The sequence below is a fragment of the Arthrobacter sp. TJ-217 genome, assembly GCF_058269255.1.
This window is the reverse complement of sequence record NZ_JBZCNJ010000001.1, coordinates 111,671-222,956: the sequence shown is the minus strand read 5'-3', so window position 1 is coordinate 222,956 and position 111,286 is coordinate 111,671. Positions and strand designations below refer to the sequence as shown.

The 111,286-nt window shown below is 67.2% G+C and carries 120 protein-coding genes and 4 tRNA genes (1 of these 124 only partly in view); 90 read left to right on the top strand and 34 right to left on the bottom strand.

Annotation, left to right across the window (positions count from 1 at the left end; all coding sequences use genetic code 11):
- Window positions 1-56: 56 nt before the first annotated feature.
- From AC4D2R_RS01180 to AC4D2R_RS01160, 5 genes are all read left to right on the top strand, one after another.
- Window positions 57-386 carry a hypothetical protein gene (locus AC4D2R_RS01180; protein ID WP_490936668.1) on the top strand — a complete coding sequence of 110 codons (330 nt, stop codon included), beginning with the start codon at window positions 57-59 and terminating at the stop codon, window positions 384-386.
- A gap of 149 nt (window positions 387-535) precedes the next feature.
- Window positions 536-617, top strand: a tRNA-Tyr gene (locus tag AC4D2R_RS01175).
- 420 nt (window positions 618-1,037) lie between these two features.
- Window positions 1,038-1,568 (top strand): HNH endonuclease family protein, encoded by a 531-nt coding sequence (locus tag AC4D2R_RS01170; RefSeq protein ID WP_490936666.1) that lies wholly within the window; start codon window positions 1,038-1,040, stop codon window positions 1,566-1,568.
- A gap of 155 nt (window positions 1,569-1,723) precedes the next feature.
- Window positions 1,724-3,136: a D-alanyl-D-alanine carboxypeptidase family protein gene (locus AC4D2R_RS01165; protein ID WP_490936664.1), complete on the top strand. Its 1,413-nt coding sequence runs from the start codon at window positions 1,724-1,726 to the stop codon at window positions 3,134-3,136.
- Between the two features lie 83 nt (window positions 3,137-3,219).
- Entirely contained in the window at window positions 3,220-3,516 is a 297-nt protein-coding gene (locus AC4D2R_RS01160; RefSeq protein WP_490936662.1) for a hypothetical protein, read from the top strand.
- A gap of 51 nt (window positions 3,517-3,567) precedes the next feature.
- Here the strand turns inward: AC4D2R_RS01160 and AC4D2R_RS01155 are convergent, their stop codons facing one another.
- From AC4D2R_RS01155 to AC4D2R_RS01145, 3 genes are all read right to left on the bottom strand, one after another.
- Complete coding sequence (locus AC4D2R_RS01155; protein WP_490936660.1) at window positions 3,568-4,023, bottom strand: DUF6314 family protein; 456 nt, start codon at window positions 4,021-4,023, stop codon at window positions 3,568-3,570.
- Window positions 4,020-4,787, bottom strand: coding sequence for a hypothetical protein (locus tag AC4D2R_RS01150; RefSeq protein WP_490936658.1), 768 nt, complete (start codon window positions 4,785-4,787; stop codon window positions 4,020-4,022). The genes AC4D2R_RS01155 and AC4D2R_RS01150 overlap by 4 nt, the downstream gene beginning before the upstream one ends.
- 133 nt (window positions 4,788-4,920) lie before the next feature.
- The gene (locus tag AC4D2R_RS01145; RefSeq protein WP_490936656.1) at window positions 4,921-5,526 is read right to left on the bottom strand and encodes a TetR/AcrR family transcriptional regulator; all 606 of its coding nucleotides are present in this window, start codon (window positions 5,524-5,526) and stop codon (window positions 4,921-4,923) included.
- 171 nt (window positions 5,527-5,697) lie between these two features.
- Here AC4D2R_RS01145 and AC4D2R_RS01140 point away from each other — a divergent pair, with 171 nt between their 5' ends.
- Window positions 5,698-6,651, top strand: coding sequence for an SDR family NAD(P)-dependent oxidoreductase (locus tag AC4D2R_RS01140; RefSeq protein WP_490936654.1), 954 nt, complete (start codon window positions 5,698-5,700; stop codon window positions 6,649-6,651).
- Window positions 6,652-6,794: 143 nt separating this feature from the next.
- Window positions 6,795-7,178, top strand: a complete 384-nt coding sequence (gene trxA, locus AC4D2R_RS01135) for a thioredoxin (protein ID WP_490936652.1) — start codon at window positions 6,795-6,797, stop codon at window positions 7,176-7,178.
- A 77-nt stretch (window positions 7,179-7,255) separates the two neighbouring features.
- On the opposite strand, the gene AC4D2R_RS01130 is transcribed toward trxA, so the two are convergent.
- Window positions 7,256-8,257, bottom strand: a complete 1,002-nt coding sequence (locus AC4D2R_RS01130; protein WP_490936650.1) for a DNA-3-methyladenine glycosylase family protein — start codon at window positions 8,255-8,257, stop codon at window positions 7,256-7,258.
- Between the two features lie 118 nt (window positions 8,258-8,375).
- Here AC4D2R_RS01130 and AC4D2R_RS01125 point away from each other — a divergent pair, with 118 nt between their 5' ends.
- A complete protein-coding gene (locus AC4D2R_RS01125) occupies window positions 8,376-9,752 on the top strand; it encodes a cystathionine beta-synthase (RefSeq protein ID WP_490936648.1) in 1,377 nt (458 codons plus the stop codon).
- A gap of 22 nt (window positions 9,753-9,774) precedes the next feature.
- A complete protein-coding gene (locus tag AC4D2R_RS01120) occupies window positions 9,775-10,941 on the top strand; it encodes a cystathionine gamma-synthase (protein WP_490936646.1) in 1,167 nt (388 codons plus the stop codon).
- A 49-nt stretch (window positions 10,942-10,990) separates the two neighbouring features.
- Here AC4D2R_RS01120 and AC4D2R_RS01115 read toward each other — a convergent pair whose 3' ends face one another.
- Together AC4D2R_RS01115 and AC4D2R_RS01110 are read right to left on the bottom strand one after the other, a co-directional pair.
- A complete protein-coding gene (locus AC4D2R_RS01115; protein ID WP_490936644.1) occupies window positions 10,991-11,419 on the bottom strand; it encodes a hypothetical protein in 429 nt (142 codons plus the stop codon).
- Window positions 11,412-12,623, bottom strand: coding sequence for an amidohydrolase (locus tag AC4D2R_RS01110; protein WP_490936642.1), 1,212 nt, complete (start codon window positions 12,621-12,623; stop codon window positions 11,412-11,414). Before AC4D2R_RS01110 ends, AC4D2R_RS01115 begins: the two co-directional genes overlap by 8 nt.
- Window positions 12,624-12,853: 230 nt before the next feature.
- Between AC4D2R_RS01110 and AC4D2R_RS01105 the strand changes: the two genes are divergently transcribed.
- From AC4D2R_RS01105 to AC4D2R_RS01090, 4 genes are all read left to right on the top strand, one after another.
- Complete coding sequence (locus tag AC4D2R_RS01105) at window positions 12,854-13,498, top strand: MOSC domain-containing protein (RefSeq protein ID WP_490937348.1); 645 nt, start codon at window positions 12,854-12,856, stop codon at window positions 13,496-13,498.
- A gap of 332 nt (window positions 13,499-13,830) precedes the next feature.
- Entirely contained in the window at window positions 13,831-15,735 is a 1,905-nt protein-coding gene (locus AC4D2R_RS01100) for a DEAD/DEAH box helicase (protein ID WP_490901179.1), read from the top strand.
- A gap of 128 nt (window positions 15,736-15,863) precedes the next feature.
- Window positions 15,864-15,935, top strand: a tRNA-Thr gene (locus AC4D2R_RS01095).
- Between the two features lie 56 nt (window positions 15,936-15,991).
- Window positions 15,992-16,065, top strand: a tRNA-Met gene (locus tag AC4D2R_RS01090).
- 85 nt (window positions 16,066-16,150) lie between these two features.
- Here AC4D2R_RS01090 and AC4D2R_RS01085 read toward each other — a convergent pair.
- Window positions 16,151-16,789: a class I SAM-dependent methyltransferase gene (locus AC4D2R_RS01085; RefSeq protein ID WP_490936640.1), complete on the bottom strand. Its 639-nt coding sequence runs from the start codon at window positions 16,787-16,789 to the stop codon at window positions 16,151-16,153.
- A complete protein-coding gene (locus AC4D2R_RS01080) occupies window positions 16,779-17,825 on the bottom strand; it encodes an NAD(P)/FAD-dependent oxidoreductase (protein WP_490936638.1) in 1,047 nt (348 codons plus the stop codon). The genes AC4D2R_RS01085 and AC4D2R_RS01080 overlap by 11 nt, the downstream gene beginning before the upstream one ends.
- A gap of 106 nt (window positions 17,826-17,931) precedes the next feature.
- Here AC4D2R_RS01080 and AC4D2R_RS01075 point away from each other — a divergent pair, with 106 nt between their 5' ends.
- Window positions 17,932-18,513, top strand: a complete 582-nt coding sequence (locus tag AC4D2R_RS01075) for a helix-turn-helix domain-containing protein (protein ID WP_490901185.1) — start codon at window positions 17,932-17,934, stop codon at window positions 18,511-18,513.
- A gap of 60 nt (window positions 18,514-18,573) precedes the next feature.
- Here the strand turns inward: AC4D2R_RS01075 and AC4D2R_RS01070 are convergent, their stop codons facing one another.
- The gene (locus tag AC4D2R_RS01070; RefSeq protein ID WP_490937346.1) at window positions 18,574-18,915 is read right to left on the bottom strand and encodes a hypothetical protein; all 342 of its coding nucleotides are present in this window, start codon (window positions 18,913-18,915) and stop codon (window positions 18,574-18,576) included.
- Between the two features lie 137 nt (window positions 18,916-19,052).
- Between AC4D2R_RS01070 and AC4D2R_RS01065 the strand changes: the two genes are divergently transcribed.
- From AC4D2R_RS01065 to AC4D2R_RS01040, 6 genes are read left to right on the top strand one after another with little or no spacing between them, the layout of a single operon-like run.
- Window positions 19,053-20,411 carry a MinD/ParA family ATP-binding protein gene (locus AC4D2R_RS01065; protein WP_490936636.1) on the top strand — a complete coding sequence of 453 codons (1,359 nt, stop codon included), beginning with the start codon at window positions 19,053-19,055 and terminating at the stop codon, window positions 20,409-20,411.
- A 38-nt stretch (window positions 20,412-20,449) separates the two neighbouring features.
- The gene (locus tag AC4D2R_RS01060; protein ID WP_490936634.1) at window positions 20,450-21,373 is read left to right on the top strand and encodes a DUF2797 domain-containing protein; all 924 of its coding nucleotides are present in this window, start codon (window positions 20,450-20,452) and stop codon (window positions 21,371-21,373) included.
- Between the two features lie 20 nt (window positions 21,374-21,393).
- Window positions 21,394-21,636: a hypothetical protein gene (locus tag AC4D2R_RS01055; protein ID WP_490936632.1), complete on the top strand. Its 243-nt coding sequence runs from the start codon at window positions 21,394-21,396 to the stop codon at window positions 21,634-21,636.
- Between the two features lie 57 nt (window positions 21,637-21,693).
- Window positions 21,694-22,140: an FAS1-like dehydratase domain-containing protein gene (locus tag AC4D2R_RS01050; protein ID WP_490901194.1), complete on the top strand. Its 447-nt coding sequence runs from the start codon at window positions 21,694-21,696 to the stop codon at window positions 22,138-22,140.
- 2 nt (window positions 22,141-22,142) lie between these two features.
- Window positions 22,143-22,583, top strand: a complete 441-nt coding sequence (locus tag AC4D2R_RS01045) for a MaoC family dehydratase (RefSeq protein WP_490901195.1) — start codon at window positions 22,143-22,145, stop codon at window positions 22,581-22,583.
- Window positions 22,580-23,695, top strand: coding sequence for a UDP-N-acetylmuramate dehydrogenase (locus AC4D2R_RS01040; RefSeq protein ID WP_490936630.1), 1,116 nt, complete (start codon window positions 22,580-22,582; stop codon window positions 23,693-23,695). The genes AC4D2R_RS01045 and AC4D2R_RS01040 overlap by 4 nt, the downstream gene beginning before the upstream one ends.
- Window positions 23,696-23,726: 31 nt before the next feature.
- On the opposite strand, the gene AC4D2R_RS01035 is transcribed toward AC4D2R_RS01040, so the two are convergent.
- From AC4D2R_RS01035 to AC4D2R_RS01000, 8 genes are all read right to left on the bottom strand, one after another.
- Complete coding sequence (locus AC4D2R_RS01035) at window positions 23,727-24,155, bottom strand: hypothetical protein (RefSeq protein WP_490936628.1); 429 nt, start codon at window positions 24,153-24,155, stop codon at window positions 23,727-23,729.
- 42 nt (window positions 24,156-24,197) lie between these two features.
- Complete coding sequence (gene asd / locus AC4D2R_RS01030; RefSeq protein ID WP_490936626.1) at window positions 24,198-25,346, bottom strand: aspartate-semialdehyde dehydrogenase; 1,149 nt, start codon at window positions 25,344-25,346, stop codon at window positions 24,198-24,200.
- A gap of 41 nt (window positions 25,347-25,387) precedes the next feature.
- On the bottom strand, window positions 25,388-25,975 hold the full coding sequence (locus AC4D2R_RS01025) for a dihydrofolate reductase (RefSeq protein ID WP_490936624.1): 588 nt from the start codon (window positions 25,973-25,975) through the stop codon (window positions 25,388-25,390).
- On the bottom strand, window positions 25,972-26,748 hold the full coding sequence (locus tag AC4D2R_RS01020) for a thymidylate synthase (protein ID WP_490937344.1): 777 nt from the start codon (window positions 26,746-26,748) through the stop codon (window positions 25,972-25,974). The genes AC4D2R_RS01025 and AC4D2R_RS01020 overlap by 4 nt, the downstream gene beginning before the upstream one ends.
- A gap of 113 nt (window positions 26,749-26,861) precedes the next feature.
- Window positions 26,862-27,833: an NUDIX hydrolase gene (locus AC4D2R_RS01015; protein WP_490936622.1), complete on the bottom strand. Its 972-nt coding sequence runs from the start codon at window positions 27,831-27,833 to the stop codon at window positions 26,862-26,864.
- Window positions 27,833-30,052 (bottom strand): RNA degradosome polyphosphate kinase, encoded by a 2,220-nt coding sequence (locus AC4D2R_RS01010; protein ID WP_490901203.1) that lies wholly within the window; start codon window positions 30,050-30,052, stop codon window positions 27,833-27,835. Before AC4D2R_RS01010 ends, AC4D2R_RS01015 begins: the two co-directional genes overlap by 1 nt.
- Before the next feature lie 71 nt (window positions 30,053-30,123).
- Window positions 30,124-31,158 (bottom strand): mycothiol synthase, encoded by a 1,035-nt coding sequence (mshD, locus tag AC4D2R_RS01005; protein ID WP_490936620.1) that lies wholly within the window; start codon window positions 31,156-31,158, stop codon window positions 30,124-30,126.
- Window positions 31,159-31,407: 249 nt separating this feature from the next.
- Entirely contained in the window at window positions 31,408-32,115 is a 708-nt protein-coding gene (locus AC4D2R_RS01000) for a winged helix-turn-helix transcriptional regulator (protein ID WP_490936618.1), read from the bottom strand.
- A 167-nt stretch (window positions 32,116-32,282) separates the two neighbouring features.
- On the opposite strand from AC4D2R_RS01000, the gene AC4D2R_RS00995 reads away from it, so the two are divergent.
- The 4 genes from AC4D2R_RS00995 to AC4D2R_RS00980 all read left to right on the top strand — a co-directional run bounded on the left by AC4D2R_RS00995 (window position 32,283) and on the right by AC4D2R_RS00980 (window position 35,361).
- On the top strand, window positions 32,283-33,026 hold the full coding sequence (locus tag AC4D2R_RS00995) for a hypothetical protein (protein WP_490936616.1): 744 nt from the start codon (window positions 32,283-32,285) through the stop codon (window positions 33,024-33,026).
- A 188-nt stretch (window positions 33,027-33,214) separates the two neighbouring features.
- Window positions 33,215-33,814 carry a nitrobindin family protein gene (locus tag AC4D2R_RS00990; RefSeq protein ID WP_490936614.1) on the top strand — a complete coding sequence of 200 codons (600 nt, stop codon included), beginning with the start codon at window positions 33,215-33,217 and terminating at the stop codon, window positions 33,812-33,814.
- A gap of 66 nt (window positions 33,815-33,880) precedes the next feature.
- Window positions 33,881-34,972, top strand: a complete 1,092-nt coding sequence (ygfZ, locus tag AC4D2R_RS00985) for a CAF17-like 4Fe-4S cluster assembly/insertion protein YgfZ (protein ID WP_490936612.1) — start codon at window positions 33,881-33,883, stop codon at window positions 34,970-34,972.
- Complete coding sequence (locus AC4D2R_RS00980; protein WP_490936610.1) at window positions 34,969-35,361, top strand: ankyrin repeat domain-containing protein; 393 nt, start codon at window positions 34,969-34,971, stop codon at window positions 35,359-35,361. Before ygfZ ends, AC4D2R_RS00980 begins: the two co-directional genes overlap by 4 nt.
- Before the next feature lie 63 nt (window positions 35,362-35,424).
- Here AC4D2R_RS00980 and AC4D2R_RS00975 read toward each other — a convergent pair whose 3' ends face one another.
- Window positions 35,425-36,141 (bottom strand): GNAT family N-acetyltransferase, encoded by a 717-nt coding sequence (locus AC4D2R_RS00975; RefSeq protein WP_490936608.1) that lies wholly within the window; start codon window positions 36,139-36,141, stop codon window positions 35,425-35,427.
- A 68-nt stretch (window positions 36,142-36,209) separates the two neighbouring features.
- Window positions 36,210-37,235, bottom strand: coding sequence for a 6-phosphofructokinase (locus tag AC4D2R_RS00970; protein ID WP_490936606.1), 1,026 nt, complete (start codon window positions 37,233-37,235; stop codon window positions 36,210-36,212).
- Between the two features lie 219 nt (window positions 37,236-37,454).
- Between AC4D2R_RS00970 and AC4D2R_RS00965 the strand changes: the two genes are divergently transcribed.
- Together AC4D2R_RS00965 and AC4D2R_RS00960 are read left to right on the top strand one after the other, a co-directional pair.
- On the top strand, window positions 37,455-38,321 hold the full coding sequence (locus AC4D2R_RS00965) for a UbiA family prenyltransferase (protein ID WP_490936604.1): 867 nt from the start codon (window positions 37,455-37,457) through the stop codon (window positions 38,319-38,321).
- Window positions 38,318-39,754: a phytoene desaturase family protein gene (locus AC4D2R_RS00960; protein WP_490936602.1), complete on the top strand. Its 1,437-nt coding sequence runs from the start codon at window positions 38,318-38,320 to the stop codon at window positions 39,752-39,754. Before AC4D2R_RS00965 ends, AC4D2R_RS00960 begins: the two co-directional genes overlap by 4 nt.
- A gap of 13 nt (window positions 39,755-39,767) precedes the next feature.
- On the opposite strand, the gene AC4D2R_RS00955 is transcribed toward AC4D2R_RS00960, so the two are convergent.
- The 3 genes from AC4D2R_RS00955 to AC4D2R_RS00945 all read right to left on the bottom strand — a co-directional run bounded on the left by AC4D2R_RS00955 (window position 39,768) and on the right by AC4D2R_RS00945 (window position 41,119).
- A complete protein-coding gene (locus AC4D2R_RS00955; protein ID WP_490936600.1) occupies window positions 39,768-40,550 on the bottom strand; it encodes a carotenoid biosynthesis protein in 783 nt (260 codons plus the stop codon).
- Window positions 40,551-40,642: 92 nt separating this feature from the next.
- Entirely contained in the window at window positions 40,643-40,765 is a 123-nt protein-coding gene (locus AC4D2R_RS00950; RefSeq protein ID WP_120164674.1) for a ribosomal protein bL36, read from the bottom strand.
- Between the two features lie 48 nt (window positions 40,766-40,813).
- Complete coding sequence (locus AC4D2R_RS00945) at window positions 40,814-41,119, bottom strand: DUF4193 domain-containing protein (RefSeq protein WP_490936598.1); 306 nt, start codon at window positions 41,117-41,119, stop codon at window positions 40,814-40,816.
- Between the two features lie 385 nt (window positions 41,120-41,504).
- Between AC4D2R_RS00945 and AC4D2R_RS00940 the strand changes: the two genes are divergently transcribed.
- On the top strand, window positions 41,505-42,230 hold the full coding sequence (locus tag AC4D2R_RS00940; protein WP_490936596.1) for an SDR family oxidoreductase: 726 nt from the start codon (window positions 41,505-41,507) through the stop codon (window positions 42,228-42,230).
- A 39-nt stretch (window positions 42,231-42,269) separates the two neighbouring features.
- Here the strand turns inward: AC4D2R_RS00940 and AC4D2R_RS00935 are convergent, their stop codons facing one another.
- From AC4D2R_RS00935 to AC4D2R_RS00915, 5 genes are all read right to left on the bottom strand, one after another.
- On the bottom strand, window positions 42,270-42,899 hold the full coding sequence (locus AC4D2R_RS00935) for a GNAT family N-acetyltransferase (protein WP_490936594.1): 630 nt from the start codon (window positions 42,897-42,899) through the stop codon (window positions 42,270-42,272).
- A 20-nt stretch (window positions 42,900-42,919) separates the two neighbouring features.
- A complete protein-coding gene (locus AC4D2R_RS00930) occupies window positions 42,920-43,597 on the bottom strand; it encodes a hypothetical protein (protein WP_490936592.1) in 678 nt (225 codons plus the stop codon).
- A 102-nt stretch (window positions 43,598-43,699) separates the two neighbouring features.
- Complete coding sequence (locus tag AC4D2R_RS00925) at window positions 43,700-43,942, bottom strand: PspC domain-containing protein (RefSeq protein WP_490936590.1); 243 nt, start codon at window positions 43,940-43,942, stop codon at window positions 43,700-43,702.
- 32 nt (window positions 43,943-43,974) lie between these two features.
- Window positions 43,975-44,241 carry a hypothetical protein gene (locus AC4D2R_RS00920; RefSeq protein ID WP_490901225.1) on the bottom strand — a complete coding sequence of 89 codons (267 nt, stop codon included), beginning with the start codon at window positions 44,239-44,241 and terminating at the stop codon, window positions 43,975-43,977.
- On the bottom strand, window positions 44,238-45,815 hold the full coding sequence (locus tag AC4D2R_RS00915; RefSeq protein WP_490936588.1) for a PspC domain-containing protein: 1,578 nt from the start codon (window positions 45,813-45,815) through the stop codon (window positions 44,238-44,240). The genes AC4D2R_RS00920 and AC4D2R_RS00915 overlap by 4 nt, the downstream gene beginning before the upstream one ends.
- 124 nt (window positions 45,816-45,939) lie before the next feature.
- On the opposite strand from AC4D2R_RS00915, the gene AC4D2R_RS00910 reads away from it, so the two are divergent.
- Window positions 45,940-47,229 carry an ATP-binding protein gene (locus tag AC4D2R_RS00910; RefSeq protein ID WP_490936586.1) on the top strand — a complete coding sequence of 430 codons (1,290 nt, stop codon included), beginning with the start codon at window positions 45,940-45,942 and terminating at the stop codon, window positions 47,227-47,229.
- Window positions 47,219-47,896: a LuxR C-terminal-related transcriptional regulator gene (locus AC4D2R_RS00905; RefSeq protein ID WP_490936584.1), complete on the top strand. Its 678-nt coding sequence runs from the start codon at window positions 47,219-47,221 to the stop codon at window positions 47,894-47,896. Before AC4D2R_RS00910 ends, AC4D2R_RS00905 begins: the two co-directional genes overlap by 11 nt.
- Before the next feature lie 37 nt (window positions 47,897-47,933).
- Here the strand turns inward: AC4D2R_RS00905 and AC4D2R_RS00900 are convergent, their stop codons facing one another.
- A complete protein-coding gene (locus AC4D2R_RS00900; RefSeq protein ID WP_490936582.1) occupies window positions 47,934-49,160 on the bottom strand; it encodes a pyridoxal phosphate-dependent aminotransferase in 1,227 nt (408 codons plus the stop codon).
- A 241-nt stretch (window positions 49,161-49,401) separates the two neighbouring features.
- Between AC4D2R_RS00900 and AC4D2R_RS00895 the strand changes: the two genes are divergently transcribed.
- From AC4D2R_RS00895 to rplL, 8 genes are all read left to right on the top strand, one after another.
- Window positions 49,402-49,474 (top strand) — tRNA-Trp (locus AC4D2R_RS00895).
- A 151-nt stretch (window positions 49,475-49,625) separates the two neighbouring features.
- Complete coding sequence (gene secE / locus AC4D2R_RS00890) at window positions 49,626-49,889, top strand: preprotein translocase subunit SecE (protein ID WP_490936580.1); 264 nt, start codon at window positions 49,626-49,628, stop codon at window positions 49,887-49,889.
- A 72-nt stretch (window positions 49,890-49,961) separates the two neighbouring features.
- Window positions 49,962-50,786, top strand: a complete 825-nt coding sequence (nusG, locus tag AC4D2R_RS00885; protein ID WP_490936578.1) for a transcription termination/antitermination protein NusG — start codon at window positions 49,962-49,964, stop codon at window positions 50,784-50,786.
- Window positions 50,787-50,921: 135 nt separating this feature from the next.
- Complete coding sequence (gene rplK / locus AC4D2R_RS00880; protein ID WP_490901237.1) at window positions 50,922-51,353, top strand: 50S ribosomal protein L11; 432 nt, start codon at window positions 50,922-50,924, stop codon at window positions 51,351-51,353.
- Window positions 51,354-51,487: 134 nt separating this feature from the next.
- Window positions 51,488-52,195: a 50S ribosomal protein L1 gene (gene rplA, locus AC4D2R_RS00875; protein ID WP_490901238.1), complete on the top strand. Its 708-nt coding sequence runs from the start codon at window positions 51,488-51,490 to the stop codon at window positions 52,193-52,195.
- Window positions 52,196-52,411: 216 nt separating this feature from the next.
- Window positions 52,412-53,554 (top strand): GNAT family N-acetyltransferase, encoded by a 1,143-nt coding sequence (locus tag AC4D2R_RS00870; RefSeq protein ID WP_490936576.1) that lies wholly within the window; start codon window positions 52,412-52,414, stop codon window positions 53,552-53,554.
- A gap of 266 nt (window positions 53,555-53,820) precedes the next feature.
- A complete protein-coding gene (rplJ, locus tag AC4D2R_RS00865; protein ID WP_490901240.1) occupies window positions 53,821-54,405 on the top strand; it encodes a 50S ribosomal protein L10 in 585 nt (194 codons plus the stop codon).
- Between the two features lie 57 nt (window positions 54,406-54,462).
- Window positions 54,463-54,843, top strand: coding sequence for a 50S ribosomal protein L7/L12 (gene rplL, locus AC4D2R_RS00860; protein WP_159617675.1), 381 nt, complete (start codon window positions 54,463-54,465; stop codon window positions 54,841-54,843).
- Window positions 54,844-54,960: 117 nt separating this feature from the next.
- Here the strand turns inward: rplL and AC4D2R_RS00855 are convergent, their stop codons facing one another.
- Together AC4D2R_RS00855 and idi are read right to left on the bottom strand one after the other, a co-directional pair.
- Entirely contained in the window at window positions 54,961-56,163 is a 1,203-nt protein-coding gene (locus tag AC4D2R_RS00855) for an acetyl-CoA C-acetyltransferase (protein WP_490936573.1), read from the bottom strand.
- A gap of 133 nt (window positions 56,164-56,296) precedes the next feature.
- Window positions 56,297-56,863 (bottom strand): isopentenyl-diphosphate Delta-isomerase, encoded by a 567-nt coding sequence (gene idi, locus AC4D2R_RS00850; protein WP_490936570.1) that lies wholly within the window; start codon window positions 56,861-56,863, stop codon window positions 56,297-56,299.
- Window positions 56,864-56,925: 62 nt separating this feature from the next.
- Here idi and AC4D2R_RS00845 point away from each other — a divergent pair, with 62 nt between their 5' ends.
- The 41 genes from AC4D2R_RS00845 to AC4D2R_RS00645 all read left to right on the top strand — a co-directional run bounded on the left by AC4D2R_RS00845 (window position 56,926) and on the right by AC4D2R_RS00645 (window position 91,881).
- Window positions 56,926-57,990 (top strand): polyprenyl synthetase family protein, encoded by a 1,065-nt coding sequence (locus AC4D2R_RS00845; protein WP_490936568.1) that lies wholly within the window; start codon window positions 56,926-56,928, stop codon window positions 57,988-57,990.
- Window positions 57,991-57,994: 4 nt separating this feature from the next.
- On the top strand, window positions 57,995-58,894 hold the full coding sequence (locus AC4D2R_RS00840) for a phytoene/squalene synthase family protein (RefSeq protein WP_490936566.1): 900 nt from the start codon (window positions 57,995-57,997) through the stop codon (window positions 58,892-58,894).
- The gene (crtI, locus tag AC4D2R_RS00835; RefSeq protein ID WP_490936564.1) at window positions 58,891-60,513 is read left to right on the top strand and encodes a phytoene desaturase family protein; all 1,623 of its coding nucleotides are present in this window, start codon (window positions 58,891-58,893) and stop codon (window positions 60,511-60,513) included. Before AC4D2R_RS00840 ends, crtI begins: the two co-directional genes overlap by 4 nt.
- 281 nt (window positions 60,514-60,794) lie before the next feature.
- Window positions 60,795-64,304 (top strand): DNA-directed RNA polymerase subunit beta, encoded by a 3,510-nt coding sequence (rpoB, locus tag AC4D2R_RS00830; protein ID WP_490936562.1) that lies wholly within the window; start codon window positions 60,795-60,797, stop codon window positions 64,302-64,304.
- 186 nt (window positions 64,305-64,490) lie between these two features.
- Window positions 64,491-68,381, top strand: a complete 3,891-nt coding sequence (locus tag AC4D2R_RS00825) for a DNA-directed RNA polymerase subunit beta' (protein WP_490901251.1) — start codon at window positions 64,491-64,493, stop codon at window positions 68,379-68,381.
- A gap of 376 nt (window positions 68,382-68,757) precedes the next feature.
- On the top strand, window positions 68,758-69,132 hold the full coding sequence (rpsL, locus tag AC4D2R_RS00820) for a 30S ribosomal protein S12 (RefSeq protein ID WP_026545668.1): 375 nt from the start codon (window positions 68,758-68,760) through the stop codon (window positions 69,130-69,132).
- Window positions 69,132-69,602 (top strand): 30S ribosomal protein S7, encoded by a 471-nt coding sequence (gene rpsG, locus AC4D2R_RS00815; RefSeq protein ID WP_043440595.1) that lies wholly within the window; start codon window positions 69,132-69,134, stop codon window positions 69,600-69,602. The genes rpsL and rpsG overlap by 1 nt, the downstream gene beginning before the upstream one ends.
- Before the next feature lie 84 nt (window positions 69,603-69,686).
- Window positions 69,687-71,801 (top strand): elongation factor G, encoded by a 2,115-nt coding sequence (fusA, locus tag AC4D2R_RS00810; RefSeq protein ID WP_490901253.1) that lies wholly within the window; start codon window positions 69,687-69,689, stop codon window positions 71,799-71,801.
- A gap of 209 nt (window positions 71,802-72,010) precedes the next feature.
- Window positions 72,011-73,201: an elongation factor Tu gene (gene tuf / locus AC4D2R_RS00805; protein WP_490901254.1), complete on the top strand. Its 1,191-nt coding sequence runs from the start codon at window positions 72,011-72,013 to the stop codon at window positions 73,199-73,201.
- A gap of 264 nt (window positions 73,202-73,465) precedes the next feature.
- Window positions 73,466-74,002, top strand: a complete 537-nt coding sequence (locus tag AC4D2R_RS00800) for a hypothetical protein (RefSeq protein ID WP_490936560.1) — start codon at window positions 73,466-73,468, stop codon at window positions 74,000-74,002.
- Window positions 73,984-74,214, top strand: coding sequence for a hypothetical protein (locus AC4D2R_RS00795; RefSeq protein WP_490936559.1), 231 nt, complete (start codon window positions 73,984-73,986; stop codon window positions 74,212-74,214). Before AC4D2R_RS00800 ends, AC4D2R_RS00795 begins: the two co-directional genes overlap by 19 nt.
- Before the next feature lie 433 nt (window positions 74,215-74,647).
- Entirely contained in the window at window positions 74,648-74,956 is a 309-nt protein-coding gene (rpsJ, locus tag AC4D2R_RS00790; protein WP_026531952.1) for a 30S ribosomal protein S10, read from the top strand.
- A gap of 16 nt (window positions 74,957-74,972) precedes the next feature.
- A complete protein-coding gene (gene rplC / locus AC4D2R_RS00785; RefSeq protein WP_490901257.1) occupies window positions 74,973-75,629 on the top strand; it encodes a 50S ribosomal protein L3 in 657 nt (218 codons plus the stop codon).
- Window positions 75,630-75,633: 4 nt separating this feature from the next.
- A complete protein-coding gene (rplD, locus tag AC4D2R_RS00780) occupies window positions 75,634-76,257 on the top strand; it encodes a 50S ribosomal protein L4 (RefSeq protein ID WP_490901258.1) in 624 nt (207 codons plus the stop codon).
- Entirely contained in the window at window positions 76,254-76,559 is a 306-nt protein-coding gene (rplW, locus tag AC4D2R_RS00775; protein ID WP_490901259.1) for a 50S ribosomal protein L23, read from the top strand. The genes rplD and rplW overlap by 4 nt, the downstream gene beginning before the upstream one ends.
- 31 nt (window positions 76,560-76,590) lie before the next feature.
- Entirely contained in the window at window positions 76,591-77,430 is an 840-nt protein-coding gene (gene rplB, locus AC4D2R_RS00770; RefSeq protein WP_490901261.1) for a 50S ribosomal protein L2, read from the top strand.
- A 12-nt stretch (window positions 77,431-77,442) separates the two neighbouring features.
- Window positions 77,443-77,724, top strand: coding sequence for a 30S ribosomal protein S19 (rpsS, locus tag AC4D2R_RS00765; RefSeq protein ID WP_026549122.1), 282 nt, complete (start codon window positions 77,443-77,445; stop codon window positions 77,722-77,724).
- 39 nt (window positions 77,725-77,763) lie between these two features.
- Window positions 77,764-78,129: a 50S ribosomal protein L22 gene (gene rplV, locus AC4D2R_RS00760; protein WP_120164749.1), complete on the top strand. Its 366-nt coding sequence runs from the start codon at window positions 77,764-77,766 to the stop codon at window positions 78,127-78,129.
- A complete protein-coding gene (gene rpsC / locus AC4D2R_RS00755) occupies window positions 78,130-78,963 on the top strand; it encodes a 30S ribosomal protein S3 (RefSeq protein ID WP_490901264.1) in 834 nt (277 codons plus the stop codon).
- Entirely contained in the window at window positions 78,964-79,380 is a 417-nt protein-coding gene (rplP, locus tag AC4D2R_RS00750) for a 50S ribosomal protein L16 (protein ID WP_049829176.1), read from the top strand.
- 1 nt (window position 79,381) lies between these two features.
- Window positions 79,382-79,726, top strand: a complete 345-nt coding sequence (gene rpmC, locus AC4D2R_RS00745) for a 50S ribosomal protein L29 (RefSeq protein ID WP_490936558.1) — start codon at window positions 79,382-79,384, stop codon at window positions 79,724-79,726.
- Entirely contained in the window at window positions 79,723-80,016 is a 294-nt protein-coding gene (gene rpsQ / locus AC4D2R_RS00740) for a 30S ribosomal protein S17 (protein WP_490901268.1), read from the top strand. The genes rpmC and rpsQ overlap by 4 nt, the downstream gene beginning before the upstream one ends.
- A gap of 266 nt (window positions 80,017-80,282) precedes the next feature.
- Complete coding sequence (gene rplN / locus AC4D2R_RS00735; RefSeq protein WP_049829173.1) at window positions 80,283-80,651, top strand: 50S ribosomal protein L14; 369 nt, start codon at window positions 80,283-80,285, stop codon at window positions 80,649-80,651.
- Between the two features lie 4 nt (window positions 80,652-80,655).
- Entirely contained in the window at window positions 80,656-81,033 is a 378-nt protein-coding gene (rplX, locus tag AC4D2R_RS00730) for a 50S ribosomal protein L24 (protein WP_490901270.1), read from the top strand.
- Window positions 81,033-81,608 carry a 50S ribosomal protein L5 gene (rplE, locus tag AC4D2R_RS00725; RefSeq protein ID WP_490901272.1) on the top strand — a complete coding sequence of 192 codons (576 nt, stop codon included), beginning with the start codon at window positions 81,033-81,035 and terminating at the stop codon, window positions 81,606-81,608. Before rplX ends, rplE begins: the two co-directional genes overlap by 1 nt.
- Window positions 81,609-81,704: 96 nt before the next feature.
- Window positions 81,705-82,103 (top strand): 30S ribosomal protein S8, encoded by a 399-nt coding sequence (gene rpsH, locus AC4D2R_RS00720; protein WP_043440638.1) that lies wholly within the window; start codon window positions 81,705-81,707, stop codon window positions 82,101-82,103.
- Window positions 82,104-82,121: 18 nt separating this feature from the next.
- A complete protein-coding gene (rplF, locus tag AC4D2R_RS00715; RefSeq protein WP_490901274.1) occupies window positions 82,122-82,658 on the top strand; it encodes a 50S ribosomal protein L6 in 537 nt (178 codons plus the stop codon).
- A gap of 2 nt (window positions 82,659-82,660) precedes the next feature.
- On the top strand, window positions 82,661-83,044 hold the full coding sequence (gene rplR / locus AC4D2R_RS00710) for a 50S ribosomal protein L18 (RefSeq protein WP_490901275.1): 384 nt from the start codon (window positions 82,661-82,663) through the stop codon (window positions 83,042-83,044).
- Between the two features lie 53 nt (window positions 83,045-83,097).
- On the top strand, window positions 83,098-83,775 hold the full coding sequence (gene rpsE, locus AC4D2R_RS00705; RefSeq protein ID WP_490901522.1) for a 30S ribosomal protein S5: 678 nt from the start codon (window positions 83,098-83,100) through the stop codon (window positions 83,773-83,775).
- Window positions 83,775-83,993: a 50S ribosomal protein L30 gene (rpmD, locus tag AC4D2R_RS00700; protein WP_490901277.1), complete on the top strand. Its 219-nt coding sequence runs from the start codon at window positions 83,775-83,777 to the stop codon at window positions 83,991-83,993. Before rpsE ends, rpmD begins: the two co-directional genes overlap by 1 nt.
- Complete coding sequence (rplO, locus tag AC4D2R_RS00695) at window positions 83,993-84,484, top strand: 50S ribosomal protein L15 (RefSeq protein WP_490901279.1); 492 nt, start codon at window positions 83,993-83,995, stop codon at window positions 84,482-84,484. The genes rpmD and rplO overlap by 1 nt, the downstream gene beginning before the upstream one ends.
- Before the next feature lie 203 nt (window positions 84,485-84,687).
- Window positions 84,688-86,001, top strand: coding sequence for a preprotein translocase subunit SecY (gene secY, locus AC4D2R_RS00690; RefSeq protein ID WP_490936556.1), 1,314 nt, complete (start codon window positions 84,688-84,690; stop codon window positions 85,999-86,001).
- On the top strand, window positions 85,998-86,570 hold the full coding sequence (locus AC4D2R_RS00685) for an adenylate kinase (RefSeq protein WP_490936554.1): 573 nt from the start codon (window positions 85,998-86,000) through the stop codon (window positions 86,568-86,570). Before secY ends, AC4D2R_RS00685 begins: the two co-directional genes overlap by 4 nt.
- Before the next feature lie 3 nt (window positions 86,571-86,573).
- Window positions 86,574-87,404 carry a type I methionyl aminopeptidase gene (gene map / locus AC4D2R_RS00680; RefSeq protein WP_490936552.1) on the top strand — a complete coding sequence of 277 codons (831 nt, stop codon included), beginning with the start codon at window positions 86,574-86,576 and terminating at the stop codon, window positions 87,402-87,404.
- A gap of 210 nt (window positions 87,405-87,614) precedes the next feature.
- Window positions 87,615-87,836 (top strand): translation initiation factor IF-1, encoded by a 222-nt coding sequence (infA, locus tag AC4D2R_RS00675; protein WP_019481515.1) that lies wholly within the window; start codon window positions 87,615-87,617, stop codon window positions 87,834-87,836.
- 21 nt (window positions 87,837-87,857) lie between these two features.
- Window positions 87,858-87,971 (top strand): 50S ribosomal protein L36, encoded by a 114-nt coding sequence (gene rpmJ, locus AC4D2R_RS00670; protein ID WP_043440658.1) that lies wholly within the window; start codon window positions 87,858-87,860, stop codon window positions 87,969-87,971.
- A 161-nt stretch (window positions 87,972-88,132) separates the two neighbouring features.
- Window positions 88,133-88,510 (top strand): 30S ribosomal protein S13, encoded by a 378-nt coding sequence (rpsM, locus tag AC4D2R_RS00665; RefSeq protein ID WP_459280071.1) that lies wholly within the window; start codon window positions 88,133-88,135, stop codon window positions 88,508-88,510.
- A gap of 140 nt (window positions 88,511-88,650) precedes the next feature.
- Window positions 88,651-89,052 (top strand): 30S ribosomal protein S11, encoded by a 402-nt coding sequence (gene rpsK / locus AC4D2R_RS00660; RefSeq protein ID WP_490901287.1) that lies wholly within the window; start codon window positions 88,651-88,653, stop codon window positions 89,050-89,052.
- 156 nt (window positions 89,053-89,208) lie between these two features.
- A complete protein-coding gene (locus tag AC4D2R_RS00655) occupies window positions 89,209-90,219 on the top strand; it encodes a DNA-directed RNA polymerase subunit alpha (protein WP_490901289.1) in 1,011 nt (336 codons plus the stop codon).
- 70 nt (window positions 90,220-90,289) lie between these two features.
- Window positions 90,290-90,880 carry a 50S ribosomal protein L17 gene (rplQ, locus tag AC4D2R_RS00650; protein ID WP_490936550.1) on the top strand — a complete coding sequence of 197 codons (591 nt, stop codon included), beginning with the start codon at window positions 90,290-90,292 and terminating at the stop codon, window positions 90,878-90,880.
- Between the two features lie 23 nt (window positions 90,881-90,903).
- Complete coding sequence (locus tag AC4D2R_RS00645; RefSeq protein ID WP_490936548.1) at window positions 90,904-91,881, top strand: tRNA pseudouridine synthase A; 978 nt, start codon at window positions 90,904-90,906, stop codon at window positions 91,879-91,881.
- Between the two features lie 51 nt (window positions 91,882-91,932).
- Here AC4D2R_RS00645 and AC4D2R_RS00640 read toward each other — a convergent pair whose 3' ends face one another.
- Entirely contained in the window at window positions 91,933-92,580 is a 648-nt protein-coding gene (locus tag AC4D2R_RS00640) for a prepilin peptidase (RefSeq protein WP_490936546.1), read from the bottom strand.
- A gap of 431 nt (window positions 92,581-93,011) precedes the next feature.
- Here AC4D2R_RS00640 and rplM point away from each other — a divergent pair, with 431 nt between their 5' ends.
- From rplM to glmM, 3 genes are all read left to right on the top strand, one after another.
- Complete coding sequence (gene rplM / locus AC4D2R_RS00635) at window positions 93,012-93,455, top strand: 50S ribosomal protein L13 (RefSeq protein WP_490901524.1); 444 nt, start codon at window positions 93,012-93,014, stop codon at window positions 93,453-93,455.
- Between the two features lie 41 nt (window positions 93,456-93,496).
- Complete coding sequence (gene rpsI, locus AC4D2R_RS00630; RefSeq protein WP_490901296.1) at window positions 93,497-93,994, top strand: 30S ribosomal protein S9; 498 nt, start codon at window positions 93,497-93,499, stop codon at window positions 93,992-93,994.
- 115 nt (window positions 93,995-94,109) lie between these two features.
- Entirely contained in the window at window positions 94,110-95,474 is a 1,365-nt protein-coding gene (gene glmM / locus AC4D2R_RS00625) for a phosphoglucosamine mutase (RefSeq protein WP_490936544.1), read from the top strand.
- A gap of 60 nt (window positions 95,475-95,534) precedes the next feature.
- Here glmM and AC4D2R_RS00620 read toward each other — a convergent pair whose 3' ends face one another.
- Window positions 95,535-96,326 (bottom strand): M15 family metallopeptidase, encoded by a 792-nt coding sequence (locus AC4D2R_RS00620; RefSeq protein WP_490936542.1) that lies wholly within the window; start codon window positions 96,324-96,326, stop codon window positions 95,535-95,537.
- A 62-nt stretch (window positions 96,327-96,388) separates the two neighbouring features.
- Window positions 96,389-97,396 carry a type I pantothenate kinase gene (coaA, locus tag AC4D2R_RS00615; protein WP_490901300.1) on the bottom strand — a complete coding sequence of 336 codons (1,008 nt, stop codon included), beginning with the start codon at window positions 97,394-97,396 and terminating at the stop codon, window positions 96,389-96,391.
- Window positions 97,397-97,429: 33 nt separating this feature from the next.
- Between coaA and glmS the strand changes: the two genes are divergently transcribed.
- The 9 genes from glmS to AC4D2R_RS00570 all read left to right on the top strand — a co-directional run bounded on the left by glmS (window position 97,430) and on the right by AC4D2R_RS00570 (window position 110,987).
- Entirely contained in the window at window positions 97,430-99,370 is a 1,941-nt protein-coding gene (gene glmS / locus AC4D2R_RS00610) for a glutamine--fructose-6-phosphate transaminase (isomerizing) (RefSeq protein WP_490901301.1), read from the top strand.
- Window positions 99,371-99,405: 35 nt separating this feature from the next.
- Complete coding sequence (locus AC4D2R_RS00605) at window positions 99,406-99,783, top strand: holo-ACP synthase (RefSeq protein WP_490936540.1); 378 nt, start codon at window positions 99,406-99,408, stop codon at window positions 99,781-99,783.
- A 28-nt stretch (window positions 99,784-99,811) separates the two neighbouring features.
- Entirely contained in the window at window positions 99,812-101,371 is a 1,560-nt protein-coding gene (locus tag AC4D2R_RS00600) for a bifunctional ADP-dependent NAD(P)H-hydrate dehydratase/NAD(P)H-hydrate epimerase (RefSeq protein ID WP_490936538.1), read from the top strand.
- 140 nt (window positions 101,372-101,511) lie between these two features.
- Window positions 101,512-103,698, top strand: a complete 2,187-nt coding sequence (gene glgX / locus AC4D2R_RS00595) for a glycogen debranching protein GlgX (RefSeq protein ID WP_490936535.1) — start codon at window positions 101,512-101,514, stop codon at window positions 103,696-103,698.
- 107 nt (window positions 103,699-103,805) lie between these two features.
- Window positions 103,806-106,124 (top strand): malto-oligosyltrehalose synthase, encoded by a 2,319-nt coding sequence (treY, locus tag AC4D2R_RS00590; protein WP_490936533.1) that lies wholly within the window; start codon window positions 103,806-103,808, stop codon window positions 106,122-106,124.
- Window positions 106,121-107,875, top strand: coding sequence for a malto-oligosyltrehalose trehalohydrolase (gene treZ, locus AC4D2R_RS00585; RefSeq protein ID WP_490936531.1), 1,755 nt, complete (start codon window positions 106,121-106,123; stop codon window positions 107,873-107,875). Before treY ends, treZ begins: the two co-directional genes overlap by 4 nt.
- Before the next feature lie 2 nt (window positions 107,876-107,877).
- On the top strand, window positions 107,878-109,431 hold the full coding sequence (locus tag AC4D2R_RS00580; RefSeq protein ID WP_490936529.1) for an FAD-dependent monooxygenase: 1,554 nt from the start codon (window positions 107,878-107,880) through the stop codon (window positions 109,429-109,431).
- A 9-nt stretch (window positions 109,432-109,440) separates the two neighbouring features.
- Complete coding sequence (mgrA, locus tag AC4D2R_RS00575; RefSeq protein ID WP_490936527.1) at window positions 109,441-110,487, top strand: L-glyceraldehyde 3-phosphate reductase; 1,047 nt, start codon at window positions 109,441-109,443, stop codon at window positions 110,485-110,487.
- Complete coding sequence (locus AC4D2R_RS00570) at window positions 110,487-110,987, top strand: GNAT family N-acetyltransferase (RefSeq protein ID WP_490936525.1); 501 nt, start codon at window positions 110,487-110,489, stop codon at window positions 110,985-110,987. The genes mgrA and AC4D2R_RS00570 overlap by 1 nt, the downstream gene beginning before the upstream one ends.
- On the opposite strand, the gene AC4D2R_RS00565 is transcribed toward AC4D2R_RS00570, so the two are convergent.
- On the bottom strand, window positions 110,984-111,286 hold the 3' end of the coding sequence (locus AC4D2R_RS00565; RefSeq protein ID WP_490936523.1) for a family 4 glycosyl hydrolase. The gene runs 1,059 nt beyond the window's last position; the window shows 303 of its 1,362 coding nt (coding positions 1,060-1,362); its start codon lies off the right edge, out of view; the stop codon is at window positions 110,984-110,986. The two genes, AC4D2R_RS00570 and AC4D2R_RS00565, sit on opposite strands and share 4 nt — an antisense overlap.

The following is a 111,286-nucleotide window of genomic DNA, read 5'->3' as shown; positions in this document are numbered from 1 at the left end:
CACATCTGGCAGCGGCAGGGTGGAACCGACAACGCCACGAATACGGGAGGACGGCAGTGCCGCGAACGCCGAGAATGCAGTACCGGGTACGGATCGGGAGGTTCGTCGCCGGGTCCTTCCTCGCGGCGGCCTCCGCTGCTTCAGTCGCTTGCCCGGCCGGAGCGGCGGCCGCAACCGACGCGGGTGCTTCAACCACGGGTCCTCGGCCGGCAGGCGCCTCCGCAGCTTCGGCAGCGATCAGCGTCTCATCGAGCACACCCTCGGAGCGGCGCCTGCGCGGTGTCCGGGCCGAACTTGACGACGCCGTCGCCCTCCACCTGGTGAGCGCCGAGCAGGCGGAGCGGTTCTACGCCCAGATCGAGCGGCGGGTTGTGGCCGGCCTCTAGCCCGGCGATCGAGGACGCAGAACCGACGCCGTTCCCCGGATTTTCCCGGTCATTTCTGCACTGTGGACGCCGATTCGATTCTCGGGCACATCTTCTGTAAAGTTGTCTTGCCCGCGCTTGCTGCGGGTTGTCTTCATCTGGAGACGTTCGGCAGATTACCCGAGCGGCCAAAGGGGGCTGACTGTAAATCAGCTGGCACAGCCTACGGGGGTTCGAATCCCTCATCTGCCACAGCAAGGAAAGGCCCGCACTTCACTGCAATAGCAGGGGAGGGCGGGCCTTTCGCTTTGTCCCGGCCGGGGCCCACCGGTCTCCCGCAGCGAAGGATTTGTGCTCCGGCCGCGCCCGACCTCCGCGGCGCGTCCTGGCGAACGAGGCTTGCCCGGGTGCGGCAGGCGCCCTGAGCCCTCGTGTCAGCGCGAGCGCAGTTTTCGCTTAGTTTTCTCCCACTGTTCCGCTTCCGGGGCGGGCGGAATGGGAAGATTTTCATGGGCCCGCTGGGGGTCCGTTCTGCGCTGGGGAAAACATTATGAAGATCAGGTCCGGGCTTACCGCCATGCTCGCTGCAGCCCTCCTCTTGGTGGGAGCCGCTCCGGCCGACGGCGGGCAACGTCTGTTACAGACCTCCAATCCGCCGCCGCGGCACTTCCAGTGGCCGACGAGAGCAACGAGGGTTACGACAGGGACCTTCACTTCGGGCGGTGGGCGGACGCCGACCGGGACTGCCAGGACACCCGGGCCGAAGTCCTTGTGCAGGAGAGCCAGACGGCGCCAACCTTCACGACGGCGAGGGGCTGTGTTGTGGCGAACGGCCTGTGGGTCACGACCTTCGATGACCGGACACACACCTCGGCAACCACCGTGCAGATCGACCACCTTGTGCCGGCCCACGAGGCATGGGGCTCGGGTGCAAGGACCTGGACGCAGGCACGCCGGGTGGCGTTCTACAACGACCTCGCCTACCCCGATTCCCTGAATGCCCAGACGAGCAGCCTGAACGCCTCCAAGCAGGCGTCAGGGCCGGAGCAGTGGCTTCCTCCGGCCAATACCTGCTCGTACATCGCGCAGTGGGTGGCGGTGAAGACCCGATGGAGTCTGACCGCCGACCCAACAGAGAAGGCTGCACTCGTCCGGATGGCAGATCAGTGCCCGCCGTCCAGCCTGACGATCACGCCGGCCTGAGTCCATCCAGGCGCCGGGCCGGCAATCCGGCCCGGCAGGCCTGCCCGGGATACGCACCATCCGGCCTGCGCCAATCAGGTAGGAAGCCCTCTCCCGGCGGGAGGCGCAAAAGAGTATTCTGGCGCCAGCGTCGCCTGAAACGGGAGGGTCCGGCCATGCGAAATCTTCATCCGAACGGGATCCACGGAGCAGCCCGGCGCGGGATTGCCGTGGCCATCGTGGTGCTGATGTGTCTTGTCGCTGCGCCCCCGGCCCGGGCGGCAACGGTGGTCAGCGACCCCAACCATTACTGGGTGCTGGTCAACAAGACCCATCCGCTCAAACCGCTGCGCTACGTGCCGCCGGACCTGGTGAACTGGGCGGGCACCGGACACCTGATGCGCAAGAGCGTCGGGGCGTCGGTCACCCGGCTGTTCGGCGGAGCGCGTTCGGCCGGGCACTCGATCGGCGTGGTGAGCGCCTACCGCTCATATGACCAGCAGCGCGACCTCTACAACTACTACGTCCGCACCTACGGCCAGGCCGAGGCCGACCGGATTTCCGCCCGGCCCGGGTACAGCGAGCACCAGACGGGCCTCGCGGTCGACGTCGGAAACGCCAGCGGCCAGTGCGAGCTCGGCGCCTGCTTCGGCAGCACCCCTGGTGGACGCTGGGTGGCGGCCAACGCCCACCGCTACGGCTTCATCGTCCGGTACCCCAAGGGGTACGAGCACATCACCGGGTACACCTACGAGCCGTGGCACCTGCGCTTCGTGGGCGTGAAACTGGCAACGGACATGAAGAACCGCGGCATCCGCACAATGGAGCAGTACTTCTCCACGCCGGCTCCCCGGCCCACAATCGGCAGCGCCGCCGACGTCCTTGCCGCCGACTCCGGCGGTGTCCTCTGGAACTACCGGGCGAACCACAGCGGCGGTTTTGCGCCACGGGCCAAGGTCGGCGCGGGATGGTCGGGGCTGAAGTCGGGGTTCGTCGCCGACTGGAACGCCGACGGCGTCAACGACATCGTGGGCCAGTGGAAGAGCGGAAAACTCACCGTCTACCGGGGCAAGGCCGCTGGAGGCTTCCTCAGCCCGATCACGGTGGGCACCGCCGGCTGGCAGTCGATGAACATCACGGTGGGCAAGTGGCACAACGGGCACCGCTACCCCGGTGTTGTCGGAACCGACCCGGACGGCGTCCTCTACTACTACCCGAACCCCTCGGGCGGCTCGCTCGGCGCGCCGCAGCGGATCGGTGCCGGCTGGAAGGGCCTGAAACTGACGATGGTCGACTTCGATAACGATCGGCGCCAGGACATGCTCGCCACGAGGCCGTCGGGAGCGCTGATGCTCTACCGCTCCGACGGCGCAGGCCGGATCGTCCCGGAAACCCGACGCCAGGTGGGCAAGGGGTGGAACGCGATCGCCCAGTCCCACGACTCCTTCGGCTTCGCCGGATCAGGAACGCGCGGGCTCATCGCCAAGGCCACGGACGGGCGCCTGATCTACTACAGCCTCGGTGCCAACAAGTTCACCGGAAGCCGCCAGGTGGGAACCGGCTGGCAGACCTTCACCGTCTTCCGATGACCCGGCCGCGCACGGCAGGGCTCCGCGCAACGGAAAAGCGCTGGCGCGGCGCAGGTGTCACCGGGTGCTCCTAGCCTGAAGCAATGGCTGAGACATCGGGGTGGCACGGGATTCCGCCGGCGGCTGACAGGTTCGGGCCGCCGCTGCAGCTTGGGGCGCCCGCCGGTCCGGTCACGGAGTCGGTGAAGGCCCCTCCGTTGTGGGCTGAACTCCGCTACGCCGACGGGCTCGTGCGGACCGTAAAGGGGTTTGCGATGGCCTGGACGGGCAGCGCCGTGTTGGTGCAGTGGGTTGAACACTCCCGCGCCCGCGAGGCCTGGCTTCCCGCCGGCCAGTGCTCAAAGCGGGTGCTGCCCCAGCAGGGGCGCTACGCCGCCTGAGCCTGCCCGGGTGCCGGTGTCCGGGCCGGCCGTGGAGACGCACGGCGCCCGTCAGGGGAGCGCTTCGTCGTCCTCAACCCGGTGCAGCACCGTGGTCAGCAGCTGGTCCTTGGCCGGTCCGATGACCTCCCACTCGTATTCAAGCCGGTTCGGCGAGGAAACGAGGAACCGCCCGGTGTAGGCGTCGGGGGAGCACGGATGCTCGGCCACCCAGGAGCCCTTGGTGAGGTCGAGCTGGTGGAAGGGCCGGCCGTCCTCGAACAGGACCTCGGCCGGCCCGGACGCCGCGGGCACGGCAACGAGGTAGTCCCGGTGGGCCGGCCCGGTGAAGCCGGGCCAGCGGGTGGTTCCCTCCTCGTGCCAGCGAAGGCGGCCTGCGCCGTCGTCGGTGAACGTTGTGTGCCCGCTGAAGGTGCCCGTGGTGCCGTCCGCCCGGTTACGCAGGACGCGCTCGGTGCGCCAGCGCCCCCGTAGGAAGGCGCGGAGGTCGGGTACGGAGTGGGTCACGGCCCGGCGCCGGCCGCAGCTTCAAGACCGGCCTTCCAGTCCCGGCAGGCCGCCCGTCCCTTGGTGCTGAGGCGGATCTCGGCGGTGTCGCGCGGGGAGATCAGCCGCTCCTGCACGAGCAGCCACCCCTTCCGCTCAAGGCGCGATCCGGCCTCCGCAACCTGCTGTCCCGTGAGGCCGAGGGCCGCCGCGAGGCTCGCCGGAGAGGCGCTGTGGACCCCGGTCAGGGAGGTGAGGAAAGAGAACTGGGCGTTGCCGCGCCGCCCGGCCGCCGCCACCGCCCCGGACTCCCGGGCCCGCAGGAAGGCCCGGCGGAACACCAGCCACAGGCCGCAGGCTGCCAGGGGAATCACCGAGGCGAACCCCAGGGCCAGGGCTTCGCCCGTGGCGGGGCGCTCACCGCTAAGGCGCCGCAGCTGAAAGAGGGCAAGCAGGACGACGGCGACAACGGCGCCGGTCTCGATCGCCGGAAAGTGCAGTGGGCGGATGGTGCGGTGCTGCCGGACGAGGTAGGGCAGGACCACGCCGAGGATGGAAGCGGCGACGAACAGGATCAGCAGCGAGGTCCACGGCAGCTGCGCCGCGCGGATGCCCAGAAACGAAGCCGAGAAGTAGAGGCCGACCGCGCCCGTTGTGACAAGGAGCAGCAGGCCCTCACGCGCTGTCGAGGTGAGGTGCAGGCGGTGGGCGGAGACAGCGGCGGCGTCGAGCGTCTCGCGTGCCTGCCCCCGATCGGCGACGGCGGGGGTCGGTGGTTTGCTCATGGGTGCCTGCGCATTCATTGAAGTACCAGCCACGCTATGCCTGACCCGGGCGGGCCGCAAATACCGATACGCCCGCCGCGGGCTTGCAGCGGCCGCGAACAGCGCGGCGGAAGCCCGCCGCGGTGCCGCTCGGTCACGCGGGAGCGGGACCCTGCCCGGCGCGGAGGGCATCCGCGAGCAGGTCCATCAGCCGGCCCGCCTGGGCACGCTGGGAGGGGTTCCCGGCCGCCAGCGCGATGCCGGCGAGGCCGATGAGGATATCGTCGGCCGGCACATCGCTGCGGACGACGCCGCCGGCAACCGCCGCATCGAGCAGCTCCTGGATGGCGGCGTTGAGCAGGTCCCGGCTCTGGGCATAGGGGGTTCCCCCCGAGGCAATCACCTCGCGCAGTGCATCGGCCATGCCGATCTTGGTGGTCATGTAGTCCATGAAACGGTCCATCCAGGCACGGAGGGCCTGCTGCGGCGGAAGGCCCTCAAGGAGCCCGGGCACGGCCGCGGTGACTGCAGCCAGCTCGTTGCGGTACGCGGCCTCGATGAGCGCCTCCCTTGTGGGGAAGTGACGGTAAAGGGTTCCGATGCCCACGCCGGCGTCGCCTGCGATCGCGTCGAGGGTGGCATCGAGCCCCTTTTCCGCGAACAGGCGGGCGGCGGAGGCGAGAAGCTGGTCCCGGTTCCGCTGGGCGTCCGCGCGCAGCGGCCGGGTCTCGGCGGGGGACGTCTGGGGGCCGCTCTTCATGGGGAACCGCGCGCTTTCGGGAGGGGGAAGGGAGGGGGAATAATCCGGAGGAGCCTCCGGTTATCCCTTTTGGACGTAAGAGGAGGAGGCTCCACTTATGTTCCGGCTGCTGGAAGGACCTCCGGTCCACGATAGTCCGCGCCTCACCTCCCGTCAGTAAGGAAGACCACCTTGTCCGCAACATCACGCTTCACCACTGCCTTCACCCGCGAGTCAACCACCGACGACGTTCTCGCCGGCGTCGACCTGACCGGAAGGCGCGCCGTGGTCACCGGGGCCGCCTCGGGCATCGGCGTCGAAACCGCCCGCGCGCTGGCCGCGGCCGGTGCCGAGGTCACCCTGGCCGTCCGCAACGGAACGGCCGGTCGGGAGGTGGCCGCCGGCATCACCGCCACGACCGGCAACCCCCGGGTCCACGTGGCGGCCCTGGAGCTCACCGACCAGGCCTCCATCGACGCCTTCGCCTCGGCCTGGGAAGGACCGCTGCACATCCTGGTGAACAACGCAGGGATCATGGCCCTGCCCGAACGCCACCTGACCCCCGAGGGCTGGGAGCTCCAGTTCGCCACCAACTACCTGGGCCACTTCGCCCTGGCGCTGGGCCTGCACGGCGCGCTGGCCGCAGCCGGCAACGCCCGCATCGTCTCGGTCAGCTCAAGCGCCCAGCTGGTTTCCCCGGTGGTCTTCGATGACATCCACTTCGCCGACCGCGCCTACGACGAATGGCTTGCCTACGGCCAGTCAAAGACAGCCAACGTGCTGTTCGCCGTGGAGGCCACCCGGCGCTGGGCGAAGGACGGCATCACCGCCAATGCGCTGATGCCCGGCGGCATCCGCACGGGCCTGCAGCGCCACCAGGCGGACAACCCCGAGATCCAGGCCGTCTTCGACGCCTACCCGTGGAAGACCCTCGAGCAGGGGGCCTCCACCTCAGTGCTGCTGGCCGCCTCGCCGCTCCTCGAGGGCGTCGGCGGGCTCTACTTCGAAGACAACAACGAAGCCGAGCAGACGACCGACGCCACGTCCCAGACCGGAGTCCACGCCCACGCGCTCGATCCCGAGGCGGCAGCCCGGCTCTGGGACCTCGGGAGTGAGATGATCACCACCCGCAGGGCCAACTCCTAGCCCGCGGTCCACCCTGTTCCGGCCCGCGATCGCCGGATTCCCCGGGACGACGCGCCGGTGCGCTTCGTTGACAGCGAACGCCCCGGGCTTCATTGAAAGCGAACACGGGCGACATCGGCTATGGGACTCGCTAGCCTTTATGCATGGCAACGATTGATATCACCGAGGCAAGCTTCCCCGAGACCATCGAGGGCAACGACATTGTGTTCGTTGACTTCTGGGCTGACTGGTGCGGGCCGTGCAAGCAGTTCGCGCCGGTCTACGACGCGGTTTCGCAGCAGCACGAGGACGTCACCTTCGCGAAGGTCGACACCGAGGCGGAGCAGTCCCTCGCCGCTGCGGCAGGGATCACCTCGATCCCCACGCTCATGGCGTTCCGTGAGAAGGTGCTCGTCTTCTCCCAGCCGGGAGCCCTGAACTCCAACCAGTTCTCCGAACTGGTCGAGGCCGTCAAGGGCCTGGACATGAAGGCAGTCCACGAGCAGGTTGCACAGCAGCAGGCCCAGGCCGCAGACGGCGACGCCTGACCCCCATACCGGACCGGTCCCACAACCGGGAACACGACGAAGAAACCCCCGTATCGAGATACGGGGGTTTCTTCATTTCACCGCCGGCGGTGATCCTCCGGGGTCAGGCGGGGGCCGAAGGCCGGCTTGCGGAAACCGCTGGCGTAGAGCATCCGCACCACGCGCTGGCGCTCGCCGGCCCAGGGGGCGAGCAGCCGGAGCATTCCGGCGTCGTCGGTGCGCTTGCCGGTGAGCGCCGCACCGACAAAGGCGGCAAGGTGGAAATCACCGACGGAAATCGAGTCGGGACAGCCGTGGGTGCGCTGCTGCACCTCGGCGCTCGTCCAGTCACCGATGCCCGAGATCGACACGAGACCGGCCCGCACTGCCGGACCGCTGGGCAGGGCCGCGAGCCGTTCCAGCCCGGATGCGGCATGGGCGGCCTTGAGCAGCGCCGCTGAACGTCTTGGATCGACCCCGGCCCGGTGCCATTCCCAGGAGGGTATGCGCCGCCACTGCGCCGGGGTCGGGGGAAGGCGCAGCTCCGACGGGGCCGGGTTTCCGGCCGCCGGCGCCGGATCGCCGTAACGGGTGAGCAGGTACCGCCAGGCCCGCTTGGCCTCCATGCCCGTGACCCTCTGCTCCAGGATGCCGCGCGCCACGGCGTCGAAAATGCGCCCGGTGGTCGGCAGCCGCAGGCCGGGATTGAGGTAGCGGCCCTTCCGCACGAGCTGCGGGAGCGTTTCGTGGAACCCGGGCGCGTCGAACCGGCTCCAGTCGTCGTCCGCGCCGAGCATCCGCGGCAGGTCGCGGAGCGCCTGCTCCGCGCCCGGGCCCCAGGCCGAAGCCGTCACCGTCGCGGAGTTGAGGGTGCCGCGCTGTTCGACGCGGAGCGTCACGGCGCCTTCGGCATTACGGAAGGCAAGCCACTGCGCACGCCCGGCGACGATGAACGCCGGATCGAAGGGGCCGCACTGAAGCGGAGCAAGCGTGCGGGCCAGGTTGTACGGGCCCTTCGGCTCCCAGTCGGCGGTCCGTGCCGCACCTGCATAACCCTCCGCGGCGCCGGCGGGCCCGGCGAGGGCGGGAAAGCTGGTCATGACTTAATGGTGCCACGCGGGTACCCCCGTCCCCGGCGCGGCCCCACCGGCACCCCGGGATCGTGCCAGTGTTACGGACCGCGCCAGCGGCACAGCGGAAACCGGTAGCTTTGTACGTATGAAGTACGCGAACTCAGTAGTCGACCTGATCGGCAACACGCCCCTGGTCCGGCTCAACAACGTGACCGAAGGCATCGCCGCAACGGTCTTGGCGAAGGTCGAGTACCTGAACCCGGGCGGCTCCGTGAAGGACCGCATCGCCTCGAAGATGATCGACGCCGCCGAGGCGGAGGGCAAGCTCCGGCCCGGCGGGACGATCATTGAGCCGACCTCGGGGAACACCGGCGTGGGACTGGCCCTCGTGGCGCAGCAGCGCGGCTACAAGTGCGTCTTCGTCGTGCCCGACAAGGTGGGTGAGGACAAGCGCAACGTGCTCGCCGCCTACGGGGCGGAGGTCGTCGTCACGCCCACCGCCGTCGCACCCGACAGCCCCGAGTCCTACTACGGGGTGTCCGACCGCCTCACCCGCGAAATCCCCGGCGCGTACAAGCCCGACCAGTTCTCCAACCCCAACGGCCCGCTCAGCCACTACGAGACGACCGGCCCGGAGATATGGAACGACACCGACGGGCGCATCACGCACTTCGTCACGGGCGTCGGCACCGGCGGCACGATCACCGGCACCGGACGCTACCTCAAGGAGGTCTCGGCGGAGCGGGACGGCGGACCGGTGCGGGTCATCGGCGCCGACCCCGAGGGCTCCGTCTACTCCGGCGGCACCGGCCGTCCCTACTTCGTCGAGGGCGTGGGGGAGGACATCTGGCCCTCCTCCTACGACCCTTCAGTGCCCGATGAGATCATCGCCGTCACGGACGCCGAAAGCTTCGCGATGACGCGCCGCCTGGCACGCGAGGAAGGGCTGCTGGTCGGCGGTTCCTGCGGCATGGCCGTCGTCGCCGCACTGCGCGCAGCCAAGGACCTCCCCGCCGACGCCGTCGTCGTCGTGCTCCTTCCCGACGGCGGCCGCGGCTACCTCGGGAAGATCTTCAGCGACAGCTGGATGCGGTCCCATGGCTTCCTTGACGGCGGCGACGACGCGACGGTCGCCGAGGTGCTCCACTCGAAGGCAGGCACCCTGCCGGACCTCGTCCACACCCGCCCCGACCACACCATCCGCGACGTCATCGCCCTCATGACCCAGTACGGGCTCTCCAGCATTCCCGTCCTCTCCCACGAGCCGCCCGTTGTGCTGGGCGAGGTCCTCGGCTCGGTTGACGAGCGTTCCCTGACCGACAAGATCTTCCACGGCGAGGCGAAGCTCAGCGACAAGGTCGCCGAGCACATGGGCGCGAAGCTGCCGCTCATCGGCTCCCTCGAGTCGGTGGGCACGGCGCGCGAGCACCTCGAGCACAGCAACGTGATCATGGTGGCCTCCGCCGGCGCGCCGGTGGGAATTTTGACCCGCCATGACCTGCTGACCTACATGAGCATCTAATCCCCTTCGACCCAGGAGCATCGTGACGCATTCCGAAAACCAGGGCTTCAACACCCGCGCCGTCCACGCCGGCCAGGTTCCCGATCCGACCACCGGAGCAGTGATCCCCCCGCTCTACCAGACGACAACGTTCGCCCAGGACGGGATCGGCAAACTGCGCAACGGGTACGAGTACGGGCGCGGTACCAACCCCACCCGAGATTCCCTGCAGACCCAGCTGGCCGCCCTCGAGGGCGGGGCACACGCCTTCAGCTTCTCCTCCGGGCTCGCCGCCGAAGACGCACTGATCCGGGCCGCCCTGCGCCCCGGCGACCACATCGTGCTCGGCAACGACGCCTACGGCGGAACCTACCGCCTGATCGACCGCGTGCTGTCGCAGTGGGGCATCACCAACAGCGCCGTGGACATGGCCGACCTCGACGCCGTGCGTGCGGCCGTCGCCGGCGGGAACACCCGCATGGTGTGGGTTGAGACGCCGTCGAACCCGATGATGAAGATCACCGACATCGCCGCCGTCGCCGGGATCGCCCACGACGCCGGGGCCCTACTCGTTGTCGACAACACCTTCGCCTCGCCCTACCTGCAGCAGCCGCTGGACTTCGGGGCCGACGTCGTCGTGCATTCGACAACCAAGTACATCGGCGGGCACTCCGATGCCAGCGGCGGTGCGGTCGTGGTGAACGACGACGACCTCGCCGAGAAGGTCGGCTTCATCCAATTCGCGGTCGGCGCCGTGTCGGCGCCCATGGAGGCCTGGCTGACCACCCGCGGCCTGAAGACCCTTGGCGTGCGCATGGACCGGCACAGTTCGAACGCGGCGGCCATCGCCCAGTGGCTCTCCGAGCAGGACGCCGTTGAACGCGTCTACTATCCCGGACTGCCTGAGCATCCCGGGCACGAGCTCGCGGCGGCCCAGATGAAGAGCTTCGGCGGGATGATCTCGGTGACCTTCACCGGCGGCGAGGCGGCGGCCCGCACTGTCGCCGAATCGACGCGCCTGTTCACCCTCGCCGAGTCGCTTGGCGGCATCGAGTCCCTCATGAACTACCCCTCGGCAATGACCCACGCGTCGGTGAAGGGCACCGAGCTTGCGGTCCCGGAAAACCTCATCCGCCTTTCGGTGGGCATCGAGGATGTCGAGGACCTCATCAGCGACCTTGAGCGGGCGCTGGCTTCCCTGCGCGGCTAGCCGCCGATCCCGGGCGGGCGGCCGCCCTGCCCCTCGCCGTTCCCGGCGGTCAGGAGCGGGGCAGCCGCCGCTTCCGGGCCTTCGGGTCGGTCTGCTGGAGCCAGCGGCCGCTCTGGGGGAGCCACATCAGGGCCGCGGCGGCGAGCATGGCGGCGGCAATCAACGACAAGCCCGGTGTCCCGCGCACCAGCACAGGCACGCCCGCGATGACGGCGACGGTGGTGAGCAGCTCCCGGGCGCTGCGCCTGCCGCGCCGCAGCCGCAGCACGAGGACCAGCTGCACGGCGGCAAGGCCCGCAAGGATGGCAGCGAGCCCGGTCAGCCCGGCCCGGTCCTGTTCCTGCAGGTTGGCCGACACGAGGAACGACCCTGCTGCAACGACAAGCAGCGCCGAGATGACGAGCCAGAGCAGGGACGCCGCCCGCAGGGGGCCCGGTTGAGCCGGGAGGGCGGGGCGCGGCTTCCGGACCTCAGGCACCGCGCGGGGCGACGACGCCGGCGCGGGCCTCGGTGTCGTAGTGGTAGACCTCGCGGCCGCCGATCCACACCTTCATGGCCCGCTGCATCACATCGAGCGGATCCCCGCTCCACAGCACGATGTCGGCGTCCTTGCCCGCGGCGAGGGAACCCAGGCGGTCGGCAAGCCCCAGTACCCTGGCGGGATTCACCGTGATCGCGCGCAGGGCGGTCTCCCGGTCAAGGCCTTCCTTCACAGCCAGGGTGGCCTGGTGGACGAGGAAGTTGATCGGGATCACGGGATGGTCGGTGATGATCGAAATCTCAACACCCGCCGCGGCGAGCTTCCCCGGGTTCGCCATCGAGCGCCCGCGCAGCTCAACCTTCGACTTCGTTGTGAAGAGGGGCCCGATCAGCACCGGGGTTCCCCGCCGGGCGAGCACGTCGGCAAGCAGGTGGGCCTCCGTCCCGTGATCGAGCACCAGGTCATAGCCGAATTCGTCGGCGATGCGGAGCGCCGTGGCGATGTCGTCGGCCCGGTGCGCGTGCTGGCGCCAGGGGATCTCGCGGCGCAGCACCATGGCAAGCGCCTCAAGCTTCGGATCGCGGGCGTTCTCGTCCGCCTTGCCCATATAGTTCTGTGCGTCGATGAACGCCTTGCGGATCACCAGCGCCGTGCCAAGCCGGGTGGAGGGCGTCTGGTCCTTTCCGCCGTACACGCGCTTGGGGTTCTCGCCCAGGGCCGACTTCAGGCCGCTGGGGGAGCGCAGCAGCATCTCCTCGATGTACCGGCCGTGGGTGTGGATTGCCACGGTGAGCCCGCCGATCGGATTACCCGACCCCGGGTTCACGTTCACCGTGGTGATGCCGCCGGCGAGCGCATCGTTGAAGCCCGGATCGAAGGGATTGACGGCGTCGAGCGCCCGCACGCCCGCCATCACCGGGTCGGTCATCTCGTTTGTGTCATCCCCTGCCGACCCTTCCCCTTCCTCATGGGTGCCAAGGTGGACATGGGCGTCAACGAAGCCGGGCAGCAGCCAGGCGCCGGCGGCATCGAGCACCTCGGCGCCGTCCGGGGCGTTGACCTCCGGGCCCAGGGCCGTGATCTTCCCGCCCTCGAGAACCACAGTCCCGTCGAAGGGGTCCCCCTCGACGGGGACAACATGGGCGTTGACGATGGCAACGGCCGGCGCCGCCGGCGTCGGAGCATCAGGGAAAGAAGACATCGGTTGCGACACCTTTCGCGCTCGGGAGGGTGGCTCCCAACTTACCCGCCCCTCCGGTTCCGGCACGGCAGCCGGCGGATGATTCCGCGGTACGTCGTGACGGAAACCGGATTGGCTTTACCGGTTTGAGGCCTGGGACGGGGCCGGGACACCGCGGACCCGGTCCGGCCTGGTTCCCCTCGGCGCCGCGCGCGTAGGATTGCGGAATGACAACCGGAACGACGCCCGGAATGACTACCGGAACGGTCCTGGCCGTGTGCCTGGTGCGCGGGCTCCTGCCCACCCGGGACGCCGTCGGCGTCACCGCAATCGACAAGCGCCCGGTCTCCGGTCCGGTCAAGGTGCACCCCCTCGGGCTGACCGGGGACATCCAGGCCAGCCGCAAGCACCACGGCGGCCCCACCAAAGCGATCTACGCCTACGCGCAGGCCGATGCCGACTTCTGGTCCGCGGAACTGGGGCGCACCGTCGAACCGGGACTGTTCGGCGAGAACCTGCGCGTGGACGGCATCGACGTCAACGACGCCGTCATCGGCGAGCGCTGGAGCATCGACGACGTCGTCCTCGAGGTCACAATGCCGCGCCAGCCGTGCGGCAATTTCGCGCGCCGCATGGAGGAACCGGCCTGGGTGCGGCGGTTCACCGAGGCCAACCGGGCAGGCGCCTACCTCAGTGTCGTGCGGCGCGGGGCCGTGCAGGCCGGTGACGCGGTGACTCTCACGCACCGGCCGGACCACGGGGTCACCATCGCGCAGGTGGCGGGCGGGCTTGACGCATCGGCCGCGGCCCGGCTGCTGCAGGCTGGGAAATCCGGCGACGTCGTCCTGGCCCCGCAGGTGAGCAAGGCGGCCCTGCGGGCGGTCCGCACCGGGTGACGTGCCCAACATCACCACGCTCGGGAACCCTACGGTTAAGGCTCTGCCCGCCGCATGCAGTAGACTAGGAACATCCCCCACACCGGTATTCCCGTAATTTCCGCCCTTTCGGGCCGGATAGGTTGTGTTGGGGCTCGCCGCAAGTACCAGCGAGCAGATTCATCAGGGAGCGCCGGCTAGAAAACGTCACACATTCCTGCTCAGCAGGAATATCCGTTGTGACGAGAAGTCCTGCCGCGGGATTGAAACAGTGCCGGATTTCGTTGTAAGCGCGGCACGCTGAGGATCCAACCTCTCGAGCCGTCCGGCATCTACCTGAAGGTTCTTCCCCCATGCCTGAAAACCTGTCCTTTGAAACCCCTGAAACCGTTGACGCCCCCGCTGTGGACGACGCCGAACTCCTGTTCACGGATCTCAACCTCGATTCCCGCGTCCTCGCTGCGCTGACCGACGTCGGCTACGAGAAGCCCTCACCCATCCAGGCCGCCACCATCCCGGCGCTCCTCGAGGGCCGCGACGTCGTCGGCCTCGCCCAGACCGGCACCGGCAAGACCGCAGCATTCGCGGTTCCCGCGCTGTCGAAGATGGCCGAACTCGCCGACATCAACGGCGTCAGCAAGAACACCCAGGTTCTGGTCCTCGCCCCGACCCGCGAGCTCGCGCTCCAGGTCGCCGAGGCGTTCACCTCCTACGCACGCCACATGGACGGCTTCACCGTGCTGCCCGTCTACGGCGGATCGCCCTACGGACCCCAGCTCGCCGGCCTGCGCCGCGGTGCCCAGGTTGTCGTAGGCACCCCGGGCCGCGTCATCGACCACATCTCGAAGGGTTCCCTCGACCTGTCGAACCTCGAGTACGTCGTGCTCGATGAGGCCGACGAGATGCTCCGCATGGGCTTCGCCGAGGATGTCGAGCAGATCCTCGCCTCGACCCCCGCCGAGAAGCAGGTTGCCCTGTTCTCCGCCACCATGCCCCCGGCCATCCGCCGGATCGCCAAGAAGTACCTCAACGATCCCGCCGAGATCGCGGTCAAGGGCAAGACGACCACCGGCACCAACACGCGTCAGCGGTACCTGCAGGTCATGGGCCCGCACAAGCTCGACGCCATGACCCGCATCCTCGAGGTTGAGGACTACGACGGCATCATTGCCTTCGTCCGTACGAAGATGGCGACCGAAGACCTGGCGGACAAGTTGCGTTCACGGGGCTTCTCGGCCGCCGCCATCAACGGAGACATTCCCCAGCAGCAGCGCGAGCGCACCGTCGAGGCACTGCGCGAGGGCAAGATCGACATCCTCGTTGCAACCGACGTCGCCGCCCGCGGCCTCGACGTCGAGCGCATCTCGCTCGTCGTCAACTACGACATCCCGCACGACACCGAGTCCTACGTGCACCGCATCGGCCGCACCGGCCGTGCGGGCCGCTCGGGCGACGCGATCCTGTTCATGACCCCGCGTGAGAAGTACCTGCTGCGCTCCATCGAGAAGGCAACCCGCCAGCCCGTTGAGCAGATGCAGCTTCCCTCCTCGGAGACGATCAACGAACTGCGCCTCAACAAGTTCGCCGACAAGATCACCAAGACCCTTGCCGGCGAGGACGTTGCGGCATTCCGCGACCTCATCGCGAGCTACGAGCAGGAGCACAACGTTCCCGCAGCCGAAATCGCAGCGGCGCTGGCCGTCATGGCCCAGAACGGCAACCCGATCCTGGTCAAGGACATCCCCGTTGCCCCCGCGGGCCAGCGTGAGCGCTCGGAGGGCCGCAAGGACGCCTTCGGCTCCCGCGGGCCAACACGCACCCTCACCGAGGGCAACGCGACGTACCGGATCGCCGTCGGACGCCGCCAGCGCGTCATGCCCGGTTCGATCGTCGGTGCCATCGCCAACGAGGGCGGGCTCTCCTCCTCGCAGATCGGCGGCATCGACATCCGCGCCGACCACACCCTGGTGGAGCTCCCCGCGGAGCTCTCCAAGGACCAGTGGCGCGCCCTGTCGAAGACCCGCATCGGCGGCGAGCTGATCCACCTCGAGCTCGACAAGGGCCGCAAGCCCAGCCGCGAGCGTCCCGCCGGCGAATTCAAGAAGCCCTTCAAGAAGGAGTTCTCCAAGGACTCGAAGGACTTCAAGAAGCGCGACGGCGACACCCGCTTCTCCGGTGATGCCTCCCGCAAGCCGCGGCATGGCAAGGGTGCCGGTGCAGGGACCGGACGCTCCAGCGCCCAGTCCGAACAGTGGTAAGAATCACCTAGGCTAACCCCTCCCGATCCCCGCCACGGCGGGGATCGGGAGCGGAATCAGGGGTCCGTCCTCCGGGACGGTTGATGATTTCGCACAGCGGCCCGAAACTGGTAATGTTTCTTGTCGTTGCCCCGATAGCTCAGTGGTAGAGCGCCATCTTGGTAAGATGGAGGTCCCGGGATCGATTCCCGGTCGGGGCTCTCAATGAGAGGCCCGCAATCGATCAAAATGATCGCGCTGCGGGCAGCCTCATTTTGGCGGTGTAGCTCAGCTGGTTAGAGCGCACGACTCATAATCGTGAGGTCGCGGGATCGAGTCCCGCCACCGCTACAAAAAAATCCCCGAGGTCCTTGAGACCTCGGGGATTTTTTTGTGCCGGCCAAACCATGCCCGGAGCCGTTGCTGCCTGGCCGGCTTAGCGCCGGACCGCGTGCAGCACCGTGTCGTGAACCGGCACGGCATGACCCTCCGCATCCGCCGCCGGTCCGGTCACCATCCGCTGCCGCCCCTCGCAGGCGATGATGTCCCACTCCTCGTTGAGCAGCAGCGCCAGCTCGTCGGGGGTGTAGAACAGTTCCGGCAGCGGAGGCCGGGGCACCGTCGTCTCCAGGTCGGAGGGGTGGTGGCCCACGATGAGCAGCGTGCCGCCCTGCGCCACCGCGGCGGCGAGGCCGGCGAACAGGGCGGTGCGCGCCGGCCGGGGGAGGTGCATGAACTGCGCGGAGACGAGGTCGAAGCCGAGCGGTTCCGGCAGGTCCACTGTGAGGTCGGCATGCACCCATTCAAGGCGCGCGGCAACCCCGGCGTCCTCGAGCCGCGTCTGTTCGCGTGCCCGCTCAAGGGCCACCTCCGAAATATCGACGCCCCTGACCTGCCACCCGCGGCGGGCCAGCCAGAGGGCATCCGCGCCTTCACCGCAGCCGACGTCGAGCGCCCGGCCGGGCGGCAGCGCAGAGGCCGTGGTGACGAGGTGGGCGTTCGGTTTCCCGCTCCAGATCCGGCGGTGCTCGGAGTACCGCCGGTCCCAGAACTCCTGGTTCATCTCAATGCGCATGGCTCTCCAGCTCCGGTGTCCCACTGATGGTCCCATCGATGGTCCCATTGTCGGGCCCTTCGGGTGCCGCACCAAGCACCTGCCCTGCGGATGCCCGGCGGTGCTCCACCGCAGAGCGCGCCTCTCCGGCAATGAGGTCCCAGTTGATCGCCGCACCGGCTGCCAGGCCGGCGGCGGCCGAAACGACCACCTGGGCCGTTGGATCCGCTACGTTCCCCGCGGCCCACACCCCGGGAACCGAGGTGCGCCCCTGCGGGTCCACCTCGACCGAGCGTCCAATGCCCATCGGGTGCTCGGCTGTCTTCACGCCGAGGGATTCAAGCAGCACCGACCGTGCCACGAAGCGCGGCGCCACGACCAGTGCGTCAAGCGGGAAGCTGGAGCCGGAGTCGAGCCGCACCCCGGACAGCGCACCGGCGGCGCCCTCCACCGCAGCAACCTTGCCCGAGACCACGCGTACCGACAGCGCCGCAAGGATCTCCCACTCCTCCTCGGTGGGTTCCGGTCCGGTGTGCTGGAACAGCGTGACATCGCTGGTGAGCTGGCGGAACATCTGGACCTGGTGCATTGCCATGGGGCCGGTGGCGAGGACGCCGATTGCCTTGCCCCGGACCTCGTAGCCGTGGCAGTACGGGCAGTGGATGACGCCGGATCCCCAGTGCGTGGAGAGCCCCTCGACGTCGGGAAGCTCATCGACGAGACCCGTCGTCACGAGGAGGCGGCGGCCGGGGATCCGCCGCCCGTCCCGGAGTGTGGCAGTGAAGCCTTCCGGATCCTTCTCGACGCGCACGGCCTCCGAATCGATAAGGACCGAGCCGTAGGATGCCGCTTCGGCGCGCCCTGCCGCCACGAGCTCAAGGGGCGGTATGCCGTCGCGGGACAGGAAGTTGTGTACGCCCGCGGCGGGGGCGTTTCGCGGTGAACCGGAGTCGATGACGGCCGTGGTCCGCAGCGAGCGGCCGAGGGCAACTGCTGCGCTGAGGCCGGCGGCGCCGCCTCCGATGATCACGACGTCGTACCTGGGGGTGTTCTGCACTGCACTTCTCCTTCTGCTTCGGGTGCCCGTATTGGAGCCTTTCTTCAACTTTCACCCAATGACGAAAATGTGGCAAACATTCTTGCCGTTATGGCAAGCTGGGGGAATGGAAAACGATCTGAGTTCGGTCTTCGAGACGATGGGCCCGCGGCTGCGCACCCTGCGGCAGCAGCGTGGTCTGACGCTCGGCGAGGTGTCTGAGGCCACCGGTGTGTCGGTGAGTACCCTGTCCCGGCTTGAGGGCGGCCAGCGGCGCCCGAACCTTGAACTGCTCCTGCCTCTCGCGCGCCTGTTCCGGGTGCCGCTTGATGATCTCGTCGGGGCGCCTCCCACCGGTGATCCCCGCATCCACCTCCAGCCCATTCGTCACAGCGGAATGACCGCCCTTCCGCTCACCCGACGGCCCGGGGGCCTGCAGGCGTACAAGATGGTGCTTGCCGCCGATGCCCGGAAGGGTGAACCCGACCTGAGGGTGCATGAGGGGTATGAGTGGCTTTACATCCTCAACGGACGCCTGCGCCTCGTGCTCGGGGACAAGGACTTCATCCTCGGGCCGGGCGAGGCTGCGGAGTTCGACACCCACACCCCGCACTGGTTCGCGAGCGCTGACGAAAACGCCGTCGAGTTCCTCAGCCTCTTCGGGCACCAGGGCGAAAGGATGCACGTCCGGGCCCGTCCCAAGGCCTAGGACACCACGCACGGTGGGAGGCGCCGCAGGATGCGGTCCAGCCGAAGGCGCGCGGGACCGCTATGCCCCGGAGTGGCTTTTGCGGATCTCCGCGCGCTTTTCCGCATAGACCGTCGTCTCAACGACCACGAGCAGTGCGCACAGCCCGAAAACCAGGCCGAGGGCCGCAAGCGGCGCGAATCCGGAGGCGGCCGGGATCAGCGCCAGCAGGACGGCGGCGGTGCCGAGCCTCCACGGTTTCCAGTACCCGCCGACCGGCCGCCAGAACGCCGCGTGTGCGAGGAGATACAGCGCTGTCCCGCCCGGCAGGGCACTCGCCCCCAACCAGCCGCAGCCCGACGGTTCATCGACGTGGGCGAGGGCATCCTCCACGCCAAGCGCCGACAGGACGACGCCGGCGATCAGCGGGAGGAAAGGCCCTGCGGCTGCCCGCTGTTACGCGCCGCGGGATCGGGTGATCAGTGTCCTTATAGGATGGACGAGGTCTTTGTACGACGAACAGCCGCCTCGCTGGAGGTGCGCGGGGGGATGGAAACGTAATGACTGATCGAGACTCCGGACGGAGCCCCGGCATCACGGAGGACTTCCCGACCCGGGCAAGCAGGCGGCGCCAGGCGCCTCTTGAACCGGCCGCGCCCGGTGCACCGGCCGCGCCGCGCGAGGTGCAGCCCCGGTTCGAGGAGCTCCTCGAACCGGTGCCCCTTGCCCTCCCCGAGCCCGTTTCCCTTCCGGTGCCTGTGCTGGTGCAGGCGCCGCCTGCATGGAGCGCCCAGGTGCCATCCTCCCCGGCCCCGGGCCCGGAGCGGCAGGCGGCGCGGCCCCCTGCCGAACGCGGACCGGAAGGCACGGCGGTGCTTCCCGCGGCCCCCCGGCGGCGTCCGGCCGCTCCCGCCCCGGCGGGTTCCGCCCAGTCTCCGCAGGAGCTTCAGGCGCGCGGGCCGCAGACGCGCTCCTCATCCACGCGCAGCTCCCAGACGCGCTCCGGACGCCGGTCCTTCCTCGCCCCTGACACCGCGCAGGTTCCCGCCGCAACGGGTTTCCGGGGGTTCCTGACCCGCCTCGGCATTCGGATCCCGCCGTCGTCGGCCGAACTGCTTGTCCGCTCCCACACCCGCGCCGTCAGCCAGCACTGGCCGGGCCCGCGCACCATCGCTGTGGTGAACGGCAAGGGCGGGGCGAACAAGACCCCAACCACGGTGATGCTCGCCGCGGTGTTCGCCCGCAACGGCGGCGGACCGGTCCTGGCCTGGGACAACAACGAGACCCGCGGCACTTTGGGCTGGCGCACCGAGCAGGGCCCCCACGAGGCCACGGTGCTTGACCTGCTGCCCCGCACCGCCGCCCTGCTCGCCCCGTCGGCGCAGTCCGCCCTGCTTGCGCGCTACGTGCACCACCAGACCGAGGACAAGTACGACGTCCTGCGCTCGAAGCCCGACGTGCTCGCCTCCGAGCAGAAGGTCACGTCGGAGGACTTCGACGCCCTCCACGAGGTGGCGTCCAAGTACTTCCGCCTCAACGTCGTCGACTCGGGCAACGACGAAACCGCGGAGCGGTGGCTGCGGATGATCCACCACACCGACCAGCTGGTCATCGCCACAACGACGCTCGAGGAGCACGCCGAGGCCGGAGCGCTGCTGCTTGAGGCGCTGCGTGCCCGCGGCGGGAAGTACGAAGAGCTCTCCCGCAGCGCCGTCGTTGTCGTCAGCCAGTCGGACAAGAACGGCACAGCGGCCCAGGCCGCCGCGATCGCGCGCGGCTTCAACGACCTGGCGCGCAGCGCGGTTACGATCCCGTTCGACCCGGCCCTGCTGAAGGGGCGGATCCGCTACGGATCGCTTCGGCCCGCCACGCAGCGTGCATGGCTGGCGGCCGCAGCAGCGGTGGCGGAGGGCCTCTGAACGCGCCGGGCTGCCTGCCCGTGACCTAAGCTGAATCGATGATTCCCGGCGGCCGGTACCTGTGCAGCGGCGTCGCCTGGACCGGAACGCGGCCGGCCCTGGCGCTCGCAGCTCCGGACGGATCCCGGGCCGACCTGCCCCTTGACCCCGGCACCCGGCTTGGCTTCCGCGTCCTTGGCCCAGCCGGCGTCCGGTACTGCCTGGGCTCCTACCGCGTCCAGGGCCCCGAGGCCCGCACGCATGTTCCCTGTCCGCGGCAGGCCGAGGCCGAGCGCGGCTACCAGTGCGGGCCCTGCTTCGCCCAGGACGACCTGCGCTTCATGCACGACATCCACCGGTCAGGGATCGCCCCGGAGGGCCTTAAGCGCTACCTCGACCAGCCGCACTGGCTCTACGTCGCGACCTTTGCCGACGGCGCCACGAAGGTCGGTACCGCCTCCGCGCTGCGCAAGCACGGGCGGCTCATCGAGCAGGGAGCCGTCGCCGCCGAGTACGTGGCACTGGCGGACAACGGGAGGGTGGTCCGCGTCCTCGAAGACGAGGTGACGCGCAGCGTCGGGCTTCCGCAGGCGGTGCGCTCCGGCGCGAAGGCCGCAGCCCTGCGCCGGCCCCTCCCGCCGGAGCAGCTTGCCGGGATCAACGCCGGCCACGCGGACTCGGCCCGGGTGCTCCTGCGCGAGGGGATGGACCTCGCGGGTTACACCGTCGTCTGCGAGCGGTTCGAGCCGCCGCCGTCCTGGCAGGAGGTGCTTTCGGCGACCGGGGCGCAGCCCTACCCCGGTGCGCTTGAGACCGGCGAGCACGGGTTCATTCTCGGCCCGATGCTCGGCCCGTGCGCCCTCGTGGAGTTGGAAGGCGCGCCGCTGCGCTTCATTGCCGACCTGTCCCGCCTGAAGGGGCGCCGCATCGGGCTCGGAGACTACGCCACGGCCGTGCCTGCCGTGCAGGAGTCCCTGTTCTAGGACGGCGGTAGGATTAACCAATGCTCAATACACCCTGGGACACCGGATCCGTGCTCTACCGCCGGCTCCTGATCGCCGCGCTGGTCATTACCGGGGCAGGAATCGCGCTCGCCGTCGCGGGCGCCGCTGCTGGAGCTGACGCCGCCGTCTTCGCCGCGTTCCCGGTCATCGGCGCCGGCCTCGCCTGCCACCTGGCCGGCATGGTGGTGCGGGTCCGCGACGCCAAGCGGCGCAGCCGCGGACAGGCCGCACCGCGGCGCTGATCCAGCCGCTCGACTACCCTTGACCAGAGCCGCCCCCAGACATCCCGGAGGACTTTCATGACCATCAATCCCGACCTGCAGGGGCGCACGTACCCCGCCGGCGAGGTGTACACCGTGGGCCGCGAAGCGATCCGCGACTTCGCCCGCGCCGTCAAGGCCACCCACCCCGCCCACTACGACTTCGAGGCCGCCACGGCGCTCGGCCACGCCGACCTCGTGGCACCGCCGACCTTCGCGATCATCGTGGCGCAGCGGGCCGACGCCCAGCTGATCGCCGATCCTGCCTCGGGAATCGATTTCTCCCGTGTCGTCCACGCGGACCAGCGCTTCATCCACCACCGGCCGATCGTCGCCGGGGACGAACTGGTCGCCGAACTGCACGTCGACCAGGTGCGGGCGATGGGCGGCGGGGCGATGATCACCACGCGCGCCGAAATATCGACTGTCGGCGGCGCGCATACCGCCACGACGACGTCGTCCCTGCTCGTGCGGGGAGAGGAGTAGCAATGACGGTTGAACTCACAGCCCTCACAGTGGGCCAGGCCATCGGCTCGGCCAGCATCACCATCACCCGCCAGGACCTCGTGCGGTACGCGGGAGCCTCGGGGGACTTCAACCCCATCCACTGGAACCCCGACTTCGCCGAAAGCGTTGGCCTTCCCGGCGTCATCGCCCACGGCATGTTCACGATGGGCGCCGCCGTCCAGCTCGTCACCGACTGGGCCGGCGACCCGACCGCCGTCATCGACTACCAGACGCGCTTCACCAAGCCCGTTCCCGTCGCGGACACCACGGCGAGCCCCGGCGAGCCGGGGGCCGTCCTTGAGGTCAGCGGCGTAATCGGCGCCCTCAATCCCGACCAGTCGACCGCCCGGGTGGACCTGACCGTAACCTCTGCCGGGCAGAAGGTCCTCGTGAAGGCCCAGGCCCTGGTGCGCCTGCCGTGACCGGCGGGCAGCCGCTGGCGGACCTCACGACCGTGGGCGTCGGCGGGCCGGCACGCACCCTGATCGAGGCCCGGTCCGAGCAGGAAATCATCGACGCCGTGCGCACCGCTGATGCGGCGGGGGAGCCGCTGCTCATCCTGGGCGGCGGGTCGAACCTCGTCATCGCCGACGAGGGCTTCGACGGCACCGTGGTCCGCATCGCCTCAACCGGCTTCGCCGTGAACGACGACGACGCGACCTGCGGCGGAGTCATGGTCAAGGCGCAGGCGGGCCAGGACTGGGACGAGCTCGTGGGGTACACGGTGAAGCACGCCTTCTCGGGGCTCGAGGCGCTCTCCGGCATCCCCGGCTCAACCGGCGCAACCCCGGTGCAGAACGTGGGCGCCTACGGCACCGATGTATCGAAGACCCTCGCCACCGTCCGCACCTGGGACCGGCAGGCCGGGGCGGTGAAGAGCTTCACCAACTTCGAGCTCCGCTTCGGCTACCGGAACTCGCTGCTCAAGGAGACGACCGTCAATGGGTCCCCCCGCTACGTGGTGCTCACCGTTGAATTTCAGCTGGGCCTTGGCCGGATGAGCACGCCCATCAAGTATGCCGAACTGGCCCGGGCGCTCGGGGTGGAGGTCGGCGAGCGCGCCTACGCAATCGACGTGCGGCGGGAGGTGCTCAGGCTCCGCGCCGCCAAGGGGATGGTCCTCGACGCCGGGGACCGCGACACCTACAGCACAGGCTCCTTCTTCACCAACCCGGTCGTCGAGGCATCCGTCGCTGAGCGGCTGCCGGGTGATGCACCGAGGTACCCCACGGCGGATCCGGGACGGGTGAAGCTGAGCGCGGCCTGGCTCATCGAGCACGCAGGGTTCTCCAAGGGGTTCGGACTGCACGATGACGCCGGCTCCGCGGCGGCGGGCGGGCGCGCCGCCCTGTCCACCAAGCACACACTCGCCGTCACCAACCGCGGCGGCGCCTCGGCCACCGACATCCTCGCCGTCGGCGGGCTTGTCGCGGACGGCGTCGAGGCGGCCTACGGGCTGCGCCTCGCACCCGAACCGCTGCTCATTGGCTGCTCGCTGCCCGGTGCGCGCCCCGCCGGGGTTCCAGCACCCTGACCCGCCGGCCTTCGGAGCCGCGGGCAGCGCCTCAGGTGACGGCCGTCCGGCGGGCGTGTTCGGCCGCGGCCCGGGTCAGCAGCACGTCGACCCACTGGGCCTTGCCGTCGACGAGCCGCCGCGAGCACAGCCACTGGGCCAGGCGCGAAACGAGGCTGATCTGGGCAAGCCGGTCGTGGAAGTCGGGGGCAAGCCACCGGGGGCCGAGGAACCCGGGAAGGGCGTGAAGCAGCTCGGCGGCCCCCATCAGGCGCGCATACGCCGCATCGGGAGCGAACTGGCGTTCCAGCCCGAGAAGGGCCGCTGAATCGGGGGAGAGGGAGAGCGCCCCCTCGTGCTCCAGATACGAGCGCAGGAGCTCCTGGACCCGCCCGTACCGGATCACCGTCTCGGGATGCCGCGCCGTCGCGCTGGCTGAGAAGAAGCGGATAAGGATCTGGTCGACGTCCAGCTTTTCCATGCAGGTATTCTGCCGCCGGGCACCGACCTTTTTGATCCGGCGCTAGAGGTTCCCTGTGGCGATCAGGAGCATCCGCCGCAGCGGCTCCGCGGCACCCCACAGGAGCTGGTCCCCAACGGTGAACGCGCTGATGTACTCAGGGCCCATCTCCAGCTTGCGGATGCGGCCCACGGGGATTTCCAGCGACCCGGTCGCGGCGACGGGGGTGAGCTGGGCAAGGGTTGCTTCCTTGGTGTTCGGGACAACCTTCACCCACTCGTTGTCCTCGGCGATTAGCCGCTCGATCTCGGCTACCGGAAGGTCCTGCTTCAGCTTCAGGGTCAGGGCCTGCGAGTGCGAGCGCATCGCCCCGACCCGAACGCACAGCCCGTCGAACGGAATGCGTCCGCCGTCGACGTCGATGCCGAGGATCTTGTTGGTCTCGGCTCCGGCCTTCCACTCCTCGCGGGACTGCCCGTTGCCGAGGTCGGCGTCGATCCAGGGAATCACCGACCCGGCGAGGGGAACCCCGAACTGCGAAGCGTCGAGCTCAGGGTGGCGCTGCTGGGCGAGGACCGCCCTGTCGATTTCGAGGATGGCCGAGGCCGGGTCGTCAAGGTGCCTTAGCACGCTGCCGTGGAGGGCCCCGAACTGGGTGAGCAGCTCGCGCATGTGGCGGGCGCCGCCGCCCGACGCGGCCTGGTAGGTCATCGAGGTGCCCCACTCCACCAGGTCGTTGCGGAACAATCCGCCAAGACCCATGAGCATGCACGAGACGGTGCAGTTCCCGCCGATGAAGTCCCGCACCCCGCGCGCCAGGCCCTCGTCGATGACCGAGCGGTTCACCGGGTCGAGCACGATGATCGAGTCGGATTCCATGCGCAGCGTCGACGCGGCGTCGATCCACAGCCCGTCCCATCCGGCATCGCGCAGCTTCGGGTACACCTCGCTGGTGTAGCCGCCGCCCTGGGCGGTCACGATGATCGGCAGTTTGGCAAGGGTTTCGACGTCGTAGGCGTCCTGCAGGGTTCCGGCGCCCTCAGCGAACGACGGCGCCGGCGCGCCCGCGTTCGAGGTCGAGAAGAACACCGGGTTCAGGAGGCTGAAGTCGCCTTCGTCCTGCAGTCGCTGCATGAGGACGGAGCCGACCATGCCGCGCCAGCCGACGAAGCCCACCGAGGGCAGGGGAGAGGTACTTGCTGCGGAGGTCATAATCCAAGCTTAGGGGAGGACGGCGGACCGCGCTTGGCCCTTTACGCGCCGCTGCCGCCGGAGGCGCGCGACCACAGGCTCAGCCGGTAGCGGGTTCCGCTGCTGCTGGTGAGCCACCCCGAGGCGGGGCTGATGCCCTTGAGGTTCCACTCGGGGCCCAGCACCGGGGCCTTGGTGTCGCCGTCGGTTCCCGATTCGAGAACCGTCACGGCGGCGATGTTGGCATGGGCAACGGCTTCCTCGTAGAGGCGGCCCCCGCCGATGATCCAGATCTCCTCCGCGCCGGGCGCGCGCCGGGCCTTCTCGAGCGCGGCTTCGAGGGATTCGACGACGACGGCGCCCTGGAGCGCGCCGGAAGAACTGACAACGATGTTGGTGCGGTCCGGCAGCGGCCGGTACTTCTCCGGGAACGACTCCCAGGTGCGCCGGCCCATGACCACGGGGTGGCCGGTGGTCATCGCCTTGAAGTGGGCCATATCCTCGGGAACATGCCAGGGCAGGCCCCCGTCCTTGCCGATGATTCCACTTGTCGTCTCCGCCCAGATCATGCCGATGACCGGTTCGCCGTTGGCCGCATCCGCGACGGTTACCCAGTCGGAGATTCCGTCAAAGACTCCGTCGAAACTCATACGGCGATCGGAGCCTTGATGGTGGGGTGGTGCTGGTAGTCGAGCACTTCGAAGTCCTCCAGGGTGTAGTCCGAAATCGACTCGGGCCGGCGGGTGATGCGCAGGCGCGGGTAGGGGTAGGGCTTGCGGGTGAGCTGTTCGGTGACCTGCTCCACGTGGTTGTCGTAGATGTGCACGTCTCCTCCGGTCCAGATGAACTCGCCGGGTTCGAGCCCGGCCTGCTGGGCCACCATGAGGGTGAGCAGGGCGTATGAGGCGATGTTGAAGGGAACCCCGAGGAAAGTGTCGGCCGACCGCTGGTACAGCTGGCAGGAGAGCCTGCCCGGGCCCTCGGCCGAGGGTTCGACGTAGAACTGGAAGAACGCGTGGCAGGGCGGAAGGGCCATTTTGGAGATTTCCGCGACGTTCCACGCCGAGACGATGTGGCGGCGCGAGTCGGGGTTCGCCTTCAGGCCCTCGATGACCTGGGCGATCTGGTCGATAGAGCCGCCGTCGGGGGTGGGCCAGGAGCGCCACTGGACGCCGTACACCGGCCCGAGCTCCCCGTCTGTGTCGGCCCACTCGTCCCAGATCGTCACGCCCTGCTCCTTAAGCCAGGAGACGTTCGATTCGCCGCGCAGGAACCAGAGCAGCTCCAGGGCCACCGACTTGAAGTGGACGCGCTTGGTGGTGATCAGCGGGAAGGACTCGCTGAGGTCGAAGCGCAGCTGCCGGCCGAAGACACTGCGCGTGCCGGTGCCCGTCCTGTCGCTTTTCGCAGCACCGTTGGCCATCACGTCGCGCAGCAGGTCTTCGTAGGGGGTCAGGAGTTCACTCACCCTGCCAGTCTAACGAGCGGCCGCGGCCGGCGGTGACGGGCAGGGATTGGCGCGCCGGGCGTTCCGGGCTAGTCGTCGTAGGCGCGGTACTGCTCCACCGAGACAATCCGGCCGAAATGGCTGTTGCTCACCTGGCAGATCACCGCTTCACCCGGGGCGAGGTACGGGTCAACCGCCGGCAGCCGGGCCGCGAGCGGCTTGGGCATGTGGCCGCGCAGCACTTCGAAGACCAGGGGGAGCACCGGGCGGTGCGTGCAGATCGCCACCGACTGTCCCTTGTCCAGGGCCTTCTCCACCGCCGTGCGCGCACGGGCGGGTTTGCGGGCGGCGTCGTGCTCGGTGAGCGCGTCGACGAGTTTAAGCTTCGCCTCGCGCTGGGTCACGTAGGGCGACACGGTCTGGACGCAGCGCACCCACGGGCTGCTGATCACCCGTGAGGGCTGCCACGCCTGGAGCAGCCGGCTGACGGCGACGGCCTGGCGCCGGCCCGTGGCGGCGAGCGGACGTTCCCCTTCGGCCCGGCTCCAGGAGGAGCGCGGCTTCGCCTTCGCGTGCCGGACGACGATCAGCGGCCAGGTGTCGAGGTGGCCGCGTTCGTGGGCTTCCTCGAGGGCGGCGAGCGGTTCGTGGTCCGACTGGCTGGAAAGCAGCCGCCGGGCCTTCGCCGGGGTGGCCCACTGGTACTCGTCGACTTCCTTGCCGTCGGGGACGGGCACGAGGCGGTCTGCTTTGGCGGCCCAGTAGTGGACCAGCTTCAGCCCCGAGGCAACGGGGTAGCGGATCGAGGGCAGCGGCAGGCCGAGGCGGACCTCAAGGCCCACCTCCTCGCGGGTCTCCCGGACGGCGCACTCCGGGGTTGTCTCTCCGGGGTCGAGCTTGCCCTTGGGCCAGGACCAGTCCTTGTACCGCGGGCGGTGGATGAGCAGGACCTCCAGCCGCCCCTTTTCGGTCCGCCAGCAGAGCGTCCCGGCCGCGACGATCCCGACTTCCGACGCGCCCGCCGGAGGATGCTCGGTGGCGCTTTGCAGGTTTGCCGACATCAGCGGCGGGCGGCCGCGCGCTGCCGGGCGCGGGAGGCGAGCAGCCAGGACTGGACGTCGCCCAGCGGGCCGTCCTCGCCCTCGGAGTGCCGTGTCCAGCACCCCTCGGCGTCGAGGTGCCAGCTCGCGGTGCGCGGATCCATGTAGCGGTCCATGAGGGTCATCAGGTATTCGATGTCGTCGGCGGCGCTCAGCTGCACCAGGGCCTCGACCCTCCGGTCGAGGTTGCGGTGCATCATGTCAGCGGAGCCAATGAACACGGCGGGGTCGCCGCCGTTGGCGAACGCGAAAACCCGCGAGTGTTCAAGGAACCGGCCGAGCACCGAACGGACCGTGACGTTGTCGCTGAGCCCCGGGACGCCCGGCCGGACCGAGCAGATGCCGCGCACGATCACGTCGACCTGCACTCCGGCCTGCGAGGCGCGGTAGAGCGCATCGATGATCGCTTCATCGACGATCGAGTTGACCTTGATGATCACGCGGGCGCCCAGGCCCGCCTTCTTGTTGGCGATCTCCCGTTCGATGCGGTCGATCAGCCCGGAGCGCACCGACCGCGGGGCGACGAGGAGGCGCTTGAACGTTGACTTCGGCGCATACCCGGAAAGCTGGTTGAACAGCCGCGACAGGTCCTGTCCCACCTGGTCGTTCGAGGTGAGCAGGCCCAGGTCCTCGTAGTAGCGGGCGGTGCGGGGGTGGTAGTTGCCCGTGCCGATGTGGCAGTAGCGGCGCAGGCCGTCGATTTCCTGCCGGACCACCAGGGAAAGCTTGCAGTGGGTCTTCAGGCCCACGATCCCGTAGACCACGTGGACGCCGGCCTGCTCAAGTTTCCGCGCCCAGGAGATGTTCGCCTGCTCGTCGAAGCGTGCCTTGATCTCCACGAGGGCGAGCACCTGCTTGCCGGCCTCGGCGGCGTCGATGAGGGCATCGACGATCGGGGAGTCGCCCGAGGTGCGGTAGAGGGTCTGCTTGATGGCCTGCACCTTCGGATCCGCCGCCGCCTGTTCGAGGAACGCCTGAACGGAGGTGGAGAAGGAGTCGTACGGGTGGTGCAGGAGGATGTCCCGGCGCCGCATTGCCGCGAAGACGTTCGCCGCCTTCGAGGTTTCGCTCTCGTTGAGGTGGCGGCTGGTGTGCGGCACGTGCTTGGGGTAGTGGAGTTCGCCGCGGTCGATCTTGCCGATGACGCTCAGGCCGCGCAGGTCGAGCGGAGCCGGAAGGGTGTACACCTCGTCCTCTTCGACGCCGAGCTCGCGCGAGAGCAGGGCCCGGATGCTGGGGTTGATGTCGGTAGTGACCTCAAGGCGCACCGGAGGGCCGAACCGGCGCCGCAGCAGCTCCTTCTCGAGGGCCTGGAGGAGGTTCTCGGCGTCGTCCTCCTCTACCTCGAGGTCTTCGTTGCGGGTCACCCGGAACGTGTGGTGCTCGAGGACCTCCATACCCGGGAAGAGCTGGTCGAGGTGGACCGCGATGACGTCCTCGAGGGCGATGAAGCGCGCGGTGCGCCCCGCGACGTTGCCGGCGCGCGGTCCGTCGACCGAGATCAGCCGGGGCAGCTGATCGGGCACCTTAACGCGGGCGAAGAGTTCCTTTTCGCTGACGGGGTTGCGCACCACGACGGCGAGGTTGAGGGAAAGCCCGGAAATGTAGGGGAACGGGTGGGCCGGGTCGACCGCCAGCGGCGTGAGGATCGGGAACACCTTCTCCGCGAAGAGCTTGTTCAGCTCCTGCCGCGCCGGCTCGTCGAGTTCGTCCCATGTGGTCAGGAGGATCCGCTCCTTTTCGAGGGCGGGGCGGATCTGCTCGGCGAACACGCGGGCATGGCGCTGCTGGAGGTGGTAGCCGTCCTCCATGATCTTCTCGAGCTGCTCGATCGGGCTCAGACCGGCAGCGGACGGCACTGCGAGTCCTGTGGCGATGCGGCGCTTGAGCCCGGCGACCCGCACCATGAAGAACTCGTCGAGGTTGGAGGCGAAGATCGAGAGGAAGCCAACGCGCTCGAGCAGGTAGAGGTCGGGGTCCTCGGCGAGCTCCAGTACCCGCGCATTGAAGTCGAGCCAGCTGATCTCCCGGTCGAGGAACCGGTCGGGTCGGATGTCCCCGGAGGGCAGCAGGCTCGGGGCGAACTCCGGGATGTCGATGCGGTCCTGGGTTGCCCGGGCCGGAGCGGTCTCCGACGACCCATACAGGGATGGAACTCGGGCTGCGGTCTCAGATGCCATGGTGTCTCCTGCGGCGGTTGTTGGTGGCTCCGGGGCGCGCGTAGAAGCGGGCACTGTACTCCAACCCAACCTTACAAGCTGGGCGTGTCTTCTCCACCTGCGTACATAACATCCACATCCCACCGGGTGAACCCCAGGGCCCGGTACAAGGCGACGGCTGCCGTGTTGTCCGCATCGACGTAGAGCATGATCGCCTGAAGGCCCCGTCCGTGCAGGTGCTCGATGCCGGCGATCGTGAGGGCCCGGCCCAGGCCCCGCCCCTGGGCAGCCGGGGTCACTCCCACTACGTACACCTCGCTAATGGGAGGGTGGCCGCCGGTGCCGGCGTGGACCTTCGTCCAGTGGAAGCCCAGCAGTTCGCCGTCGGACATGCGTTCGGCGAGCAGGAAACCCTCGGGATCGAACCAGTCCTCGGCCATGCGGGCCTGAAGGTCGGACAGCTCCATCGAGCCCTGTTCGGGGTGGTGGGCGAACGCGGCGCGGTTGGCCTGGAGCCAGCGCTCCTCGTCCTGTCCCGGAACGAAGCTGCGGATCCGCACATCCTCGGGCAGGGTCAGCGGGACCGCCGCTTCCTCGGCAGCGGCGCGGGTCTGACGCATGCGCCACAGCTCCCGCACCGGGCGGAAACCGTAGCGGCCCGCAAGCACCGCGGCGGCGGCATGGTTTCCGTGCGACCAGGCGAGCAGGGAGGGGAACCCGGAGGCGGTGACCGCCTCGGCGAGGGCGGTGCCCACCCCTTCGCTGCGGCTGTGCGGTGCAACGACCATCTCCACGACGGCGCCGGAAGCCTCGCTGCCGTCCTGTCCCCGGGGAACAGTGACGACGGCGACGCCGGCCAGCTCACCACCGTCGTCCCCGCTTCCGGTGGCGGATGCGCCGCTGGCGCCCGGGCTCCCTGCGGCGGCGGGGCGGGCGGTGAACACGCGCAGTCCCGCACCGGGGGCGGCGGAGCGGAGCTCGACGAGGGTCTGCTCCGACAGGGGAGGATTCCCGTCGGCCTCGGCGGCGCGCGCGGCGAGGACCCGGATCTCCTCGAGCACCGCGGGCTCTGGTGTTCCGGAGGTTGAGGTGATTACCCAGGTGGGAAGCTGCTGGTCGGCGATCATGCGCCCAGCCTAGTCCCCGGAAAGCCGATCACCGATGCCGGTTTGGCCGCTTCAGCAACGATGCTGTAGCGTAAGGAACCGTTCCGGGGGGATGCACCAATGGGGTGCCCGCGATACGTTCGACCCGTATGTCCTCCACTGAAGGGCCCAGGCCCTCAAAACCCTCCTTCCCTGACGGGGAGGAGGGTTTTGTTTTTGCCGGCTCCGGAACCGGCGATGCTGGCCCGGAGGCGCTTCAGGTGTGCTAGTTCAGGCGTCCTGGTTGACCGAGGCCGGCTCCTCCGGCATGCGGGTCAGGGTGAAGCGGTAACCGACATTGCGCACCGTGCCGATGAGCTGTTCGTAGTCCGGGCCGAGCTTGGCCCGCAGGCGCCGCACGTGCACGTCGACGGTGCGGGTGCCGCCGTAGTAGTCGTACCCCCAGACCTCGTGGAGCAGCTGGTCGCGGGTGAAGACCCGGCCGGGATGCTGGGCCAGGTACTTCAGCAGCTCGAACTCCTTGTAGGTGAGGTTCAGCGGCTCTCCGCCCACGCGGGCCGTATAGCTCGCCTCATCGATGACGACCCCGGAGGCGTGGATCTCGGTGCTGGTTTCCTCGCTTGCCGCGTTCGCCCGTGCGATCACCAGGCGCAGCCTCGCCTCGACTTCGGCCGGACCCGCCGAGTCGAGGACGACGTCGTCGGCGAGCCAGCTCGCGGCGACCGCCGTCATTCCGCCCTCGGTAAGGACGAGCATCAGCGGCGCGCTCAGGCCGGTGGCCTTCAGCAGCTGTGTCAGCGAGCGCGCGCCGACGAGGTCGCGCCGAGCGTCAACCAGCACGACGTCGCAGGGCTCGGTCTCAAGCAGCGCGGTCGGCTCCGCGGGGAGGATGTGGACCTTGTGACTCAGCAGTTCAAGCGCGGGCAGGATTTCCACCGACGAACCCGGAGTGTTCGTGAGCATCAGGATGTGCGGCATATGTCCTCCACTGGTTGGGACGCGCATCATCGGGCGGGAACGCCGGTGCCGCCCGGGGGACCGGGAGCCGCCGTCGGTAAAGAATTTCGACAAGTATACCCACCCGCGATTTTCCGCCCGGGTGCACCGTTTCCTGAACCCTTCGGGCATAGGGCAGTATTGCTCGGGTGAGAAACTGGATAGTTGCCGCCGCCGCCACCGCCGCAGTGGCAGGCATCGTTTCCGCCTCCTATTTCTCCCTCGGCGCGCTTGCAGTGACCGCCGCCGTCTTCTCGGCCGCCGCAGCCATTGGTTGGCCGCACCTGCTGAATGTTCCGGCCCGGAAGAGCCAGGCCGCCGCGATCGGCCTCAGCGCCCTGGCCGCCGTCGCCGCAGCCGCGATCACCCCCGGCCCTGAATTCCTTGTCTGGCTGCCCGGGGCCGTCGCCCTCGGCGTTGGGGCCGTGTTCCTCATCCAGCTGATCCGGGGAACCGGACAGAGCCACCGGCTCGAATCGACCCTCGGGGCCAGCTCCGGGGTGTTCGCCGTCGCCCTCGGCTCGGGCTGGGTCGCAGCGGACCGCCTCGCCGTCAACGCCGCCGATTCGGGCACCCTGCTGGTCGCCGGGGCCAGCATCCTTGCCTCACTTGCCGTGTCGCTGCTGCCCTGGCCCGACCGCGCGACCGCTCCGCTGGCGCTGCTGGCCGGCGGTGCCGCCGGAGCCGTCGGCGCGGTGCTGGCCTCGGGGGTGCCGCCCGTGCCCGCCGCCATCGTGGGCGTGGTCTGCGGTGCCGTCGTGGCGAGCGGACGCCGCCTGCTGCTCGCCCGTGAGGTCCCGCTGTCGGCGGCGGCAGCGGTGTCGGCGGGAATCACCCCGGTGCTCGGTCTGGGAGCCCTCGTGTATTTCCTGGACAAGCTGCTGCTCTCCTGAGGCCGCGGGCTCCAGATGGTTGTTCTGCCCGGAGCGGTGGAGGCTAGGATGGTGCCATGTCGATTCTTGCGATTGAAATCTTCTTCATCTGCCTGCTTGTCATCTCCGGGCTCGCCATGGCCGGCTTCGCCGCGCTGGTGATCGCCCGCCTTTACAAGGGCCAGAAGTAGCACTACGGGGTCTCCTTAATGTCGATCGAACTTCCCACCGACCTGACTCCAGAGCTGGTTCCGCTGTCGTGGCTGCTCGGAGTCTGGGAGGGAACCGGCCGCCTCGGCGAGGGCAATGCCGAGTCCGAGCACTTCGCCCAGCGGGTGACCTTCGAACAGCACGGCCTTCCCTACCTGCAGTACAGCGCGGAGAGCTGGCTCACCGACGAGCAGGGCGCACGGCTGCGGCCGCTGTCGGTGGAGACGGGGTTCTGGGCGCTTGACCGCAAGCTCAACGACGCCGATGTCGGCCCGGGTCTGTCCCCGGCCGACATCGTGCCGGCGCTGAAGACGGCCGACGAGGTGGAGCAGTTCCGCAACGACTCGGGCGGCTTCGACATCACCGCGACAATCGTGCACCCGGGCAGCATCGCCGAACTGTACTACGGCAGCATCAAGGGCCCGCAGATCCAGATGTCGACGGACCTGGTGATGCGCGGCCAGCATTCCAAGGAATACACGGCCGCCACCCGCCTCTTCGGGCTTGTCGAGGGAGACCTGTACTGGCGCTGGGATGTGGCGGCGTCCGGGAACTCGCTCGAGGCCCACGCCTCGGCGATCCTGAAGAAGATTTCCTAGGACCGGGAGCGCCGCGCTCCCGGCCTCCGCCAGGGAATAGCACCGCGTGAAAGGCGTTACATCCACATGACCTATACCAGCCCCCTGCTCGGCCTGCCCGGCGCGGTTCCCGGCGGCGAGCCCGACCAGCCGGTCGCAGCCCACTACGGCGACCCCTTCCGGGAGCAGCGCATGCTCGCCCAGGGCTCGGCGGTGGTCGACCTTTCCCACCGCGGGGTCGTCACTGTGGCAGGGCCCGACCGGCTGAGCTGGCTCAACACCCTCTCCTCCCAGCTGCTCCTCGACCTGAAGCCCGGGAAGAGCTCAGAGACACTGCTGCTCACCGTGCAGGGCCGGATCGAATACTTCGCCCGGATCATCGACGACGGCGCCACCGCCTGGCTCATAGTGGAGGGTGCCGAGGCGCCGGCGCTCACTGCCTGGCTCGAACGCATGAAGTTCATGCTGCGGGTTGAGGTCGCCGACGTTTCAGCGGACTGGGCGGTCGTGGGATCAGTGCGGCCGGTCGAGGAGTTCGCCGGGCGCGTCGTGTGGCAGGACCCCTGGCCCGAGGTCGCACCCGGAGGGTTCCGGTACTCGGTGCTCGAGGAGCAGTCCCACCCCGGTCGGGAACGGCCCTGGTTCGAATACCTCCTGCCGCAGGAGGACCTCTACAACGCCGTCACGTCCCTTCCCGGGATGGAGCCCGCCGGGATGCTCGCAGCCGAAGCGCTGCGGATTGCGGCGTGGCGTCCGCGTAACGGGTTTGAGACCGACGACAAGACCATCCCGCACGAACTTGACCTGATGCGCACCGCGGTGCACCTCGCAAAGGGCTGCTACAAGGGCCAGGAGACCGTGGCGCGCGTCCACAACCTTGGTCACCCGCCGCGCCGGCTCGTGTTCCTCCACCTCGACGGCAGTCAGCACACCCTGCCCGAGCGCGGCAGCGAGGTGATGCTCGAGGGGCGGACGGTCGGCCGCATCACCTCCGTGGCCCACCACTGGGAAATGGGCCCGATCGCCCTGGCCGTCATCAAGCGCTCCGTCGACCCGTCAGTGGACCTGCTGGTGCAGGGCGCCGACGAAGCCTACGCGGCGGCCCAGGAGGTCATCGTCGCCCCCGACGCCGGCCAGGTTGTCGGCCGCGCCAGCGGATTCCTGCGGAGCCCGCGGTGAGCCAGGACGATTCCGGCGCCGAGGCCGCCTTCGCCCTTGCCGCAGCCCTCTTCGACGCCGCACGCCAGGGCGATGCCGCGACGCTGACCCGCTACCTCGACGCGGGCGTTCCCGCTGACCTGACCAACGCCGCCGGGGACACGCTGCTGATGCTCTCCGCCTACAACGGGCATCCGGCACTGGTGCGCGACCTCGTTGCCCGCGGCGCCGACGTCAACCGGGTGAACGACCGCGGCCAGACCCCGCTGGCCGGGGCCGTCTTCAAGGGCCACACGAGCACGGCGCAGATCCTCCATGCCGCCGGTGCCGACCCCGACGCCGGCACCCCAACAGCCCGCGCGGCGGCCGAAATGTTCGGACGCAGGGAACTCTCCGACCTGTTCGGCTGAGCGGAACCGGGCACAGCAGCCGCCTTCCGGGGTCTGGGTGCGGCGGTTCCGGGAGCACGCTGGCTAGGCGTTGAGCGCAACGCCCGTCTGGGTTCCGGCGTACTCGAAACCGGCACGCCGGGCCGCCCGCTGCGACGATGTGTTGTCGGTCCGGGCCCGCCACTGCGGGATGAAGCCCGCAGCCATTGCCTCTTCGACGGCGACGGCTGCAATCCGGTGCCCGAAGCCCCGTCCGCGGTGCTGCGGGGCGGTGAGCACGCTCAGGTGGGCGAGGATGCCGGCCCAGGGTTCGTAGCCGGCGCCGGCCAGCGGTTCCGGTTCGTCGGGTTGAGTGTCGTCGACAAGGACGAATCGGTGTTCGAGCCCGCCAAGGCCCGCCTCGGCAACGTCGTCGGACGGACACTGCTGCTCAAGTGCCTCAACGAACTGGCGTTCGCTGGTGACGGCCGCGTCGCGGTGCGGGTCCACCGGCGGGAGGGCATCGCAGTAGTAGAGCTGCGCCTCGCCCAGCCCGCGGCCGCCCCGGTGGCGGGTCATCGCCAAGAGCACCGACTGCCTCCTCAGCTCCCGAGCCGGCAGGTCACGTGCGGCGGCGACGGCCCATGCCGGGCCGACCAGGGCCTCCTTGCCGAACAGGGTAAGGAAGCTCAGCCGGTCGGCCGTGTCATCGACGTGGATGATGCGCTCGGAGTGCTCCCCGGCAAACGCCGAATCGTCGAGGTGGAGCAGCCGCGACCATGCCAACTGGATGATCGCCACGGTTCCAGGATCCAGTTCCATGAGCGCAACTTAGCACGGGCTGAAGGGGCGCGGCGCCGCCCCGGTATCAGCGGACGAGGACCGCGGGATCAGCCGAAGAGGATCGCGGCCTCGTCGTAGCGGTGCTGGGGAACCCGCTTAAGCTTGCCCAGGGCGTCCTCAAAATTGACGTGCGCAATCTCGGTGCCGTGGAGGGAAACCATCGTGCCCCACAACCCGTCGACAACCGAGTCGACTGCCGCCATGCCCAGCCGCGTCGCGAGGACCCGGTCGAAGGAGGAGGGAACCCCGCCGCGCTGGATGTGGCCGAGGATCGTGGCACGGGTCTCGATGCCCGTGCGCGCCTCGATCTCCGGTGCAAGCTGGTCGGCGATTCCGCCCAGCCGGGGCCGGCCGAAGGTATCAAGCCCGCGCTCCGAGTGCGCCTGCTCAAGATGGGCCGGAACGAACCCCTCGGCGACAACAACCAGGGGCGCGCGCCCGCGTTCGTTGGCCTCGGTGACCCACTTGGCGATCTGCTCGATGCTTGTCTGCTGCTCGGGAATGAGGATGGCGTGGGCGCCTGAGGCCATTCCCGCGTGGAGTGCGATCCACCCCACGTGGCGGCCCATGACTTCGGCGATCATGCACCTGCTGTGCGATTCGCCCGTGGTGCGGAGGCGGTCGATCGCCTCGGTGGCGATCTGCACGGCGGTGTCGAAGCCGAAGGTGTAGTCGGTGGCGTCGAGATCGTTGTCGACGGTCTTCGGCACTCCGACGATCTTCAGGCCCGCGTCGGTCAGCCTCTTGGCGGCGGCAAGGGTTCCCTCGCCGCCGATGGCGATCATCGCGTCGATGCCAAGGGACTCCATCGTCGCCCGGATGGCGTCGGGCCCCCCGTTGCCCTCGAAGGGGTTGGTGCGCGACGTGCCGAGGATGGTGCCGCCCTGCTTCGAGATGCCGCGCACCGCCTGCCGGGGCAGGTCGATGGTATCGCCCTCGACAACTCCCCTCCAGCCGTCGCGGAAGCCGACGAACTCAAGGTTGTGAGTGCGTATGCCCTTGAGCACCGCTCCCCGGATCACTGCGTTGAGTCCAGGGCAGTCGCCTCCGCTGGTGAGAATTCCGATCTTCATTGGTTACATTCCTTCAGCGTGGTGGACGGGTCATCGCGGAGCGCGCCGTCGGGCTCACCTATGATTCTAGACACAGGGATGTCCTGCGGTGTTGCTGACGCTGCGCGGGGAGAACAACGCAGTGCCGCGGTGGCTGCGGTGGAAGAGGCGGCTGCGCCGCCCGGGCCGTCCTCCGCTCCGATACACCCGCCGGCCCGTACCCCAAGGAGGACTCCGCTCGTGCCCAACACCGGGATCGCGCCCACCGTACGCAGGATGGCGGCCATTTCGAGGCCCGTGCTGTGGATCAATACCCTGGGCACCGGGGTGGTCGGCATGTGGCTGGCCGGGGAGCTGTGGCGCTGGGAAGCGGCCGTTCTCCTGATCTGGCTCACCCTGCCGTTCAACCTCCTGATCTACGGGGTCAACGACATCTTCGACCAGGACACCGATGCGCTCAACCCGCGCAAGGGTTCCCTCGAAGGCGCCCGGATCCGCTCCAGCGAGGTCCGGCCGATCTGGCTCGCGGTGCTCCTCACCAACGCCCCGTTCCTGGCCTACTTCCTGTTCACCCTGCCCGCCGCGGCCCTGCTGTGGGTGGGTCTTTACGTTGGAATCTTCGTTTTCTACTCGGCGCCGCCGCTGCGGTTCAAGGCGCGGCCCTTCCTCGACTCGCTGAGCAACGCCGCCTACGCCTTCCCCCTGGTCTTTGTGCCGCTGGCCCTCGGCGCGGCACCGGCCTGGCCCGCGGCCCTTGGGCTCATGGCCTGGAGCGCCGCCAAGCACACCTTCGACGCTGTCCAGGACATTGAGGAGGACCGTGCGGCCGGAATCAGCACCACGGCGGTACGGCTCGGCGCCGGCGGCGTCGTGGCCTGGAGCGGCTGCTGGTGGCTCGCCTCGACCTGGCTCTTCGCCCTCGTCAGCCTTCCGGTCGCCGCGGTGAACCTTGCGATCGCGGGCTGGCTTGTCATCTCGCTGCTGCGCTCGCCGTCCCCCGAAACCGGGCACCGGCTGTACCGCTGGTCAATCGCCTTCCCCTACATTGCCGGAACGGTTGCGGGCATCCAGCTCACCGGAGCCCTCCTGCTCGGAATCTACCCGTGAGCCGGGTTGTCGTTGTCGGAGGGGGCATCGGAGGCCTCGCCTCGGCCGCCCTGCTCGGAAGCGCCGGCCATTCGGTGACACTGCTCGAGGCGGCTCCGACCATCGGCGGGAAGAGCCGCCGCATCGTGCTCGCCGGGCAGCGGATGGACACCGGTCCGTCGCTGTTCACCTTCCCCGCCGTATGGGCCGAACTGCTGCGGCGCATCGACGGATACGCCGCCGCCTCCGATGCGCCGGCCGCCAGCGCGGAGCGCACCGCGGCACTGCGGCTCGAACAGCTCCCGGAAGTCGGGCGCTACTACCTCCGGGGCGAGTCGTGCCCGCTGCCGGTGCCGCCCGGACATCCGTGGCACGCGGCCTGGGAACGGTTTTCCGCGCTCCACGGCAGCCTCGGCGGGGACGTCACCCGCCTGCTGACCACCGAGCCTCTTGCGCCGGCCGCCTACCCGGCGCTCCGCCGGCTCGCCACGCTGTACGGGCGCCGGCTGACAACGCAGAGCTACCTCGACAGCCTGACCTGGCTGCCCGACGGACTGCGGGAGGTCATCGCCATCCACACCCTCAACGCGGGGGTGAGTCCCACCCGCACCCCCGCGCTCTACGCCAGCATGCCGGCCATCATGGCGCAGGACGGCGTGTGGGTGCCGCGCGGGGGCGTCTACGAACTCGTTGAGGCGCTCGGGCGCCTTGCGGAAGCGGCGGGAGTGGACGTCCGCGTCGGGGAGCCGGTGACAAGGATCGAACGGCGCAGGGTGGTGACCGGCACCGGAACCTACCCGGCCGACGCCGTCGTCGCGGGTATCGATGCGCAGCGCCTGTCAGGGCTCCTGCGGGGAAGGACGCCGCGGGCGCCCCGCCGGCTTTCCTGTTCCGCGGTGGGCCTCTACGCGGTGCTCAAGCGCCCGCTGCCCGAGGGGACGCCCCGCCACGGCGTCATCCTGCCCGATGAGCCGGGGGAGCTGTACGCCCGGCTCGAGGCCGGGAAAGAACCCGACCAGACGATGGCCTTCGCCAACTACTACCCGGCGGGCGAGGTCTACCCGAACTCGGCGCCCACCCTGGCACTGCTGCTGACCTGCCCGGCCAACGCCCGCTCCTACGCCGCAAGCGATGCCTTTCCCGCCCGGGAGATGGACCGCGTCTCAACGGTCCTCGGGTTGCCAGAGCCGCTTTCCGGCTATATCGCCGAGCAGGCGCTCATCGACCCCGCCTACTTCAGCGAAGCCGGTTCGGCGGGAGGGGCCCTGTACGGGGCGCTCCGCCCGGCCTGGATGAGCGGACCCCTCCACGTTCCCGCCCAGTGGTCGCCCCGCCGGCCCTGGCTCTGGCGCGTGGGCGCCTCGGTCCATCCGGGCGGCGGGTTGCCCGCCGTCCTTGGCGGCGCGCTGATGTCGACGGAAAGGCTGCTGCGGTCCCTGGCCCGTTCCCGGTGAGCGGTTCCGCCGGTCAGGTGCGGCTTGACGACGGTATGCGGTCCGGTGCCGCGAGCAGGGCGCGCCGCCGGATCAGGAAGGCGAGGAGCACGGCAGCCAGCACCGCAGGGAAGACAAGGAACGAAAAGATCGAAACACCGAGCCAGAAGCTCAGGGAAAGCAGCAGGCTGTCGAGCAGCCCCGGCCGAACCGTGCCGCTGCTGAGCCTGCGGCCGCCGATGAGGATGAGGATCGCCGCGGCGCACAATCCCGAGAGCAGCCAGCCGGCGTAGTTGCTCAGCGGCACCCCGTAGTAGGGTCCGCCGTCAGCCCAGGTCCAGAACCCAAGGGAGACGGCACCCGGGTCGAGCACCCCGTCGACGAGGACCAGCAGCACGGCCGACGCGGCGATGGCCCTCAGCAGCGGAAGCCGGCCGGCGAAGGCGGCGGCGGTTCCGATGACGAGGGGAACATACGAGAGGGGGAGCAGGAAGGGGACAAGGCCGAACGCCTTCGGCCCGAGGGGATCGCCATAGGAAAAGCTGCCGTAGGGAAACCCTGATGCCACTCCAAAGCCTTCGATGAGATAGCCGAAAACCGAGACGGCTGCCAGGGCAGCCGCGGCCCGGCCCGCACCGAGCTGGCGGAACAGCGCGATGAACGAGGGCAGGGCGATCAGCAGGTTGAAGAAGTAGGACGCCACATCGGCGCCGGGGGCGCCGGGAAAGCGGACCACGAAATACCCCGAAACCAGCAGGAACAGACACGCTGCGGCCAGGAGGGGCGGGAAACGGCGGGAGCGGGCAGGGGTGGGCATTTACCCATCGTTGCAGGTTGGCTGCCGCCACAGCAGCAGCGGCGGTTCAAAACCGGCCGGCGCGCCCGCCGCGCGCCGGCCCGAACCCCGGATCAGCCCTGGCGGGCCTTGATGCGGGGGTTTTTCTTGTTGATGACCATGGTGCGTCCACGACGGCGGACGATCTGGCCGCCCGGGATCGCCTTGAGCGCCCTCAGGGAATTGCGTACCTTCATGCTGTGCTCCTTGGATCGGGGTTGTTGAACCGGGCGTGTGGGCCGAACTCAGCCTTCGCACTCGGAGCAGTACTTCGCTCCGTTATGCACGCGTGCGAGCTGGCTGCGGTGGTGGACAAGGAAACATGACATACAGGTGAACTCATCGTCCTGCTGGGGAACGACCTGGATCTGCAGCTCTTCGTGTGAAAGGTCTGCTCCAGGCAGGTCGAACCCGTCGGCAAGGTCGATCTCTTCGATGTCGATCACTGCCGTCTGCGTGATTGCGCTGCGCTGGGCCTTGATCGCCTCGAGTGACTCATTGACCGGCTGGTCTTCTTGGCTGACGCGTGGGGCGTCGTAATCGGTTGCCATAAAGTGCTTTTTCTCCTTCAAGAACGAGACCAGGAACGACGGACCTCGTGCCCTCCATAACGGACTGAAGCCCGCCGGAATTCCCGGGCGGCGCAGGGCCCTTCCGGTGCCGTAGAAGGGCAGGCGGGCCGCTGATTCCGACGGCGGCAGGCAGCGTTTCGGACCGAAATGCATCATTGCTTTGCATCACGGGAAAGAAGGCGGCCAAGGCTAATGGTGGCGCCCGGGCGGGCCACGCGGTTTCAGGGAAGCGTTCACCTCATCCTCTGCGCGGGCTTCATCTCGTTGGCGGTCAATCCGTAAAAGCAGGTGACGCACATCTCTAGTACTAATTTAGGACTTGATGGTAGCCTTTTGGGACTTGTTTCCCAATCGAAGGCTTTTTATGCGTATCCAGGGCTCAACCGTCATCGTTACCGGCGCCAACCGCGGCCTCGGCCGCCACTTCGTGGACCAGCTCCTCGCACGTGGAGCGGTCAAGGTCTATGCCGCCTCCCGCTCAGGGATCGAGGTCAGCCAGCCAGGCGTCGTTCCCGTGATCCTTGACGTCACCGACCCGGGCACGGTGTCGGCGGCCGCGGCTGCGGCCCAGGATGCCACCATCCTGATCAACAACGCGGGAATCCTCACCCCCACGAGCGTCATCGACGGCTCGATGGTTGATGTGCGCCAGGAGCTCGAGACGAACTTCTTCGGCACCCTTGAGGTGACCCGCGCCTTCGCGCCGATCATTACAGCCAACGGGGGTGGGGCGATCCTCAACGTGCTCTCGGTGCTGTCGTGGGCGCATTTTCCGAATGTCGGCGCCTACAGCGCCGCCAAGGCTGCCTCCTGGGCGATGACCAACTCCACCCGGCAAGAGCTCGCACCCAAGGGCATCGCCGTCTCCGCGCTGCATGTCGGCTGGATGGACACCGACATGGCCTCGCACGTTCCTGACGCGGAGAAGTCCGACCCTGCGGAGGTTGCATCGGATGCCCTCGACGCAATCGAGGACGGGGAGCCCGAGGTGCTCTTCGGTGAGCTCACCCGCAATGTGCGGCAGGCGCTCGCGGGCGATCTCTCGCAGTTGTACCCGGGCATCACCGTTCGAGCGCTCGCGGGCGGCTAGGTGTAACTGCGCGGGCCCGGAGCGAACGCCCGGCCTGTTTCAGGCCCCGCTTACGCGGGCGCTCGTGTCCGGGCGGAGCGCCGCCATTGTGACTGCGTCGATGGGCTCGCCGTCGAACCGGAGGGCGCCCGGCAGTGTGCCTTCCATCGTGAAGCCTGCCTTTTCATAGACGCGTCGGGCGCGCGGATTGAACGCGTAAACCTCAAGTTCGATCCGGTGGAGGGATGTCGAAGCGAAGGCGTGTCCGAGCAGGAGGGACGTCGCTTCGGAGCCGATGCCCCGGTCCCTCCCCGCCGGACCCAGCAGGATGCGGAAGTTGCAGGCGTTTTCGTCCGGGCGCCAGTCATTGAGCACGACCTCGCCCACGCAGCACCCGGTGGTGTTGTCCACGACGGCCAGGTCGAGCCGGTCCTTCCGGGCGCCCCGGGTCTCGTACCAGCGGCGCGTCTCGTCATCAAGCCGTCGGCTCCGGCCCCAGCTGCGCGCCCGGTCCGCCGCTTCGGCGGAGGAGGCGACGCTGCCGGTGAGGCGCAGCACTTCAGGGTCGGCGAGGATCGGTCCCATCCCGGCGATGTCGTCGGCGGTGAACGGGCGAAGCGTGCACAACCGACCCACGAGGGTGGGCTGGGTTGGAAAGAGGACCGGTCCGGGCATCGTTCCTTCAGCCATGATGTCCGTAGCCTAGGGCGTCATCCGGCGGCTGACGAGCCAGGGCCTTCGTCGAGCATGCGCGCCACCTTCGCCTCGAGGGAGGCGACGGCCCTCTCGGGCAGCACGATCAGCCCGTCCAGCTCCCTGCGCGCCCGCCGGTACGCGGTCTGCCGTTCGGCCGCGCTGGCCGCACCGTCCATGGCGAGGGTGATCAGTTTCCGGGCCCGGGCGAGCCGGACGCGCTCGGGCCCGGTGAAGGCCGCATCCTTCACGCGGCGGGCTTCGGCTTCGGCGATCTGGAAGGCCACGTCGTAGTCGTTGACTGCCGAGCGGTACGCGGCGAAGTCGCGGGTGTCGAGCGCGTCCGGCTCCGCGGGCCGCATTGCGTCCGCTTCCCGCTTGGCCCGCAGGAACGCCACGGTGAGCGGTTCGCGGACGTCGGTCATCATCGGGAAGTCGATCAGTTTTCCCACGTCGAGCTCATAGTCAAGCCACCGCTTGTTGACCGCGTCGTGCGCAGCCAGAACGGCCTCAACTTCGCCGATCCTTGCCTGCCGGTCCTTTTCGCCCTGATGCCTGAGCGTGTACAGCTCGACCTTGCGCTGGTGCCGGCGCTCGTTCGCCTTTGACCAGGATCTGCCCCATGCGGCGAAGACCCCGCTCAGCGGAAATACGAGCCACCAGTAGCTGCCGGCGAATTCGAAGAGGGGCTCCACGGCATCATCGTAGTTCCCCGGCCGCGCGGCCGCACCGCACCACCGGGCAGGGAGCGGCCCGGTGCGGATGCTCCGCACCGGGCCTTTTCCCTGGGGGCCGGGTCAGCGCCGGCCCACGAGCTGTTCGAGGGCGATTGTCCCGTCGGTCTTGGGAAGCAGGAGCCACAGGATGACGTAGGTCGGAAGGCCCACGAAGGGAAGCAGGAAGCTCAGCAGGATCCCGATGCGAACGTAGGACACCGGCCAGTGGTATTTCGCCGCGATTCCCGAGGCGACCCCTCCGAACATGCCTCCCGGGGCGCGTCGGACGGGGGAGGAGCGGAGGACCCGGAAGAAGGTATCCATGGCTGTGAGCCTTTCGTTGAGGTGGAGCTGATTCAGAAGCTGGTGAATTCAGTATCGTCCCTGTCGGCATCCCTGTCGGCGCCCCGGGACTGGCGGCGCGTCATCGAAGAGATGCCGCCCAGCACCAGGGCCAGGCCGGCGCCGATGAGCAGGCCGAGGAGCACGATTCCCAGATCGAACCGGATGCCGGTCAGCTGCGAGACAAGGATCAGGGCAGCGACCACGAGAATCACTCCGCCCCATACAACCGTTCCCGTCCGGATACGGCGTGTTGCTGCTGATTTCTCGGAGGTGCTCATTGTTCAATTCCATTCTGGTTCTGTGACACCCGGACCTGCGAGGCGGCGCCGCCGACCTCGAGGATGATCGACGGGCCGTCGGCGTTTTCGTTGAGCTCGCTGGTTCCTGGCCGCCAGAATCCCTCATACACCGTGGCAGCCGCCCCTTCGCCGGTCCGCACCGACCCCAGGGCCAGGCGGGAGCGGACTTCGACGGGCACGTCGTCGGGGATGAGGAACTCGACATCGCTCGCCAGCACCCGCACGGGAATCACCACGTCTCCGCTCAGGTCCCCGAGCCCGCGCAGGTCGATAGTGCTGTCACCGGCCACAACGGTGTACCCGTCCTCGGCACCCTGCACCGACGCCGCGGAGAGCGTGGTTCTGCTTCCGACGACGGTTGCTCCGTCTCCGAAGTTGGCCGAGACCACGGCTGACGAAACCGCTGCGGCAAACACGCAGGCGCCGGCGACGAAACCGACAAACCCCGAGGAGCGTCCGAGGAAGCCAAGGGCCACGATGGCGATGCCCAGGACGGCGGCCCCCGCCGCCAGCGCGACAGGGAGCACTGTCCCGTCCAAGTCGATGAGATCCGCGTAGTCGAGGGCCAGGATTGTTCCGACGGCGAGCATTGCCGCGCCGAGGGCCAGCGCCACGACGCTTCCGGTCGGGCCAGGGGTCTGCGGCCGCGGCGGAGGCACCGGGCGCGGCGGGGGAAAGACCGGCGGCATCGCTCCCGGGGGCACCGATCCCGACCCGAGGTAGTCAACCGGCGGATAACCGGGAGCGGTGTAGTCGACGGGCGGGTAGCCCGTGGAACCGGTGCCCGCCGGCGGGAAACCGCCAGCGGCCGGCGCGAATCCGGCAGCGGCCGAAAGCGGCGGGCCGGCGGGGAAGGTCTCGGTCGCCGGATACTGCTCCGGACCAGGCTGCCCAGTCTGGTAGGCGGAGGCCGGGAACTGCTGGGTCATGCCCATCGCTCCCGATGACCCCGGGAAGACCGGAGCTCCACCGCCCTGGGCGCGGGTCCTGCGTGATGAGGAGGAGAGCGCCCAGTACACGGCGAAGACGGCCGCGCCGATCCAAACCAGGGTCAGGACCACCCGCGCCCCGTCGTTGTCGCCGAGGAACGGGAGGTTCGGCCGCCAGAGTCCGGCAATCGTCACGAGCACCGCCCCGGTCATCCCCGCGGTCCAGTTGCCGCGGGCAGCCGATTCGACGTGGATCCGGCCGTCGGGTTCGGGCAGCAGCGCCCATGCCAGGCCGTACAGCAGCACGCCGATTCCGCCGAAGATTCCGAGGACGATGAGGATGCCGCGCACCAGGATCACATCGATCCCGGTCCGGTAGGCGATGCCCCCTGCAACCCCGCCGATCCAGCGGTCGGGTGTGCGGGTGATCTGGAGCGAACGCATCCTGTCAAAGAACGCGCCCCCGGAGGACGGCGCGGGCCGGGGAGGGGGTACTGCGGTGGACCCTGCCCGGGCGGAGTATCCGCCGCCGGCGGAGGCGTCCGCCGGTGCGGTGACGCGCCCCTCGGCGTCATCACCGGCGGACTGCGGAGGAAGTGGATCAAGGGGCGGTTCGGAAGTCATGCTTCGATCCTTCCAGCGCCCCGCCGGCCGGGCTATCGGGGGCCGCCCTGAAAAGCCCCTGAGGGAACCCCTGATTCGACGCTCCGGGCCCCCCTGAACGGTGAAGGCGTGCTTGGATTGAGCTATGAAACCGCCCCTGCTTCGTTCGCCCGACGGCCTCGTGGCCGGCGTCTGCGGCGGACTGGCCGTCCATCTCGGCGTGCCGCTGCGCGTTGTGCGCGTGGTCATGGTCCTGCTGGCCCTGACCGGCGGGGCCGGGGTGTTCCTCTACGCGTGGCTGTGGATCTTCGTGCCGATGTCATCCGACCGCCTCGTGGCCGCCACCGCCCCATTTCCGCTCACCGCCCCCGCGGCGGCCCGTACCGCCCCTCCGGTGGCCCGTACCGGCGAAGGGGCGGTGCGTGGCGGCAGCGCCGAACTGCCTCGGCGGTACGGCCGCCTGCGCGCTGGGCGCAAAGAGCTGCTCCTCGGCGCCGTCCTGCTGCTCCTGGCCGCTGTGCTGACCGCCCAGCAACTTGGCGTTGCCGTCCGGTGGGGCCAGATCGTTCCCATCGGAGCGGCGGGCGTGGGGGCGGTGCTGGCATGGAGCCAACTCGACGACGCGCGCCGCGAGGGCCTGATGAACAAGGCCGGTGCCAACTGGGCCATGGGGTTGGCCCGGCTCCTGCTGGGCCTGGCTCTCGTTGTCCTCGGCGTCCTCGTCATGGTGTCCGGATCGATCTCGTGGGACCTCACCTGGGCAACCCTCGCTGCCACCGGTGCAGTCCTCGCCGGTGTGTCGCTGGTCATGGCACCGTGGGCGCTGAGGTTCTGGCGGGATCTCGAAGCCGAAAGGGCAGGGCGGGTTCGGGAGGCCGCCCGGGCGGAAATCGCCGCGCACCTTCACGATTCGGTGCTTCAGACCCTGGCTCTGATCCAGAACCGCGCCGCCTCCGAGCAGGACGTCGTCCGCCTGGCCCGCGCCCAGGAACGCGAGCTCCGCCACTGGCTCTACGCCGACCCCGCGGCCCGCTCCGGCAACCTCGCCGAGCGTATCCGTGCCGTCGCCGGAGAGGTGGAGGACAGTTACGGGCAGCCCGTGGAGGTGGTCGCTGTGGGTGATGCGCCGTTGACGTCGGCGCAGGAGGCCCTGGCGCAGGCGGCCCGGGAGGCGATGCTCAACGCGGCAAAACATGCCGGCGGCACCGTCTCGGTGTACCTTGAGGCGGGCACCGACGGTTCGGAGGCCTTCATCCGGGATCGCGGAACCGGGTTCGACCTCCAGGCCGTGCCGGCGGACCGCCTCGGCATCCGTGAATCGATCACCACCCGCATGCAGCGCCACGGCGGAACCGCATCGATCCGCTCCGGCCCTGACGGGACCGAAGTCCACTTGAAGATGCCCGAACAGGAGACCCGGAACCATGACGGATGAGCCCGTAGCCAGTAAAGCGCCAACAGGAGTGTCCGTCGTCGTCGTCGACGACCATGCCATCTTCCGGTCCGGCCTGCGCTCCGACCTCGACGGACGGATCTGTGTCGTCGGTGAAGCGGCAACGGTCGAGGAGGCGGTGGAGGTGATCAAGGCCCGCCGGCCCGACGTCGTCCTGCTCGACGTGCACCTGCCGGGAGGCCGAGGCGGCGGGGGAGCGGAGGTGATCGCCGGCTGCGGGGAGATCGGTCCCTCAACGCGGTTCCTCGCCCTGAGCGTGTCCGACTCGGCCGAGGACGTCGTCGCGGTGATCCGTGCCGGCGCCCGGGGATACGTCACAAAGACCATCTCGGGTGCGGGAATCTCCGACGCCGTGTTCAGGATCGCCTCCGGCGACGCCGTTTTCTCCCCGCGGCTTGCCGGGTTCGTCCTTGACGCGTTCGGGACGGCCGCCGTCGCCTCCGCCGGCACCGAACTGGACCGGCTCTCCGCCCGCGAACTCGAGGTGATGCGGTTGATCGCCCGTGGCTACAGCTACAAGGAGGTGGCCAAGGAACTGTTCATTTCGGTGAAAACCGTTGAAACCCACGTCTCGGCGGTGCTGCGGAAACTCCAGCTGTCGTCCCGGCACGAGCTCACCCGCTGGGCCGCCGAGCGGCGCCTGCTCTAGGGCTCCCGGCGGTACTGCCCCCGCCCGGCCGGCGGCGCTACTTCGCCCCGGCCAGGAACTCCTGGAGCCGGGCGACCCCGGTGGCGAGGTCTTCGTCCCCGAGGGCGTAGGAAAGCCGCAGGAAGCCGCTCGGGCCGAAGGCCTCACCTGGAACCACTGCAACCTCGACCTGCTCGAGGATCAGGGTCGCGAGCTCGGCCGATGTCCGCGGCGTGGTTCCCGCCAGGGTGCGGCCCAGCAGGCCGCGCACGTCCGCGTAGGCGTAGAAGGCACCGTGGGGAGTGGGGCACTCGACGCCGTCGATGGCGTTAAGGCCCGCCACCATGGCGCGGCGGCGACGGTCGAAGGCCACCTTCATCTCATCGACGGCGGTGAGCGGGCCGGAAACGGCAGCCAGCGCCGCCATCTGCGACACATTCGCCACGTTCGACGTCGCATGTGACTGGAGGTTCGTCGCGGCCTTGATCAGGTCCTTGGGCCCGATCATCCATCCGACCCGCCAGCCGGTCATCGCGTAGGTCTTGGCAACCCCGTTGACGATGACCACCCTGTCGCCGAGGGCGGGCGCGGCGGCGGCGATCGACGTGAACGGGACGCCGTCGTAGGTCAGGTGCTCGTAGATCTCGTCGGTGATCACCCACAGCCCGCGCTCGGCTGCCCACTCGCCGATTTCACGAACGGCCTCCGCGGGATACACCGCCCCCGTCGGGTTCGACGGCGAGACGAAGAGGAGCACCTTCGTCCGCGGGGTGAGCGCCTCTTCGAGCTGCTCGATTGAGACAAGGTAGCCCTGCTCGGGACCGGCGAACACCTCGACCGGAACCCCGCCTGCGAGGCGGATCGCCTCCGGGTAGGTGGTCCAGAACGGAGTCGGCACGAGCACCTCGTCGCCAGGGTCAAGCAGGCCCGCGAACGCTTCGTAGACCGCCTGCTTGCCGCCGTTCGTCACAAGGACCTGGGACGGCTCCACCGAATACCCGGAGTCGCGCAGGGTCTTCGCGGCGATTGCCTCCTTCAGCTCGGGGAGGCCGCCGGCGGGTGAATACCTGTGGAAACGCGGCTGGCGTGCGGCGTCGACCGCCGCGTCGACGATGTAGCCCGGGGTGGGGAAGTCAGGTTCGCCTGCGCCGAAGCCGATCACCGGCCGCCCTGCCGCCTTCAGCGCCTTCGCCTTTGCGTCCACGGCGAGGGTCGCCGACTCGGCAATCGCTGAAACCCGCCGGGAAACCCGCGGAAGCGCCAGGCGCAGGGCGTCGTTGGTCATCGCGTTCATTCTGTCCCGTTCCGTCTGCAGAAGTATGTCCGGACCCCAGCTTAGGCGTTTTATGCAGCACGCGGCATGCCATTACGGCCCGCTCCGGTGGCCGCCCGCCCGGCCCGGTTCGACTCTCCGGCGGTGATTGCGTAGACTTGATCCTCGGTGTTGATATCACCAGAATGGTTCGTGCCCGCGAAACGCCTCTTCGGAAGTGGTGAGCGGAGGACCGCATGGTGGTTCAGTTCCTAGGGTAGTGGCGCAATTGGTAGCGCAGCGGTCTCCAAAACCGCAGGTTGCAGGTTCGAGTCCTGTCTGCCCTGCGCGTAACCGTCGCAGCAGTAAGCGGCGGTGCGGCAGTAGAACATCACGAAGTTCCGGTACAGGCAGCGGATCTGCTCGGCAGGACGCATCAGCAGTCGGAGCCGCGGATCGGCGGTCCGGCGGGAACCCAAACAGATTGATGAGGTTGAAGTGACCGATACGGCCGCGAGCAGCTCAAAGGGAAGCCCCGCACGCAAGGAGGCACCCAAGCGCGGGTTCTTCGCGCGGATCACCCTGTTCGTGCGTCAGGTCATCGCCGAACTGCGGAAAGTCGTCACACCGACCCGGCAGGAACTGATTCGGTTCACCATCACGGTGCTGGCCTTCGTTGTCCTCATGATGCTCATCGTCACGGGGCTGGACTTCGTGTTCGGGTCCGGCGCGGTCTGGGTGTTCGGAGACGGCGAAAGCTGAACCGGGCAAGACCCCATTCACGGCAGAGACCAAGCAATACAAAGCTGAAGAAATCAGAAAGCAGGCAGCTAGGTGTCCGAGCAAGAACTCGAACGGCAGATCACAACTGAAGAGGATGGTCTGGACAACGAGGGTCAGGTAGTCGAGGCGGGCTTCGACAACGGCCTGGCCGAAGCCGACGCGCCTGCAGAGACCCTCGACGCCGAAACGGCCGAGCTCGACGGCGAAGACGCCGACGCGGAGAACGCCGACGGGGAAGCCACCGACGCTGAGGCCGCCGAAGAAGCGCCTGCCGAGGACCCGATCGAGGCGTTCAAGGCGAAGCTGCGCAGGCAGGAGGGTGACTGGTACGTTATCCACTCCTACGCCGGTTATGAGAACCGGGTTAAGGCCAACCTCGAGACGCGCATCCAGACCCTCGACATGGAGGATTTCATCTTCGAAATCCAGGTCCCCATGGAAGAGGTCGTCGAAATCAAGAACACGACGCGCAAGATCGTGAACCGGGTCCGCATCCCGGGCTACGTCCTTGTCCGCATGAACCTCACCGACGAGTCCTGGGGAGCCGTCCGGCACACCCCCGGCGTCACCGCCTTCGTCGGCAACGCACACAACCCGGTGCCGCTGAGCCTGGCCGAGGTGTTCTCGATGCTCGAGCACACCGTGGTCCACACCGATGCCGAGTCGGGCAAGCCCGTGAAGCAGCAGTCGAGCCCGGTCACCGTCAACTTCGAGGTTGGCGAATCGGTCACGGTCAACGAAGGACCGTTCGAGACGCTGCCCGCCACCATCTCCGAAATAAAGCCGGAGTCGCAGCAGTTGGTAGTACTTGTCTCGATCTTCGAACGCGAGACCCCAGTCACCCTGTCGTTCGGCCAGGTCACCAAGATCCAGTAGGACCTGGGAACAAGATTTCGTTTCTCCCGGGCCCGCTTAGCTGGGGAAGGAACGGCCGGTCATCACGCCATGGTGACCACCAACCCACGGGACGCTCCTGTCCCGGGGGACATCATGCAAGAGAAGGACCCTTTCATGGCCCCGAAGAAAAAGGTCACCGGCCTCATCAAGCTGCAGATCAATGCAGGTGCTGCCAACCCGGCACCCCCCATTGGTCCCGCGCTTGGCCAGCACGGTGTCAACATCATGGAATTCTGCAAGGCGTACAACGCCGCAACGGAATCCCAGCGCGGCAACGTCATTCCGGTTGAAATCACCGTTTACGAAGACCGTTCATTCACCTTCATCACCAAGACCCCTCCGGCAGCCGAGCTGATCAAGAAGGCAGCCGGCGTCCAGAAGGGCTCCGGAACGCCGCACACCGTCAAGGTTGCCAAGCTGACCAACGCCCAGGTCGAGGAAATCGCAACGATGAAGCTTGAAGACCTCAACGCCAACGATGTGAAGGCCGCGGCGAAGATCATCGCCGGCACCGCCCGCTCGATGGGCATCACCGTAGAGGGCTAAAACCCCTCCTCGGATGCGGCGACGCATCCGGCACCAAATCTAAATTCAAGACGACGCCGCGCTCAGCGCGGCGGAGTATGTGGCAGGGCCTCAGCGCGGTCCGCAGACCACAACTGCATAAGGAGAAAAAGCAGATGGCACAGCGCAGCAAAGCATACAAGGGAGCTGCCGCCAAGATCGAGGCGGAGAAGCAGTACACCCCGCTCGAGGCGGTCGTCCTGGCGAAGGACACCAACCCCTCCAAGTTCGACGCAACCGTTGAGGTCGCATTCCGCCTCGGCGTCGACCCCCGCAAGGCAGACCAGATGGTGCGCGGCACCGTCAACCTGCCCCACGGCACCGGCAAGACCGCCCGCGTCCTCGTCTTCGCGACCGGCGAGAAGGCCGAAGCGGCAATCGCCGCCGGCGCCGACTTCGTCGGATCCGATGACATGATCGAAAAGGTCTCCGGCGGCTGGGTCGACTTCGACGCCGCCGTCGCCACCCCCGACCTCATGGGCAAGGTTGGACGCCTGGGCAAGATCCTCGGCCCGCGTAACCTCATGCCGAACCCGAAGACCGGAACCGTCACGGCCGATGTTGCCAAGGCCGTCACCGACATCAAGGGTGGAAAGATCGACTTCCGCGTCGACAAGCACTCCAACCTCCACTTCATCATCGGCAAGGTCTCCTTCGACGTGCAGAAGCTCGCCGAGAACTACGCCGCTGCCCTCGAAGAGGTCCTGCGCCTGAAGCCTTCGGCTTCGAAGGGCCGCTACATCCAGAAGGCAACCGTTTCAACGACCTTCGGCCCCGGCATCTCCGTCGACCCGAACGTCACCAAGGTTCTCGCCGACGCGTAAGCGCCTTCGGCAGACCACCTCAAAGGGTGGCCGCAGCTCCGGCTGCGGCCACCCTTTTTGTGTTCCCCCGGCGCGCAGGTCCGGCTGTCCATCGGCGGGCCACCGGACGAACCTGCCCACCGGCGGCGCCCGGCCGGTGGGCAGGTCAGGAAATGCCCACCGGTGGGCCGTGGACGGTGGGCAGGAGTGCGCCCGTAGCCCGATCTAGAATGAGGCATGAGCGCCGAGTTCCCCGAGATTTCCCGGATCCGCGTCCCCGCCACCCTCGACTCCGCCGACTCCCGGGAGTTCACCGACATCGTCGAACTCGCCAACGTCGTCCAGCGCCGGCACTGGGGGAGCGACGACTTCGGCCGCGGCGCCCTTCAGGAACTGGCCACCTCCCGCCCCAACCCCTACGAGGAGCGGATCATCCTCGCCGCACGGCGCCGCGGCCTGCTGGTGGGCAGGGTCGTGATCGACCTGCCCCTGACTGACAACCTGTCCACCTGCTACGTCGATGTCATGGTGCATCCCGACCACCGCAGGGAAGGAGTCGGAGCCGCCCTCTACGCCGAGGCCGAACGCACAATGCGCGGTCTCGGACGGAGCATCATCATGGGTTGGAGCGAGGAACCCGTGCGGGATGCCCCGGTGCATGGAAGCGTCGGCGACGACAGCGGAAACAACGGCGGGGACGCCCTGGTGCCCGCCACCGGCGCCGGGAGCTACCCGCGGAACACTGCCCCGGCGGCCATGGCGCTGAACCGGGGCTTCACGCTGGCGCAGGTTGACCGCTGCAGCGTCCTGGACCTTGCCCGGACCCTGCTTCCCGTGCGCGACGCCCACGACCGGGCAGCCGCGGCTGCGGGACCCGAGTATACGGTGCTGCAGTGGGCCGAACGCTGCCCCGACGAGTATGTGGACCAGTACGCGCAGCTGCGCCAGGCCATGAGCACCGACGCGCCTCTCGGCGAGCTCGCCCTGGACGAGGAGGCCTGGGATGCCGAACGCGTCCGCGGAGACGAGGCCCGTCTGCGGGAGGGCGGAGGCCGCAGCCTGGTGAGCGCGGCACTCCACCGGCCGTCGGGGACCCTGGCCGGGCACACCGTCCTCGAATCGAGGGACTTCCCGCCGGCGGTCGCCGTTCAGGAGGACACCCTGGTGCTGCGCGCCCACCGCGGCCACCGGCTCGGAATGCTCCTCAAGACGGCGAACCTGCTGGCTGTGGGAACCCACTGGCCGCACGTGGAGCGCGTCTATACGTGGAACGCCGAGGAGAACCGGCCCATGCTCGCGGTGAACGAATCGCTCGGGTTCGTCCCGGCCGGCTGGGTGGGGGCGTGGCAGAAGCGGCTCGATCAGCCAGGCGGGAGCTGATTTGGCGGGCCGGGAGGATTCAAGTAGCCTAGGAGTACCAAAGACCGTCGGTCGATGCGAAACCAACCATTTCTTCCACTTCATGGTGGAGCGGGCGGTAAGGGTTCACATCTGAAAGTTCCCGTCAAGGGCGGCCAGCGCAGGTGAACGAAGCTCCTCTCCGCCAGCACCACCGCGTGCTGTGTGTCGAGAAAGCCCCGTGCATCTGCGCGGGGCGTTTTTTATTGGGGCGGACAAGCCGGCGCCACATCCCCGGAAGGAGGGTCATGGCAACGCCAACAAAGGTAACCGCAGTTGAGGAAATCACTAACGATTTCAAGGACTCCACTGCTGCTGTCCTGACCGAATACCGTGGGCTCACAGTTGCACAGCTCAAGGAACTGCGCCGTTCACTCGGTGCGGAGACCAAGTTCGCTGTCGTCAAGAACACCTTGACCGGCATCGCAGCCAAGGAAGCCGGCATCGACTCGTTCGAAGGCCAGCTCTCCGGCCCCACTGCAATCGCCTTCATCAAGGGCGACGCAATTGCTGCCGCAAAGAGCCTGACGGATTTCGCAAAGGCCAACCCGAAGCTCGTTATCAAGACTGGAATCTTCGAGGGCAAGCCCCTCAACGCCTCCGAGGTCGTTGCCCTGGCAGCCCTCGAGTCGCGCGAACTCCAGCTCTCCAGGGTTGCCGGTGTGCTCAAGGCACCAATGGCAGCCCTCGCCCGCACCGTTGATGCCCTGCGCATCAAGCTCGACGAGGGCAATGGTGCTGCATCCGCAGACGCCGATGCTCCCGCCGCCGAAGAGACCGCTGCCCCGGCAGAGGCCCCGGCCGAAGAAGCTGCGGCACCTGAAGAGAAGTAGTTCTCTTCACCCACCCAACTCCGGTGCAGTGCACCACTAATGGAAGGATGCTTAGCCATGGCGAAGCTCACCAACGAAGAGCTCATTGAAGCCTTCAAGGAACTCTCAATCATCGAACTCTCCGACTTCGTAAAGCTGTTCGAGGAGACCTTCGAGGTCACCGCTGCAGCTGTTGCAGTTGCAGGCCCCGCCGGCGGCGGCGCAGGCGAAGCAGCCGAGGAAGAGAAGGACTCCTTCGACGTTGTCCTCGAAGCTGCCGGCGACAAGAAGATCGCAGTGATCAAGGAAGTCCGCGCCCTGACCTCGCTGGGCCTGAAGGAAGCCAAGGACGTTGTCGACAGCGCCCCCAAGGCCGTCCTCGAAGGCGCAACCAAGGAAGCTGCGGAGAAGGCAAAGGAAGCTCTCGAAGCTGCCGGCGCCACCGTTTCGCTCAAGTAGCAGATCCGGCAGCGGGGGCCCGCCCCTGCCGCCGAACACGAAAGGCCCCGACCTCAGGTCGGGGCCTTTCGTGATTAACCCGGCCTTGTCCGGGCCCGGGGGAGTACGCCGCCGGGCCTATTCGCGCCAGAGCAGCAGTGCCTCGCCCTGCCCGCCGCCGCCGCAGAGGGAGACCGCGGCCTTGCCCGTTCCCCGGCGGTGCAGTTCGAAGGCCGCGTGCAGCGCCAGCCGGGCGCCCGAGGCGCCGATGGGGTGGCCCAGGGCAATGGCGCCGCCGTGGAGGTTGCACTTCTCGGACGGGTAGTCCAGGTCCCTGAGGGACTGGACGGCCACCGAGCCGAACGCCTCGTTGATCTCGATGAAGTCCAGCTCCGACGCCGTCCAGCCGGCCCGCTTGAGGGCGTGGGCGATCGCGTTGGAGGGCTGCGAATGCAGCGAGTTGTCGGGGCCGGCAACCTGCCCGGGCTGACCGGCAACCGCCAAAATCTTTAGCCCCAACTGTTCCGCTGTGGCGCGTGAGGTGAGCACGAGCGCCGAGGCGCCGTCCGACAGCGGGGAGGAGTTGCCCGCGGTGATGGTCCCCTCCTTGTCGAAGGCCGGGCGGAGGCCCGCGAGGGTCTTAACGGTGGTGGCCGGGCGGACTCCCTCGTCCGTGGTCAGCACGACGTCGTCGCCCTTGCGCTGGGGCACGGTGACCGGCACGATCTCATCAGCGAAAATGCCCGCTTCGATGGCTGCCGCTGCCCGCTGGTGGGACAGTGCCGCCACTTCGTCCTGGGCCGTCCGGTCGATGCCGAGCTTCCCGTTGCCGCGCTCGGTCGAGGCTCCCATCGACTCGTTGTCGAAGGCGTCGGTCAGCCCGTCATTGGCAACCGAGTCGAGCGCCGAGATGTTTCCGTAGGTCCACCCGCGGCGGGATCCCGGCAGCAGGTGCGGTCCATTGGACATCGACTCCTGCCCTCCGGCAACAACCACCGTGGCCTCGCCGCTGCGGATCAGCCGTGCCGCGTCGATCACCGCGGTGAGGCCGGAGAGGCAGACCTTGTTGACCGTGACCGCGGGGACGTCCCAGCCGATTCCGGCGAGGACCGAGGCCTGGCGTGCCGGGTTCTGGCCGCAGCCGGCCTGCACCACGTGGCCCATGATCACTGTGTCGACACTGCCGGGTTCAACGCCGGCGTTGGCCAGGGCGCCGGATACGGCGAAGGCGCCAAGCTGGACCGCGTTGAAGGAGGCAAGCTGGCCGTTCAGCTTGCCGGAAGGGGTGCGCGCCCCGCCGACGATGACGACGTCGTCGGGCGCGTTTGTTGAGATAGCCATGGCGGGTGGGTGCTCGCTTTCGTTGGTGAAGCCTGCAGTCCTGCACCTTTAAGGCTACTCCGCCCGCGGCATTTCAGCTAACGATTATTAACTGAATTTTGGCCGCGGAAAAGGCGTAAGTGCGGCGCCGGGCCTATTCCACCCCGCCGGGGTACAGCAGCGGAAGCTGAAGGGTGATCCACGGGCTGAACGCCCACGGAGTGCGGGCCGCCGCCGCAACGAGGCTCACCGGATCCGTCCAGGTCAGGTCCATCACCTCGTCGGGGCTCGGGTCGAGGCCCCCGTCGATCACCGCGGTGAAAACCGGGCAGATCTCGTTCTCGACGATGCCCGCGGCGTCGGTCGCCCGGTACCGGAAGTCCGGCAGGGCGGAGGTGAGGTCGCGGATCTTCATGCCGAGCTCCTGCCCGGCCCGGCGCACCACGGCGTCTTCGACAGCTTCCCCCGGCGCCGGGTGGCCGCAGAAGGAGTTGGTCCACACCCCCGGCCAGGCCCGCTTCGAGAGCGCGCGGCGGGTCACCAGGATCTCCCCCTTGTCGTTGAAGACATGGGTTGAGAAAGCGAAGTGCAGGGGCGTTGACGTTGTGTGGACCGTTGCCTTGTCCTGGGCTCCCAGCGGCGTTCCGTCCTCCGCCAGGAGGACAACGAGCTCGGGGGCGTCAGGGGTTTCACGGAGGTGATGGCCCGCGCTCTTTTCCATTGCAGCCTGCTTCCGTTTGACGGTCGTTAGTCCGACTTGAAACTTCCGTGTTTACTTTACCTATGAACATCGACGCTCTGCTGGTCGAGCCGGAAGGGCTCCGACGGGTGGAGGGCGCCCTTGAGGAGTTCTTCACCTCGGCGAAGACCCGGGCCGCCAAGGCGGGCCCCGGGTACCTGGAGCTGTGGGAAACCCTCGAACGGTGCGCCGCCGGCGGCAAGCGCTTCCGTCCCCGCATGGTCCTCACCGCCCACCGGATGCTGGGCGGCTCGGACCCGCAGCAGGCGGCGCTCGTCGGTGCGGCCTTCGAACTTCTCCACACCGGTTTCCTCATCCATGACGACGTCATCGACAGGGACTTCGTGCGCCGGGGCATCCCCAACGTCTCGGGGCGCTACCGCGCGATCGCCGAGGCCGCCGGCATGGGGGAGGAGGACGCCCGGCACATCGGGTTTTCGGCCGGTGTCATCGCCGGTGACCTCGCCATCTCGCACGCCCACCGGCTCCTCGACGGAGTTGACGACGCCGCAACACGCGAGCGCCTCAACGGCATCCTCACCGAATCGGTCTTTGCTTCGGCCGCAGGTGAGCTCTTCGACGTCGAAGCGGTGCTTGCACCCCGAATGCCCCAGCTTGAGGACATCCTGCAGACGGCACGGCTGAAGACGGCGGTCTACTCCTTCGAAGGTCCGCTCCAGGCCGGGGCGGTGCTGGCCGGAGCCGATGACGACGCGGTCGACTGCCTTGGCCGGTTCGGGCGCGATGCCGGCATCGCCTTCCAGATCACCGACGACCTGCTCGGCGTGTTCGGCAATGAAACGCGCACCGGCAAGACCAACTGGGGTGACCTCCGCGAAGGCAAGCGCACCGCCCTGATGTCCTTCGCCGCTGCCGGGCCCGCCTGGGAACAGATCTCGCCGCTGGTCGGCTCACCCGACATGTCGGCGTCCGACGCCGACTATGTGCGCCGCGTCCTCGTCGACTCGGGGGCCCGGGACAGTTCGGTGGACCTCGCCGCGGAGTACGCGCAGCGGGCCCAAGGCCACCTTGAATCGGACGCCGTTCCCTCCGCCCTGCGCAGGGTGCTTGGGCCGGTTGCCTCCGCCGCTGTCGAAAGGGCTTACTGATCCCATGGGCACCGAGACGCCGCTGGCCCGGTACAACGCAGCCGCACTGAAGACCTCGGCGGAGGTGATCCGCTGCTATTCCACCTCGTTCGGCCTCGCCTGCCGGCTGCTCGGAGGCACCACGCGGTCCCACATCGAGGCCGTTTACGCCCTGGTGCGGGTGGCCGATGAGGTCGTCGACGGCGCCGCCGCGGGCGCAGGTCTGGCCCCGGAAGCCGTCGAAGCCCTGCTCGATGACCTCGAGCGGGAAACCGAGGCCGCCCTGCGCACCGGATACAGCACCAACCTCGTGGTCCACGCCTTCGCCGTCACCGCCCGCACCACCGGCATCGACAGTTCCCTCACCCGGCCGTTCTTCGCCTCAATGCGGGCCGATATCTCCCAGTGCGAACACACCCCCGAATCCTTCGACCGCTACGTCTACGGTTCGGCCGAGGTGGTCGGGCTCATGTGCCTCAAGGCCTTCCTCAACGGCCGGCCCGTGCCCAAGGCCCAGGAGGAGGTCCTCATCGACGGCGCGCGGCACCTCGGCGCGGCGTTCCAGAAAATCAACTTCCTGCGCGACCTCGCCGAGGACTTCTCGGCGCTGGGACGGAGTTACTTCCCCGGGATCCGCCCGGGGAACTTCACCGAAGCGGACAAGCACCGGCTGCTCGATGACATCGACGCAGACCTCGCCGTCTCACGTGCCGCACTGCCCGGGCTGCCGCCGTCGGCACGCCGGGCGGTCGCGGTGGCGCAGGGGCTTTTCACCGAACTCGCCGAACGTCTCCGCCGCACCCCGGCCGAGAGCCTGCTCTCCGCCCGCGTCCGGGTGCCAAACGCCGTGAAGATGCGGATCATGGCCCGGGCGCTGGCCGGTGGCGCGGCCCCGGACCGGGCGGCGCTCGAAAGGACACAATGACCTCCACCGGAAATCCTCAAGCCCCCCGTCCCGGCGGCAGCCGCGTCGTCGTCATCGGCGGCGGCATTGGCGGGCTCGCCACCGCGGCGCTGCTCGCCGGGGAAGGGCACGCGGTGACCCTCCTCGAGAAGCGCAGCCAGCTCGGCGGGCGTGCCGGGAGCTGGGAGCAGGGGGGATTCCGGTTCGACACCGGCCCGTCCTGGTACCTGATGCCCGAGGTGATCGACCACTTCTTCCGCATGATGGGGACCTCCGCCGGGGAACAGCTCGACCTGATCCGCCTCGACCCCGGGTACCGGGTGATCTTTGAGCGCAACCGCGAGGCGATCGACGTCCCGGCGGACCGCACCGCGGTGACCAAGCTCTTCGAATCGCTCGAACCCGGCGCCGGCGCCGCCCTGTCCCGGTACCTCGACTCAGCGCGGGAGGCGTACGAGCTGGCGAAGAAACGGTTCCTCTACTCAACCTTCGAATCGTTCCTTCCCTTCCTCCGCCCCGACGTCCTGACCCGGCTGCCCCGGCTCGCGCGGCTGCTGCTCCAGCCGCTCGACGGCTTCGTCGCCCGGCAGTTCTCCGACCCCCGCCTGCGCCAGATCCTTGGCTATCCGGCGGTCTTCCTCGGCAGCTCCCCGTTCGACGCCCCGAGCATGTACCACCTGATGAGCCACCTCGACCTCGACGACGGGGTGCTCTACCCCCAGGGCGGATTCAGCACCCTCATCGCGGCGATGAGGGATGTTGCCGAGAAGGCCGGGGTCGACATCCGCACCGGCGCCGAGGCCGTGTCAATCGAGACCGGACCCGTTTCCGCAGGACGGCGCGCCGGCCGCCGCGCCGCAAGGACCACCGGCGTGCGGTTCACGACCGCCGGCGGGGCCTCCGAGACGATCGCGGCCGACATCGTGGTCTCGGCGGCGGACCTGCACCACACCGAGACGCGCCTGCTCCCCGAGCCGCTGCAGACCTACCCGGAAAGCTACTGGGACCGGCGGGTGCCCGGCCCGAGCGCGCTGCTGCTCTACCTCGGCGTGGAGGGCAGCCTCCCGCAGCTCGAACACCACACGCTGCTGTTCACCACCGACTGGAGGGAGAACTTCGGGCGGATCTTCGGCAAGGAGACATCCGTTCCCTCCCCGGCGTCGTTGTACGTCTGCCGGCCCAGCGCCACCGACCCCTCGGCCGCGCCTGAGGGCCACGAGAATGTTTTCGTCCTCGTCCCCATCCCCGCGGACGTGACGATCGGCGGGGGCGGGCTCGAGCGCGGGGGAGACCCCGCGGTGGAGCAGCTCGCCGACGAGGTCATCGCCCAGATCTCCGAGTGGGCAAGGATCCCCGACCTGGCCGAGCGCATCGTCGTCCGGCGCACCTACGGTCCGCAGGATTTCGTCAAGGACCTCAACGCGTGGCGGGGAACCTCCCTGGGCCCTGCCCACATCCTCAAGCAAAGCGCGTTCTTCCGCGGCACGAACCGGAGCAGGAAGGTCGACGGCCTCTACTACGCCGGCAGCTCAACGGTTCCGGGCATCGGCATCCCCATGTGCCTGATCAGCGCCGAACTTGTGGTGAAGCGGCTGCGTTCCGACGTCAGCACGGGGCCGCTGCCGGAACCGGCGGGGTAGCGCGGGCGGGCGGCCGGGGTGGGCCGGACGCGGCGCGGCGGAGTTGACGCAGCATTGGACATTGCGGTAGGCGTACCGTAATGTAGTGATTTGCGTCTTCCCTCTAAACCTCAGCCTTCATATAGCGGTGGGCTTTGTTCTGCTCTCGTCATTTAACGGGCCAACCGGTTCTGATGACGCGTGTGGACCTCAGGTTAGCACTCGAATCCCCGCACCAATCTGCGGTGGTGGTGCTGAGGGCGGATCGCTGACAAGCCTGAAGGTCTGTGGAAGGATCCCTCTTGGTCGCCTCGAGCACCTCTAATAATGCAACCGCTACCAGCCAGGTCGACGCCGACGGCGCCGCACCCCGGCTCTCATTCGCAAAGATTCACGAACCGCTTGACGTTCCTAATCTTCTCGCCCTTCAGACCGACAGCTTTGACTGGCTGGTCGGCAACGAGCGCTGGAAGGCGCGCGTCGAAGAGGCTCTGGAAAAGGGCCTGCAGGGCGTAGCCACCACTTCCGGCCTGGCGGACATCTTTGAAGAGATCTCCCCGATCGAGGATTTCCAGGGAACCATGTCCCTGAGCTTCTCGGAACCGGAATTCGCCGACCCGAAGTACACGATGGCCGAGTGCAAGGACCGTGACGCAACGTACTCGGCTCCGCTGTACGTCAAGGCCGAGTTCATGAACAACAACACGGGCGAGATCAAGCAGCAGACCGTGTTCATGGGCGACTTCCCGCTGATGACGGACAAGGGTACGTTCGTGATCAACGGCACCGAGCGTGTCGTCGTGTCGCAGCTCGTGCGTTCGCCCGGCGCCTACTTCGAGCGCACCGCCGACAAGACCAGCGACAAGGACATCTTCAGCGCGAAGATCATCCCGTCGCGCGGCGCCTGGTTCGAACTGGAGATCGACAAGCGCGACCAGGTCGGCGTCCGCCTCGACCGCAAGCGCAAGCAGTCGGTCACCGTGCTGCTCAAGGCCCTCGGCTGGACCGAGGCGCAGATCCTCGAGACCTTCGGCGAGTACGACTCGATCCGCGCCACCATGGAGAAGGACGCCACGGAGACCCGTGAAGACGCCCTGCTCGATATCTACCGCAAGCTGCGCCCGGGAGAGCCGCCCACGGTTGAGGCTGCCCAGACCCTGCTGGACAACCTGTACTTCAACCCCAAGCGCTACGACCTGGCCAAGGTCGGCCGGTACAAGATCAACCGCAAGCTCGGCATCGACAAGGACCTCACCGACTCCGACGCCTCGGTCCTGAACATCGACGACATCGTCGCGATGATCAAGTTCCTTGTTGCGCTCCACGCCGGCGAGAAGACCCTCACGGGCAAGCGCGACGGCGAAGACGTCGAACTGCGCGTCGAGGTCGACGACATCGACCACTTCGGCAACCGCCGCATCCGCGCGGTCGGCGAGCTGATCGAGAACCAGGTCCGCACCGGACTGTCCCGCATGGAGCGCGTCGTCCGCGAACGCATGACCACGCAGGACGTCGAGGCCATCACGCCGCAGACGCTGATCAACATCCGCCCTGTCGTCGCCGCGATCAAGGAGTTCTTCGGAACCTCGCAGCTGTCGCAGTTCATGGACCAGAACAACCCGCTCGCCGGACTGACGCACAAGCGCCGCCTGTCCGCGCTGGGCCCGGGTGGTCTGTCCCGTGACCGCGCCGGCATGGAGGTCCGTGACGTCCACCCGTCGCACTACGGCCGCATGTGCCCCATCGAAACCCCTGAAGGCCCGAACATCGGCCTGATCGGTTCGCTTGCCTCCTACGGCCGCATCAATGCGTTCGGCTTCATCGAGACCCCGTACCGCAAGGCCGTCAACGGCAGCGTCACCGAGCAGATCGACTACCTGACCGCCGACGACGAGGTGGAGCGCCTGATTGCCCAGGCCAACGCCCCGCTCGACGCGAACGGCAAGTTCGTTGAGGACATGGTCCTCGTGCGTACCCGTGGTGGTTCGGGCGAGCCCGTTCTCGTTGCAGCCGACGAGGTCGAGTACATGGACGTTTCCCCGCGCCAGATGGTGTCTGTGGCAACGGCCCTGATTCCGTTCCTCGAGCACGACGACGCGAACCGCGCCCTCATGGGTGCGAACATGCAGCGTCAGGCCGTTCCCCTGCTGCGCTCCGAGCGTCCGCTCGTGGGCACCGGCATGGAGAAGTACGCGGCAGTCGATGCCGGCGACGCAGTGACAGCGGCGAAGGCCGGCGTGGTCACCGAAGTTTCGGCCGACATCGTCAACGTGCTCAACGACGACGGCACCGAGACCAACTACCCGATCATGAAGTTCGCCCGCTCCAACCAGGGCAACGCATACAACCAGCGCGTGCTGGTCGGCGAGGGCGACCGCGTCGAGTACAACACGATCATCGCCGACGGTCCTTCGACCGACCAGGGCGAGCTGGCGCTGGGCAAGAACATGCTCGTTGCGTTCATGTCCTGGGAAGGGCACAACTTCGAGGACGCGATCATCCTCTCGCAGCGCATCGTCTCCGACGACGTGCTGACCTCGATCCACATCGAGGAGCACGAGGTCGACGCCCGCGACACCAAGCTTGGTGCCGAGGAAATCACCCGCGACATCCCCAACGTCTCCGAAGAGGTGCTTGGCGCGCTCGACGAGCGCGGCATCATCCACATCGGTGCCGAGGTTGAAGCAGGCGACATCCTCGTCGGCCGTGTCACCCCCAAGGGTGAAACGGAGCTCACCCCCGAGGAGCGCCTGCTGCGCGCCATCTTCGGTGAGAAGAGCCGCGAGGTCCGCGACACCTCCCTGAAGGTTCCCCACGGCGAGTCCGGAACCGTCATCGGCGTGCGCATCTTCGACCGCGACAACGACGACGAGCTGCCCCCGGGCGTCAACCAGCTTGTCCGCGTCTACGTTGCGCAGAAGCGCAAGATCACCGACGGCGACAAGCTGGCCGGCCGCCACGGCAACAAGGGCGTCATCTCCAAGATCCTGCCGATCGAGGACATGCCGTTCCTTGAGGACGGAACCCCCGTCGACATCGTCCTGAACCCGCTGGGTGTTCCGGGCCGCATGAACGTGGGCCAGGTCCTGGAGATCCACCTGGGCTGGGCCGCCAAGCAGGGTTGGAAGATCGAAGGGGACCCCGAGTGGGTCAAGAACCTTCCGAACCTGCCCCGCGAGGTCGCCTCGACCACCGTCGCAACCCCCGTGTTCGACGGTGCGACCGAGGACGAGATCGTCGGTCTGCTGAACTCGACCAACGTGACCCGCGACGGCCAGCGCCTGATCGGCGAGTCCGGCAAGGCGCGCCTGTTCGACGGCCGCTCCGGCGAGCCGTTCCCCGATCCGATCTCGGTCGGCTACATGTACATCCTGAAGCTGCACCACCTTGTCGACGACAAGATCCACGCACGCTCCACGGGACCGTACTCCATGATCACGCAGCAGCCGCTGGGTGGTAAGGCGCAGTTCGGCGGACAGCGTTTCGGTGAGATGGAAGTGTGGGCACTTGAGGCGTATGGCGCCGCCTACACGCTCCAGGAGCTGCTGACGATCAAGTCGGATGACATCCACGGACGCGTCAAGGTCTACGAGGCGATCGTCAAGGGCGAGAACATCCCCGAGCCGGGCGTTCCCGAGTCCTTCAAGGTGCTGATCAAGGAAATGCAGTCGCTCTGCCTGAACGTGGAAGTCCTTTCCACCGACGGAACGACGATTGAGATGCGTGACTCGGATGAAGAAGTCTTCCGGGCCGCGGAGGAACTGGGCATCGACCTGTCACGGGCCGAGCCGAGCTCCGTCGAGGAAGTCTAGGTTTCACCGCACCGGTTCAGTCCGGTACCCGGAACGGCGGCAACGAAATTTCTGCGGCCGCGGGCGGCCTTGAAATATTAAAGCCGCCTTCCTCCGGGCACCTCCCTGAACCGGTGTGGGCCTGGCTGCCCACCGCACCCCCAAAGACTTCAAGAATTTAGAGAACAAAGAGAGAACAGGGACCATATGTCCAGCGAATCCTCCTTCGGCCTCATGCGAATCGGCCTTGCCACCGCGGATGAAATCCGCGGCTGGTCTTACGGCGAGGTCAAGAAGCCGGAAACCATCAACTACCGCACGCTCAAGCCCGAGAAGGACGGCCTCTTCTGCGAGAAGATCTTCGGCCCTTCCCGCGACTGGGAGTGCTACTGCGGCAAGTACAAGCGCGTGCGCTTCAAGGGCATCATCTGTGAGCGCTGTGGCGTCGAGGTCACCCGTGCCAAGGTGCGCCGCGAGCGCATGGGGCACATTGAGCTCGCCGCTCCCGTCACGCACATCTGGTACTTCAAGGGTGTTCCCTCACGCCTTGGCTACCTGCTTGACCTTGCACCGAAGGACCTCGAGAAGGTCATCTACTTCGCTGCCTACATGATCACCTCGGTCGACGAAGAGAACCGTCACGCCGAACTGCCCAACCTCCAGGCCGAGCACGACCTTGAGAAGAAGCAGATGATCGACCAGCGCGACTCCGACATCGCCGCAATCGCCAAGGACCTTGAGGACGAGCTTGCCCGCCTCGAGGGCGAAGGCGCAAAGGCCGCGGACAAGAAGAAGGCCCGCGACTCCGCGGACCGCCAGATGGCCAACGTGCGCAAGCGTGCGGACGCCGACATCGAGCGCCTGGTCCAGGTGTGGGAGCGCTTCAAGACCCTCAAGGTCGCCGACCTTGAAGGCGATGAGGGCCTCTACCGCGAGCTGCGCGACCGTTACGGTCTGTACTTCGAAGGCTCAATGGGAGCCGAGGCAATCAAGCGCCGCCTTGAGAACTTCGACATGCAGGCCGAGGCCGACCTGCTGCGCGACATCATCCAGAACGGCAAGGGCCAGCGCAAGACGCGTGCCCTGAAGCGCCTGAAGGTCGTCAACGCGTTCCTCACCACCACCAACAGCCCCCTGGGCATGGTGCTCGACGCCGTCCCGGTGATCCCGCCGGAACTGCGCCCGATGGTCCAGCTCGACGGCGGCCGTTTCGCGACGTCCGACCTCAACGACCTGTACCGCCGCGTGATCAACAGGAACAACCGCCTCAAGCGCCTTCTCGATCTCGGTGCGCCCGAGATCATCGTCAACAACGAGAAGCGCATGCTGCAGGAAGCCGTTGACTCCCTGTTCGACAACGGCCGCCGCGGCCGTCCCGTCACCGGGCCGGGCAACCGTCCCCTGAAGTCGCTCTCCGACATGCTCAAGGGCAAGCAGGGACGCTTCCGCCAGAACCTCCTGGGCAAGCGCGTCGACTACTCGGGCCGTTCGGTGATCGTTGTCGGTCCGCAGCTGAAGCTGCACCAGTGTGGCCTGCCCAAGCAGATGGCGCTGGAGCTCTTCAAGCCGTTCGTGATGAAGCGCCTGGTTGACCTCAACCACGCCCAGAACATCAAGAGCGCCAAGCGGATGGTCGAGCGTTACCGCCCGCAGGTCTGGGACGTTCTCGAAGAGATCATCACCGAGCACCCCGTGCTGCTGAACCGTGCACCTACCCTGCACCGTCTCGGCATCCAGGCGTTCGAGCCCCAGCTGGTTGAAGGCAAGGCCCTTCAGCTGCACCCGCTGGTCTGTGCTGCGTTCAACGCCGACTTCGACGGTGACCAGATGGCAGTGCACCTGCCGCTGAGCCCCGAGGCCCAGGCCGAGGCGCGCATCCTGATGCTCTCCTCGAACAACATCCTGAAGCCCTCCGACGGCCGCCCCGTGACCCTCCCGTCACAGGACATGATCATCGGTCTGCACCACCTCACCACCAAGCGTGAGGGAAGTGCGGGTGAAGGCCGCGTGTTCTCCAGCCCTGCCGAAGCCATCATGGCCCACGACGCCGGCGAGCTGCACCTGAACTCCGTGGTGCGGATCCGGGTGCCCAACTTCATCCCGAGCGCCGACACCGCCGCTCCCGAAGGCTGGGAGCCGGGCACGCCGGCGCTGATCGAGACCTCCCTCGGGCAGGTCCTGTTCAACGACACGCTGCCCGAGGACTACCCCTGGGTCGAGAAGGTCGCCGACAAGGGCCAGCTCTCCACGATCGTCAACGATCTCGCGGAGCGCTACCCGAAGGTCGTCACCGCCGCGACGCTGGACAACCTCAAGGATGCCGGTTTCTACTGGGCCACACGCTCCGGTGTAACGGTCGCCATCTCCGATATCTCCGCGCCCATCAACAAGGCCGGAATCATGGAGGGCTACGAGACGCAGGCAGCCAAGGTCCAGTCGCAGTTCGACAAGGGCCTGATCGCCGACGAGGAGCGCCGCCAGGAGCTCATCGACATCTGGAACAAGGCAACCAACGAGGTTGCCGCCTCGATGCGCGACGCGATGCCGAAGGACAACACCATCAACCGCATGGTCTCCTCCGGTGCCCGTGGTAACTGGCTGCAGGTCCGGCAGATCGCCGGTATCCGTGGCCTGGTGGCGAACCCCAAGGGCGAGATCATCCCGCGTCCGATCAAGTCCTCCTACCGTGAAGGCCTGTCGGTCCTTGAGTACTTCATCGCAACGCACGGCGCCCGTAAGGGCCTTGCGGACACCGCCCTGCGTACGGCGAACTCGGGTTACCTGACCCGCCGCCTCGTCGACGTGTCCCAGGACGTCATCGTCCGCGAGGACGACTGCGGCACCGAGCGTGGCCTGAAGGTCACTATCGCGGTACCGGACGCCAACGGCGAACTGGTCCTTCACGAAGAGGTCGAAAACTCGGCGTACGCACGTACGCTGGCCACGGACGTCGTCGATTCGAAGGGCGAGGTGCTGGCGGCTGCCGGCTCCGACGTCGGAGACGTCCTGATCGGCGAGCTGTTCGCCGCGGGTGTCACCGAGATCAAGGTCCGCTCCGTGCTGACCTGTGAGTCGAGCGTCGGAACCTGCGCACTCTGCTACGGCCGTTCGCTTGCGACCGGCAAGACCGTGGACATCGGAGAGGCCGTCGGCATCATCGCCGCGCAGTCGATCGGTGAGCCCGGCACGCAGCTGACCATGCGTACCTTCCACACCGGCGGTGTTGCCTCGGCTGAGGACATCACCCAGGGTCTGCCCCGTATCCAGGAGCTTTTCGAGGCGCGCACACCCAAGGGTGTCGCCCCGATCTCCGAGGTTGCAGGGCGCGTCACCATCGAAGATGCCGAGAAGCAGCTTCGCCTGGTTGTCACCCCGGACGACGGCTCGGAAGAGATCGCCTACCCGGTCCTGCGCCGTGCACGCCTGCTCGTCGCCGACGGCGAGCACGTCGAGGTCGGGCAGCAGCTCGTCTTCGGTGCCGTCGACCCCAAGCAGATCCTGCGTATTCTTGGCCCCCGCAAGGCCCAGGAATTCCTTGTTGACGAGGTCCAGCGCGTGTACCGCAGCCAGGGTGTCGGCATCCACGACAAGCACGTGGAAGTCATCGTCCGCCAGATGCTGCGCCGCGTGACGGTGATCGAGTCCGGTGAGTCGGATCTTCTCCCCGGAGAGCTGGCCGAGCGCCGCCGCTTCGAGGACGAGAACCGCCGCGTGGTGTCCGAGGGCAAGAAGCCGGCCTCAGGCCGTCCCGAGCTCATGGGCATCACCAAGGCCTCACTCGCCACCGAGTCGTGGCTGTCGGCCGCTTCCTTCCAGGAGACCACGCGTGTTCTCACGCAGGCCGCCATGGAAGGCAAGAGCGATCCGCTGCTGGGCCTGAAGGAGAACGTGATCATCGGTAAGCTCATCCCGGCCGGAACCGGCCTGGACCGCTACACGAAGATCACCGTCGAGCCCACCGAGGAAGCCAAGGCCAACCTCTTCACCGGTCCGAGCGCGTTCAGCGACTTCGACTACGCCGGCGTCGAGGGCGGCATGAACCCCGAGTTCCACGCCATCCCCCTGGATGACTACGACCTCGGGAACGACTTCCGCTAGGAAGCCCGCGCTGCGCAAGCAGCGGTAGAGCACGGCGGAAGGCCCCGGACCCGAAACGGTCTGGGGCCTTCCGGTTTCTCCGATGCCGGGGGAGGGGCCGGTCCGGCCCCGGCCCACACTCTGGTAGACTTGACGGTAATTGTTTGTGTGGCAGTGGATTGGCGTTGCGAAACGTATCTCCGTGTTGTAGGGATCTTGTACAACGAATGCCACATTTTCGCACGCCTACGGTCGTTTCGCGGCTGCTAGTTGTAGTAGGCGAAGCGCCAAACGACTGAGAACCCCCGCTCACGGGTGGTCCGCTGCCCTCGGGTCCGGATAACCGCAGGGTTGGGCAAACAGAGAACTCATCCGAGACATTACGGAGAACACGAAAGTGCCTACGATTAACCAGCTGGTCCGCAAGGGCCGGTCACCTAAGGTCTCCAAGACCAAGGCGCCCGCACTGAAGGGCAGCCCGATGAAGCGCGGCGTTTGCACCCGCGTCTACACGACCACCCCGAAGAAGCCGAACTCGGCGCTCCGCAAGGTCGCCCGTGTGCGCCTCAACGGCGGCATCGAAGTCACCGCCTACATTCCCGGCGTTGGACACAACCTTCAGGAACACTCCATCGTGCTGGTGCGCGGCGGGCGTGTGAAGGACCTTCCGGGTGTCCGCTACAAGATTGTCCGTGGAGCACTGGATACCCAGGGCGTCAAGAACCGTAAGCAGGCGCGCAGCCGCTACGGCGCAAAGATGGAGAAGAAGTAATGCCTCGTAAGGGCCCGGCCCCGAAGCGGCCGCTCGTTGTAGATCCCGTTTACGGTTCACCCCTGGTCACTCAGCTGATCAACAAGGTGCTCGTTGACGGCAAGAAGTCGACCGCAGAGCGCATCGTCTACGGTGCACTCGAAGGCGCACGCGCCAAGTCCGGCGGCGACCCCGTTGCCGCACTGAAGAAGGCTATGGACAACGTCAAGCCGACCCTCGAGGTCCGCTCACGCCGTGTCGGTGGCGCCACCTACCAGGTTCCCGTTGAGGTGAAGCCGGGCCGCTCAACCGCCCTGGCCCTCCGCTGGCTGGTTGGCTACTCCAAGGCACGCCGCGAGAAGACGATGACCGAGCGTCTGCAGAACGAGATCCTTGACGCCTCCAATGGTCTGGGCGCCGCTGTCAAGCGCCGCGAAGACACGCACAAGATGGCCGAATCCAACAAGGCCTTCGCACACTACCGCTGGTAAATGACCTTCCCGCCCGGGTCCGCCGCACAGCGCATCCGGGCAGGGAGTCCAGCAGAACTCCATCTTCGTCAAAAGGGAGACACCGTGGCACAGGACGTGCTTACAGACCTTACAAAGGTCCGCAATATCGGCATCATGGCGCATATCGATGCCGGCAAGACCACTACTACCGAGCGCATCCTGTTCTACACGGGTGTAAACCACAAGATCGGCGAGACCCACGACGGCGCCTCGACGACCGACTGGATGGAACAGGAAAAGGAACGCGGCATCACCATCACGTCTGCCGCCGTGACCAGCTTCTGGCACAACAACCAGATCAACATCATCGACACCCCCGGCCACGTCGACTTCACCGTCGAGGTTGAGCGCTCACTGCGCGTCCTCGACGGCGCCGTCGCAGTGTTCGACGGCAAGGAGGGCGTTGAGCCCCAGTCGGAGACCGTCTGGCGCCAGGCCGACAAGTACGAAGTTCCCCGCATCTGCTTCGTCAACAAGATGGACAAGCTCGGCGCCGACTTCTACTTCACCGTCGACACCATCATCAGCCGCCTCGGCGCCAAGCCGCTGGTCCTCCAGCTGCCCATCGGTGCAGAGAACGACTTCATCGGCGTCGTCGACCTTGTCGAAATGCGCGCGCTGGTCTGGCCGGGCGACGCCAAGGGCGACGTGACGATGGGTGCCAAGTACGAGGTCCAGGAGATCCCCGAGGATCTCAAGGAAAAGGCCGAGGAATACCGCGCGGCCCTCGTCGAGACCGTAGCCGAGTCCTCCGATGCCCTCATGGGCAAGTACCTCGAGGGCGAAGAGCTCACCGTCGCGGAAATCAAGGCCGGCATCCGCAAGATGACGATCAACTCCGAGCTCTACCCGATCCTCTGCGGCTCCGCGTTCAAGAACCGCGGCGTCCAGCCGATGCTTGACGCCGTCGTTGATTACCTTCCGTCCCCGCTCGACGTCCCCGCGATGATCGGTCACGATCCCCGCGACGAGACCGCCGAGATGACCCGCAAGCCCAGCACCGAAGAGCCGTTCTCGGCCCTGGCGTTCAAGGTTGCGACCCACCCGTTCTTCGGCCAGCTGACCTTCATCCGGGTTTACTCCGGACAGGTCTCCGCAGGCACCCAGGTGATGAACTCCACCAAGGGCAAGAAGGAGCGCATCGGCAAGCTGTTCCAGATGCACGCCAACAAGGAAAACCCTGTTGAAGAGGCACTGGCCGGACACATCTACGCTGCGATCGGGCTGAAGGACACCACCACCGGTGACACCCTCTCCGACGCGACGAACCAGATCGTCCTCGAGTCCATGAGCTTCCCGGAGCCCGTGATCTCGGTTGCCATCGAACCCAAGACGAAGGGCGACCAGGAGAAGCTTTCAACGGCTATCCAGAAGCTCTCCGCCGAGGATCCGACCTTCCAGGTTTCCCTCAACGAGGACACCGGACAGACGATCATCGCAGGCATGGGCGAGCTCCACCTGGACATCCTCGTGGACCGCATGCGCCGCGAATTTAAGGTCGAGGCAAACGTGGGCAAGCCCCAGGTCGCCTACCGCGAGACGATCAAGCGCGCGGTCGCCAAGCACGACTACACCCACAAGAAGCAGACCGGTGGATCGGGGCAGTTCGCGAAGATCCAGATCGCCATCGAGCCGATGGAAGTTGAAGAAGGCGTCCTTTACGCGTTCGACAACAAGGTCACCGGTGGACGCGTTCCCCGCGAGTACATCCCCAGCGTTGATGCAGGCATCCAGGACGCCCTCAACGACGGCGTGCTCGCCGGGTACCCCGTGGTCGGCATCAAGGCCACGCTGCTCGACGGCGCCTACCACGACGTTGACTCATCCGAAATGGCCTTCAAGATCGCCGGACGTATGGCGTTCAAGGAAGCCGCACGGATGGCCAACCCGGTTCTGCTCGAACCGCTGATGGATGTTGAGGTCCGCACACCCGAGGAGTACATGGGTGAAGTTATCGGCGACCTCAACTCCCGCCGCGGCCAGATGCAGTCGATGGAGGACGCAAGCGGCGTAAAGGTCATCCGCGCCTTCGTGCCCCTCTCCGGAATGTTCGGTTACATCGGGGATCTGCGGTCGAAGACCCAGGGCCGCGCCGTGTACTCGATGCAGTTCAACAGCTACTCCGAGGTTCCCAAGGCCGTGGCTGACGAAATCATCCAGAAGACTCGTGGTGAGTAACTTCGGATAACCCGCCGGCAACGGTGGTGGTATCCAGTGGAGCCGGCGGGCATTGCGCCCGCCGGCCCCACACCAGCCAACGGTCCGCAGGGGCCGCGAGCGACAAGCAATTTAAAGAAAACCAAAAGCCCCAAGTAGACTTGCATCAGTTTCAGCTGCGAAAAGCGCGGCTGGGAAGCAAATCTTCTCAAACGTTCTAGGAGGAACCCGTGGCGAAGGCAAAGTTCGAGCGGACTAAGCCGCACGTTAACATCGGCACCATTGGTCACGTTGACCATGGAAAGACCACGTTGACGGCTGCCATTTCCAAGGTGCTGTACGACAAGTACCCCACTCTCAACGAGCAGCGTGACTTCGCGTCTATCGACTCGGCTCCCGAGGAGAAGCAGCGCGGCATCACCATCAACATCTCGCATGTTGAGTACCAGACTGAGAAGCGCCACTACGCACACGTAGACGCTCCCGGTCACGCTGACTACATCAAGAACATGATCACCGGTGCTGCTCAGATGGATGGTGCAATCCTCGTTGTTGCAGCAACCGACGGCCCGATGGCTCAGACCCGCGAGCACGTTCTGCTCGCCCGCCAGGTTGGTGTTCCCTACCTGCTGGTCGCGCTGAACAAGTCCGACATGGTTGAGGATGAGGAACTGCTGGACCTCGTCGAGATGGAGGTCCGCGAGCTGCTCAGCGCGCAGGGCTTCGATGGCGACGAAGCACCCGTGGTCCGCGTTTCCGGCCTGAAGGCCCTCGAAGGCGACGCCGAGTGGGTCAAGTCGGTTGAAGACCTGATGGCTGCTGTGGACGAGTCCGTTCCGGACCCCGTTCGCGACAAGGACAAGCCCTTCCTCATGCCTGTCGAGGACGTCTTCACCATCACCGGCCGTGGAACCGTTGTTACGGGCCGCGCCGAGCGTGGAACCCTGAAGATCAACTCCGAGGTCGAGATCGTCGGCATCCGTCCGGTCCAGAAGACCACGGTTACCGGTATCGAGATGTTCCACAAGCAGCTCGACGAAGCATGGGCCGGCGAGAACTGTGGCCTCCTGCTCCGCGGCATCAAGCGCGAAGACGTAGAGCGCGGCCAGGTTATCGTGAAGCCGGGTTCGATCACCCCGCACACCGACTTCGAGGCCAACGTCTACATCCTGGCCAAGGACGAGGGCGGGCGTCACAACCCGTTCTACTCGAACTACCGCCCGCAGTTCTACTTCCGCACCACGGACGTAACCGGCGTCATCACCCTCCCCGAGGGCACCGAAATGGTTATGCCTGGCGACAACACTGAGATGACCGTTGCGCTCATCCAGCCCATCGCTATGGAAGAGGGCCTCGGCTTCGCTATCCGCGAAGGCGGCCGCACCGTTGGTTCAGGACGCGTCACCAAGATCATCAAGTAGTCCTTCGACTGCCTGACTGCTCTACCGAGAAGGGCCCCGTTGCTACGGCAGCGGGGCCCTTTTCTTGTGCGGCCAACGCTCTGCAGTACCCGAAGGCGATGAGCGCACCCGCTTGCGACCAGCGGGCCCGATTGCGACGAACGCATGCGGTATTGCGGGTGCGTTAGTCGCAATCCGGTGCGGCAGCCGGAAACGCATCTGCCGATGTCAACATAACCCCCCGACACGCCGTCGGAGCTGCCACCGGCGGGGGAAGGTTGCTCCATGGCGAGCTTCACCCAGCTTCGGACGATGATTTCGACGACCGCGGAATACTCCGCGCAGGGCATCAGCCCCCGGAGACTGCAGCGGCGGTGCGCCGAGGGGGAGATGCTCCGGGTGAGGCAGGGGCTCTATGTGTCGCGGGAGGCCTGGCTGGACCTCGACCGCTGTGACCGGTACCGGCTGAGGATCCTCGCCGTGCACCTCTCCGCGCAGCACCCGCCGGTCTTCTGCCACGAGAGCGCCGCCCTGATCCACGGGCTTCCCCTTCTTGCTGTCCCTCCCAACGTGCATGTGCAGCAGGGGGCGGTTCGGTGTGCGCGTTCACGGGGTGACATCCGGCGGCACTTCACCTCGTCGGGTGTTCCGCCCGTCGTCCGCGTCGCCGGGCTGCGCGCGACGACCCTCGATGCAACGCTCGCCGCACTCGCCGTCGACTGCGGTTTTGGGCAGGCCGTCGTCGCGCTCGATCACGCTCTGCGGCGGCGCGTGACCGACCCGGCCGCACTCCGGGCGAGGTTGTGGTCGAGGAAAAGCTGAGGGAGGACCGCCTGCGTGCGCTGGGGCTGCGGGTGGTCCGCTGGACCTGGGACGACCTCCGGGGCCCGGCCCACCCGCGGGAACTGCTCATGGCCGCAGGCCTCCTCCCGGGCAGGACCCGGCGGTGGCCGGCCCGCACAGTACCGGTGGAAGTGGATCCGCCGCACTCGAACCGGGCCGACGCACTCCGGAACGACGGCCGCACCGGCTAACGGCGAGGCGCTCGTCGCAATCGGGTGCGGAGCCGGCCCCGGCGCGCCGCCGCCGACACGCCGGAGCAGCAGCCGGAAAACCCCGGGGATTAGCGTTTGACGGCCATCTCTGCCAGACTAGAGAAGTTGTTCAAGCGCTTGCGCGTGCGGTTTGAGACCCAATCCCGGTCAGGATAATGCCTGATGCAGGGTTAAAGTTCACCGGTCCGCGTGGCCCAAATATAATCCACCCCGTCCAGCCCGGCTGGAATGCGCTGTTTGTTCGTGTCGGATTGCGCGACACGCCCGAGCGCGGGGGTCGGAGCCTTAGCAGGGTGAGGAACCCGGAATTGTCCGGATTCAGTCTGTGGAGGAGCGCCGTACAACGGGCGCAGGCAATGTACGTACCGGAACTGCCTCGGCAGTTTTCATGTAGAGAGAGAGTCGAGACGCCATGGCGGGACAGAAAATCCGCATCCGGCTGAAGTCATATGACCACGAGGTCATTGATGTTTCAGCGCGGAAGATCGTTGAGACGGTGACGCGCGCAGGCGCTACGGTTGTCGGCCCGGTGCCGCTGCCCACGGAGAAGAACGTTTTCGTTGTTATCCGGTCCCCGCACAAGTACAAGGACAGCCGTGAGCACTTCGAAATGCGTACTCACAAGCGTCTGATCGACATCATTGATCCCACGCCCAAGGCCGTCGATTCGCTGATGCGTCTCGATCTGCCCGCGGACGTGAACATCGAAATCAAGCTGTAAGGGAGAGCGGATACACATGTCTACTTCACTTACGCGTCAGGTTAAAGGCCTGCTGGGCATCAAGCTCGGCATGACCCAGGTCTGGGACGAGAACAACAACCTCATCCCCGTCACCGTGGTCCAGGCCGACTCAAACGTTATTACGCAGCTGCGCACCGCGGACAAGGACGGCTACACCGCCGTTCAGATCGGCTTCGGCCAGATCGACCCCCGCAAGGTCACCAAGCCGCTCGCCGGACACTTCGAGAAGGCCGGGGTCAACCCGCGCCGCCACGTCGTTGAGCTGCGTACCTCCGACGCTGATACCTACTCGCTCGGCCAGGAGCTCTCTGTTGAGATCTTCGAAGCCGGCCAGACGGTTGACGTTATCGGCACCACCAAGGGCAAGGGCTTCGCCGGTGTCATGAAGCGCCACGGCTTCCACGGCGTTGGAGCATCGCACGGCGCCCACAAGAACCACCGCAAGCCCGGCTCCATCGGTGGCGCATCCACCCCCAGCCGCGTCTTCAGGGGAATGAAAATGGCAGGCCGCATGGGTGCCGTTCGTCAGACCACGCTGAACCTCACGGTTCACGGCGTCGACGCCGAGAAGTCGCTGCTGCTGATCAAGGGCGCTGTACCTGGCGCCCGCGGCCAGGTCGTCCTCGTACGCACCGCCGTGAAGGGAGCATAGCCAAATGGCTGTCCAAACAGTAAAGGTCGATTTCCCCGCGGAGATCTTCGACGTTCAGACGAACGTACCGCTGCTGCACCAGGTCGTCGTGGCCCAGCTTGCGGCTGCCCGCCAGGGCACCCACAAGACCAAGACCCGCGCCGAGGTGAGCGGTGCAGGCCGCAAGCCGTTCAAGCAGAAGGGAACCGGCCGCGCCCGCCAGGGTTCGATCCGCGCCCCGCACATGACCGGTGGCGGCGTTGTCCACGGACCCACGCCCCGCGACTACAGCCAGCGCACCCCGAAGAAGATGAAGGCAGCCGCCCTGCGCGGAGCCCTCTCGGACCGTGCACGCAACGGCCGCATCCACGTCCTCGAATCCCTCGTTGCCGGCGACAAGCCGTCCACCAAGGGTGCCATCGAGACGCTTCGTTCAATCTCCGAGCGGCCCAACCTGCTCGTCGTGATCGAACGCGCCAACGACGTATCGGCGCTGTCCGTACGCAACGTTCCCGGAGTCCACGTTCTGTATGTTGACCAGCTCAACACGTACGACGTGCTGGTCTCCGACGACGTGATCTTCACGAAGGCCGCCTACGACACGTTCGTTGACTCGGCTGAAGTTACTTCCAGGGAGGATGCCAAGTGAGCGGCACCATCGCAAAGGATCCGCGCGACGTCGTCATTGCACCCGTCGTCTCGGAAAAGAGCTACGGCCTGATCGACGAAGGCAAGTACACCTTCCTGGTCGACCCGCGCTCCAACAAGGCTGAAATCAAGCTGGCCGTGGAGAAGATCTTCTCCGTCAAGGTCGACTCGATCAACACCATCAACCGTGCAGGTAAGCGCAAGCGCACCAAATTCGGGTGGGGACAGCGCAAGGGCACCAAGCGTGCCATTGTGTCCCTCAAAGAAGGCACAATCGACATCTTCGGCGGTCCGCTCGCTTAGAGCGGAGACCACTTTAACGAGGAAATGACACATGGGAATCCGTAAATACAAGCCGACAACGCCGGGCCGCCGCGGCTCCAGCGTTGCCGACTTCGCAGAAATCACACGATCGACACCGGAGAAGTCACTGGTGCGTCCGCTCCCCAAAAAGGGCGGCCGTAACAACACCGGCAAGATCACAACCCGTCACAAGGGTGGTGGACACAAGCGTCAGTACCGTCTGATCGACTTCCGCCGCCACGACAAGGACGGCGTCGACGCCCGCGTAGCTGAGATCGAATACGATCCCAACCGCACGGCACGCATCGCCCTCCTGCACTACGTTGATGGCACCAAGCGCTACATCATCGCGCCGAACAAGCTCAAGCAGGGCGACTTCGTCGAGGCCGGCGCCGGGGCTGACATCAAGCCCGGCAACAACCTGCCGCTGCGCAACATCCCCGTCGGTACCGTGATCCACGCTGTTGAGCTCCGCCCAGGCGGCGGCGCCAAGATGGCACGCTCCGCCGGTGCATCGGTTCAGCTCGTCGCCAAGGAAGGCCGCTTCGCCCAGCTGCGTCTGCCCTCCGGTGAAATCCGCAACGTCGACGTCCGCTGCCGTGCAACGGTCGGCGAGGTCGGGAACGCCGAGCAGTCGAACATCAACTGGGGCAAGGCCGGCCGCAGCCGCTGGAAGGGCATCCGCCCGACCGTCCGTGGTGTGGCAATGAACCCCGTTGACCACCCCCACGGTGGTGGTGAAGGCAAGACCTCCGGTGGACGCCACCCGGTCAACCCCAACGGCAAGGCCGAGGGACGCACGCGTCGCCTCAACAAAGAGAGCGATTCACTCATTGTGCGTCGCCGTCGTTCCGGCAAGAACAAGCGATAGGAGCCTGGAGACATGCCACGCAGCCTGAAGAAAGGCCCCTTCGTCGATCAGCACCTTTACGTAAAGGTCGCTCGCGAGAACGAATCGGGCACAAAGAACGTCATCAAGACGTGGTCCCGCCGCTCCATGATCGTGCCCGACATGCTCGGACACACGATCGCGGTTCACGACGGGCGCAAGCACATTCCGGTGTTTGTCACCGAGTCGATGGTCGGGCACAAGCTCGGCGAATTCGCTCCCACGCGGACTTTCCGCGGCCATGTTAAGGACGACCGCAAGGGCAAGCGCCGCTAGGCGCTTGGCTCTTACGGCTAAGACGAGAGAAGGAAAGCAATGGAAGCCAAGGCAATTGCGCGTCATATCCGCGTAACGCCTATGAAGGCCCGGCGCGTCGTCAACCTTGTTCGTGGTAAGCAGGCGAATGAGGCTCTGGCTATTCTGAAGTTTGCCCCACAGGTTGCTTCAGAGCCGGTATTCAAGGTAGTTCAGTCGGCAATGGCCAACGCCCGCGTCCTCGCGGACCGGGATGGCGTTGCCTTCGACGAGGGCGACCTGGTCATTAGCGAAGCATTTGTCGATGAAGGCCCCACGATGAAGCGGTTCCGTCCGCGTGCCCAGGGCCGCGCGTTCCGCATCAACAAGCGGACCAGCCACATCACAGTTGTTGTAGCTACCCCTGAGAAAGTGGAGGTCCGCTAAGTGGGACAGAAAGTAAACCCGCACGGGTTCCGACTCGGCATCACCACGGACCACAGGTCTCACTGGTTTGCTGACAGCAACAAGCCAGGCCAGCGCTACAGGGACTTCGTCCGCGAGGACATCAAGATCCGCCAGCTCATGTCAACTGGCATGGACCGCGCAGGCATCGCCAAGGTCGAGATCGAGCGCACCCGTGACCGCGTCCGTGTGGATATCCACACTGCGCGTCCGGGTATCGTCATCGGCCGCCGCGGCGCCGAGGCCGACCGCATCCGCGGCGAGCTCGAGAAGCTCACGGGCAAGCAGGTGCAGCTGAACATCCTCGAGGTGAAGAACCCCGAGATCGAAGCCCAGCTCGTAGCCCAGGGCATCGCCGAGCAGCTCTCCTCACGCGTGGCCTTCCGCCGTGCGATGAAGAAGGCAATGCAGTCCGCACAGCGTGCGGGAGCAAAGGGCATCCGTGTCCAGTGCTCCGGCCGCCTGGGTGGAGCCGAAATGAGCCGTTCGGAGTTCTACCGCGAAGGCCGTGTGCCCCTGCACACCCTGCGCGCGAACATCGACTACGGCTTCTTCGAGGCCAAGACCACCTTCGGCCGCATCGGCGTGAAGGTCTGGATCTACAAGGGTGACGTCACCGCGAAGGAACTGGCAGCCCAGGCTGCAGCAGCTCCCTCACGCGGCCGCGGCGGAGACCGTCCGGGCCGTGGCCCCGCCGGCGCCGAGCGCGGTGGCGAGCGTCGCCGTCGTACGCCGGAGCGCGCCGAGGGCCAGGGCGCAGCAGCGCCCGCCGAGACCGCCGCAGCACCCGCCGCGGCTGAAGGAGGACAGGCTTAAATGCTTATCCCACGTCGAGTCAAATTCCGTAAGCAGCACCACCCGGGTCGTTCCGGCGCTGCTACCGGTGGCACCGAGGTCAGCTTTGGCGAATGGGGTATCCAGGCTCTGAGCCCGGCATACGTCACCAACCGCCAGATCGAGTCGGCCCGTATTGCAATGACCCGCCACATCAAGCGTGGCGGAAAGGTCTGGATCAACATCTATCCGGACCGTCCGTTGACCAAGAAGCCTGCCGAAACCCGCATGGGTTCCGGTAAGGGTTCGCCCGAGTGGTGGGTGGCCAACGTCAAGCCGGGACGGGTTCTTTTCGAACTGTCCGGTGTTTCCGAAGAGGTAGCCCGCGAAGCCCTGCGCCTCGCGATCCACAAGCTGCCGTTGAAGGCACGCATCGTGCGTCGTGAGGGTGGTGAATAGCATGGCATTGGGTTCAAAGGAACTAGCAACGGATCAGCTTGACGGGTTCGACAAGGACCGTCTCGTTGAGGAACTCCGCAAGGCCAAGGAGGAGCTGTTCAACCTCCGCTTCCAGTCGGCCACCGGCCAGCTGGAAAGCCATGGCCGGCTGCGCCTGGTCAAGCGCGACATTGCTCGCATCTACACGGTGCTGCGTGAGCGCGAGCTGGGCATCCGTCCAGAGGTGATTGCTCCCGTCCAGGAAGCAAAGCCCGAAAAGACGGAAAAGGCAAAGAAATCCAAGAAGGCCTCCACTAAGGACGCCAAGTCCGTGGACACCGAGGCTTCTGAGGAGGACGCCAAATGAGTGAGCAGAACACCGAAAGCACGACAACCGACGTCAATGCACGCGGATACCGCAAGGTCCGCCGCGGGTATGTTGTTTCGGACAAGATGGAAAAGACCATCACGGTCGAGGTTGAGGACCGCGTGAAGCACGGGCTGTACGGCAAGGTCATCCGCCGCAGCTCGAAGGTCAAGGCTCACGACGAGCAGAACGCCGCCGGCATCGGCGACATGGTTCTGATCTCGGAGACCCGGCCGCTTTCCGCCACCAAGCGGTGGCGTCTCGTGGAAATCATCGAGAAGGCCAAGTAACACCAGCCGAACGGGGAGGCCCTGGACACGATTCGTGTCCGGGGCCTTTTCGCGATAGTATGAAAATCTTGTCTGTCGAGTGGGCTGGTGAACTCTGCCTTCACACCGGCAAATAGGCAAAAGCCCGATGATCTTGTTCAACACAATCCGCGGAATTTCCAATGCGCTTCGGCGTGCGCTTGTGCTGAGTACCAGTATCTCGGGGCCCACCCATATCCGTTCCGCAAGGCTCGCTAAGAGAACCAGCGCGACGACAGGAGTAATAAGTGATTCAGCAGGAGTCGCGGCTTAAGGTCGCCGACAACACGGGGGCCAAGGAAATCTTGACCATCCGCGTTCTCGGAGGATCGGGACGCCGCTACGCAGGCATCGGCGACGTCATCGTCGCCACCGTCAAGGACGCAATCCCCGGCGGCAATGTCAAGAAGGGCGACGTCGTCAAGGCGGTCATCGTCCGCACCAAGAAGGAACGCCGCCGCGCGGACGGTTCCTACATCAAGTTTGATGAAAACGCAGCAGTGATCCTGAAGAACGACGGCGACCCCCGCGGTACCCGTATCTTCGGCCCTGTCGGCCGCGAACTGCGCGACAAGCGTTTCATGAAGATCATCTCGCTGGCGCCGGAGGTGCTTTAAGTCCATGGCACAGAAATCTGGAAAGCTTAAGATCAAGAAGGGTGACCTCGTTCAGGTCATCACTGGAGCCAAGCAGGAACGCGGCGGAGACCGCGGCAAGCAGGGCAAGGTCCTGAAGGTGTTCCCCGAGACGAACCGCGTTCTCGTGGAGGGTGTCAACACGATCACCAAGCACACCAAGGCCACCCAGCACGAAGGCCACAGCCACGCCGGTGGAATCCAGGTCGTTGAAGCACCGCTGCACATCAGCAACGTTGCAATCGTCGATCCCGAGACCAAGAAGCCCACGCGCGTCGGTTACCGCCTGGAGACCGTCGAGCGCGACGGCCGCCAGCGCACCGTCCGCATCCGCGTGGCCAAGTCATCAGGGAAGGATCTGTAATGACTGTTGAAACCGCAGAGACCAAGGTTCTCCCTCGCCTGAAGGCCCGCTACGCCGCTGAAATCAAGTCTGCCCTGCAGGAGGAATTCAGCTACTCGAACGTGAACCAGGTGCCCCGGCTGGTCAAGGTTGTCGTAAACATGGGTGTTGGAGATGCCGCAAAGGACTCCAAGCTCATCGACGGCGCCGTCAAGGACCTCACCGCGATCACCGGCCAGAAGCCCCAGGTCACGAAGGCCCGCAAGTCGATCGCCCAGTTCAAGCTGCGTGAGGGAATGCCCATCGGCGCCCACGCAACGCTGCGCGGAGACCGCATGTGGGAATTCGTTGACCGCCTGGTGACCCTCGCCCTGCCACGTATCCGCGACTTCCGCGGCCTCAACGGCAAGCAGTTCGACGGCAACGGCAACTACACCTTCGGCCTCACGGAACAGTCGATGTTCCACGAGATCGACCAGGACAAGATCGACCGCGTGCGTGGCATGGACATCACCGTGGTCACGACCGCCAAGACCGATGCCGAAGGCCGTGCGCTGCTCAAGGCACTTGGCTTCCCGTTCAAATCCGAAGATTAATCTAACTACGTTGCAGGTCCGTTCCAGCCCGAGCCCGGCGCACGCTGAGCCCGGGGCGGAGTCCGGAAACCGTTACGAGGAAGGGCAAGAGCCCACATGACAATGACAGATCCTGTCGCAGACATGCTTACGCGTCTGCGCAACGCAAACTCGGCATACCACGACTCCGTGTCGATGCCGTACAGCAAGCTGAAGGCGCGCGTCGCCGACATCCTGAAGGCCGAAGGCTACATCGCCGGCTGGAAGGAAGAGGAAGCCGAAGTCGGCAAGAAGCTGACCATCGACCTCAAGTTCGGCCCGGACCGCCAGCGTTCAATCGCCGGCATCCGCCGCATCTCCAAGCCCGGACTCCGCGTTTACGCGAAGTCCACCAACCTGCCGCACGTCCTGGGCGGCCTGGGTATCGCCATCCTGTCCACGTCCTCCGGTCTGCTCACAGACCGCCAGGCATCCAAGAAGGGTGTAGGTGGGGAAGTCCTCGCCTACGTCTGGTAGCGGGAAAGGGAAAGAAAAATGTCACGTATTGGACGTCTCCCCATCACCGTTCCTGCAGGTGTCGAGGTCAAGGTCAACGGCAGTGAAGTCTCCGTCAAGGGAACCAAGGGCGAGCTGAGCCACACCGTGCCCAGCCCGATCGAAGTAACCCTCGAAGACAGCACCGTCACCGTCAGCCGGCCCAACGACGAGCGTGTCTCACGCTCGCTGCACGGCCTCACCCGGACCCTGATCTCCAACATGATCGTTGGAGTGACCGAGGGCTACAAGAAGAACCTCGAGATCGTTGGCACGGGTTACCGTGTCCAGGCCAAGGGCGCCGATCTCGAGTTCGCGCTGGGCTACAGCCACCCGGTTGCCGTCAAGGCACCCGAGGGCATCGTCCTGACTGTCGAGACCCCCACCAAGCTCTCGGTATCGGGTATCAACAAGCAGCAGGTCGGCGAGGTCGCTGCGAACATCCGCAAGCTGCGCAAGCCCGACCCTTACAAGGGCAAGGGTATCCGCTATGCAGGCGAGATCATCCGCCGCAAGGTCGGAAAGGCTGGTAAGTAACCATGGCAATCAGCATCAATAAGAAGCGAAGCTCCAAGAGCAAGTCCGCCTCCCGCGGCCGCCGTCACCTCCGCGTGCGCAAGCGCGTCTCGGGTACCGCGGTGCGCCCGCGCCTGGTCGTCAACCGTTCGGCCCGCCACGTATTCGTGCAGGTTGTCGATGACACCAAGGGCATCACCGTTGCCTCCGCGTCGACCCTCGAAGCGGACCTTCGTGCGTTCGACGGCGACAAGACCGCCAAGGCCAAGCGCGTTGGCGAGCTCGTTGCCGAGCGCGCCAAGGCTGTCGGCGTCGAGGCTGTCGTGTTCGACCGTGGTGGCAACAAGTACCACGGCCGTGTCGCGGCTATCGCAGACGGCGCACGTGAAGGTGGGCTGGCACTGTGACCGAGGAAAACAAGGCAAAGGAAGCCCCATTGAATACGGCTACAGAGCAGCCAGTGACCGAAGCCCCGGCTGCGGGTTCAACTGAAACCGCGTCGGCCGACGACAAGAACCGCAGCGCCCGTGGAAGCGGACGCGGCGGTGAGCGCGGCAAGAGCGACCGCGGCGGACGTGGTGGCCGCGACGGGCGCGACGGCGGCCGGAACGACGACAAGGACAAGTTCATTGAACGCGTCGTCACCATCAACCGCGTTGCCAAGGTCGTCAAGGGCGGCCGCCGGTTCAGCTTCACCGCCCTCGTGGTGGTAGGCGACGGCAACGGCATGGTCGGCGTCGGCTACGGCAAGGCCAAGGAAGTTCCCTCGGCAATCCAGAAGGCCGTCGAGGAAGCCAAGAAGACGATGTTCCGCGTACCGCGCATCGGCGGCACCGTACCCCACCTGGTGCAGGGAGAGGCAGCGGCTGGCGTCGTTCTGCTCCGCCCGGCGTCCCCAGGTACCGGTGTTATCGCCGGCGGCCCGGTCCGTGCGATCCTCGAGTGCGCCGGCATCCACGACGTGCTCTCCAAGTCGCTCGGTTCCTCGAACGCCATCAACATCGTTCACGCGACCGTTGATGCGCTCAAGCGCCTCGAAGAGCCCCAGGCAGTCGCAGCCCGCCGCGGCCTGCCCCTTGACGAGGTTGCCTCCCACCAGATGCTCCGCGCCATGGCAGCTCAGAAGGTAGGTGCGTAATGACCGCCATTACACCCAAGCGCGTGAAGGTCAGCTCAGCGAAGCTGCAGATCACGCAGATCAAGTCCGTCATTGGCGGCAAGCAGAACCAGCGCGACACCCTGCGGTCCCTCGGCCTTAAGCGGATCGGCCACACCGTGGTCCGTGAAGCCGACGCTGTGACCGTTGGAATGGTCAACACGGTTCCGCACCTCGTGAAGGTTGAGGAGGCCAACTAATGGCAGAGGAAAAGACAACGGCTGTAGCCGAAGGAAACACAGAGCGCGTCCACGCCCTGAAGGTCCACCACCTGCGTCCGGCCCCCGGAGCCAAGACCAAGAAGACCCGTGTGGGTCGAGGCGAAGGCTCCAAGGGCAAGACTGCCGGACGTGGAACCAAGGGAACGTCGGCCCGCTACCAGGTGAAGGCAGGATTCGCAGGCGGCCAGCTGCCGCTGCACATGCGTCTGCCCAAGCTGCGCGGGTTCAAGAACCCGTTCCGGGTCGAGTTCCAGGTTGTGAACCTGGACAAGATCTCCGAGCTGTACCCGGACGGCGGCGACGTGACTATCGAGAACCTCGTAGCCAACGGCGCCGTCCGCAAGAACCAGCCCGTCAAGGTGCTGGGGACCGGTGAGCTCACCGTGAAGGTCGATGTGAAGGTCAACGCCTTCTCCTCCAGCGCAGCGGAGAAAATCGCTGCCGCTGGCGGATCGGCAACCGAGGTCTAAAGCAATTCGACCCCGGGTCCGTGCTGTGATCTGCACAGCTAGGAACTAGACTCTTGGTGGGTCGGCGCGTGCCGGCCCACCAAGAGTTTTCCGGCTTTAAGAGCCCCACCCAAACCCCCGGTTCAGAAGCACCGGGGTCCAACCGTTAGACTCGGTTGTTGAGTACTGTCCGCGACGGACAATTCAGACCTTCAGGAGGACGCTTGCTTAGCGCTATTGGCCGGGCTTTCCGGACGCCAGACTTGCGGCGCAAGCTGTTGTTCACGCTGGGAATTATCGCCATCTTCCGCCTCGGGGCCTTCATTCCGGCACCCGGGGTCGACTACGGCAACGTTCAGCAGTGCCTCGACCTCGGGAACACCGAGGGCGGCCTGTACCAGTTCGTGAACCTTTTCAGCGGGGGAGCGCTCCTCCAGGTTTCGATCTTTGCCCTCGGCATCATGCCGTACATCACCGCCAGCATCATCACGCAGCTCCTGCGCGTTGTGATCCCCCGGTTCCAGGAACTCCATGAGGAAGGCGCCCAGGGCCAGTCGCGGCTGACGCAGTACACGCGGTACCTGACGATCGCCCTCGGCCTGCTCAACGCAACCACCCTCGTCTCCCTGGCGCGCTCGGGTGCACTGCTGGGCGACTGCCCGGTGCCGCTGATTCCCGACGATTCGCTGATCACCGTCATCCTGCTGATCATCACGCTCACCGCGGGCACCGGCCTGATCATGTGGATGGGCGAGCTCATCACCGAAAAGGGCGTCGGCAACGGAATGTCGCTGCTGATCTTCACGGCCATCGCCGCCGGTTTCCCCACCTCCCTGGGCGAAATCCTCCGCACCCAGGGCTGGACCATCTTCCTGGGCGTCCTGCTGATGGGCATCGTGGTTGTAACGCTCGTGATCTTCGTCGAGCAGTCGCAGCGGCGCATCCCCGTCCAGTACGCCAAGCGCATGATCGGCCGGCGCACGCTCGGTGGGAGCAGCACCTACATTCCGATCAAGGTCAACATGGCCGGGGTCATCCCGGTCATCTTCGCCTCGTCGATGCTCTACCTGCCGTCCCTGATCGCGCAGTTCAACACGCCCACCGACGGCGAGTCGCCGACGCCGGGCTGGGTCAACTGGATCACGACCTACCTCTCCAGCGGAGACCACCCGTTCTATGCGGCGCTGTACTTCGCCATGATCGTGTTCTTCACGTACTTCTACGTGGCGATCACGTTCAACCCGGACGAGGTGTCCGAGAACATGAAGAAGTACGGCGGGTTCATCCCGGGCATCCGTGCCGGACGCCCGACCGCCGAGTACCTCCAGTACGTGCTCTCCCGCATCACCCTCCCCGGCGCCATTTACCTCGGCCTCGTGGCACTGATCCCGCTGATCGCCCTCGTGGCGATCGGCGCCAACCAGAACTTCCCATTCGGCGGCACCTCGATCCTGATCATGGTGGGTGTTGGGCTGGAAACCGTGAAGCAGATTGACGCCCAGCTCCAGCAGCGTCACTACGAAGGGCTACTGCGATGACAAGAATGCTGATTATCGGGCCTCCCGGATCGGGCAAGGGCACCCAGGCGGCACGCATCTCCGAGCGCCTTGGCGTCGTCGCAATCTCGACGGGAGACATCTTCCGCGACAACGTCAAGCGCGCGACGCCGCTGGGCGTGGAGGCGAAGAAGTACATGGACGCCGGGGACTTCGTTCCCGACAGCGTCACGAACAGCATGGTGCGCGACCGCCTGAAGGCCGACGACGTGCAGGAAGGCTTCCTGCTCGACGGGTACCCCCGCACGGCATCGCAGGTCGCCGAACTCGACGACATCCTCGCCTCGAACGAGCTGGCCCTCGACGTCGTGCTCCAGCTGACCGCCGAAGACGAGGAACTCGTCCGCCGCCTGCTCGGGCGTGCCGCGCTCGACGGGCGCAGCGACGACAATCAGGACGTCATCCGGCACCGGCTGCGCCTCTACCACGAGCAGACCGAGCCGGTCGTCTCGCAGTACAAGGAACGCGGCATTGTCACCGCTGTCAACGGCATCGGCAGCATCGACGAAGTCACCGAGCGCGTGATGACTGCGCTCAAGGTTGCCAGCTAGTTCATGAAATTCCGCCAGCCCAAGATCGAGTACAAGACCAACGCCCAGATGCGCACGATGCGCGAGGCCGGCCTCGTGCTCTCGAGGGGCCTTGACGAGGCGGTGGCGGCGGCGCAGGTCGGCGTCACCACCCGGGAACTTAACACCGTGTTCGAAAAGGTGCTCCGCGACGCGGGCGCAACCTCGAACTTCCTCGGCTACCACGGGTTCCCGGCGAGCATCTGCACCTCGGTAAATGAGGAAGTGGTCCACGGCATTCCGGGGGAGTACGTCCTGCGGGACGGCGACATCATCTCCATCGACGCCGGCGCCGTCGTACGCGGCTGGCACTCGGACTCCGCGCGCACCACGATCGTCGGCAAGGCCCGGCCCGAGGATGAGCGGCTCTCCCAGGTCACTGAGGCCGCCCTGTGGCGCGGCATCGCAGCGCTGGCCGAGGCCCGCTTCGTCGGAGACATCGGTGCGGCGATCGACGAATACGTTTCCGGGATCCCCGGGGCACCGCTGGGCATCCTCGAGGACTACGTCGGCCACGGCATCGGCACGCAGATGCACCAGGCGCCCGACGTGCTCAACTACCGCAGCTCCCACCGTGGCCCCAAGGTCCGCCCCGGGCTGTGCCTGGCCATCGAACCGATGCTGGTCCGCGGCGGGCTTGAGACACGGGTGCTCGACGACGACTGGACGGTTGTGACGACCGACGGCGCACGCGCCTGCCAGTGGGAGCACACCGTCGCGGTGCACGAGGGCGGCATCTGGGTGCTTTCGGCAGAGGACGGCGGCGCCTCGAAGCTCCAGCCCCTCGGTGTCACCCCCGTTCCCCTGCCGGAGTAGCAGCGGGGCCGCGGGCACCGCGGGCCCGCGATTTAACTTCTCCCCAGCCATAGCGTAGAGTTGTTTGTTGGTTGTCTCTGCTTTTGTGCCCAATTTGGGCCCGACGGCGGCGGACCGGCTTCACCGCCGTGACCGCTGCGGCAGGGTTCGACAATCAAAACCCAAACCCGTCCACCCCGCAAGCGGTGGGCATCGACGTTAGCGGAGGATATGGCCAAGAAAGACGGTGTCATTGAGATTGAAGGCACTGTGAACGAGGCGCTGCCCAACGCGATGTTCCGCGTTGAGTTGGCCAACGGACACATTGTTCTCGCCCACATTTCGGGAAAGATGCGCCAGCACTACATTCGAATCCTTCCTGAGGACCGGGTCGTAGTGGAACTCAGCCCGTACGACCTCACCCGGGGTCGTATTGTCTACCGCTACAAATAAGAATCAACTCGAAGGAAAACCATGAAGGTCAACCCGAGCGTGAAGCGGATCTGCGAGAAGTGCCAGGTGGTTCGCCGCAAGGGCAACGTTCTCGTCATCTGCGAGAACCCGCGCCACAAGCAGCGCCAGGGCTAATTACCTCTTCGAGGTCAGCCGCCCACGCGTAGTTATTTTATATAGGCAGAGCAGCACCGTTACGCGGTGCACACCCCCGGGCTCGGAGGCCGGGGACCGGAACATCAGTTCCGGGCGGGCTCTGCTTCAGACCTCCGGTATTACAAAGGAGAACCGCCGATATGGCACGTCTCGCTGGCGTAGACATTCCCCGCGAAAAGCGGGTAGTCATTGCGCTTACCTACATCTACGGCGTGGGCAAGACCCGTGCAGAGAAGACGATCGCGGACACCGGCATCAGCCCGAACACGCGCGTCAAAGACCTCTCTGACGCTGAGCTGGTTCAGCTTCGCGACTACGTTGAAGGCAACTTCAAGGTTGAGGGTGACCTCCGCCGCGAGGTCGCAGCCGACATCCGCCGCAAGGTTGAAATCGGCAGCTACGAAGGCATTCGGCACCGCCGCGGCCTTCCAGTGCGCGGTCAGCGCACGAAGACCAACGCCCGTACCCGCAAGGGTCCGAAGCGCACCGTCGCAGGCAAGAAGAAGGCCGGCCGCTAGTTCCCTAATGGCTCCCTAACCGGGCTCGCAGAGCTCGCCCGGCCAGGGGACCCACGCCATCAGGGGCCCTTTAAGTAGGGCTTCCGGTTGGAAACTCGTGCTGACTCAATGCTTAACCAAAAACCTTCGTAGGAGAAGTAATGCCCCCCAAGACTCGTGGAGCGGTGCGCAAGCCGCGTCGCAAGGATAAGAAGAACATCGCGCTCGGACAGGCGCACATCAAGAGCACCTTTAACAACACCATCGTCACCATCACGGACCCCAACGGAGCTGTAATCTCCTGGGCTTCCTCCGGTGAGGTCGGGTTCAAGGGCTCACGCAAGTCCACCCCGTTCGCCGCGCAGCTGGCCGCCGAAGCCGCTGCCAAGCGCGCTCAGGAGCACGGCGTCCGCAAGGTCGACGTCTTCGTCAAGGGCCCGGGATCAGGACGCGAAACGGCAATCCGTTCGCTGCAGGCGACCGGCCTGGAGGTCGGATCCATCTCCGACGTCACGCCCAGCGCCCACAACGGCTGCCGTCCCCCGAAGCGCCGCCGCGTCTAATCAGCTTTACGTCCACCGTGCCGCCTTGCAGGAGCTCCTGGTTCCTGCAAGGCGGTTCGGTGCCGTTATTCAAAGCTTTTGAGCCGGCTCACTAGCTGCCCCTTTCCACCATTTGTGTTGCGTCATATAGCGGATGCTCCCTGAAAGGAAATGTAAGTGCTTATTGCACAGCGCCCCACCCTGACTGAAGAAGTAGTCGCCGACAACCGCTCGCGGTTCGTGATCGAACCCCTCGAGCCCGGCTTCGGCTACACCCTCGGAAACTCTCTCCGCCGCACCCTGCTTTCCTCGATCCCCGGCGCTGCTGTCACAAGCATCCGCATCGACGGTGTGCTGCACGAGTTCACCACCGTTCCGGGTGTCAAGGAGGATGTCACAGAGATCATCCTTAACATCAAGAACCTTGCCGTTTCCTCCGAACACGACGAGCCCGTCGTCGCCTACCTGCGCAAGCAGGGCCCCGGCGTCGTTACGGCCGCCGATATCGCTCCTCCGGCAGGCGTGGAGTTCCACAACCCTGATCTGCACATCGCCACCCTCAACTCGAAGGGCAAGTTCGAACTCGAACTGACCATCGAGCGCGGCCGCGGCTATGTCTCGGCTTCGCAGAACAAGTCCGGTGACTCGGAGATCGGCCGCATTCCGGTCGACTCCATCTACTCGCCGGTGCTGAAGGTGACCTTCCGGGTCGAAGCGACCCGTGTGGAGCAGCGCACCGACTTCGACCGGCTCATCGTCGACGTCGAGACCAAGGACGCGATTGCGCCGCGCGACGCCGTCGCCTCCGCAGGAACCACCCTGGTCGAGCTGTTCGGCCTGGCCCGCGAGCTGAACATCGCCGCTGAAGGCATCGAGATCGGCCCCTCGCCCACCGACGCAGCCCTGGCTGCCGACATGGCGCTGCCGATCGAGGACCTTGAGCTGACTGTCCGCTCGTACAACTGCCTCAAGCGTGAGGGCATCCACTCCGTGGGTGAACTCGTTGCACGCTCCGAGGCCGACCTCATGGACATCCGCAACTTTGGTGCGAAGTCCATCGACGAGGTCAAGGCGAAGCTTGTTGAGCTCGGCCTTTCCCTGAAGGATTCCCCTCCAGGGTTCGACCTTGCCGCCCGTGCCGCAGCCATCGAAGAAGACGACGCCGCATACGGCGACGAAGAAGCCTAAAGAGCTACACAAGCAAGCCCTGCCAGCTGCTGGGAAGCGGCGGGCAGGACCACTATGAGGAGAAATAATCATGCCCACACCCACTAAGGGCCCACGTCTCGGAGGCGGTCCGGCGCACGAGCGCCTGATGCTCGCCAACTTGGCCGCCTCGCTGTTCGAGCACAAGCGCATCACCACCACTGTCACCAAGGCAAAGCGCCTCCGCCCCTACGCCGAGCGCCTCATCACGTTCGCGAAGAAGGGCGACCTGGCCTCGCGCCGCCGCGTCCTGGCCGTCATCAGCAGCAAGAGCATCGTGCACGAGCTGTTCACCGACATCGCCCCGGCAGTGGAGAACCGTGAAGGCGGGTACACCCGCATCACGAAGATCGGCAACCGCAAGGGCGACAACGCCCCCATGGCCGTGATCGAACTGGTCCTTGACCCGCTTTCCGCAAAGCAGGCGGTTGTCGCCGAGGCCGAGCAGGCCAAGGCCGCTCCGGCACCGGCGGCCCCCGTCGAAGAGCCGGCTGAGTCCGCAGAATCCGCAGAATCGGCAGAATCCGCAGAATCCGCAGAATCCGCAGAATCGGCTGAGTCGGCTGAGTCGGCTGAGTCCGCTCCGTCGGCTGAGGAAGCCGCTGCAACGGACGAGGCTGAGGAAGCCGACGAGAAGAAGTAACCCTTCTTCCCACGCCGAGCACGATGAACAATACGCAGAAGCCCGCCGCACCCCATGGGGACGGCGGGCTTCTGCGTGTGCGCCTTGACGTCGCCTACGACGGTGCGCCCTTCGCCGGATGGGCGCTCCAGCCGGGCCAGCTCACAGTCCAGGGTGTGCTTGAGGAAGCGCTGATGATCCTGCTGCGGCGCCCGGTGCGCGTCACGGTGGCCGGACGCACCGACGCAGGGGTTCACGCCCGGGGCCAGGTGGTCCACGTCGACCTGACCGCGGAGGAGTGGGCATCAATCGGCCGCGGCCGCACCGGACCGGGCGGTGAAGCGCTTGTGCGCCGCCTCTCGGGCACGATCAACCGCGTCCTTTCCGACCAGCTCGTGGGCCGCGGTCGCTCGGTGAAGAACACGCTTCCCGCCGTCGTCGTCAAGCGCGCCGGCCTGGCCCCGGACGGTTTCGACGCCCGCTTCTCGGCCCTCTGGCGCCGCTACAGCTACCGGATCGCGGACCGGCAGGTTGAGCCGGATCCCCTCGGGCGCGGCACCACGCTGTGGTTTCCCGGCACGCTCGACGAGGACCTGCTCAACGCCGGCGCAGCCGAGCTGCGCGGGCTCCAGGACTTCCGTGCCTTCTGCAAGCCGCGCGAAGGCGCAACGACAATCCGCGAACTGCAGCGCTACGAGTACGCGCGGAACCGCGAGGGTGTGCTCGAGGTGACCATCCAGGCCGACGCGTTCTGCCACAACATGGTGCGGGCCCTCATCGGCTCGACCCTCCGCGTGGGCAGCGGCGAGCTGCCGGCGTCCTGGATCACCGAAAGGCTGCTCGCCCGCACCAAGGACGCCAAGTCGGTGCTCGCACCCCCGCACCCGCTGATCCTCGAGGAAGTCGCCTATCCGAATGCCAAGGAGCTGGGGGAGCGCGCTGCGCTCACCCGGGCGCGCAGGACGGCCGGAGGCGCCGAGGCGGCCGGCGACCGGCTCCCGCCGCCCGATCCGCGCACCTGATCCAGTCATGTTCCGCGCTCCACATCCGCCGGCAGCGCGCCGGCGGAGGAGCTATCCGGAGAAGGCCAGAACGCCGATCAGCGCAGCAACGACCATGCCCGGGCCAAACGGGAACACCGACCCGCGGCCCCCGCGGCGCGAGAGCAGCAGGACGATCCCGGCGAGCCCACCGAAGAGGAACCCGCCAAGCAGCGTGGCCATCCAAGCAGTGAAGCCGGCATACCCGCCGATGAGCCCGAGCACTCCCGAGAGCTTGACGTCGCCCATCCCCATTCCGGCGGGGGAGATCAGCGCAAGGACGAGATAGAAGGCAAACATCGCCAGCCCGCCGGCGCCCGCGGCGAGCAGCCCGCCCCACCCGGCGCCCCCGGCGGCGGCGATCAGCAGGGCCGCGGCGGTGGCGCCCAGGAACGGCAGCACCAGTGCATTGGGCAGAAGCTTGGAGCGCAGGTCGATCGCCGCGAGGAGCACCCCGAAGACCGGCAGGAGCAGGTACAGCAGCAGTTCCCCCGCGGTGTGGGCCCGGAGGGCAGCCGCCGCGCAGAACACGCCGGTGAGGATGGCCATCGGCCACCGCCATGCCGAAGGCAGCACCGTCCGCGGGTCGCGGGCGGCCAGCGGGAACAGCCGATACCCGGTCAGCAGCCCTGCCGCGCCGCAGAGTGCGGCGAGGGCCGCAGGGGGCAGGAGGCTAAGCATTGCGTCGGCTTCCGCCCGAACGCCGACCAAGAACTTCGAGAGACCGCATGTGAGCCACTTTCCCCAGCAGGACCGATTCCGTCCCTTCATTATTGCCCGTACCGCTCCCGCGCCGGGTTCCCGGCAGGGGAAGCCGACTTGCCGCCGGCCCTGCCCGCCCCGAAGCGCAGGGCCCTGTTTTGACCAAACGCTTCGCTTCGCGCTAACCTTGGTAGTCGTTGTGCGTATCCCAACTCGATACGTCTGCGCCCTCCGGAGCGGTTCAGTTGCAGAACCACCTGGCCCGGGGGAGCAGCCGAGGCCTCACGGGATAACTGGTTGTCTTTCAGCCCTCACCTGAAGTTCCGGTAACGCATGAATAAGCTGAGCTTGTGGACGCGGATTCTCCCGCGGACGCAGGCGTCACCGAACAAGAAACGAAGGCCAAAACCGTGCGTACGTACACCCCGAAGCCAGGCGACATCTCCCGCCAGTGGCACGTCATTGACGCCACCGACGTTGTCCTAGGCCGTCTTGCCAGCCAGACCGCAACACTGCTGCGCGGAAAGCACAAGCCGACCTTTGCACCCCATATGGATATGGGCGATTTCGTCATCATCATCAACGCTGACAAGGTTGCCCTCACCGGCGCCAAGCTCGAACAGAAGCGTGCCTACCGCCACTCGGGTTTCCCGGGCGGCCTGAAGTCCACCAACTACGCTGAACTCCTGGAGAAGAACCCGGAGCGCGCAGTTGAGAAGGCCATCAAGGGCATGCTGCCGAAGAACTCACTGGCTGCCCAGCAGCTTTCCAAGCTCAAGGTCTACCGCGGAGCCGAGCACCCCCACGGTGCGCAGCAGCCCAAGACCTTTGAAATCACCCAGGTCGCCCAGTAGTCCTGGCCACCACACACTAAGAAATTAATTCAAGGAGAACCGTGGCTCAGAATACTGAAGAGCTGAATGAACCAGCTGAGGAGCTCACCAGCTACACCTCAGAGTCGAGCGAAACCACCGCAGCCCCGGTGAAGGAGCGCCCCGCGCTCACCGTCGGCGGCGGAGCAGTGGGCCGGCGCAAGGAAGCCATCGCCCGCGTGCGCCTGGTTCCCGGCACCGGCAAGTGGATCGTCAACGGGCGCGAGCTCAGCGACTACTTCCCCAACAAGCTTCACCAGCAGGAAGTCAACGACCCGTTCAAGCTCCTCGAGCTTGACGGCGCCTACGACGTTATCGCGCGGATCCACGGTGGCGGAGCCTCGGGCCAGGCAGGCGCCCTGCGTCTCGGCGTGGCTCGTGCCCTCAACGAGATCGACCGCGACAACAACCGTCCGGCCCTGAAGAAGGCCGGCTTCCTGACCCGCGACGCCCGCGTCATCGAGCGCAAGAAGGCAGGCCTCAAGAAGGCCCGCAAGGCACCGCAGTACTCGAAGCGCTAAAACCCAGTTCCACCAGTGCCCGTCCGGATCGCCGGGCGGGCACTGTGCTTTTAACTTGACGGCGACGTGCCCCTTCACCGGCAGTCCCAATGTTTCTCACCTAGGATGTACAGCGATGAGCAGATTATTCGGTACCGACGGAGTCCGTGGCCTGGCCAACGGGCTGATCACGGCAGAACTCTCCCTGCAGTTGGCGCAGGCCGCTGCGGTGGTGCTCGGCCACCGTGCCGTGGAGGGGAACCGCCGGCCCACAGCGGTCATCGCCCGCGATCCGCGCATCAGCGGTGAATTCATCGCCGCCGCCATGGAGGCTGGCCTGGCCAGCTCCGGGATCGACGTCTACGACGCCGGTGTCCTGCCCACGCCCGCCGCCGCGTACCTCGTCGCCGACCTCAACGCCGATTTCGGCGTCATGATCTCCGCATCGCACAACCCCGCCCCCGACAATGGAATCAAGTTCCTTGCGCGCGGCGGCAAGAAGCTCGACGACGCCCTCGAAGAGGCAATCGAGGCCGAACTCGCATCGCCGCGGCTGCGCCCGGTCGGCCCGGAAGTGGGACGGATCCAACGTTTCGCCGACGCCGAAGACCGCTATATCGTCCACCTCCTGCAGACGCTCCCACACCGCCTCGATGGACTGAAGGTCGTCCTTGACTGCGCCCACGGGGCCGCAAGCGGCTGCTCGCCCGAGGTGTTTTCAAACGCCGGGGCGAACATCGTCGTCATCGGCGCCGACCCCGATGGAAACAACATCAACGAGGGTTACGGCTCCACCCACCTCGAGAAGCTCCAGGCCGCGGTGCTCGAACACGGCGCTGACCTTGGCATCGCCCACGACGGCGACGCGGACCGCTGCCTTGCCGTGGACCACGAGGGCACCGTTGTGGACGGAGACCAGATCATGGCGATCATGGCCATCGCCATGCACGGCGCCGGGAAGCTCGCCGACGACACGCTCGTCGCAACGGTGATGAGCAACCTCGGCCTGAAGATCGCGCTGCGCGAGGCCGGGATCACGATCCGCGAAACCGGTGTCGGCGACCGCTACGTCCTCGAGGAGATGCGCGACGGCGGCTACAGCCTCGGCGGCGAGCAGTCAGGCCACGTCATCTTCGCCGAATACGCGACGACCGGCGACGGGGTGCTCACCGGGCTCCAGCTCGCCGCCCAGGTCGCGGCCACCGGGCGCAGCCTCAAGGAGCTGGCCCAGGTCATGACCAAGCTTCCCCAGGTGCTCATCAACGTCAAGGGCGTCGACCGCGCCGCCGTCGGCACCAACGGCGTCGTGCAGCAGGCCGTCCGTGACGCCCAGGATCTGCTGGGGGAGTCGGGCCGTGTGCTGCTGCGCCCCTCCGGCACTGAACCGGTAGTGCGGGTCATGGTTGAGGCCGCGGACATGGACACCGCGCAGCGCATCGCCGATGAGCTGGCGCAGATCGTCAAGACCAGCCTCGCCCTCGAGCCCGCTCCGGCGGGCTGACCGGCGCCGGTCGCCGGAATCCCCTCGAACGGGCCGGTCCCGCCGCGGCCGCGGGGCGGGTCAGTAGGAGGGAGCCGCCGGAAGGCGCAGGTGCTCCTCAAGGGTCGCGGTCCCGGCGGCCTTCATCGCCGCCGCCGTCGTGGTTCCCACATAACGGAAGTGCCACGACTCGGCGTAGAAACCGGTGACCGTATGGAACCCCTGCGGGTAGCGCAGGATGATCCCGTACGCCGCCGCGTTCGCCGCGGCCCACCGTCCGGCAGCGGTGTCCCTAAAGCACAGCTGGAGGGTGCAGGCGCCGTCGGCCTGGCCGATGTCAAACGCCAGCCCCGTCTGGTGCTCCGAATAGCCCGGGCGGGCCGAAACGGCGTCGGCCAGGGCCGGATCGCCGTACTGGGCGACCCAGTGCGCGTAGGTCGCTTCCTGGTCCGCGAAGGACCGGTACCCGCTCACGAGGGTCAGCCCGACGCCCTGCGCGGCAGCGGCGCCGAACATCTTCTCCACGGCCGCGGCCGCCTCCGGGTGCAGCCGTGCACTCGCCGCCGCCGTGCCCAGCGCGACGTCGGGCACGACGAGGCGGGCCGGCTCGAAATCGATCGGCGACAGCGGCCGGCGCTTGTTCACCACCACGCCGGGTGATCGGGGATCGGCGGCCGGGCCGGGGCCCGCAGCGGCCCCGCTGACAGTGGGCACCGCCGCAGGCGCCGAGGGGGCGGGTTCCCGCTGCCGGGGCGCGGCGAGGCTGCCCCGGGGCAGTGCCGGGGCAGCCGCGGACGGCGCGTCCGGCGCAGGGGAAGCAGCGCCCTGCTCCGGGGCGCAGCAGGTGAGGAACGTCAGGAGCAGCGCCGGCACAAGGACGGCGGGGACAGCCCTCCTCGGCAGCGAGGGAACACCTGCCCGGGGTGCCGGAGCTTTCAGGTTTTCCGTAGCAGCATTCTCCGGATCGAATGGTCGGCGTCCTTGGTCAGCACCAGCTGGGCGCGCCCGCGGGTGGGCAGGACGTTAAGCATCAGGTTCGGTTCGTTGATCCGCTTCCAGATGCCCAGTGCCGTCTCGCGGGCCTGTTCGTCGGTGAGGTCGGCGTAACGGTGGAAGTAGGACTCCGGGTCGGCGAAGGCCCCGCTGCGCAGGGACTGGAAACGCTGGATGTACCACTGCTCAATATAGGAGGTCTTCGCGTCGACGTAGATCGAAAAGTCGAAGAAGTCGCTCACGGCAAGGCCCGAACGTCCGTCGGCGCGGGTCCGGGCGGGAGCGAGCACGTTGAGGCCCTCGACGATGAGGACGTCGGGGCGCCGGATCACCACTTCCTTGCCCGGGACGATGTTGTAGGTCAGGTGGGAGTACCAGGGGGCCCGGACCTCCTCCGCGCCGCTCTTCACCTCGCTCACGAAACGCAGAAGGCGCCTGCGGTCGTAGGACTCGGGGAACCCTTTCCGCTGCATCAGGCCCCGGCGCTCAAGCTCCTCATTGGGATAGAGGAACCCGTCCGTTGTGACGAGTTCCACGTTCGGGGTCTCCGGCCAGCGGCGCAGCAGCTCCCGCAGCACCCGCGCCGTTGTGGACTTCCCCACAGCAACGGACCCGGCGACGCCGATCACGAAGGGGGTGCGGGTTGTTTTTTCACCAAGGAAAGTGGTCGTCGCGGCGTGCAGTTCACCGGCCGCGGCGATGTAGAGGTTGAGCAGCCGCGAGAGGGGGAGGTACACCTCGCGGATCTCCTCAAGGCTCAGCACGTCCCCGAGACTGCGCAGGCGGTGGACGTCTTCGACGGTGAGCGGAGAGGACATTTCGAGCGAAAGCCGGGACCACATCGGGCGGTCAAGCTCCACGAAGGGAGTGACGCTTTCGGCGCCGCTCGCCTGCTGGATGTCGGTGCGTTGATCGCTCACTCTTGAGATTCTGCCCGCTGCGCCGGACATTAACAAACGCGCAGTACCGGTAGGCTTGGGTCCATGTGTGGAATCGTAGGTTATGTGGGCCGGGACCGCGGCCAGGGAAGTTTTGCGCTCAATACTGCCGCTCCGGCCGTCGACAGTAACGACGGCGGAGGCCAGCACGGCGCCCTCGACGTCGTCATGGAAGGCCTCCGGCGGCTCGAGTACCGCGGCTATGACTCAGCGGGTGTAGCAGTGCTCACACCCTCCGGTGTCGAGTCGCGCAAGAAGGCCGGAAAGCTCACCAACCTCGTCGACGAGCTCGTCGAGAAGCCCCTGCCCCGTTCACTGACCGGCATCGGTCACACCCGCTGGGCCACCCACGGCGGCCCCAGCGACCAGAACGCCCACCCGCACCTGGCCGACAAGGGCCGGCTCGCGGTGATCCACAACGGCATCATCGAAAACTTCGCCGAACTCAAGGCCGAACTGCTGGCCTCCGGCATCGAATTCCTCTCCGACACCGACACCGAGGTGGCCGCAGGCCTCCTCGGATCGATCTACCGCGGGCTCGTCGACAGCGGAGCCGAGGGCGACCTGCTGACCCTCGCGATGCAGCAGGCCTGCCAGCGCCTCGAAGGAGCCTTCACCCTCCTGGCGATCCACGAGGACCAGCCCGGCGTTGTGGTTGCCGGACGCCGCAACTCCCCGCTCGTTGTGGGACTCGGCGACGGCGAGAACTTCCTCGGCTCCGACGTCTCCGGGTTCATCGACTTCACCCGCCGCGCCGTTGAGCTGGGCCAGGACCAGATCGTCACGATCACCCCGGACGACGTCGTCATCACCGATTTCTTCGGCGCCCCGGCCGAGGGCACCGAGTTCCACGTGAACTGGGACGCCGCCGCCGCCGAAAAGGGCGGCTACGACTCCTTCATGGAGAAGGAGATCAACGACCAGCCCGACGCCGTCGGCCAGACCCTGCTCGGACGCTCCGACGCCGCAGGGAACCTTGTGCTCGACGAACTGCGGATCAGCGAATCGATCCTGCGCACCGTCGACAAGATCGTTGTCCTTGCCTGCGGCACCTCCGCCTACGCCGGGCAGGTGGCCAAGTACGCCATCGAGCACTGGTGCCGGATCCCCGTCGAGGTGGAGCTCTCCCACGAATTCCGCTACCGCGACCCCATCGTCAACGAGAAGACCCTCGTCGTTGCCATCTCCCAGTCGGGCGAGACGATGGACACCCTCATGGCCGTCCGTTACGCCCGCGAGCAGGGCGCCAAGGTTGTGGCCATCTGCAACACCAACGGCTCCACCATCCCGCGCGAGTCCGACGCGGTCCTCTACACCCACGCGGGCCCGGAGATCGCCGTGGCCTCGACCAAGGCGTTCCTGGCGCAGATCACCGCCGCCTACCTGCTCGGCCTCTACCTGGCCCAGCTGCGCGGCAACAAGTTCCGCGACGAGATCGCCGAAGTGATGGAGAACCTCGCGGCCATCCCCGCGAAGATCCAGGCGATCCTCGACGACGCCGACAAGATCAAGCAGCTCGGCCGGGACATGGCCAACGCGAAGTCGGTGCTCTTCCTAGGCCGCCACGTCGGATTCCCTGTCGCCATGGAGGGCGCCCTAAAGCTCAAGGAGCTCGCCTACATCCACGCCGAAGGCTTCGCCGCCGGCGAGCTCAAGCACGGGCCGATCGCCCTGATCGAAGAGGGCCAGCCCGTCGTGGTCGTCATGCCCGCCTCCACGGCCCCCAACTCCCTCCACGCCAAGGTCGTCTCGAACGTCCAGGAGATCCGGGCCCGCGGCGCGGTGACGATCGTCATCGCTGAGGAAGGCGACACCTCGGTCGAGCAGTACTCCGAGCACGTCTTCTACGTGCCGGCGACCCCGACCCTGCTTGCGCCGCTGCTCACCACCGTTCCCCTGCAGATCTTCGCCCTTGCCCTGGCCGGAGCCAAGGGCTACGACGTCGACCAGCCGCGCAACCTCGCAAAATCGGTGACGGTGGAGTAGGAAGCGTTGAGCAGGAAGCAGGGCGGCCCCCGGCAATGATCATCGGCATCGGTGTCGACGTCGTCGACGTTGAACGGTTCCGGCGCCAGGTGGAGCGGACCCCCGGGTTGGTGGAGCGATTGTTCGTTCCCGCCGAGCGCGGGCTGCCCACCCGCTCCCTCGCGGCCCGCTTCGCTGCGAAGGAGGCCGTGGCCAAAGCCCTTGGCGCGCCCGCCGGAATGAACTGGCAGCACTGCGAGGTGAGGATCGACGAGGCCGGCGCGCCGACGATCGTGCTTTCGGGGACCGTTGCAGCAGCGGCCCGGGCCCGGAACATCGATTGCTGGCACGTGTCGATGAGCCACGACGGCGGGCTGGCCAGCGCGATGGTCGTCGCGGAGGGCTCCGGCACAGATAGTAACCAGACTGACTAATTCGGTCGCTGCCGCTAAGCTCGTACATATGCTCAAAGCATTCACCGCCGGCCAAGTACGCGCAGCAGAGGCTCCCCACCTCGCCGCCGGGCAGGGTCATGCGCTGATGCAGAAGGCCGCACACGGCCTCTATGCGGTGGCCGCCGGCCTGCTCAGGGACTCCGGCGGCTTGTACGGACGCAGCGCCGTGGTGCTTGTCGGCGCGGGAAACAACGGCGCCGACGCCCTGTACGCCGGGGAGCGGCTGGCGCGGCGCGGGATGCGGACGACGGCGGTCGCCGTCACCCACCGGATCCATCCGGAGGCCCTCGCGGCCTTCACCGGCAGCGGAGGCCGGATGGAGCACCTCGCCGAGGAGAACGCCGGGGCCCTCGCCGCGCAGTGTGCCGGCGCGGACCTGATTATCGACGGCATCCTCGGCACGGGAGCCAGCGGTCCGCTGCGCGGAGGCACCGGGGCGTTCATCGACGCCATCAACGCCGCAGCCGGCCCCCGGGGCGCCCGGAAACCCCTCGTCCTCGCCTGCGACGTTCCCAGCGGTGTCGACATCGACTCCGGGACCGTTGAAGGCGCCGTCCTTCACGCCGATGCCACAGTCACCTTCGGTGCGGCGAAGTCCGGCCTGCTTACCGGAGCCGGGGCGGTCGCGGCCGGGGAACTGAACGTCGTCGATATCGGCCTTGGACTGACGAACGGAGCTTCGGGCGCATGGGGGGATCCGGCGGTACGCCGCCTCGAGCTCCGCGACGCCGCCGCCCTGTACCGCAGGCCCCGGACCACCGACCACAAGTACACCCGCGGAGTCCTGGGGATCGCGGCCGGCTCGGAGCAGTACCCCGGTGCCGCCGTCCTCGCCACCGGGGCCGCGCTGGCAACCGGGGTGGGGATGGTCCGCTACCTTGGGCCCCGGAGCGTCGGCAGCCTCATCAACGCCGTGCATCCGGAGGCCGTCTGCTCGACCGGCGGCATCGGCGAGGCGCGGTCCCAGGCCTGGCTCGTCGGCCCCGGGGCAGTCGGGGATCCGGAGCAGTCCCGCCGCGCCCGGGAAGCGATCACCAGCGGGCTTCCCGTTGTCGTCGACGCCGGGGCGCTGTCCGAAGTGCCCCGGACGGTGGGCCCCCAGGTCATCCTCACTCCGCACGCCGGGGAGCTTGTGGCGTTCTTCGCAGGGCGCGGCCAGCAGGCCTCCCGGGAAGCCATCGACGGCGCGCCGGCACGGTACGCTCTTGAGGCGGCACGGATGACCGGTGCGACGGTGCTCCTGAAGGGATTCACCACGGTCATTGCCGCCCCCTCCGGGGAGGTCTTCAGCCAGGCCGATGCCACCCCCTGGCTCGCGACGGCCGGGGCGGGCGACACCCTTGCCGGCATCCTTGGCGCACTCGCGGCGGGGGCGGCGGAGGACGCATCGGCCGCGGCACGGGCAGGGGTCCCCGAGACCGCCAAGTGGGCGGCGATCGCCGCAGCGGCCTCGCTCATCCACGGGCTGGCGGCCCAGCGGGCCGCCCGGCGCGGGCCGGTGGTCGTCTCGGAACTTCCCGCTGACATCGGTGCGGTCCTTGCCGGCCTGCTGGGGGCGCCCGATTGACCCTGTTCAGCTGCGCGTTACCTCCGCACGGTAGACCCTAAGGGGCCCGAACGTTCCGGCGGCGGTCTTCCCGCCGCCCAATGACCTCTCCACGACCATCAGACTTTCCCCGAATGATCCACACCTAGGAGCACAATCACATGGAATTATGGCCCGGCGAAGCGTATCCCCTTGGGGCAACCTATGACGGCACAGGGACGAACTTCGCGCTTTACAGTGAAATTGCGGATTCAGTCGTGCTCTGCCTGTTCGAGGACGACGGCACCGAGACCCAGGTGCCGCTGAAGGAAGTCGACGGCTACGTCTGGCACGGCTACCTGCCGCAGGTCGCCCCCGGACAGCGGTACGGCTACCGCGTCCACGGCCCCAACGATCCCGCCGCAGGACACCGCTGCAACCCCAACAAGCTGCTGCTGGATCCGTACGCGAAGGCAGTCTCCGGTGAACTCGACTGGGACCAGGCCCTGTTCGGGTACAACTTCGGCGACGAGACCTCCGTCAACAACGAGGACTCCGCGCCGCACATGATGCTCGGCGTGGTCGTCAACCCGTTCTTCGACTGGGACGGGGACCGCAGGCCCCGCACCCCGTACCACCAGTCGGTCATCTACGAGGCCCACGTCAAGGGCCTGACCCAGCTGCACCCGGAAATCCCCGAGGAGCAGCGCGGCACCTATGCCGCCGTCGCGCACCCCGCCGTGGTGGCGCACCTGCAGAAACTCGGCGTGACAGCCATCGAGCTCATGCCCGTGCACCAGTTCGTCAACGACAGCACCCTGCAGGACAAGGGGCTCTCCAACTACTGGGGCTACAACACCATCGGCTTCTTCGCCCCGCACAACAAATACGTCTCGGCCGGCGACCAGGGCGAGCAGGTCCAGGAATTCAAGGCGATGGTCAAGGAACTGCACCTCGCCGGCATCGAAGTGATCCTCGACGTCGTGTACAACCACACGGCCGAAGGCAACCACCTCGGCCCCACCCTGTCCATGCGGGGCATCGACAACTCGGCGTACTACCGGCTCGTTGAGGACGACAAGCAGTACTACATGGACTACACGGGCACCGGGAATTCACTGAACGTGAGGAACCCGCACTCCCTGCAGCTGCTGATGGACTCCCTGCGGTACTGGGTGACCGAAATGCACGTCGACGGCTTCCGCTTCGACCTTGCCTCCGCCCTGGCCCGCGAGTTCTATGAGGTGGACCGGCTCTCGGCGTTCTTCGAACTCGTCCAGCAGGACCCGGTGGTCTCCCAGGTCAAGCTCATCGCCGAACCCTGGGACGTCGGACCGGGCGGCTACCAGGTGGGCAACTTCCCTCCGCAGTGGACCGAATGGAACGGCAAGTACCGCGACACCGTCCGCGACTTCTGGCGCGGGGAGCCCTCAAGCATCGGCGAGTTCGCCTCCCGCCTCACCGGCTCCGCCGACCTGTACGAGCACTCGGCCCGCCGGCCTGTGGCCTCGATCAACTTCGTCACCGCCCACGACGGCTTCACCCTGCGCGACCTCGTCTCCTACAACGAGAAGCACAACGAGGCCAACGGCGAAGACAACAACGACGGCGAATCACACAACCGTTCATGGAACTGCGGGGTCGAGGGCCCCACTGACGATCCCAAGGTGCTGGGGCTGCGCGCACGCCAGCAGCGCAACTTCATCGCCACGCTGCTGCTCTCCCAGGGCGTACCGATGCTCCTTCACGGCGACGAGCTTGGGCGCACCCAGAACGGCAACAACAACACCTACGCCCAGGACTCCGAGCTCAGCTGGGTGCACTGGGACAAGATGGACCAGCCGCTGCTCGAATTCACTGCGGCAGTCAACCGCCTGCGCTCCGAGCACCCGACCTTCCGCCGCCGCCGCTTCTTCGACGGACGCCCCGTGCGCCGAGGCGAGGGCGAGGCGCTGCCGGACATCGTATGGCTCGACACTTCCGGCGAGCTCATGGCCCCCGAGGACTGGAACAGCGGCTTCGGCCGCTCGATCGGCGTGTTCCTCAACGGGCAGGGAATCCGGGGCCGGGACGCGCGCGGTCAGCGCATCACCGACGCCAACTTCCTGATGTACTTCAACGCCCACGACGAGGCAGTCGACTTCACGATCCCGGCCGAGGAGTACGCGCCGGCCTGGGACGAGGTCATCGACACCGCGGGCAAGTACGCCGACACCCAGGACATCCCGGCAGGGACAACGATCTCCATCGAAGCCAAGTCGATGGTCGTGCTCAGGTCCCACACGGAGGCCGAGGATCTCGATCACTCGGTTGCCGCGTCGCTTGCCATCCTTGCCAACGAGGTAACAGCGAAGACCGGCACGGCCTAGACAGCGCTGCCTCAACAGCACTGTTTGACAGCACCGCCCAGACCGGCACGCCGGGCCCGCCCGGGCCCGGCACCCGACAGGACACCCAGCCCTTCAGGAGGAAATGCGTGAAGACACCAAGATCGACCTACCGGCTGCAGATTCGAAGCGAGTTCGATCTGCGTGAAGCCGCGGCCCTGGTGCCGTACCTGCACGACCTCGGGGTGGACTGGGTGTACCTGTCGCCGATCCTGACCGCCGAGGAAGGCTCGGCGCACGGCTACGACGTCACCGACACGACAACCGTCGACCCGGCGCGCGGCGGACGGGAGGCCCTGCAGGAGCTTTCCGCCGCCGCCCGGGCCGCCGGGATGGGTGTGCTCGTCGACATCGTGCCCAACCACATGGGCATCCAGACCCCCGCTTCCAACGCCTGGTGGTGGCAGCTGCTGCGGGAGGGCCGGAACTCGCGCATGGCCGAGGCGTTCGACGTCGACTGGGACGCCGCAGGCGGCCGGATCCGGATCCCCGTGCTTGGCGACGGACCGGACGAGGAATCGGCGCTCGAAGTGGTCGATGGAGAACTCAGGTATTACGACAACCGGTTCCCTCTCGCCGAGGGAACCTTCGGTCCCGGCGACACCGCAGTCGACGTCCACGCCCGCCAGCACTACGAACTGGTCAACTGGCGCCGGGCGGACAGCGAACTGAACTACCGCCGCTTCTTCGGCGTGAACACCCTCGCCGGCCTGCGCGTCGAAGTGCCCTGGGTCTTCGAGGAGAGCCACAGCCAGGTCCGCAGCTGGTTCGACGACGCCCTCGTTGACGGGCTGCGGATCGACCACCCCGACGGGCTTGCCGACCCCGCAGGGTACCTCGAGGATCTGCGCCGGCTCACCGGCGGGGCCTATGTCCTGGTGGAGAAGATCCTCGAACCGGGGGAGGAGCTCCCCGCGGACTGGGCCTGCGAAGGCACAACCGGCTACGACGCGCTGGCGGACATCGATCGGCTGCTCACCGACCCGGCCGGCGAACAGCAGCTCACCGCGCTGGTTCAGGCCGAGCCGTTCCACGAGATGATCCACGGCACCAAGCGCGGCATCACCGACGGAATCCTCCGCTCCGAGGTCCTGCGCCTGACCCGGCTCGTCCCCGGCGGCGCCGGCCTCGACAGCAGCGAAGCAGCCGACGCGCTGGCCGAACTGCTCACCTGCTTCCCCGTCTACCGCAGCTACCTGCCCGGCGGGGCCGACCACCTCGCCGACGCCGTCCGCGACGCCTCGGTGCGCCGGCCGGACCTCGCCGCCGCGATCAAGACCCTCCACCCGCTGCTCGACCCCTTCCTCGAAGGAGGTCAGGACGCCGAACTGAGCGAGCTCGCCCGCAGGTTCCAGCAGACCTCAGGGATGGTCATGGCCAAGGGCGTCGAAGACACCGCCTTCTACCGGTACAACCGGCTTGTCTCCCTCAACGAGGTTGGCGCCGACCCTTCGATCTTCGCCGTCGACCCGCTCGAGATGCACCGGCGGCTCCTGCGGCGCTCCACCGGGAACCCGCTGTCGATGACCACCCTGAGCACCCACGACACCAAACGCAGCGAGGACACAAGGGCGCGCATCAGCGTGCTTTCCGAACTGCCCGGGGAATGGGAAGCGGCGCTTGCCCAGCTCAACGCCGCCGCGCCGATCGGGGACGAGGCGTTCGCCTCGCTGCTGTGGCAGTCACTGATCGGAGCATGGCCGCTCAGCCGGGAACGTGCCCACGCCTACGCCGAGAAGGCCGCGCGTGAAGCCGACTCAAGCACCCATTGGACGGCTCCGAACGAGGCGTTCGAGAAGGCAATGCACGACGCCGTCGACGCCGCGTTCGACGACCCCCGCGTCAACTCCGTGGTGACCGGGACCGTTGAACGCATCAAGGCCGCGGGCTGGTCCAATTCCCTGTCCGCGAAGCTGCTCCAGCTCACCATGCCGGGCGTGCCCGATGTGTACCAGGGCACTGAGTTCTGGGACACGTCCCTTGTCGATCCCGACAACCGCAGGGATGTCGATTACGACGCCCGCAAGCGCACCCTCGCCGACCTGAAGTTCGGGGCGCATCCAGCGGTAGGGCCCGACGGGGCAGCGAAACTGCTCGTGGTTTCCCGCGCGCTGCAGGCGCGGAGGGACCGCCCCGAACTCTTCACCGGCTATGCACCCCTCCAGGCCTCGGGGCCTGCCGCGGACCACGTGTTCGCTTTCGATCGCGGCGGGGCCCTCACCGTGCTGACGCGGCTGCCCTACGGCCTTGAACGCCGCGGCGGCTGGACCGGCACGACCGTCCAGCTCCCGGAAGGCAGCTACACCTGCGCCCTCACCGGTACAACCTTCACCGGAGGCGAGGTGCCGGCAGCGGACATCTTCGCCTTCCTCCCCACCGCGCTACTGATCCAGGAGGATGCATCATGAGCAGCCAATTCGACGTTTGGGCGCCCCGGGCGGAAAGCCTGGTTCTCGTTGCCAACGGCGCCGACTACCCCATGACCGCAGCGGACGGCGGGTGGTGGCTGGCCCCCGGCGATGCGCCGTCGGGTAGTGACATCGACTACGGGTACCGCGTGAACGGCTCGGAAAGCCCGGTCCCCGACCCCCGCTCCCGCCGCCAGCCCGACGGCGTCCACGCCCTGTCGCGCACCTTCGACCCGGCCGCGCACCACTGGCAGGACGCCCAGTGGTCCTCCCCGGGCCTGAACGGCGGGGTGATCTATGAGATGCACCTCGGGACGTTCACCCGCGAAGGAACCCTCGATGCCGCCATCGAACGGCTCGACTACCTCGTCGACCTCGGCGTCAAATACGTCGAACTGCTCCCCGTCAACGCCTTCAACGGAACCCACAACTGGGGGTACGACGGCGTGCTCTGGTACGCCGTGCAGGAGACCTACGGCGGGCCCGCAGCCTACCAGCGCTTCGTCGACGCCGCCCACCAGCGCGGCCTCGGCGTCATCCAGGACGTCGTCTACAACCACCTCGGCCCGAGCGGAAACTACCTCGGCCAGTTCGCCCCGTACCTCACCGAGGGCCGAAGCAACACCTGGGGCGACTCCCTGAACCTCGACGGTCCGGCCTCCGACGAGGTCCGGCGCTACGTGGTCGACAACCTGCTCATGTGGTTCCGTGACTACCACGTTGACGGGCTCCGGCTCGATGCCGTCCACGCGCTTCACGACGAGCGCGCCGTGCACATCCTCGAGGAATTCGCCGCCGAGACCGACGCGTGCGCGGCGGAACTCGGCAAGCCGCTGTTCCTCATCGCGGAATCCGACCTCAACAATCCCCGCCTGATCGAGGCCCGCACCGTCAACGGCTACGGGCTCGCCGGGCAGTGGAGCGACGACTTCCACCACGCCGTGCACGTCAACCTCACCGGCGAGACCGAGGGGTACTACTCGGACTTCAACTCCGTCGGCGCGCTCGCCAAGGTCCTGAAGGAGGGGTTCTTCCACAACGGGACCTTCTCCTCCTTCCGGGAGCGCAGCCACGGCCGGCGCCTCGACGCGGACCGCATCTCCCCGCTGCAGCTCGTTGTCTGCGCGCAGAACCACGACCAGATCGGCAACCGGGCGGCAGGCGACCGGATCAGCGCGGCCCTGAATCCCGCCCAGCTTGCGCAGGCGGCGGTGCTGACCATCGCCGGACCATTCACGCCCATGCTGTTCATGGGCGAGGAATACGGCGCGACAACGCCGTGGCCGTTCTTCACCTCCCACCCCGAGCCGGAACTGGGCAAGGCCACCGCCGAGGGACGGTTCCGCGAGTTCGAGCGCATGGGGTGGGATCCTGCCACCGTCCCCAACCCGCAGGACCCTGCGACGTTCGAGTCCGCCAAGCTCGACTGGGCCGAAAGCGAAAAGCCCGAACACCGTGAACTGCTTGCCATCTACCGGGAGCTCATCCGGCTGCGCGCAAGCGAACCGGACCTGAACACCCGCGACTTCCGCTCGGTGGACGTGGAGTTCGACGAGGCCGCCCGCTGGCTGCTGCTCAAACGCGGCCGCACGGTGGTGCTCCTCAACCTCGGCGCAGCCGAATGCGAGGTCCCCTTGGCCGCCAACGGCGCCGAGGTGCTGCTCTCAACCGTGGACGGGGTTCAAACGGGGGCCGAAACGGTCAGCCTGCCGGGCCACGCGTCCCTCATCCTCTCGCTCGCGGCCGGCTGACAATGGCCGCCCCCGACCTGAGCACCGACGTGCTGATCGTCGGCGCCGGGCCCACCGGACTGATGCTCGCGGCCTTGCTGCGCAGGCTCGGCGTGGACGCCGTAATCACCGACAGCAAGGGGGAGCCCACCCGGGAGTCCCGAGCGATCGGAATCCAGTCGCGCACCATGGAGATCTACGACCAGCTGGGGGTGATCGGCCCGGTCCTGGAGCAGGCCCAGAAGGCGCTCAGCATCAAGCCCGGATACGGCCGGCGGGCCTTCGGGGAAATCCCCCTGGCAAGCCTCGGGGAGGGGCTGACCCCGTATCCGGGGCTGCACTTCCTCGAACAGAGCAAGAACGAGCGGATCCTCCTCGCGGAGCTCCAGCGCAGGGGAGGGGACGTGCTGTGGAACCGGCGGCTGACCGGGCTCAGCGCCCTGCCCGGCGATGTCACGGCAGAGTTCGCCGGTCCCGAGGGCCCGCTCGCCGTCACCGCCCGGTACGTGGTGGGCTGCGACGGCGGCTCCTCCGCCGTGCGGACGCTCAGCGGCATCCCGTTCGAGGGCGTCACCAACGAACACATGTTCTATGTGGCCGACGCCCTCGAAGTCAAAGGCCTCTCGGCCGCCACCGTGGAGCTGCGGCTCAGTGGCGACGACTTCCTTCTCGCGTTCCCCCTGAAAGCGACGGAGGAGGGGCTGACCAACCACCGGCTGATCGGGGTGCTGCGCAGCTCCGGCACCGCCGACATCGTGGAGGAGGTCGCGCGGGGGCGCGTGCGCGAGCTCTTTGGCGTCACCTACAGCACGTCCCGCTGGTTCTCCACCTACCGCGTCCACCACCGGGTGGCAGCCGCCTTCCGCGCCGGCCCCGTGTTCCTCGCGGGGGACGCCGGGCACATCCATTCCCCGGTCGGCGCCCAGGGGATGAACACGGGCCTGCAGGACGCCCACAACCTTGCCTTCAAACTGGCCGACGTGCTCTCCGAGCGGGCCGGGGAGGAACTGCTCGACCGCTACGACGCCGAACGGCGCCCCGTCGCCCTGCGGCTGGTCAGCGTCACCGACCGGGTCTTCGCCGGTGTCACCTCCGGCGCGGCAACCGCCCGGACACTGCGGCGGATCCTGCCCCGCATGGCCGGGCCGGTGGCCGTCCGGCTTCTTCCGGCCGCTCCCATCGCCCCCCGCTTCGCCGGATACCTCGGGCAGATCCGGATCCACTACTGGATGAGCGAAGGAGCCAAAGCCGCGGCCCGCGGCCGGAGGGGAAGGGTCGTCGGCCGCCGCCTGCCGTGGACCGGCAGCAATTTCGCGGTGCTCGCCGATGCCTGCTGGCAGGTCCACAGCTATGGCGACACCGATTCCGAGCTCGCCGACGCCGTCGGCCAGGCCCTCGGCCTGCCGGTCCACCGGTTCCCGGAGGCACCCCGGCAGGGCCTGCGCGCCGACCGGTTCTACCTCGTGCGCCCCGACGGTTTCGTCGCCGCGGAGGCGCCCGCCCACCGTGCGATCTCACTGCTCCGCGCAGCCCTGCCCGGGCACTGGAACGGCACCCCGCCGCAGGGAGCCGCATAGGATGGCCCAATGACGTATTCCCCTGCTGATACCCGTTACGACTCAATGCCCTACCGCAGGGTCGGCCGCAGCGGCCTCCACCTGCCCGCCGTTTCCCTGGGGCTCTGGCACAACTTCGGCGACGACAAGCCGTTCGACATCCAGAGGGCCATCCTGCGCCGTGCCTTCGACCTGGGCGTCACCCACTTCGACCTGGCCAACAACTACGGTCCCCCCTACGGCAGCGCCGAAACCAACTTCGGGCGCCACTTCGCCGACGACTTCCGGCCCTTCCGCGACGAACTGGTCATCTCCACCAAGGCCGGCTACGACATGTGGCCGGGGCCGTACGGCAACTTCGGCTCACGCAAGTACCTGCTGGCCAGCCTCGACCAGTCACTGAACCGCATGGGTCTTGACTACGTGGACATCTTCTACAGCCACCGCCCCGACCCGGAGACACCCCTCGAGGAGACGATGGGCGCCCTCGACACCGCGGTACGCTCCGGGCGGGCCCTCTACGCCGGAATCTCCTCGTACTCGCCGGAGAAGACAATCGAAGCCGCCTCCATCCTGCGCGAGCTGGGCACCCCGCTGCTGATCCACCAGCCCTCCTACTCGATGCTCAACCGCTGGGTCGAAAACGGCAGCCCCAACCTGCCCGAAGCCCTCGAGAGCGTCGGTGCCGGCTCCATCGCCTTCTCCCCGCTGGCGCAGGGACTGCTCACCGACCGGTACCTCAACGGCGTGCCCTCCGGCTCGCGGGCGGCCGCCGACAAATCGCTCTCCGGTGACCACCTTTCCGACGACAACCTGCGCCGCGTGCGCGGGCTCAACGAGATCGCCGAAAGCCGCGGCCAGAGCCTCGCCCAGATGGCCGTCGCCTGGATCCTCCGCCCGCAGGCCCAGGGCACCCCGATCACCTCGGCGCTGGTGGGAGCCTCGAGCGTCGCCCAGCTCGAAAGCAGCGTCGGAGCCGTCGCCAACCTCGAATTCACCGACGAGGAGCTCCGTGCCATCGACGAGTTCGCCGTCGAATCGGAGATCAACCTGTGGGCCCGGGCCCTGCAGGACTGATGGTCTCCATCCGCGAGGCGGCCGACTCCGACTGGCCCGCCCTTTGGGCGGTCATGGAGCCGGTCGTCCGCGCCGGTGAAACCTACTGCTGGGACACCTCAATGGACTCCGCCGCCGGGAAGCGCGAATGGCTTTCCGGCGGCGGAGATCCGACGATGCGGGTCTACGTCGCAGTGGACGACGACGGCGCGGTGGTGGGCACCGCCCAGCTCCATGCCAACCGCGGCGGCAATGGCAGCCACGTGGCCAACGCATCCTTCCTCGTAGCCTCGTCCGCGGGCGGCCGGGGCATCGGACGGGCGCTCGCGGAGTTCGTGCTGGCCGAGGCGCGGGCGCAGTGCTACCGCTCAATGCAGTTCAATGCCGTCGTCGAGACAAACACGCGAGCCGTGGCGTTGTGGCAGTCGCTCGGCTTCTCGATCATCGGCACGGTTCCCGAAGCGTTCGCGCACCCCCGGGCCGGGCTCACCGGCCTGCACATCATGCACCGCACCCTCTAGCCCCGGCGCCGCGGCTCCCAGCCGGCGGCAAGCCGGGGAAACGCCCGCTCATACCCGGCAAGGACCTTTGCCGCCGCGTGCGCTGAGTCGATGAGGGGGTGAACGGTGAAGGCGCGCAGCGCCGCGTCGCGGTCGCGGTGCAGCGCCGCCCTCACCGTCTCCTGCTCCACCGCCTTCACCGCGCTCATCAGCCCGAGTTGGTGCGCGTTGAGGGGAGCCGCAGGCAGGGCAGCCGCACCGTCCGCCGAGACCCGTGCGGGAACTTCGACGACGGCGTCCTCCGGCAGGCCCGGAAAGGT

Coding starts and splice junctions, on each gene's coding strand:
- AC4D2R_RS01165 (WP_490936664.1), top strand. CDS start 1,724: ATGCGAAATCTTCATCCGAACGGGATCCACGGAGCAGCCCGGCGCGGG.
- AC4D2R_RS01160 (WP_490936662.1), top strand. CDS start 3,220: ATGGCTGAGACATCGGGGTGGCACGGGATTCCGCCGGCGGCTGACAGG.
- AC4D2R_RS01150 (WP_490936658.1), bottom strand. CDS start 4,787: ATGAGCAAACCACCGACCCCCGCCGTCGCCGATCGGGGGCAGGCACGC.
- AC4D2R_RS01145 (WP_490936656.1), bottom strand. CDS start 5,526: ATGAAGAGCGGCCCCCAGACGTCCCCCGCCGAGACCCGGCCGCTGCGC.
- trxA (WP_490936652.1), top strand. CDS start 6,795: ATGGCAACGATTGATATCACCGAGGCAAGCTTCCCCGAGACCATCGAG.
- AC4D2R_RS01130 (WP_490936650.1), bottom strand. CDS start 8,257: ATGACCAGCTTTCCCGCCCTCGCCGGGCCCGCCGGCGCCGCGGAGGGT.
- AC4D2R_RS01125 (WP_490936648.1), top strand. CDS start 8,376: ATGAAGTACGCGAACTCAGTAGTCGACCTGATCGGCAACACGCCCCTG.
- AC4D2R_RS01110 (WP_490936642.1), bottom strand. CDS start 12,623: ATGTCTTCTTTCCCTGATGCTCCGACGCCGGCGGCGCCGGCCGTTGCC.
- AC4D2R_RS01105 (WP_490937348.1), top strand. CDS start 12,854: ATGACTACCGGAACGGTCCTGGCCGTGTGCCTGGTGCGCGGGCTCCTG.
- AC4D2R_RS01100 (WP_490901179.1), top strand. CDS start 13,831: ATGCCTGAAAACCTGTCCTTTGAAACCCCTGAAACCGTTGACGCCCCC.
- AC4D2R_RS01085 (WP_490936640.1), bottom strand. CDS start 16,789: ATGCGCATTGAGATGAACCAGGAGTTCTGGGACCGGCGGTACTCCGAG.
- AC4D2R_RS01075 (WP_490901185.1), top strand. CDS start 17,932: ATGGAAAACGATCTGAGTTCGGTCTTCGAGACGATGGGCCCGCGGCTG.
- AC4D2R_RS01065 (WP_490936636.1), top strand. CDS start 19,053: ATGACTGATCGAGACTCCGGACGGAGCCCCGGCATCACGGAGGACTTC.
- AC4D2R_RS01060 (WP_490936634.1), top strand. CDS start 20,450: ATGATTCCCGGCGGCCGGTACCTGTGCAGCGGCGTCGCCTGGACCGGA.
- AC4D2R_RS01055 (WP_490936632.1), top strand. CDS start 21,394: ATGCTCAATACACCCTGGGACACCGGATCCGTGCTCTACCGCCGGCTC.
- AC4D2R_RS01050 (WP_490901194.1), top strand. CDS start 21,694: ATGACCATCAATCCCGACCTGCAGGGGCGCACGTACCCCGCCGGCGAG.
- AC4D2R_RS01045 (WP_490901195.1), top strand. CDS start 22,143: ATGACGGTTGAACTCACAGCCCTCACAGTGGGCCAGGCCATCGGCTCG.
- AC4D2R_RS01035 (WP_490936628.1), bottom strand. CDS start 24,155: ATGGAAAAGCTGGACGTCGACCAGATCCTTATCCGCTTCTTCTCAGCC.
- asd (WP_490936626.1), bottom strand. CDS start 25,346: ATGACCTCCGCAGCAAGTACCTCTCCCCTGCCCTCGGTGGGCTTCGTC.
- AC4D2R_RS01025 (WP_490936624.1), bottom strand. CDS start 25,975: ATGAGTTTCGACGGAGTCTTTGACGGAATCTCCGACTGGGTAACCGTC.
- AC4D2R_RS01020 (WP_490937344.1), bottom strand. CDS start 26,748: ATGGCCAACGGTGCTGCGAAAAGCGACAGGACGGGCACCGGCACGCGC.
- AC4D2R_RS01015 (WP_490936622.1), bottom strand. CDS start 27,833: ATGTCGGCAAACCTGCAAAGCGCCACCGAGCATCCTCCGGCGGGCGCG.
- AC4D2R_RS01010 (WP_490901203.1), bottom strand. CDS start 30,052: ATGGCATCTGAGACCGCAGCCCGAGTTCCATCCCTGTATGGGTCGTCG.
- mshD (WP_490936620.1), bottom strand. CDS start 31,158: ATGATCGCCGACCAGCAGCTTCCCACCTGGGTAATCACCTCAACCTCC.
- AC4D2R_RS01000 (WP_490936618.1), bottom strand. CDS start 32,115: ATGCCGCACATCCTGATGCTCACGAACACTCCGGGTTCGTCGGTGGAA.
- AC4D2R_RS00990 (WP_490936614.1), top strand. CDS start 33,215: ATGTCGATCGAACTTCCCACCGACCTGACTCCAGAGCTGGTTCCGCTG.
- ygfZ (WP_490936612.1), top strand. CDS start 33,881: ATGACCTATACCAGCCCCCTGCTCGGCCTGCCCGGCGCGGTTCCCGGC.
- AC4D2R_RS00975 (WP_490936608.1), bottom strand. CDS start 36,141: ATGGAACTGGATCCTGGAACCGTGGCGATCATCCAGTTGGCATGGTCG.
- AC4D2R_RS00970 (WP_490936606.1), bottom strand. CDS start 37,235: ATGAAGATCGGAATTCTCACCAGCGGAGGCGACTGCCCTGGACTCAAC.
- AC4D2R_RS00955 (WP_490936600.1), bottom strand. CDS start 40,550: ATGCCCACCCCTGCCCGCTCCCGCCGTTTCCCGCCCCTCCTGGCCGCA.
- AC4D2R_RS00950 (WP_120164674.1), bottom strand. CDS start 40,765: ATGAAGGTACGCAATTCCCTGAGGGCGCTCAAGGCGATCCCGGGCGGC.
- AC4D2R_RS00945 (WP_490936598.1), bottom strand. CDS start 41,119: ATGGCAACCGATTACGACGCCCCACGCGTCAGCCAAGAAGACCAGCCG.
- AC4D2R_RS00940 (WP_490936596.1), top strand. CDS start 41,505: ATGCGTATCCAGGGCTCAACCGTCATCGTTACCGGCGCCAACCGCGGC.
- AC4D2R_RS00935 (WP_490936594.1), bottom strand. CDS start 42,899: ATGGCTGAAGGAACGATGCCCGGACCGGTCCTCTTTCCAACCCAGCCC.
- AC4D2R_RS00925 (WP_490936590.1), bottom strand. CDS start 43,942: ATGGATACCTTCTTCCGGGTCCTCCGCTCCTCCCCCGTCCGACGCGCC.
- AC4D2R_RS00920 (WP_490901225.1), bottom strand. CDS start 44,241: ATGAGCACCTCCGAGAAATCAGCAGCAACACGCCGTATCCGGACGGGA.
- AC4D2R_RS00915 (WP_490936588.1), bottom strand. CDS start 45,815: ATGACTTCCGAACCGCCCCTTGATCCACTTCCTCCGCAGTCCGCCGGT.
- AC4D2R_RS00910 (WP_490936586.1), top strand. CDS start 45,940: ATGAAACCGCCCCTGCTTCGTTCGCCCGACGGCCTCGTGGCCGGCGTC.
- AC4D2R_RS00905 (WP_490936584.1), top strand. CDS start 47,219: ATGACGGATGAGCCCGTAGCCAGTAAAGCGCCAACAGGAGTGTCCGTC.
- AC4D2R_RS00900 (WP_490936582.1), bottom strand. CDS start 49,160: ATGACCAACGACGCCCTGCGCCTGGCGCTTCCGCGGGTTTCCCGGCGG.
- rplK (WP_490901237.1), top strand. CDS start 50,922: ATGGCCCCGAAGAAAAAGGTCACCGGCCTCATCAAGCTGCAGATCAAT.
- rplA (WP_490901238.1), top strand. CDS start 51,488: ATGGCACAGCGCAGCAAAGCATACAAGGGAGCTGCCGCCAAGATCGAG.
- AC4D2R_RS00870 (WP_490936576.1), top strand. CDS start 52,412: ATGAGCGCCGAGTTCCCCGAGATTTCCCGGATCCGCGTCCCCGCCACC.
- rplJ (WP_490901240.1), top strand. CDS start 53,821: ATGGCAACGCCAACAAAGGTAACCGCAGTTGAGGAAATCACTAACGAT.
- rplL (WP_159617675.1), top strand. CDS start 54,463: ATGGCGAAGCTCACCAACGAAGAGCTCATTGAAGCCTTCAAGGAACTC.
- AC4D2R_RS00855 (WP_490936573.1), bottom strand. CDS start 56,163: ATGGCTATCTCAACAAACGCGCCCGACGACGTCGTCATCGTCGGCGGG.
- idi (WP_490936570.1), bottom strand. CDS start 56,863: ATGGAAAAGAGCGCGGGCCATCACCTCCGTGAAACCCCTGACGCCCCC.
- AC4D2R_RS00845 (WP_490936568.1), top strand. CDS start 56,926: ATGAACATCGACGCTCTGCTGGTCGAGCCGGAAGGGCTCCGACGGGTG.
- AC4D2R_RS00840 (WP_490936566.1), top strand. CDS start 57,995: ATGGGCACCGAGACGCCGCTGGCCCGGTACAACGCAGCCGCACTGAAG.
- crtI (WP_490936564.1), top strand. CDS start 58,891: ATGACCTCCACCGGAAATCCTCAAGCCCCCCGTCCCGGCGGCAGCCGC.
- AC4D2R_RS00825 (WP_490901251.1), top strand. CDS start 64,491: ATGTCCAGCGAATCCTCCTTCGGCCTCATGCGAATCGGCCTTGCCACC.
- rpsG (WP_043440595.1), top strand. CDS start 69,132: ATGCCTCGTAAGGGCCCGGCCCCGAAGCGGCCGCTCGTTGTAGATCCC.
- AC4D2R_RS00800 (WP_490936560.1), top strand. CDS start 73,466: ATGGCGAGCTTCACCCAGCTTCGGACGATGATTTCGACGACCGCGGAA.
- rpsJ (WP_026531952.1), top strand. CDS start 74,648: ATGGCGGGACAGAAAATCCGCATCCGGCTGAAGTCATATGACCACGAG.
- rplC (WP_490901257.1), top strand. CDS start 74,973: ATGTCTACTTCACTTACGCGTCAGGTTAAAGGCCTGCTGGGCATCAAG.
- rplD (WP_490901258.1), top strand. CDS start 75,634: ATGGCTGTCCAAACAGTAAAGGTCGATTTCCCCGCGGAGATCTTCGAC.
- rplB (WP_490901261.1), top strand. CDS start 76,591: ATGGGAATCCGTAAATACAAGCCGACAACGCCGGGCCGCCGCGGCTCC.
- rpsS (WP_026549122.1), top strand. CDS start 77,443: ATGCCACGCAGCCTGAAGAAAGGCCCCTTCGTCGATCAGCACCTTTAC.
- rplV (WP_120164749.1), top strand. CDS start 77,764: ATGGAAGCCAAGGCAATTGCGCGTCATATCCGCGTAACGCCTATGAAG.
- rplP (WP_049829176.1), top strand. CDS start 78,964: ATGCTTATCCCACGTCGAGTCAAATTCCGTAAGCAGCACCACCCGGGT.
- rpmC (WP_490936558.1), top strand. CDS start 79,382: ATGGCATTGGGTTCAAAGGAACTAGCAACGGATCAGCTTGACGGGTTC.
- rpsQ (WP_490901268.1), top strand. CDS start 79,723: ATGAGTGAGCAGAACACCGAAAGCACGACAACCGACGTCAATGCACGC.
- rplX (WP_490901270.1), top strand. CDS start 80,656: ATGGCACAGAAATCTGGAAAGCTTAAGATCAAGAAGGGTGACCTCGTT.
- rplE (WP_490901272.1), top strand. CDS start 81,033: ATGACTGTTGAAACCGCAGAGACCAAGGTTCTCCCTCGCCTGAAGGCC.
- rpsH (WP_043440638.1), top strand. CDS start 81,705: ATGACAATGACAGATCCTGTCGCAGACATGCTTACGCGTCTGCGCAAC.
- rplF (WP_490901274.1), top strand. CDS start 82,122: ATGTCACGTATTGGACGTCTCCCCATCACCGTTCCTGCAGGTGTCGAG.
- rplR (WP_490901275.1), top strand. CDS start 82,661: ATGGCAATCAGCATCAATAAGAAGCGAAGCTCCAAGAGCAAGTCCGCC.
- rpmD (WP_490901277.1), top strand. CDS start 83,775: ATGACCGCCATTACACCCAAGCGCGTGAAGGTCAGCTCAGCGAAGCTG.
- rplO (WP_490901279.1), top strand. CDS start 83,993: ATGGCAGAGGAAAAGACAACGGCTGTAGCCGAAGGAAACACAGAGCGC.
- AC4D2R_RS00685 (WP_490936554.1), top strand. CDS start 85,998: ATGACAAGAATGCTGATTATCGGGCCTCCCGGATCGGGCAAGGGCACC.
- map (WP_490936552.1), top strand. CDS start 86,574: ATGAAATTCCGCCAGCCCAAGATCGAGTACAAGACCAACGCCCAGATG.
- infA (WP_019481515.1), top strand. CDS start 87,615: ATGGCCAAGAAAGACGGTGTCATTGAGATTGAAGGCACTGTGAACGAG.
- rpmJ (WP_043440658.1), top strand. CDS start 87,858: ATGAAGGTCAACCCGAGCGTGAAGCGGATCTGCGAGAAGTGCCAGGTG.
- rpsM (WP_459280071.1), top strand. CDS start 88,133: ATGGCACGTCTCGCTGGCGTAGACATTCCCCGCGAAAAGCGGGTAGTC.
- rpsK (WP_490901287.1), top strand. CDS start 88,651: ATGCCCCCCAAGACTCGTGGAGCGGTGCGCAAGCCGCGTCGCAAGGAT.
- rplQ (WP_490936550.1), top strand. CDS start 90,290: ATGCCCACACCCACTAAGGGCCCACGTCTCGGAGGCGGTCCGGCGCAC.
- AC4D2R_RS00645 (WP_490936548.1), top strand. CDS start 90,904: ATGAACAATACGCAGAAGCCCGCCGCACCCCATGGGGACGGCGGGCTT.
- AC4D2R_RS00640 (WP_490936546.1), bottom strand. CDS start 92,580: ATGCTTAGCCTCCTGCCCCCTGCGGCCCTCGCCGCACTCTGCGGCGCG.
- glmM (WP_490936544.1), top strand. CDS start 94,110: ATGAGCAGATTATTCGGTACCGACGGAGTCCGTGGCCTGGCCAACGGG.
- coaA (WP_490901300.1), bottom strand. CDS start 97,396: ATGTCCGGCGCAGCGGGCAGAATCTCAAGAGTGAGCGATCAACGCACC.
- glmS (WP_490901301.1), top strand. CDS start 97,430: ATGTGTGGAATCGTAGGTTATGTGGGCCGGGACCGCGGCCAGGGAAGT.
- AC4D2R_RS00605 (WP_490936540.1), top strand. CDS start 99,406: ATGATCATCGGCATCGGTGTCGACGTCGTCGACGTTGAACGGTTCCGG.
- AC4D2R_RS00600 (WP_490936538.1), top strand. CDS start 99,812: ATGCTCAAAGCATTCACCGCCGGCCAAGTACGCGCAGCAGAGGCTCCC.
- glgX (WP_490936535.1), top strand. CDS start 101,512: ATGGAATTATGGCCCGGCGAAGCGTATCCCCTTGGGGCAACCTATGAC.
- treZ (WP_490936531.1), top strand. CDS start 106,121: ATGAGCAGCCAATTCGACGTTTGGGCGCCCCGGGCGGAAAGCCTGGTT.
- AC4D2R_RS00580 (WP_490936529.1), top strand. CDS start 107,878: ATGGCCGCCCCCGACCTGAGCACCGACGTGCTGATCGTCGGCGCCGGG.
- mgrA (WP_490936527.1), top strand. CDS start 109,441: ATGACGTATTCCCCTGCTGATACCCGTTACGACTCAATGCCCTACCGC.
- AC4D2R_RS00570 (WP_490936525.1), top strand. CDS start 110,487: ATGGTCTCCATCCGCGAGGCGGCCGACTCCGACTGGCCCGCCCTTTGG.